The following is a 113,909-nucleotide window of genomic DNA, read 5'->3' on the forward strand; positions in this document are numbered from 1 at the left end:
CGTAGTTGTCCGTGGTGAATTTCGGCGGCGCGGAGGAGGCGAAATAGACGCGTTGGCCGCGGTCGCCCTCGAAGGCTTTCACCGAGGACAGGATAAACGTGCCGTCGGCGTTCATCTGCAAGGTGGCGCCATCATTGAGCTCGGCAACCGTCCCGGCCTTGTATTGCGTCGGCGCGGACGACTTCACGCCGAAGGCGCTGATCTCACGCTTGGGCCCGTCGCCGAAGATGTTGCCCTCGATGACGTATTTGCCGTCCTTCTGGGTTTGCGCCGACGCCGCGGGAAGCCGCCCGGCCTCGCTCTGGCTGGAACTGGCAAAGGAGTTCCACCAGCCGGCGGCGACGATCTGGTCCTTGTCGCGCAGCGACGAGACGAGAATGCCGAGCGTGGGAATGGTCCAGATCACCACGAAGACGAGCACGGCGATGTGGACGCCGAAGCGGCCGGCGAAGGATTTTCCGGTCTTGGCGGCCATCTCAGTGCCCTCCCGTCTCTTTGTTGGCCTGGCGGATGTTCCAGACCATGATCGGGATGACCGCGATCATGATGATGATGGCGATCGTCGCGCCGCGGCCGAAATCGCCGCCGCCGCGGAACATCCAGTCGAACATCAGATTGGCGAGCACCTGGCTGTTCCATTGGCCGTTGGTCATGGTCAGCACGATGTCGAACACTTTCAGCACCAGGATGGTGATGGTGGTCCACACCACTGCGATCGTGCCCCAGATTTGCGGCACCATGATCTTCCAGAAGATCTGGAACGGGTTGGCGCCGTCGATCACGGCCGCTTCCAGCGTCTCTTCGGGAATGCCGCGCAGCGCCGACGACAGGATGACCATCGCAAAGCCGGTCTGGATCCAGACCAGGATGATCATCAGGAAGAAATTGTTCCAGAACGGCAGCGATATCCACACCTGCGGCTGGCCGCCGAAATACTGGATGATGGCGTTGAGCAGGCCGATCTGCACCTGGCCCTCGCCGCGATACTCGTAGATGAACTTCCAGATCACGCTGGCGCCGACGAAGGAGATGGCGAGAGGCAGGAAGATCAGGCTCTTGGCGATCGTGCCCCACCAGATCTTGTCGGTGAGCACGGCGATGATCAGCCCAAGGAAGGTGCAGGCCGCCGGCACCACCGCCAGCCAAAGCACATTGTTCAGGATCGAATTGCGGAAATCGTGATCGCCGAGCGCCCATTCATAATTGGCGAGGCCGACGAAATTCTCGCCGCCGCGATCGAGGAAGGAGAGCCTCAGCGTCTCGATGACCGGGTAGATCAGATAGATGGTAAGGATGATCATCGCCGGGCCGACGAACAGCCAGGGCCGCACCAGTCCCTGCCGGCGCAGATTGTCGACGGCGGCGGTGCCCGAGACGCCGCGTGACGGGAAGACGAGATCGAGCAGTTTGTTGGCGCCCCAGAAATAGGCGACACAGCCGCCGACGCCGATGATGATGACGAATATGGCCGAGAAAATCTGAGTCGCCATGGGTCCCTCTCCCTGCGCATGACCGGCCAGCCAGGGCTGGCGATCGGATGCGCCGACTTTCGGTTATTCGGAACAATCGAAACGCGAAGGCTTCCGGCGTTGACCGCCGGTCGGATCCGGGCCGTGGCCCGGATCCAGATGGAGGATTAGGAGGATTTCAGGGTGCTTACTTGATGGCATCCCAGCTTTTCTGGATGTCGGCGGCGACGTCCTGCGCGGACTTGCCGCCAACCAGGTCGATCATGCCGGTCCAGAACGAGCCCGCGCCGACCTTGCCGGGCATCAGGTCGGACCCGTCGAAGCGGACAGTCGTGGCGCCGACCAGGATCTCGCCCTGCTTCTTCAGCGCGTCGCTGCCATAGGCATCCTTGTTGGCTGCCTTGAAGGGGGTGACGAAGCTCTTCTGCGCCATCCACAATTCATGCGCGAGCGGCATCTCGAGGAATTTGATGAACTCGCGCGAGGCCTTCGAATCCTTGGTGATCATCACCAGCGTGCCGGCCACTTCCAGCGGCGTGCCCAGTTCCGGCTTGGAGGCGTAAGGCGGGTAGGGGAAGAAGTCCGCGTCCTGGCCGAGCTTCACATTTTCCGGGAAGAAGGAGGGGATGAACGATGCCTGGTGGTGCATGTAGCACTTGGGCGGCACGGTGAAGAGGCCCTTCGGGCTGTCGCGGAAGTCGGTCGCCGCGACCGCCTTGGCGCCGCCGTCCACCATCTTGTCGTCGGTGGCGATCTTGCCGAAGATGTCGATGGCGTTGACCACGGCCGGGTCGGTGAACGGGATCTCGTTCTTCACCCACTTGTCGTAGACTTCCGGCGGCTGGGTTCTCAGCATGATGTCCTCGACCCAGTCGGTCGCCGGCCAGCCGGTGGCGCCGCCGGAACCGAGCCCGATGCACCAGGGCTTGCCGCCGTCGGCGATGATCTTCTTTTCGAGGTCGGCGAGTTCTTCCTGGGTTTTCGGCACCTTGTAGCCGGCCTCGTCGAAATTGTCGGGCGAGTACCAGACCAGCCCCTTCACGTCGATCTTGTAGGGGAAGGCGTAGAAGCCGGGCTTGCCGTCCTTGCCATTATAGGTGCCGAGCTTGGCCCAGGAGTCGCCGGCGGCGTAGTTTTCCTTGATCCAGGCGGCGACGTCGTCGCCCAGCGGGGTCAGCACGCCCTTGGAAGCAAGATCCTGTATGAGGCCGGGCTGCGGCAGGACGGCGATGTTGGGCGGGCTGCCGGCCTGGGTGTCGATGACGATCTGCTGCTCATAGTTCTCGGACGAGGAATATTTCACCTCCGCGCCGGTGGCCTCGGCGAAATAGTCGAGGACCGAACGCACAAGCGTCTCGTCCTCGCCGCGCCACGGCCCGAAGATCGTCAGCGTCTCGCCCTTGAGATCGACCTTTTTGAGGTCGTCGTAGTTCGCCCAGTGAAACTTCGGATCCTCGCCCGGCTTGAACTTCAGTTCGGCTTGCGCCGGCAGGCTGAGGGTGAGTGCCGCGAACGCCGCACCCAAGAGAAGCATTTTCTTCATCGCAAGTCCTCCCAGTGGTCACAAACAGGACGAAACCTCCATTTCGTCCGCCGACGCCCGCGGAACTGTGACTCAGCGAAAGGGCAACCGCAACCTTTCGAAGAGACTTCCAAAGCGCTTTGGCTATTTTGATCTCGCCATTGAATTGCTCGAGAGTCAAGTGGGAGAGTTTATAAATCGATTTAAATCTCCCGGGATAGAGTGAGAAAAGTGCACTGCAGCATAATTTTTTGGGCCGCAGCAGCAATTTTTGCTTCAAACGGCGCCTAGGGCCCTCTAAGGTCATCATGCTTGGCGATCTCGCCAACAATTCGGATCGATTCAATTTGAAAGCGCTTTGAGGCTGGAGGCCTCCGATGAACCTCAAGCAACTCTCGCATATGCTGTCACTCTCGCAGACCACGGTGAGCCGGGCGTTGAACGGCTATCCCGAGGTGAATGAGGAAACCCGGCGCCGGGTGATGGATGCGGCCAAGCGCCATGGCTACCGGCCGAACCCCAGTGCGCGCCGGCTCGCCACCGGCAAGTCGGGGATGATCGGCTATGTGCTGCCGACGGGCGCCGCCGTCGACATCGACCCGCACTTCGTCGAATTCCTCTCCGGCCTTGGCGACTATGCCCGCGCGCACGAGCTCGACCTCGTGCTTTCGCCTGCCGATGCCGACGACGAAGAAACGACCTACCGGCGCATCGTCGCCAACCGCCAGGTCGACGCCGTCTACCTGTCCTCGCCGCGGCCGGCCGACAAGCGGCTGGCGCTGGTCAACACGCTGGGCATCCCTTTCCTCGTCCATGGCCGCAGCGAAGGTTTCGACTTCGACTATCCCTATCTCGACATCGACAATGAGGGCGCCTTCCACGAAGCGTCGAGACTGCTGATCCAACTCGGCCACAAGCGCCTGGCGCTGATCAACGGCAACGACCGCGAGACCTTCGCCATCCACCGCGAGCGCGGCGTGCGCCGGGCGCTTGCCGCAAGCGGGCTGACGCTCGGCGAGCGCCACATCCGCTCGGTTACGATGACCGAGGAGAACGGCTATCGCGCCGCCCGCCGCCTGCTTGAGGAGGCTGAGCCGCCGACGGCGATCGTCTGCTCCAGCCTGATCATGGCGCTGGGCGTCGTGCGCGGTGTGCGCGATCTGGGTCTCACAATTCCGGGCGACCTGTCGCTGGTCGCCCATGACGACGTCTTCCCCTGGCTGCGGCCGGAGAATTTCCCGGTGCCGCTGTCGACCACGCGCTCCTCGATCCGGCTTGCCGGCGCGCGTGTCGCCGAGCGCCTGGCGGCGCGCATATCGGGGCTGGAGGAGGGCGCGCGGGGAGAGGTCTGGCCGGTCGATCTGGTGGTGCGGGGATCGGTGGCGGGGGCGCCGGTATAGGGCCTGATCCAACAGCTTCGCCGCTGCCTCCTTCCGGGCAACTGTCGTGGGACAACGGTCCGCCTTCGGCTGCTCCTGATGTTTGACGGCGACAACCAGTAAGCCAGACTGTCAACCAGCTCCTCAGAGTGCGCCATTGCCCACATTCCCGTTCACCGAAGCGGATCCAATCCAATACCCTGGTCCTCCGCCGAACACTTCAGAAGTGGTGATCGTCGGTGGCGGTATTATCGGCGTAACGACGGCCCTTTTCCTCGCGGCCCGGAACATTCCAGTGACGCTGCTGGAAAAAGGCCGCGTCGCGGCTGAACAGTCCTCGCGAAACTGGGGGTGGATCAGAAAGCAGGGACGAGACGCGGATGAACTGCCGATTGTCATCGAGGCTTCCCGCCTGTGGCGGCAACTGGCCGAGGAATGCGGCGAAGACATCGGGTTGAACCAGACAGGCGTGACCTATCTGGCGAATGCCGACAAGGACATGGCCGGCTTCGAAGCGTTCATGAAGATCGCCGCGATCCATGAGCTCGACACGCGCCTTCTGGACGCCGACGAAACCGCAAAACTCATCAGCGGCATGTCGCGCAGGTTCAAGGGCGCGATGACGACGCCCTCCGATATGCGCGCGGAACCTTGGTTGGCGGTGCCCGCGTTAGCGCGGCTTGCCGTTCGAAAAGGCGCCAGGATCGTCGAGAATTGCGCCGCGCGGACCCTCGAACTCTCGGCCGGCAGGGTCAAAGGCGTGTGGACCGAGGCGGGATATATCGGGGCCTCCACCGTGTTGGTCGCGGGCGGCGCCTGGTCATCCCTCTTCTTGCGAAGACACGGCGTGGCCATCCCCCAGCTCAGCGTCAGGGTGACCACAGCTGCCACAGAACCCATGCCTGAGGTCTATGCAGGCGCGGCCGCCGACGATCACATCGCCTTCAGGCGCAGGCAGGATGGCGGATACACGCTCGCCGCGGGCGGCAGCCACTTGCTTTACCTGGGGCCCGACGCATTCCGGCACGCCACCCAATATCTTCCCGCTCTCAGGGACAATCCGTTCGGAACGCGCTATTTCCCGTTCGCTCCATCGGGCTACCCCGATGGCTGGTCGACCCCCCGCGATTGGGCGCCGGATTCCGCAAGCCCTTTCGAAAGAATGCGCGTGCTCAACCCAGCCCCTGAGCCGGCAAAGCTTCGCTCGATCGAGCGCAATTTCAAACAGCTTTTCCCCCGGTTCGAGACGGTTCGCCTGAAGGCCGGCTGGGGCGGTATGATCGACGCCATGCCCGACGTCGTCCCCGTTGTCGATCGGGTCCAGGCAGTCGGCGGTCTTTTCGTCGCGACGGGAATGAGCGGCCACGGATTCGGCATCGGACCTGGCATCGGTCGCGTCGTCTCCGACATGATCCAGGGAAATGAAACCGGCCACGACCTCAGCCGTTTTCGGCTGTCGCGTTTCTACGATGGAAGCCCCGTCCGGCTGGGTCCGGCTCTTTGAACCGGTCGCGCGCAGTCGGCAACAGTCGGTCGACTGCCCGGATTCACTACTTCGCCGCCTCAGCCGCTTTCGTATCGATCAGCCCATAGCCAAAATCATTGTCCCGCCCCTTGGGGCCGAGATCCTTGGCCGTTGCCGCCAGCGCCTTCTCGATCTCGTCGGCCGAGCGGTCGGGCGCGGCGTGGATCAAATTGGCGATGGCGCCGGACACGATCGCGGCGGCGAAGGAGGTGCCGGTCACCACGTCGGAGCCGGCGCCGCTCGGCGCCACCATCTCCACGCCCGGCGCCGAGATGAACACATAGGCGCCGCGATTGGCCTGCGGCATCAGCCCGTCCTTGGCGTCGGTGGCGGTGACGGCGATGACGCCGTCGAAGGCGGCCGGATAGCCATAGGGCGCCTTCGGCCCGTTGTTGCCGGCGGCCGCGACCAGCACGATGCCGAGCGCCCGGGCGTTACGGCAGGCGGTGCCGAGCAGGTCGTTCTTCGGCCCGACGAAGCTCATATTGATGATGCGTGCGTCCTGTTCGGCGGCCCAGTCCAGCGCCGACAGGATGACATCCATGGTCGACTTGCCGCCTTCGAAGGCGCGCGCGTGATAGATCCTGGCGCCCGGCGCCATGCCTTCCAGCGGGCCGACGCCGGCGATCAGCCCGTCGACCGAGGTGCCGTGGTCGCGCTTTTCGATCGGCACGTTGGGCATCGCGTCGTATTGCTCGGCGATGACGCCGGCGAGCGCCGGATTGGTGTCGTCGATGCCGGTGTCGATGACGGCGATGCGCACATTCTCGCCGCTCGCCTGTTTTGAATCGAGCGCGATGCGGTCGAAGGCGTAATTCACGACACCGGCCGCTTGCTGAAGCGTGTAGATGTGGTTCGGTTCGCGGCGCTGCGTGCGCCCGTCCGCGGCAAGCTGCGCCAGCACCACGCCGACGGGCCGCCCGTCGGTGATGCCGAAGCGCACCAGCGTGGTGCCGAGCAGCCGCGACTGGCGCTGCGAGCGCACCTGCAGGCCGAAGGAATTGGCGATCTGCTGCACCACGCCGGCATCGCCGTCGACGGTCACCAGCACCTCGTCGGGCACGAATTCGCCGGCAATCGCGCGCGGCGGCTCGGCCAGGTTGAGACCGTGCGGCACCGTGGCGGGTCCATTCGGCGTCGGCGCTGGCGCCGCGTTACCGGAACCGTTCGACGATGATGTTCCATTGGACGGCGCGGGCGTTTGTGGGGCCGCGCCGGCGGGCGCGTTCGGGAACAGGTCGACGATCAGCGCCGGCAGGAACACCGCGCCGCCTGTGGCGCCGCCAGCTCCCGGTTTCTCGCCATTATTCGCGGTGCCGCCGTTCTTGTCGCACCCGACGCCCGCCGCTGTCGTGCGGTTCAGGCAGTCGACCTCGGTCTGCGAAAGATTCGGATCGTTGGTCTGCGCAAACGCAGGGGCGGCGGCAAAGGCCGCCGCCGCGAGGAGTGCCGCATGCAGAATGACCGCCTTAGCCGCCATCGACCGGTTTCCTTCCCTGGATCACCGTATCGGCGAAAGGCTGGGCCGCAATAAGGCCGACGAGCTTGTCGTAATCGGCCGCACTGCTCACCGGAATGGTCAGGTGAAAGACGCCGTCGGCGGTCGGCCCGCCGGCGATCTTCAACCCGTTCTGGTCGAGGAAGGCGGCGATATCGGCCATCTTGGCATCCGGCTTGAACTTGACCAGCGCGAAAGGCAGCTTGGCGAGGTCGTCCTGAGCGCCGGCCACTTCGAAGTCGTTGCCCTTGCCGCCCGGCTGTTCGAACGACTGCACGATGACCAGCGCAAGCAGCGCCGCGGCCGCGGCCCAGGCGATGCCGGCAGGCATTGCCGTCACCCGGCCGAAAACCTTGGCGAGCCACGATTGGCCGGCCGGCGCGCGCGCCGGGCCGGCCTCGGCGTCGAGCGCCTTGGCGAACCGGCTGAGCGCGTCGGCGGGCGGCCGGATCGCCTCGTTGGCGGCGGCGGCACCGGAGAACTCGGCCTCCGCTTCGCCAAGCGCATTCATTGCCGCCGGATCGGTGGCCAGCCATTCCTCGACGGCCTCCAGTTCGGCGCCTTCCAGCGAGCCGTTCAGGTAGAACGGCAGCAGCGTTTCCATCTCGTCGCGGCGCGACATCTTTTCTGCGGCGCTCATGGCCAACCCCTGTCGTAACCGGCGGCCCTGAGGGCTTCGCCGAGTTTCTTGCGGGCGTAGAACATCCTGGTCTTGACGGTCGCGACCGGGATGTCGAGCACCTCGCCGATCTCGGTCACCGACTGGCCATGGTAATAGGCAAGGTCGATCACCGTGCGGTGTTCTTCCGGCAAGGCATCGATGAAGCGGCGCAAGGCGGCGGCTTTGTCTTCCTTCATGGTCACGACTTCCGGCGTGTCGGCGCCGTCGGGAACTTGCGCCGCGTCGTCGTCGTCGATCCAGTCTTCCTTCTTCTTGCGCAGCATGGACAGCCCCTTGAAGCGGGCGATGCCGAGCAGCCATGTGGAAACTTCAGAACGCCCCTCGAAGCTGGGCGCCTGTTTCCACAGCTCCAGAAAGACCTCGTTCGCGATATCGTCGGCCATCATTTCCGATCCCGTCTGGCGCGCCACGAAGCGGTAGATCCGCGCGTGGTGACGCATGAACAGGAGCCGGACGGCGGCCCGGTCGCCCTTCGCGACCCGGTCAACAAGCGCGCGATCGGTTTCCGTCGCCGCGTTCATGGCCGGTCGAGCCGCCTGGCTCCTCGAAGCTCTGTCGCTGATCGGTCCAAAAAGGTTCATCCTCCGCCAAGGAATTTTCGGAGGCTAACCGAAGAGAGGGGAGGTTGCCAGAGGGGGCGCTTCTCCTACTCCTTCCCGGCGATAGGCCTAGACGCCTATTGCTTCGTCATCCTAGGGCGAAGCAAGGAGCGAAGCGACGCGGCGCAGACCCTAGGATCCATTCCGTGACGTCAAGGCATTGATCCCGTTGCAGAACTTTCTCAGTTGCACCCCTCGCGCGAGGTCACGGAATGGATCCTCGGGTCTGCGCGTCCGCTTCGCTCCCGCTCCGCCTGTGGATGACGAAGTTGCTTGGCCTTCGCCAATCTCCAACGTTGCAACGGGAGAAGGGGGAACTAAACCAAGAACACCTTCGCCTTCATCGTCTCGGGTATCGCCACCCCAAGCCGGCTCAGCACCGTCGGCGCGAGCTGCAGCTGATCGAGCAGCGTGTCGGCTTGCGGCCCCTTCGCCGGGCCGAAATAATAGAGCGCGAAATCCTGCATCTCGTCGTCATGGCCGCCATGATGGCCGCGGTCCGTCTGGCCATGGTCGGCCGTTACGATCACTTCATAGCCGGCTGCGCGCCATTGCGGCAGGAAGGCTGCCAGCATCGCGTCCATCGCGTAGCAGGCATGGTCCATCTCGTGACAGTCATGGCCGAAGCGATGGCCCATCGAGTCCAGCGTGCAGGTGTGGAGGATGCCGTAATCGATGCCGTGGCGCTTCGCCAGCATGGTCAGCGTCGCGAACAGGTCGACGTCGCTCGGCGTCATCTGGTTCTTGAGATTGTAGCCGGTCATGGTGTGGAAACGGCCATGCGTGATCGGCCCATCGGGCTCGTCGAACTCCATGTCCTCGACCAGGTCGAACGGGTACGAGCGGAAGAATTCCGACCAGTAGGAATGGGTCACCGCGCCCGTCCTGCCGCCGGCCTTGCTGACTTCCGAGAAGATATCCGGCTGCGTGACGCGAAAGCGGTTCTCGTTGGAAAGGATGCCGTGCACCTGCGGCGTGACACCGGTGTGGATCGAGGCGTAGCAGCAGGCCGAGGTCGACGGCAGCACCGAACGCATCTTCCAGACCTGCGCTTCGCCGGACTGCGCCCAGCCCCCGAGGTTGCCCATCAGCCGGCGCCAGTTCCGGTAGGGCACGCCGTCGAGGATGATGAGCAGCAGTTTGGATTTGAGCGCCACGGCGGTTCCCATGATCATGCATCGAAAACGGAAGCGCCGCGTGCCAGGCGACACGCGGCGCTTCTTAGGACTAGCCCGATATCAGGCGTTCAGCCAGCACTCGTTGAGCGCATAGCCGTCCATCATCTCGCCATTCGGGTTCTTCACCCAGCCGCTGACCTTCTTGGTGTTGGCGGCGTCGACGAACTGGTTGAAGAACGGCACGATCAGGCCGCCTTCGTCGCGCATCAGCATTGCCATGTGGCGATAGATCGCCTTGCGCTTGGCCTGGTCCAGCTCGGCGCGGGCCGTGTAGAGCATCTTGTCGAATTCGGGCCGCTTGAAGCGCGTGTCGTTCCAGTCGGCGGTCGACAGATAGCCGGTGGAATACATCTGGCCCTGCGTCGGCCGGCCGCCCCAGTAGGAGAGCGAGAAGGGCTGCTTGTTCCACACTTCCGACCAGTAGCCGTCGCCCGGCTCGCGCTTGATCTCTATCTTGATGCCGGCCTTGGCGCAGCTCTGCTGGTAGAGCTGGGCCGCATCGACCGCCCCGGGGAAGGCGACATCGGAAGTGCGCAGCAGGACCGGGCCGCTATGGCCCGACTTCTTGTAGGCCGCGGCCGCCTTTTCGGGATCGAACTTGCGCTGCTCGATGTCGGAGGAAAACAGCGGATAGGCCTCGTTGATCGGGAAGTCGTTGCCGACCGAGCCATAGCCGCGCAGGATCTTGTCCAGCATCTCCTCGCGGTCCATCGCCAGCTTCAACGCCATCCTGAGGTCACTGTTGTCGAAGGGCGCGGTGTCGCAGAACATGTTGAAGGGGTAGTAGCCGCGCCCGGCGACGTTCTCGATGCTGACGCCCGGCATGCGCTTCACCAGGTCGACGACCTTGGGTTCGACGCGGTTGATGAGATGCACCTGACCGCCCTGCAGCGCCGCAAGCCGGGCCGTCGGGTCGTTGATGACGACGATCTCGATCTGGTCGGCATGGCCGGCCTTGTCGCCGCGCCAGTAATTGGCAAAGCGCTCGCCGCCATGCTTCACGCCGGGCTGGTTGACGCTGACCTTGTACGGACCGGCGCTGATGCCGGCATTCGGGTTGTCCTTGCCGCCATTCGGCTGGATGACCAGATGGTAGTCGGCCATCAGATAGGGGAAGTCGGCATCGGCGTCGCCGAGCGTCACCACCACGTCCTTGCCATCGGCCTTGATGGTCTTGATGTTCTTCAGAACGCCGAGCGCGCCGGATTTCGACTTCTCGTCGGCGTGGCGCTCGAGCGTCGCGACAACGTCTTCCGCCGTTACCGTCTTGCCGTTGTGGAATTCGATGCCGTCGCGGATCTTCATCGTCCAGGTCTTGGCGTCGGCCGAGGCGCCGATCTCCTCGGCAATCAGGTTCTCTACGCCGCCCTCGGGCGTCAGCCGCACGAGGAACTCGCCCCACTGCTTGCAAAAATTGTAGGTCACCTGGCTGAGGTTCAGCGCCGGATCGAGGCTGTTGGTCGATTCGCCGCCCTGCAGGCCGGCCTTGATGATACCGCCCTTCACCGGCGTCGCGGCAAAAGCCTTGCCAGCCAGCGTCGTAGCCAGCGCCGCCGAGGCGCCGAGCGCCGCCGCGCGGCCGAGGAAATCGCGCCGCGAGATCCTGCCCTTGCCGGCGAGTGCGGCGAGATGGTCGAGTTCGGTCTGCATGTCCTGCCCCCTTTTTGAGATTGGTTTGCTGTGGGCTCTACCTGCCCGCGGCCGATCTTTCCCGCTGCGCATTGCAGCCGCATGACAGCTTCTGGTTCGGGCTGACTTTCGTGGGCTAATTTCCGGCGCTCGCCATGCGCCGGCCCTTGATCGCCTTCTCCAGCCAGCCGATCTCCATTTCCGGCACGGAGGAGAGCAGCAGGTCCGTATAGGCGTCGAAGGGCGGCGTCAGCACTTTGCTCCTGGAGCCGTAGCGAACCACCTCGCCGCGATACATGACCGCGATCGAGTCGGCGATCGACTTCACCGTCGCCAGGTCATGCGTGATGAACAAATAGGCGACCTTTTCGTGCTGCTGCAGGTTCAGAAGCAGCTTCAGGATGCCGTTGGCGACCAGCGGGTCGAGCGCCGATGTCACCTCGTCGCAGATGATCAGTTTCGGCTTGGCGGCGAGCGAGCGGGCGATGCAGACGCGCTGCTTCTGCCCGCCGGACAGCTCGGCCGGATAGCGGTCGACAAAACCCTTGCCCATCTCGATCTCGTCGAGCAGTTCGGCGACGCGCTTGTCGCGCTCGCGTCCCTTCATGCCGAAATAGAACTCCAGCGGCCTGCCGATGATGGTGCCCACCGTCTGGCGCGGGTTCATCGCTACGTCGGCCATCTGATAGATCATCTGCAATTGACGCAGATCCTCCTTCGGCCGGTCGGAAAGCCGGTTGGCCAGCGGGCGCCCATCGAAGGTCACCGTGCCTTGCTCGGGCGGCAAAAGCCCGGTGATGGCGCGCGCCAGCGTCGACTTGCCGGAGCCGCTTTCGCCGACGACGGCCAGCGTCTGTCCCGGATAGATGTCGACAGAGACGTTCTTCAGGACCTTCACATGGCCGCCGCCATAGGCGGCGGTGACATTCTTCACCGACAGGAACGGCGTTGAGCCGGGCTGCTGTTCCTGGTGCTCGATCTCATGCACCGAAACCAGCGCGTTGGTATATTCCTGGCGCGGTTCCTTGATGATCTGCCGCGTGCCGCCCCACTCCACCAGCCGGCCGTGGCGCAGCACCATGATCTCGTCCGACACCTGGGCGACGACGGCAAGGTCATGGGTGATGTACAAGGCGGCCACATGGGTGTCGCGGATGGCGTCCTTGATCGCCGCCAGCACGTCGATCTGGGTCGTCACGTCGAGCGCCGTGGTCGGCTCGTCGAAGACGATGAGGTCGGGCTCCGAGCAGAGCGCCATCGCCGTCATCACGCGCTGCAACTGGCCGCCGGAAACCTGGTGCGGGTAGCGCTCGCCGATCGTTTCAGGGTTGGGCAGGCTAAGCTTCTTGAACAGCGCAATGGCCCGCTTCTCGGCCTCGGCGCGGTTCGCGGTACCATGCAGCAGGGTCGCCTCGACCACCTGGTCGATCAGCTTGTGCGCCGGATTGAACGCCGCCGCCGCTGACTGCGCGACATAGCACACCTCGCGTCCGCGCAGCGCCCGCACGCCCCTTGGTCCGGCCTTCATGATGTCGCGGCCGTTGAGGATCACCTCGCCGCCGGTGATGCGCACGCCGCCGCGGCCATAAGCCATGGACGACAGGCCGATGGTCGATTTGCCGGCGCCGGATTCGCCGATCAGGCCGAGCACCTTGCCCTTTTCGAGCGTCAGCGAGACATCGTGGACCAGCGTGATGGTCTTCGGCGTCTCGCCCGGCGGATAGACGGTCGCCTCGATGCGCAGGTTGCGGATGTCGAGGAGCTTGCCCGAGCTTGCCTGCCCGGACTTCGCCTGCCCGGACTTCGCTTGATTGCCAGCCATCAGCCACGTCCTCCCTTCAGGCTCGTCGTGCGGTTGAGCACCCAGTCGGCGACGAGGTTGACCGAGATCGCCAGCACCGCGATCGCCGCGGCCGGGATCAGCGCCGCCGGAATGCCGAACACGATGCCGTCCTTGTTTTCCTTGACCATGCCGCCCCAGTCCGAATCCGGCGGCTGCACGCCAAGCCCGAGGAAGGACAGCGCCGACAGGAAGAGCACGGCGAAGATGAAGCGCACGCCAAGCTCCGCCACCAGCGGCGACAGCGCATTGGGCAGGATCTCACGGAAGATGATCCAGGCCTTGCCTTCGCCGCGCAGTTTGGCCGCCTCGACGAAGTCCATGACGTTGATGTCGACGGCGACGGCGCGCGACAGGCGATAGACGCGGGTGGAGTCCAGAATGCCCATGACCAGGATCAGCGTCAGCGTGGTCGTCGGCAACACCGATAGCACGACGAGGCCGAAGATCAGCGTCGGGATCGACATCAAAAGATCGACGAAGCGTGACAGCAGCGTGTCGAACCAGCCGCCGAAGACAGCCGCCGTGAAGCCGAGGATCGAGCCCAGAGAGAAGGACAGCGCAGTCGCCGCCACCGCGATCTCCATGGTTATGCGCGCGCCGTAGATCATGCGTGAGATAAGGTCGCGGCCGAGATTGTCGGTGCCCAGCCAATGAGCGGCCGACATCGGCTCCCAGACGTCGCCGACGATCTCGCCATTGCCGTGCGGCGCGACCCAAGGCGCGAAGATGGCACAGAACGCAAAGAAGCCGGTCAGGATAAGCCCGACCCAGGCGGTGAACGGGATTTGTCGTAGCGCCATTCGCCTCAGTTCCCCCTTTGGTCGTCTTGCATCCGGCCCGTCATTTCGGATGCCCCCGTCATTTCGGATGCCTAAGCCGCGGATTGGCCACGATGGCGGCGATATCGGCGACGATATTGAGCGTGATGTAGACTGCGGCGAAGATCAGGCCGACCGCCTGCACCACCGGCACGTCGCGCTTGGCGACATGGTCGACCAGATACTGTCCCATGCCCGGATAGACGAAGATCACCTCCACCACCACGACGCCGACGATAAGATAGGCGAGGTTGAGCATGACGACGTTGACGACCGGCGCTATCGCGTTCGGGAAAGCATGCTTGCGGATGATGTCGAAGGCCTTCAGCCCCTTCAATTCTGCCGTCTCGATATAGGCCGACTGCATGACGTTGAGGATCGCCGCGCGCGTCATGCGCATCATATGGGCGAGCACCACCAGCGTCAGCGCGGTCGCGGGCAGCACGACGGCCTGCAACCTTTCGAGGAAGGGAGTCGAGTCATCCACCGTCGAGATGCTGGGGAAGATCTGCCATTTCACGGCGAAGAAATAGATCAGCACATAGCCGATGAAGAATTCCGGGAAGGAGGTCGAGGCCAGCGCCAGCCCGGAGATCAACTTGTCGACGAAGCCGTTGCGGTAGCGCACCGCGATCAGACCGAGGACGATCGCCAGCGGCACGGCGACGATCGCGGCGCAAGCCGCCAGGAACAGTGTGTTCTTCAGCCGGGTGCTGATCGAGGTCGCGATGTCCAGTCCGCTCGACTGCGCCGTGCCGAAGTCGCCATGCAGGATGCCCCAGAGCCAGTGCACGTAGCGCAGCCACGCCGGATCGTTCAGCCCGAGCTGTTCGCGCAGGTTCGCCAGCGCCTCCGGCGTCGCCGACTGGCCGAGGATCGCCTGGGCGACGTCGCCCGGCAGAATCTGCGTGCCGGCGAAAATAAGCACCGAAACGGCCAAAAGAAGAACCAGACCCAGCAAGACGCGCTGAGCGACCAATCTCAGGATCGGAGACGACATCGGCTACCTGCAACGGTGAAGAAGGGACGGCGCCCGCCTTTCGGGCGGGTCATGAAAACGGGGAAGGGCCGGCCTGCGCCAGCCCTTCCCTGATCCTTCATCAGGCCTGCAGCCAGCACTCGATCAGGGCATGGCCGTTGCTGAGTTCCTGCGCCGGGTTGTCGATCCAGCCTTCGACGCCCTTGCCGGTCGCGTCGACGAACTGGTTGAAGAACGGCACGATCAGGCCACCTTCGTCGCGCATGACCTCGCCCATGTCGCGGTAGATCTTCTTGCGCTTGGCTTCGTCGAGCTCGCCGCGCGCCGCGAGCACCATCTTGTCGAAGTCCGGGCGCTTCCAGCGGGTGTCGTTCCAGTCGGCGGTCGACAGATAGGCGGTCGAATACATTTGGTCCTGGGTCGGACGGCCGCCCCAGTAGGACAGCGAGAAGGGCTGCTTGTTCCAGACTTCGGTCCAGTAACCGTCGCCCGGCTCGCGCTTGATCTCGATCTTGATTCCGGCCTTGGCCGCGCTCTGCTGGTAAAGCTGGGCCGCATCGACCGCGCCCGGGAAAGCGACGTCGGAGGTGCGCAGCAGGATCGAGCCGCTATGGCCCGACTTCTTGTAAGCCGCGGCCGCCTTTTCGGGGTCGAACTTACGCTGCTCGAAATCGCCTGCGAACAGCGGGTAGGCCTTGTTGACCGGCATGTCATTGCCAACCTCGCCGTAGCCGCGCAGGATTTTGGTCAGCATCTCCTCGCGGTCCATGGCGAGCTTCAGCGCCATCCTGAGATCGTTGTTGTCGAAGGGCGCGGTGTCGCAGAACATGTTGAAGGGATAGAAGCCGCGGCCCGAGGCGGCGCGGATGGTGACGCCCGGCAGCCGCTTGACCAGGTCGACGATCTTCGGCTCGACGCGGTTGATCATGTTGACCTGGCCGCCCTGGAGCGCGGCCATGCGCGCCGTCGGATCGTTGACGACGACGATCTCGACCTGATCGGCATGGCCGTATTTGTCGGGCTGCCAATAGTGGTCGAAACGCGCGGCGGTGTGCTTCACGCCGGGCTGGTTGCCGGTGATCTTGTACGGCCCGGTGCCGATGCCGGCGTCCGGCTTGTCCATGCCGCCATTCGGCTGGATGATCAGGTGATAGTCCGCCATCAGGTAAGGCATGTCGGCATTCGGGTCCTTCAGCGTGACCACGACATTGCCGCCATCGACCTTGATGGTGTCGATGCTCTTCAGGACGCCGAGCGCGCCGGATTTTGACTTCTCGTCGCTGTGGCGCTTCAGCGTCGCCACGACGTCGTCCGGCGTTACTTCCTTGCCGTTGTGGAACTGGACGCCCTTGCGGATCTTCATCGTCCAGGTCTTGGCGTCGTCCGAAGAGCCGATTTCTTCGGCGATGAGGTATTCGACGCCGCCGCCCGGCGCGAGCTCGACCAGCGTTTCGCCCCAGCATTTGCCGAAGGCGAACGGAACCTGGCTAAGGAAGGTCGCCGGATCGAGGCTATTGGTGGATTCACCGCCCTGCAGGCCGGCCTTCAACGTGCCGCCTTTGACCGGACCGGCCGCACGAACGGCCTTGGAGAGCAGCGAGTTTGCAACGGTGGCGGCGACGCCGAGCGCCGCGGCGCGACCGAGAAAATCGCGACGGCTAAGTTTTCCGGCCGCGACTCGCCGGCTGAGATAGTCGAGTTCGTTGGACATTACGGTTCCTCACTCTGGATATCCGACCTTAGGGTCGTTTCTTGCTATTGGAGGAGATAATGACCGTAAGGGAAAGCGGCAGGCAAGACCGAATGCGACATACCGTGGCGTAAATCGCACGTCGCATTTGGCCCAATCTGCCCTGGCTCAAACCAGGGCGCGGGGAATCGCCTGCTCGAAGCCGCGCTCGAAGACCAGTTTTTCACCCTCATAGGCTTCGATTCTGGCGCTGACGATGAAGTTGCCGGCGTCCGATCGCATCTCGGCAAAAGTTTCGGTCCGCACCGACCATTCATTGCGCGACAATGTCTGCGTCCAATGCGTGGCTCCGGTGGCCGACAGCGGGTCATCGGGATGGATCGTCCATGTCTCGCGCACGATGCTGCCATTGACCAGCCCATGGTCGAGGTCGCGCACCTCGCCGAAATCGTCTGTTATGGAAAGCGTGACAAGACCGGTCTTCTCGTCGCGGCCGACGTGGCGTTCGGAATTCGCCGGCCGGATCGTCTCGGTCGCCCAGGGTGTCGCGCCTTCCGGCTCTGGAAACGAAACCTCATTGCCTTTCGCCAGCGGGCGCAACGGCAGCTTCAGCGTCGCCTTCGCGAGATCGAGCCGCACCGACTCCGGCGAGGGCCAGATCATCGGCCAGTAGGCGGTCGAAACGGCGACGCGCAATTTGTGGCCGGCTGGCATCCGGTAGGCGCATTGGTCGAGCACGACGCGCGCCGAAACCGTCTCGCCGGGAATTAGCGCTTGCGGAAATTCATGCGAGTTTCGGTGCGTGAGATTGAGCACACCATAGGAGATCAGCTCCGAGGCCCCATCGGGATGCACGTCGCAGAGGCGAACCGCGATGTTGGCCTTGGGTCGATCGGAAGCAACCCGGACCTCGAGCTCCGGCGCCCCGACGATGTCGATCGCCTCGCCGAGTTCAGGCTGGTCGAAACAAACCGAAAGCGCGTCATCGGGACGCTGGTCGCCCGGCAATTCCGGTCCGAAGGTGAAGGGAAAATACTCGCCGCCGGCAAGCCCGCAGGTCTGCGGCGACGCGACAATCGACGGCTTTGCGCCCGCGGAAATGAGTTCGATCGCCTCGACCTTGATGTTTGAGGACGGCCATTCCTGTTCCGCGACCCAGCGGCCCGGCCGCTCGGGATGCCAGCGCGCCGGCCGCACACTATCCATGACATAGGCGCGATAGTCCGGATCGGCCTCGACGCCGGTCTCCGCGCCCTTCAGCCAGCGGTCCCACCAGCGCAACGCCTCCTGCAGGAAGCCGATGGCCGGATTGGGCCCGGCGTAATGCGGGTATTTGTGGATCCAGGGGCCGACGATGCCTTTGACCGGCGATTGGATGCTGGTGACGAGATTGGAGATGGTGTTGCGGTAGCCGTCATGCCAGCCGCCGATCGACAGCACGGCCGCTTTCACCGCCGAAAAATCCTCGCAGATCGAGCCGCGCTTCCAATAGGCGTCGCGATGCTGGTGGCTGAGCCAGAGCGGCAGGAGAAAAGACTGGTTCTCGAGCCGGCTGAGCCACAGGTCGCGCCAGCGATTGCCGCCGGCGATCGCCGGGTCCGGCGGCCGCGACGAATAGGACAGCATCGTCGAGGCCCAGCCGAAATTTTCCAAGAGCAGGCAGCCGCCCTTGTAATGGATGTCGTCGGCATAGCGGTCGACGGTCGAGCACAGGCTGATCACCGCCTTCAGCGCCGGCGGCTGTTTCGCGGCTACCTGCAGGCAGTTGAAGCCGCCCCAGGAAATGCCCATCATGCCGACATTGCCGTTGCACCAGGGCTGCGCCGCCGCCCAGGCGATGACGTCGCAGGCATCCTGCAGTTCCTGCTCGGAATATTCGTCGTCCATCAGCCCTTCGGAATCGCCATTGCCGCGCATATCGACACGGATCGAGGCGTAGCCGTGGCCGGCGAAATACGGATGGGTGAGTTGGTCGCGAAAAATGGTGCCATCGCGCTTGCGGTAGGGCAGGTGCTCGAGGATCGCCGGCACCGGATTGTCCGTCGCGTCCTCGGGCATCCAGACGCGCGCCGACAGCCGGCAGCCGTCCGGCATGACGATGCCCATATCGGGAAATTCGACGACTTTTCGGGGGAATTCGGTGACGGTTTTCATGGGGCGCATAACGCCCCGCTGCGCTGCGACTTTCAATCGCCATTCGCGACTGGAGCAGCGAAATATGCGACCTGGGTCGTTAGCGAACGCACCCTCCGATCATCCAGCTATTCTTGTATCTCTCGATTAATTTGTGTATTACGTTTATTCACGTGGCCTGACGCAGACACACTGGATGATCTCGCCTGAAAATCGTTTGGGATGAGCCAAAACGGGTGACGAACCTCGCAAACCGGGGTCTCGACTTCTCCGATCTCGATATCGAGTTTTTTGCCACGTCAATCGTCCTCCCGGCCAAGGCCGGTCGGCTGAAGGCGATTGGAGAATTTGGAGAGATCATTCTCGCCGTGATCTTCAAGCCGCTTGGTTCCGAAGCGATCTCGGTGATCTCGATGCGTCATGCCAGCCGAAAGGAAAGGTCCGTGTATGAGCAACACTAAGTCACACATTCGGCGGCTTACCGATGCCGAGGAAGCCGAAATTCAAAGACAGATTGCTGCTGATCCCGAGGACGGGGAGGCGACCGACGAACAGCTGACACAAGCCAAGCCTTTCGCGGAAGTGCTCCCGGAGCTTTTCGAGAGCATAAGGCGTTCCCGTGGCCGACCGACCCTGGAGAAACCAAAGCAAGTCGTCTCCATCCGCCTGGACCAGGATGTCGTCAGAAAATTCAAGGCGACCGGCAAGGGCTGGCAGGCAAGGATAAATGAAGTGCTGAAAAACGCGAAGGTAAGGTAGGCTATACGCGTCAGTTCAGCGGAATGTCGTTCTCGGCCTTGCTGGCCTGATAGGCGCCTGACAGCTCCTCATAACGCGTCGAAATCCTGCCGATGCGCGCTTCCAGACGGTTGCGTTCGGCCTCCGGCAACGCCCGCACCAGCCTGCGGATGGAGAAACTTTTCCAATAGGCGTTCTCGGCATTGTAGCCGCCGGGGTCGAGGGTGAAGACCTCTTTCAGGATCTTGAGGTCGTGCGGGATTGCAAAACTGTCGCGTGAATCCTCATGGCTGAACAGGTAGTAGAAATTGTCGAAGCCGGTCCAGGTGATCGCCGACAGGCAGAGCGAGCAGGGCTCGTGGGTGGCTATGAATAGCGCGTCCTTGGTGTCGACGCGCTCGGCTTTTGGCATTTCGTAGAAGCGCTTCAGGCAATGCACCTCGCCATGCCAGAGCGGGTTTTCGATCTCGTTGTTGGTCTCGGCCAGCACCAGCGAGCGGTCGTCTTTCCGCAGGATCGCGGCGCCAAACAGCTTGTTGCCATGGGCGACGCCTTCGGCGGTCTTGGGCACGATGTCGTGCTCGATCACGTCGAGCAGGCGGTCGATCAGCGAAATGTCGGTCATGGAAATCGCGAGCTTTCAGGAGAGGTGGATCTCGTATGGATGCGAGAAATAAAATTCTTCGAGATTGGAGCCGTCGCCGCCGCGGTCGACGATGAGGAAATCCTGTTCCTCGCCGATCGGCGTGAGCACGCCGTGCCACAGGTTGCGGCGGTAATTAATGCCCTGTCCCGGACCGGCGAGAAAGGCATGCGGCTCGCCCGGCCCATCCTCGCTGTCGTGGCAGACGACCACCAGGAACGGTCGCGGCGACAGCGGGATGAAGGCCTGGCTCCCAAGCGGATGGCGCTCGACCATGGTGAGCTTCAGCGGCATCTCATAGGGCGTGCCGCGCACCATCGAGATCAGCACGCGCGCATTCGGTCCGGCGGCCTCCGCCGTGGCGAGGTCGTGATAGCGCATCGCCTTGCCAGCATTGATCGGGTAGCGGTTGTCGCCGCCCATGTCGATGACGTCGCCGAAGGGCGCGAAGTTCTCGCGCGTCAGCGGTCGGGCGACGATGCGGCTCACCGCGCCTTGCCCCCAAGATAGCCGCCAAGCCTGGCATGACGATTGACGTCCTTGTACAGCAGATAACGGAAATTACCCGGGCCGCCGGCATAGCAGGCCTGCGGGCAAAAGGCGCGCAGCCACATGAAGTCGCCGGCTTCGACCTCGACCCAGTCCTGGTTGAGGCGGTAGACCGCCTTGCCTTCGAGCACATAGAGCCCGTGCTCCATGACATGCGTCTCGGCGAAAGGGATGACCGCGCCCGGCTTCAGCGTCACAATGGTGACGTGCATGTCGTGGCGCATGTCGGCTGGGTCGACGAAGCGGGTCGTTGCCCAGCGCCCCTCCGTGCCCGGCATCGGGCTCGGCGCCACATCCTGGTCACTCGAGAAGAAGGCTTCCGGCGCGTCGAGGCCGTCGACAGCCTCATAGGTCTTGCGGATCCAGTGGAAGCGGGCAGCAGTGCCGCTTTCGTTGCGCACCGTCCAGCCACTGGATGGCGGCAGGAAGGCGAAGCCGCCGGGGGCAAGCACGTGTTCTTTGCCGGCAAGCGATACGGTGAGTTCGCCCTCGACGACGAACAGCACGCCCTCGGCGGCGGCATCGAGTTCCGGCCGCCCGCTGCCGCCGCCGGGCAGAACCTCGACGATGTATTGCGAAAAGGTCTCGGCGAAGCCCGACAGTGGCCTTGCGATGATCCAGGCCCTCGTCTTGTCCCAGAACGGCAGCGGACTGGTGACGATGTCCTGCATCACGCCCCTGGGGATGACCGCATAGGCTTCGGTGAAGACGGCGCGGCCGGTCAAAAGCTCGTTCTGGCCGGGATGGCCGCCATGCGGGGCGTAATAGGTTCGCTCGGCAGTCTTGATCATATCCATGGGGTCCTGGCCCTCAAAACATTACAATGGAAGCATGTCTTTCAGCCGAAGCAGGGCGATGCGTTCGACCTGTCTGCAGGCGGTTTCGAACTCGGTGCCGCGGCTGTTGCCGATCCGCGCCTCGAACTCCGCCAGGATTTCGTCCTTGCTCTTGCCCTTGACCGCGATGATGAAGGGGAAGCCGAAGGTGGTGACGTAGGCGGCGTTGAGTTTCGAGAACAGCTCGCGCTCCTTGTCGGTCAGCGCATCGAGCCCGGCTGAGGCCTGCTCCTTGGCCGATTCCACTGTCAGGCGCTTGGCCTTGGCCAGCTTGCCGGCGAGGTCCGGGTGGGCGTTCAGCACGGAAAATCGTTCGGCTTCGCTCGCCGCGCGGAAGACGCGGCAGAGCGCGTTGTGCAGGCCGCCGGCGCTGTCATGCGCAGGGCCGAGCTCCAATTCGTAGGCGCGCTCGGCGATCCAGGGCGAATGCTCGAACACGCCGCCGAAGGCATGTACGAATTCCTCGAATTCCATCCGCGACGGACGCAGCGCCGGCGCCTCGTAGGGGTGCGTTTCGCGCCAGTGTTTGGCGATGTCGATGCGCCGCGTCAGCCATACCTTGTCGTGCGACTTCACATAGTCGACGAAGCGCTTCAATGCCGCCACCCGCCCGGGACGGCCGACCAGCCGGCAGTGCAGGCCGATATTCATCATGCGCGGCCGGCCTGCCTTGCCCTCGGCATAGAGCGTGTCGAAACTGTCCTTCAGATAGGCGAAGAACTGGTCGCCCGAGTTGAAGCCCTGCGGCGTCGCAAAACGCATGTCGTTGGCGTCGAGCGTGTAGGGGATGATGAGCTGCGGTTTCTCCAGCCCGTCGCGGTCGAACCAATAGGGCAGTTCGTCATCATAGGTGTCGGAGACATAGTCGAAGCCGCCTTCCTCGGCGACGAGCCGCACCGTGTTGACCGAGGTCCGGCCGGTGTACCAGCCGGTCGGGCGCGCGCCGGTGACCTCGTAATGCAGCTTGATCGCCTCTTCGAGATCGCGCCGCTCATCCTCGGCCGCATGGTCGCGATAGTCGATCCATTTCAGCCCGTGCGAAGCGATCTCCCAACCAGCCTCCTGCATGGCGGCCACTTGGTCGGGCGAGCGCGCCAACGCCGTGGCGACGCCGTAGCAGGTCACCGGCACCTGCGCTTCGGTGAACAGCCGGTAGAGCCGCCAGAAGCCGGCCCGCGCGCCATACTCGTAGATCGATTCCATGTTCCAGTGCCGCTGGCCGACCCAGGGAGCCGCCCCAACGATCTCCGAAAGGAAGGCCTCCGAAGCCTTGTCGCCATGCAGCACGCAGTTCTCGCCGCCTTCTTCATAGTTGACGACGAACTGCACCGCGACATGCGCGCCGGCGGGCCATTTCGGGTCCGGCGGATTGGCCCCATAACCGCGCATGTCCCGATCGTAACGCATTGCCACTCCTGCCCGATGGTTGAGATGAAGATATCGAAAGGAGTGCGCACGCATTCCCCCGAAAATTTTTGAAAGTGCTTTTTGCCGCACTCCGCTCGACCGGGGCTTATGCATCGCCTTTAATTGGCGCACAATCGACCTGAAACGTACCGGGATGGGAGGCGGCCAGTGGCAGAAACGTCGAAAGCCGATGGCGGGCGTCTGACGACCCACGTGCTCGACACCGCGACCGGCCGGCCGGCAAAAGGACTGTCGATCGAGCTTTTCCGCATCGAAGGCCAGAGCCGCACGCGTCTCAAGACCGTGACCACCAATGACGACGGCCGCTGCGATGCGCCGCTGCTGGCCGACGCCGATTTCCTTACCGGCGAATATGAGCTGGTCTTCGCCGCTGGCGACTATCTGCGCGGCCAGGGTATCGACCTGCCCCAACCCGCCTTTCTCGATATCGTGCCGATCCGCTTCGGTATGGCGGAGCAGCGGCATTATCACGTCCCGCTCTTGATTTCGCCCTATGGCTACTCGACCTATCGGGGGAGCTGAGACATGGCTGAGACCCGCAATCAAATACGCTTTATCCTGAACGGCAGCGACGTGGCTCTGAAGGATGTCGCGCCCGATGCGACGCTACTCGACTGGCTGCGGCTCAACCGCTCTCTGCGCGGCACCAAGGAAGGTTGCGCCGAGGGCGACTGCGGCGCCTGCACGGTGTTGGTCGGCAAGCTCTCCGCCGAAGGTCTGGTCTACGAAAGCGTGAATGCCTGCATCCGCTTCATGGGCTCGCTCGACGGCACGCATGTCGTGACTGTGGAGCACCTGCGCGGCGACGGTGAGAAACTGCATCCGGTGCAGCAGGCGATGATCGATTTCCACGGCTCGCAATGCGGCTTCTGCACGCCGGGCTTCATCATGTCGCTCTACGGGCTCTGGATGAAGACCCCCGATCCGTCCAACGCCGCGATCGAAAAGGCGCTGCAGGGCAATCTCTGCCGCTGCACCGGCTACGAGGCCATCATGCGCGCCGCGCACGCCATTTCGAGCTACGGCAAGGCGGCTAAGGATCCGCTGGCGGTGGAGCGCAAGGACATCACCGCGCGGCTGAAGGTGTTGCGTGATGGCGCCAGGGTCGAGATCGGGTCGGGCAAGGCGCGATTGATCGTGCCGGCCAGCGTCGACGATTTCGCCGCTTTGCTCGAAAGCGAACCGGGCGCCACCATCGTCGCCGGTTCGACCGATGTCGGCCTGTGGGTCACCAAGCACATGCGCGACATCTCGCCGGCGATCTTCATCGGTGGCCTCGACGGCTTGCGTACGACGTCGGAGAAGGATGGCGTCATCACCATCGGCGCTGGCGTCACCTACACCGAAGCCTTCGAGACGCTGTCGAAGCGCATCCCGGCACTGGGACCGCTGGTCGACCGCATCGGCGGCGAACAGGTGCGCAACATGGGCACGATCGGTGGCAACATCGCCAACGGCTCGCCGATCGGCGACACGCCGCCGCCCTTGATCGCGCTCGGCGCGCAGCTGACGCTCCGCAAGGGCAAGGCGCGTCGCACGATACCGCTCGAAACCTTCTTCATCGCCTATGGCAAGCAGGACCGTCAGCCCGGCGAGTTCGTCGAAGCAATCCAAGTGCCCGTGCCGGCAAAGGGAACGAAGTTTGCCGTCTACAAGGTCACCAAGCGCCGTGACGAGGATATCACCGCGACGCTCGGGGCTTTCTACCTGACCTTGGCCAAGGATGGCACGGTGGCCGACATCCGCATCGCTTATGGCGGTATGGCGGCGACACCGAAGCGCGCCGGCGCGGTTGAAAAGGCGCTCGCCGGCAAGCTCTGGACCGAAGCGACCGTGGGGGCCGCGATGGCCGAATACACCAAGGATTTTTCGCCGCTCACCGACATGCGGGCGACCGCCGAATACCGGGCGCTGGCAGCGAAGAACCTTTTGCTACGGTTTTATATCGAGACGACCGGAACGAAGGCGCCGTTCCAGGTCTCGCGCAACGAGGCGGCCTGATGCGTCCGCAATCCAACATATCGAGGCAAAGCGCCGGGCGGTCGCGAGTAGCGTCCTTCTCCCCGTTCACGGGGAGAAGATGCCGGCAGGCAGATGAGGGGCAGCGCCATCGTCGATCGTCTCGCGCGAATTCGTCAACGTCAGCGCTGCCCCTCATCCGACCCTTCGGGCCACCTTCTCCCCGTGAACGGGGAGAAGGAAAGGAGGCTGAATGAACAAGCACGCCACACCCAGCCTCAAGGCTGAAAAGATCGTCGGCGGCGTCGCCACCGACCAGCGGCACGATTCCGCGCACAAGCATGTCAGCGGCACCGCCGTCTATATCGACGACATGCCGGAGCCAGCCGGCACGCTGCATGTCGGCCTCGGCCTCTCCAAGGTCGCGCACGGCGCGTTGAAGAGCGTCGACCTGTCGGCTGTGCGCTCGGCGCCCGGCGTGATCGATGTGCTGACCTATGTCGATGTCCCCGGCGAGAACGATGTCTCGCCGAGCAACATGCATGACGATCCGGTGCTCGCCGAAGCCAACGTGCAGTTTTACGGACAGCCGATCTTCGCAGTGGTTGCCGAGACGCGCGAGGAAGCGAGACGCGCCGCGCGTCTCGCAAAAATCGAGTATGACGAGCTTCCGGCCGTCATCGACATCTGGAACCTCGATCCGGTCAAGGACAGGCAGGTCACCACGCCGCTGACCCTGAAGCGCGGCGATGCCGCCGCGGCGATCGCGGCGGCTCCCCGCCGCATCAAGAACCGCATGTGGCTCGGCGGCCAGGACCACTTCTATCTCGAGGGCCAGGTTTCGCTGGCAATCCCTGGCGAGGACGACGAGGTGATCGTCTATTGCTCGACGCAGGGCCCGAGCGAGACGCAGCATCTGGTCGCGCATGCGCTCGGCGTGCCGAGCCATGCTGTCACGGTCGAAGTGCGCCGCATGGGCGGCGGCTTCGGCGGCAAGGAAACCCAGGCCAACCAATGCGCGGCGATCGCCGCCATTGCCGCCAAGAAATTGAAGCGCGCGGTGAAAATCCGGCTCGACCGCGACGAGGACATGACCGCCACCGGCAAGCGGCATGATTTCGCCATCGATTATGAAGTCGGCTTCGACGATGAGGGCAACATCCTCGGCGTCGACTTCACCTACGCGCTGCGTTGCGGCTTTTCCGCCGATCTGTCCGGTCCGGTCGGCGACCGCGCGCTGTTCCACTGCGACAACGCCTATTTCTATCCGGCGGTGCACGCCAAGTCGGCGCCGCTCTACACCAATACCGTCTCCAACACCGCCTTTCGCGGCTTTGGCGGCCCGCAAGGCATGGTCGGCGCCGAGCGCGTCATCGACGAGGTGGCCTTCGCCGTCGGCAAGGACTCGCTCGAAATCCGCAAGCTGAACTTTTACGATCCCATGGAGGCGATCGGCGAGCGCAGCATCACGCCCTACCACCAGAAGGTCGAGGACTGCATCATCCAGCGCATCGTGGCCGAGCTGGAGGAAAGCGCGAACTATGCGCGGCGCCGCCGCGAGATCAGCGCCTTCAACAACAACAGCCGGTTCGTCAAGCGCGGGCTGGCGATGACGCCGGTGAAGTTCGGCATCTCATTCACCAAGACGGAGGCCAACCAGGCCGGCGCGCTGGTGCATGTCTATGCCGACGGTTCGGTCCACATGAACCATGGCGGCACCGAGATGGGCCAGGGCCTGCATCTCAAGGTGGCCCAGGTCGTGGCGGAAGAATTCCAGATCGATCTCGACCGGGTCAAGATCACCGCGACCACCACCGCCAAGGTGCCGAACACCTCGCCGACGGCCGCGTCTTCCGGCGCCGACCTCAACGGAATGGCGGCGCAGGACGCCGCCCGCCAGATCCGCAAGCGGCTGACCGACTTCGCCGCCGACAAATACCAGGTGCCGCACGACCAGGTCGTGTTCCTGCCCAACCGGGTGCGCGTCGGCAATCAGGAAGTGGCCTTCAATGATCTTGTCAAGCAGGCCTATATCAACCGCATCCAGCTCTCGGCGGCCGGTTTCTACAAGACGCCGAAGATCCATTGGGACCGTAGCAAGGGCCGCGGCCATGCCTTCTACTATTACGCCTATGGCGCGGCCTGCTCGGAGGTCTCAGTCGACACGCTCACCGGTGAATATGTCGTCGAGCGCACCGATATCCTGCACGACGCCGGCCGCTCGCTGAACCGGGCGATCGACCTCGGCCAGATCGAGGGCGGGTTCATCCAGGGCATGGGCTGGCTGACGACGGAGGAATTGTGGTGGGACGATAGCGGCCGGCTGCGGACGCATGCGCCGTCGACCTACAAGATCCCGCTCGCTTCCGACCGTCCAAAGATCTTCAACGTCAAGCTGACCGACTGGTCGTCGGCCTATGAGCCGACCATCCACCGCTCAAAGGCCGTGGGCGAGCCGCCGCTGCCGCACGGCATGTCGGTGCTGCATGCGCTGTCGGACGCGGTCGCGAGCGTGGCCGACCACAAGATCTGTCCGCGCCTGGACGCGCCGGCGACGCCGGAGCGGGTGCTGACGGCGATCGAGCGGTTGAAGCGGGAAGCCGAAAAGCCGGCCTAAAACGTGCAATTCGGCCGAAAAACACTATATTTCGGCGCTAGGGCATGATCCCGAAAAGTGGGAACCGGTTTTCGGAGAAAGATCATGCTCCAACGAAGAGTTAGATCGTGAGGGCGGTTCAACGAAACGCCATCACGATCTAGGAATGCAGACGATGAACTCGAAAGTGCAAAGCCTGAAGACGTTTTTCGGCAAAGCTGGCCGGGTCGCTCTCGTCGAGGTGGGGGCCACCAAAGGCTCGACACCGCGCGAGGCCGGCGCCTTTATGCTTGTCTCTTCGTCATCGATCTTCGGTACGATCGGGGGCGGTCAGCTCGAATATATGGCGATCGACAAGGCGCGGCAGATGCTGTGCTCCTCGCCTCGCGACAACGGGGAGGGTGAACAGGCCCGCATAGAGGTCGATGAGGTCTGCGCCACGCTCGACGTGCCGCTCGGGCCGGAAATCGGCCAATGTTGCGGCGGACGTGTCGAAGTGTCGATCCGCCTCGTCGATGGTTCGGTGGAGCAGCAACTGATCGCCAACGCCGAAGCCGAAGAGGCGCATCTTCCGCATGTCTATCTCTTTGGCGGCGGCCATGTCGGCCAGGCGCTGGCCGCGTCGCTGGCGCTGCTGCCGATCCACGTCGCCGTCGTCGAAACCCGCGCCGACGCGCTGGAAGGCATGCCGGAAACGGTGGAGACCCGGCTGACGCCGATGCCCGAAGCAGTAGTGCGCGAGGCGCCGGCTGGGTCGGCCTTCGCTATCCTAACGCATGACCATGCCTTGGATTTCCTGATCGTCGCCGAAGCATTGAAGCGCGGAGATACCGCCTATGTCGGCATGATCGGTTCGAAAACCAAGAAAGCCACCTTCCGGAACTGGTTCCTGAAGTCGGCCGAGGGCAGCGAGGCCGAATTCAATCGCCTCATCTCGCCGATCGGCGGCAATGCGGTGAAGGACAAGCGGCCGCCGGTGATCGCCGCGCTTGCCGCCGCCGAGATCATGACCGCGCTGGTGTCGCGTGCCTCGGACACGCCAAGCGCGGCCAGTGCTGAAAAGGCGATGGCCGGCTGATCCGGCCGGCCAAGCAAGAACAGTCCCCGGTTATTCCTTTTCCTGCGTGTGCGCCTCGAGGAACCACAGCAATTTATCGAGCGAGCGAGAATAGGCGGTGAAGATATCGGCGGTGTCGGCATCGCCGGCGTCGTCCGCCTCGTCGATCGCTTCGCGGGTCAGCTTGGCCGCCGCCGCATAGCGGTCGATCAGCGCCGCCAGATGATCCTTGGTCTTGTGGATGTCGGTCGGATAGGGTTTTAGCCTGGTCGTCTTCGACACGTCCTGCGAGGTGCCATGCGCGGTGCCGCCGAGCTGGACGGCGCGCTCGGCGACGATGTCGACATGGCCGTCGATCTCCTCGCGGAATTCATCGAGCATCTCATGGATGGCGATGAATTGCGGGCCTTTGACGTTCCAGTGCGCTTGCTTGGTGATCAGGGCCAGGTCGATGGCGTCGGCAAGCCTGGCGTTGAGCAGGTCGATCGATTCCTTCTTGGCATCGGATTTGAGGTCGTTCTTGGTGACGATGGCGTCCATGGTTGGCTCCTGTCGCGCTGCGTCGATGGCTGGGAACTGAAGGACGGCCCGAACGACCGCCAATCGTCAAAACGGCGATGGGTCGAATTTCGTTCCGCATTGGATTGAAGCGCTGGCTCCGATCGCAGATGTGACTGGCGCTCACCGCTGCTCGCCGCTTTCTTCATTTCCCAAGACGGCCCGAAACGTGTTTGTTGCGCCCACGCACAACGAGGCCAGGAACATGGATGTATTGAAGATCGCAGCATTTTCAGACGGCAACACCGGCGGTAATCCGGCCGGCGTGGTGATTGGCGAAGCCTTGCCCGATGCGGCCGACATGCAGCGCGTCGCGGCCGAAGTCGGCTTTTCGGAAACCGCCTTTGCCGCGCCCGAAGGCGATCAATGGCGCGTGCGCTACTTTTCGCCAGAGTCGGAAGTACCGTTCTGCGGCCACGCCACCATCGCGCTTGGCGCGGCGCTGGTCGGAAAATTCGGCGACGGCACTTTCAGGCTGACCCTCAACCAGGCCGACATCACCGTCGAGGGTTTTCGCAATGGCGCCAACTTTGCCGCCGCCCTGCGGTCGCCGCCGACGCGCAGCCGGCCGGCGCCGAAGGAACTGGCCGGCGAGGCGCTCGCCTTGTTCGGCTATGAGCCGGGCGATCTCGATCCCGCCATTCCGCCGGCGCTCATCCATGGAGGCGCCGATCATCTCGTGCTGGCGCTGAGGTCGCGCGAGGCGTTGGCCGCCATGGCCTATGATCTGAGGCAAGGCCAGTCCTTCATGCGGCGCGAAGGCCTGGTCACGATCCTCCTCGCCCACGCCGAGACGCCGCGCCTCTTCCACACGCGCAATCCATTCGCTTCCGGCGGCGTCTATGAGGATCCGGCGACAGGGGCGGCGACCGCGGCCTTTGCCGGCTATCTGCGCGACCTCGGCTGGCCGCATGGCGGCTCGATCGACATCGTCCAGGGCGAGGACATGGGCATGCGTTCGCGCCTCCATGCCGATATTCCGCCGGCCGCCGGCAGCTCGATCAGGGTGTCCGGAGCAGCCCGGCTGATGGATTGAACAAACTTAGATCGGCCGCTTGAGGCCGAGATGTTCGCGCAGCGTGCGGCCTTCATAGTCCTTGCGGAACAGCCCGCGCCGCTGCAATTCCGGCACGACCAGCGTCGCGACGGCGTCGAGCTCGCCCGGGAACCAGGACGGCATGACGTTGAAACCGTCGGCGGCGCCGCCTTCGAAGCGGGCCTGCAACTCGTCGGCGATCTGCTCCGCCGTGCCGACGATCCGCCAATGGCCGCGCGCGCCGGCAAAATAGCGCGCGAGCTGGCGGATCGACAGGCCATCGCGACGCGCCTGCTCGATGACCAGCGCCTGCCGGCTCTTCATGCCTTCGCTTTCCGGCAGTTCGGGCAGCGGCCCATCGATCGGATAGCGGCCGAGGTCGGAAATGCTGAGATAGCTGGAGAGCAGCGCCACGCCGACATCGTCGGGGATCAATTCCTGCAGCGCGTCGTATTTGGCCTGCGCCTCGGCTTTCGTGGCGGCCACGATCGGCGCGACGCCGGGCATGATCTTCACGTCGTCCGGCTGTCGCCCATAGGCGGCGAGCCGCCCCTTGAGGTCGTCGTAAAAGGCCTTGGCTTCCTCGAAAGTCTGCGCCGCCGAGAACACGACATCGGCGGTGCGCGCGGCAAGATCCTTGCCGTCGTCGGAGGCGCCCGCCTGCACCATCACCGGCGCGCCTTGCGGCGAGGGCGGGATGTCGAGTGGATCGCGCACGGAAAAGCTCTCGCCGTCATGGCCGGCGACGCGCCGGTTCCACAACCCGGTGATCACCGTGGCGAATTCCCGCGCCCGCGCATAACGGTCGGCATGCGGCCGCAAGCCCGTCGCGCCGAAATTCGCGGCCTCGATCGGACTGGCCGAGGTGACGAGGTTCCAACCGGCCCGACCGCCGCTCAGATTGTCGAGCGAGGCAAAAGTCCGCGCCAGGCCGTAGGGCTCGTTGTAGCTGGTCGATGCCGTGGACACGAGGCCGATGCGATCGGTCTGCGCGGCCAGCGCCGAAAGCAGGCTGATCGGCTCGAAGCCGATCGAGCGCGAGGTCTGGCTGGCGATGTTGATATTGGTCTCGCGCAGTCCGGCGGCGTCCTCGCAGAACACCATGTCGAACTTCGCCGCTTCGGCCGTCTGCGCCAGCTTTATGTAATGGTCGATGTCGATGCCGGCTCTCACATGCGCGTCCGGATGACGCCAGGCGGCGATGTGATGGCCGGTCGCCCACAAAAACAGGCCGAGCTTCATCTGACGCGCGCTCATGGCTTGCTATCCTCACTCAACCCAAGGCGATCGCGCAGCGTTTTGCCCTGTGCCTTGGCAAATCCGTGTCGCTTGAGTTCCGGCAGCAATCGCTCGACAAAAGCCTCCACGGCGGCAGCCCGAGGCTGCACAGTCAGAACGATGCCGTCGCAGCCGGATGAGAGGCATAGGTCCTCCAGACTACGGCCATCGTGTTCGGGCACTGCATCGGCCATCGCCAGCACCTTGATCGCCACCGGGTCGCGCCCTGCTTCGTGCGCCCTGCGTTTGATCTCATCGCGGGTCGCTCTCGCGCCCGACGGTTCAAGCTTGTCCAGCAGCACGACATCGGCGCGGCGGCTGGCGAAATCGAGCTCGGTCCCTGCCAAGCCGGACATCACCAGCACTGGCACGTCTTGCGGCGAACGGGCGACATTGAGCGGCCCGCGCACCGAGAAGAATTCACCGGCGAAGTTCGCCGGATGCATCTTGTCCGGATCGTGGAAGCGGCCTGATGCCTTGTCGAACAACAAGGCGTCATGTTCCCAGCCGATCCACAAGAGCCGCACAATGTTGATGAACTCCCAGGCGCGGCGGCGAAAATCATCCTCGGAGAAACCTTCCGGCCGGCTGAAATTCGCAGCTTCGCGCGGGTTCTGCGCCGTCGTGGCGTTCCAGCCGACGCGGCCATGGCTGATGATGTCGAGCGAGGCAAAGCGGCGCGCCAGGTTGTAGGGCTGATGCGCGAGCGTCGAGGCGCTGGCGACGAGTCCGATCTTGTCGGTCACCGTCGCCAAAGCGGCCAGCAGCGTGGTCGCTTCGAATGGGCTGCTCGATGGCTTATCGGCGGAGTCGGAAATGATGACCATGTCCACGCCCGCCGCTTCCGCCTTGCGCACGAAGCTGCTGATCTGGTCGAAGCTCAGGACGTCTTGTCCGTCGGTGGCGGCGATGCTGAGCGAAATGGCGAGATGCATGGTGCGGTCCTTCGGTCGCCTTGAAAATCGGCAGCCGTTTTGGCTACCAACCTAGGCTCGCTTTCGCGCAAGGCAACGGGAGCAAGTGGGCCACCGGACTGTCACTTGCCAGCCAGCCTCGCGTGTGTCGAGTTGGAGGTCTTGACGGCCCGAAGGCGATTAGCCTGAACGCCCGTCAAGTCGTCATTCCATGGCGGAGCAAGGAGCGAAGCGACGCGGCGCAGACCATTCCGTGACTTCGAAGCGTTGCGACGGTGCAGAATTCTGCTCCGCAGCACCCTACGATCAAAATCACGGATGGATTCTCGGGTCTGTGCTCCGCTTCGCGTCGCTCCGCCCGTGGATGACGACGTCACGGATGCTTCGGCCAATCGCGACACAACGCTACCAGCCCTTACTTTCCGGCCAAGAGGTCCTTGATCAGCCGCTGGCAGCGCTCGGCCATGAAGTCGAGCAGCAGCCGCACCTTCGGATCCTGCAGCTTCTTGTGCGGATAGACGGCGGCGAACTGCACCGGCGTCGGCGGCGCCTGGGGCAGGATCACCTTCAGCCGCCGGTCGCGGATGAATGGCTCGACCTCGAAACGCGGCTTGTTGATGATGCCGCGTCCCGACAAGGCCCAGCCGGTCAGCACGTCGCCGTCGTCGGTGTCGTAGGGACCGTGCACCTCGAATTTTTGCGGTCCGCTCGGCGTCTGCAGCGTCCAGACATATTCGCGCGCGCCGGCATAACGCAGCATCAGGCAGTCGTGCTTCTTGCCGATCAGTTCCTGCGCCTCGGCCGGCTCGCCGCGCGCTTCCAGATATTTCGGCGCCGCCACCAGCACGCGCTCGCATTCCATGATGCCGCGCATCCTGAGGCTCGAATCCTCGATGATGCCGAGCCGGAAGGCGACGTCGATGCCTTCCTTCATGATATCGACATTGTGGTCGGAGAGCCTGAGCCGCACCTCGATATCGGGGTATTTGTCGTGGAAATCCGGAATGCCGGAAGCGATCAGCCGCCGGCCGAGGCCGAGCGGCGCCGTGACCCTGATAGTGCCGCGCGGCTGGCCGGAAAGTGCCGCGACCGCGGCTTCCGCTTCGGTGATCGCGTCCAGCACCTGCTTGGCGCCGGTATAGAACACCGTGCCGTGCTCGGTCGGCATCAACTGCCTTGTGGTGCGGTTGAACAGCCTGACTCCGAGATGCTTTTCCAACTCCTTGATGCGGTTGGAGGCGACCGCCGGCGAAATGCGCATGTCGCGCCCCGCCGCCGACAGATTGCCGAGCTCGACGACACGGACGAAGACGGCAATGTTGTCGAGATAGGCCATGCGGCGGCTTCCGTGGCTCTGAAAAGGCTGGGCAAAGCAAGCTAGTATTTTTTATTTTTTTTTGAAAGTCATCGCGCACCTCGCCTCTTTTCGTTTGCGCTCCAGCCCGTAAAGTCCCTCTCATCGGCAAGGACGAGTTCCCAGGGGCCACTCGATGACGGATTTCGCGATTTTCTGGGACTGGCTGAGTTTTGCGGTCCGCTGGCTGCATGTCATCACTGGCATCGCCTGGATCGGCTCGTCCTTCTATTTCGTTGCCCTCGATCTTGGGCTCCGCCAGCGTCCCAGCCTGCCTGCCGGCGCCTTCGGCGAGGAATGGCAGGTGCATGGCGGCGGCTTCTACCACATCCAGAAATATCTGGTGGCCCCGGCCGAGATGCCGGAGCACCTCGCCTGGTTCAAATGGGAATCCTACGCCACCTGGCTGTCGGGCTTCGCTATGCTCTGCGTGGTCTACTATGCCGGTGCCGATCTCTTCCTGATCGACCCCAACGTGCTCAACATCTCGGTGCCGGTCGGCATCCTTCTGTCGCTGGCCACCATCGGCGTCGGCTGGATCGTCTACGACCTGCTCTGCCGCTCACCGTTGGGTAAAAGCGATACCGGGCTGATGCTGGTGCTCTACTGCGTGCTGGTGTTCATCGCCTGGGGGCTTACACACCTTTTCACCGGCCGCGCCGCTTTCCTGCATCTCGGCGCCATCACCGCCACGATCATGTCGGCCAATGTCTTCATGGTCATCATCCCCAACCAGAAGATCGTCGTCGCCGACCTGATCGCCGGCCGCAAGCCCGACCCGAAATACGGCAAGATCGCCAAGCAGCGCTCGCTGCACAACAACTACCTGACCTTGCCGGTCCTGTTCCTGATGCTGTCGAACCACTATCCGCTGGCCTTCGGCACCCAGTTCAACTGGGTCATCGCCTCGCTGGTCTTCATCATCGGCGTGCTGATCCGGCACTATTTCAACACGGTGCATGCGCGAAAGGGCAACCCGACCTGGACCTGGCTGGGCGCCGCCGTGCTGTTCATGATCATCATCTGGCTGTCGACCGTGCCGAAAGTGCTGACCGGCGAGCCGAAGGCTTCCGCCGCGTCGGCCGCCGCCCAGGTCTACATCGCTTCGGCCCACTTCCCGGCCGTGCGCGACACCGTGCTCGGGCGCTGCTCCATGTGTCATACGGAAGAGCCGGTCTATGAAGGCATCTACCATGCGCCGAAGGGCGTGCTGCTCGACACCGACGAGCGCATCGCCGAGCATGCGCGCGAGATCTATATCCAGGCTGGCCGGGCGCATGCCATGCCGCCCGCCAACGTCAGCCACATAACCGACCAGGAACGGGCCCTTCTGGTCGCCTGGTTCGAAGGCGCCGGAAAGTGAGCATGACATCGAAACTTCTGCGCGGCCGCACGCTCTCCTTCCTGCGCTGGCCCGAAGCGATAGACGACCATTCCGCCTGGCGCTACGAGGAGGATGGCGGGTTGCTGATCGACAACGGCAAGATCGTTGCCGCCGGCTCCTATGCGGACGTCTTGAAGAAGGCGGGCGCCGGTGTCGAGACGATCGACCATCGTCCGCATCTCATCCTGCCGGGCTTCCTCGACGCCCATGTGCATGTGCCGCAGATGCAGATCATCGCCTCTTACGGCGCCGAGCTGCTCGACTGGCTGAACAAATACACGTTTCCGGAAGAATCGAAATTCCAGAACGCGCAGCACGGGCGCCGCATCGCCAGGCTGTTCCTCGACGAGATGTTGCGGCATGGCACGACGACGGTCGCTGCCTATTGCTCGGTGCACAAATCTTCCGCCGAAGCCTTCTTCGCCGAGTCGCATGAACGCAACATGCTCAACATCGCCGGCAAGGTGATGATGGACCGCAACGCGCCGGACGGCGTGCTCGACACGCCTCAGACCGGCTATGACGATACCAAGGCGCTGATCGCCGAATGGCACGGCAAGGGCCGCCAGCTCTATGCCATCACGCCGCGCTTCGCCATCACCTCCTCGCCCGAGCAGATGGAGATGGCCGGCGCGCTGTGCCGCGAATATCCCGATCTCCACATGCAGACGCATCTGTCGGAAAACCACGCCGAGATCGCCTTCACCCAGGAGCTCTATCCCTGGTCGCGCGACTACACCGACGTCTATGAGCATTACGGCCTGCTCGGCAAAAAGAGCCTGTTCGGCCACTGCATCCATCTTTCCGAGCGTGAGGCCGATGCGCTGTCGCGATCGGGTTCGGTCGCGGTGTTCTGCCCGACCTCCAATCTTTTCCTGGGCTCCGGCCTGTTCGATTATCAGCGCTATCGCCGGCGCGAGGCACCGCTCAGGATCGCGGCCGCCACCGATGTCGGCGGCGGCACCAACTATTCGATGCTGCGCACCATGGATGAAGGCTACAAGGTCATCGCGCTGAACGGTGAGAAGCTCAACCCTTTCCAGTCCTTCTGGCAGTTGACGCGCGGCAATGCCGAGGCGCTGTCGGTGGCCGACAAGGTCGGCACGCTGGACGAAGGCACCGATGCCGATCTCGTCGTGCTCGACGCCCACGCCACGCCGGGCATGCGGCTCAGGATGGAGACGGTGGAAACGCTGGCGGAAGAACTCTTCCTGCTGCAGACGCTGGGCGACGACCGTGCCGTGCGCGAGGTCTATGTGGCGGGGCGGCCGGCGAAGAGCGCCATTGCGGCGTGAGCTTTGATGCGCTCTCGGCTTGACCCGGCGTCAGTCATCGGCCAAAGCGTGCCTCGACGCTGACAGGGGAACGCCATGGCCACCGCCGACGACATCGCTCTGATCAAGAAACAGGAAGCCACGCTGGTCTTCCCGGCCTTCGACGAGGCCGTCGCTTTCAAGATCGGCTCTGCCATCAGGGACCGGGCGCTGAAGGAAAACCTGCCTGTTATCGTCGACATCAGGACCTTCGACCGGCCGCTCTTCTACGCCGCGATGCCGGGCTCGAATGCTTCCAATCCCGACTGGGCGCGGCGCAAGATCAACGTCGTGAAGCGCTATCTGAGAAGCACCTATCGCCTGGTGCTGGAGCAGCAGCGACCGGACCGCACGTTCAAGATCGGTGAGGGTCTGGACATCGCCGACTATGTGTTGGCCGGCGGCGGCTTCCCGGTCACGGTGAAAGGCGCCGGCGTCATCGGTGTCATCGCGGTCTCGGGCCTGCCGGAACGCGAGGATCATGGCGTCGTCGTCGACGCGCTTTGCGCTCATCTTGGCATCGATGCGAGCGGGCTCGCGCTGCCGCCGGAAGAAAAATGACCGACCCGAAAAGCTTCCTGACGTCGATCTTCAACGCCGCCGTCGCCGCCGCCGACCCGGAAAGGACGATCCGCAGTCATTTGCCAGCGAAGCCGAAGGGCCGCACCATCGTCATCGGCGCGGGAAAAGGCTCGGCGCAGATGGCGGCAGCCTTCGAGAAGGTCTGGGACAGTCCCGTCGACGGCCTTGTCGTCACCCGCTACGGTTACGGTGCCAGATGCGAGCGTATCGAAATCATCGAGGCGGCGCATCCGGTGCCGGATGCCGCCGGCCTGGAAGCCTCGCGCCGGCTGCTTGAGAAGGTACAGGGCTTAACCGCTGACGATCTGGTGGTAGCGCTGATCTCCGGCGGCGGCTCGGCTCTGCTGCCGTCGCCCGCTGCCGGATTGACGCTCGCCGACGAGATCGCCGTCAACGAGGCGCTGCTTGCCTCCGGCGCGCCGATCGCGGCGATGAACACTATCCGCAAGCATGTCTCGACCATCAAGGGTGGACGCCTGGCCGCGGCCGCTCATCCGGCGCGCGTGGTGTCGCTGGTCGTCTCCGACATCCCGGGCGACAACCCGGCGCTGGTTGCTTCGGGACCGACCATTCCCGACACAGGCAGCCGCGAGGATGCGCTGGCGTCGATCGCCGCCTATGGCATGAAGCTGCCTGCTTCGGTGATGGCGCACATTCAGTCGCCCGCCGCTGACGCGCCGCGTCCCGACGATCCGCGCTTCGCCGGCAACGAGGTGCACCTGACCGCCTCCGCCGGCGTCTCTCTGGAAGCGGCCGCCGCCGAAGCGGAGCGGCAAGGCATCGAGGCAGTCATCCTCTCGGATTCGATCGAAGGCGAGGCGCGTGAGGTCGGCGGCGTGCATGCCGCGATCGCGCGCGAGGTGGCGACCCGCAATCGCCCCTTCGCCAAGCCCGTGCTCATCCTCTCCGGCGGCGAGACCACTGTGACCTTGCGCGCCAAGGGCAAGGGCGGCCGCAACTCGGAATTCCTGCTTGCCTTCGCCATCGGCATCGACGGCGTGAACGGCATACATGCGTTGGCCGCCGACACCGACGGCATCGACGGCTCCGAGAACAATGCCGGCGCTTTCGCCGACGGCTCGACCGTGGCGCGCATGCGTGCGGCAGGCGCCGACGCCAAGGCGATGCTCGCCGGCAACAATGCCTGGACGGCGTTCAATGCGGTCGGGGATTTGTTTGTCCCGGGTCCGACCGGGACGAACGTCAATGATCTACGGGCGATTCTGATCAATCAGATAGCGAAGGCCTAAGCAGCCATCAACTGCCTCACCTTCCGCATATCCTGCAAAAACCGGTCCCTCTCCGCCTCCTTGTCCTCCCGATCGCGGATGCGCAGGATGAAGGAGGGGTGGATGGTCACAAACACGCGCAAGCCATCCTCGCGCTCGATCACATCGCCGCGCATCTTGGTGATCGGCACCGCCTTGCCGAGCAGCGACTGCGCCGCCGTCGCGCCGAGCGCCACCACGAGGTTCGGCTTGACGAGGTCGAGCTCCTTGTCCAGCCACCAGCGGCAGGCCTGGATTTCGCCGGCATTGGGCTTCGAATGGATGCGCCTCTTGCCGCGCGGTTCGAATTTGAAGTGCTTCACCGCATTGGTCACATAGACCTTGCGGCGATCGATTTCGGCGTCGTCCAGGGTGCTGTCGAATATTCTGCCGGCCGGGCCGACAAATGGCTTGCCGGCCAGATCCTCCTGATCGCCTGGCTGTTCGCCGACGAAGACCACGTCCGCGCTTTCCGGTCCTTCGCCGAACACGGTCTGCGTTGCGTCATGCCAAAGCGGGCAGCGGCGGCAGCCTTTCGCCTCTTCGCGCAACTCCGGAATGTCTTCGGCTTCAGGCGCCACCACATCGGCCGGCTCGGGCGTCGGCCAATGCTTGACCTTCACCTTGGCATGGTGCGGTGCTGGGGTGGTTGGCATCCGGGCGATCATCTCTGACGCGGCTCTGTCTGCTCCTGCTATCAAATCTGGAATGAGCGAGGCCACGGGAAGGTTCCGCCAATATTTCTTCGGCATCTCCTGCCGTCGCCAAAGCGCGATCGCCGCGCCTGTCAGGCCCTGTGCTCACACCTCGTGCAGATAGAGATGATAATCCAGCTCGCTGACGGTGCGGGCGACACGCAGATATTCCGCCTGCTTGATCGCCACGAAGGTGCGATGCAGGTCGGCGCCGAGCGCTGATTTCAGGAAATCGGAGCCCCTGGCCGCCTCGATCGCGGCGCGCCAGTCGGCCGGCATGGTCGACTTCTCCGGGGCCTGCTCGTAGCCATTCCCGGTCGTCTCGGGGCCGGGGTCCAGACCCTCATCCAGGCCTTTGACGATGCCGGCCAGCACCGTTGCGGCGATCAGGTAAGGATTGGCGTCGACGCCCGACGGCCGGTGCTCGATGCGGCGGTTCTTGGCGTCGCCCGCCGGCACGCGCAGCGCCACCGAGCGGTTGTTGACGCCCCATGTCGGCGCCACCGGCGCGTAGGATTGAGCGACGAAGCGCCGCCATGAATTAGCGTGCGGCGCGAACACCAGCATCGATTCCGCCATGGTGTGGATGAGGCCGCCAAGCGCATTGAGCAGTGTTGGCGACCACTTTTCACCGGCGGCCTCGGTGAAGACGTTCCGGCCCGCATCGTCCTGCAGCGAGACATGGAAATGCATGCCCGAGCCGGCATAGGCCTCGATCGGCTTGGCCATGAAGCAGGCGGTGACGCCGTGCCGGCGCGCCTGTGCCCTGACCAGCCGCTTCAGCATGACGAGGTCGTCGGCCGCCCGCATCACGTCCTTGCGATAGTTGAGCGTCAGCTCGTACTGGCCGGGCGCGTACTCGGAGATTACCGTCTCGGCCGGAATGCCTTGCGCCTTGGCGGCCGCGTAGATGTCGGAAAACAGCGGCTCCATGCCATGCAGATGGTCGACCGAATAGACCTCGGTCTTGGCCGAACGGCGGCCGTCGAGCACCGCGCGGGCGGCTTGCACCTTGCCGTCCGCGTCGCGTTCGTTGGCAAGGAGAAAAAATTCGAGTTCGAAGGCGCCGGCCGGATGCAGGCCGCGTGCCGCCAGCAGTTCCACCTGCCTTGCCAGCACCAGCCGTGGGTCTGAGGTCATCGGCTCGCCGTCGAGGTGGTGCATCGACATCAGCACCTGGCCGCGCGGCGGTTTGGTGCCGAAGAGCGGCGCCAACGTGCCTGGGATCGGCCATGCGCGCAGGTCGCCGTCGCCGGTGTCCCAGACCAGCCCGGTTTCGTGCACGTCCTCGCCGGTGATGTCGAGGCCGAGGATCGAGATCGGAAGATGCCGGCCGCTCTCGAAAATGCCCATCAGCTCGTGCCGGCGCACGATCTTGCCGCGACCGATGCCGTTGGCGTCGGTAAGCACGATGTCGAAAGCCTCGATCTCGGGATGCGCGTCGAGAAAGGCTTTCGCCTCGGCGGGCGTCGAGCCGGAGGGCGAAGTTGTTACGGCGTTCGGATTGTCCATCGCCGCTTTTCTCACGCCGTAAGCCTTGCCGCAACCGCGGCGAAGGCGGCGATCAGCCGGCTCACTTGCGCTGAAGTCGTTGCCGGCGAGATAAGCATCATGTTGTGGAACGGCGCGATCAGCACGCCGCGATTGACCAGCGCCACATGGATGGCGGCTTCCAGCTCCGGCGCATGCGCCTTTTCCGCCTCGCCACCGTTCCCGAGCGGCCCGGGCGCGCAGATGAACTCGACGCGGGCGCCGACACGCGCCACATGCCAGGGCAGCTTGTTGCGCGCGATGACGGCGGTCAGTCCGGCGTCGAGGCGGCGCGCCAGCCGGTCCATATGGCCGTAGGCCTCCTCGGTCATCACCTCTTCCAGCGTCGCCCGCATCGCCGCGAATTGCAGCGGGTTCGCCGACAGCGTCGTGCCCATGCCGGAATAGCCGGGCTCCTTCACCCGGTTGTAGGCGCTGTAGCGCGTGGCGACCTCCTCGCTCATGCCCCAGATGCTCGCCGGCACGCCGCCCGCTACCGGCTTGCCGAGCACGAAAAGGTCCGGCTCCAGCCCGTGCTTGCGCGTATAGCCGCCGGGGCCGGTCGAAATCGTGTGCGTCTCGTCGATCAAAAGCAGCGTGCCGGCATCGCGGGTCAAACGTCGCAGCGCGTCGTGAAAGCCCGGTTCCGGCAGCACCATGCAGGAATTGGTCAGCACCGGCTCGGCGATGACGCAGGCGACGTCGCGGTCAGCCAGCGCTGCTTCCAATGCGGCAACATCGTTGAATTCGACAACCTTCGTTGCCCGTGGCAGGTCGCGGAATTCGCCGGCCAGGCCCGGCCGGTTCACAGGCTTGCCGTCGATCAGCCGCACCATCGTCTCGTCGACCGAGCCGTGATAGCAGCCGTTGAAGACCAGGATCTTCTCCCGCCCGGTCACGGCACGGGCGACGCGCAGCGCGAAGCGATTGGCGTCGGTGGCGGTCGTGGCGATCTGCCAGTAGGGCAGGCCGAAGCGCTGCTGCAGCAGCGCGCCAATCGCCAGCGCATCCTCGCTCGGCAGCATATAGGTCAGCCCGCGCCCGGACTGCCTGCGGATGGCGCGGGCGACCGCCGGCGGCGAATGGCCGAGCATCGAACCGGTGTCGCCGAGGCAGAAATCGTCGAGCTTGTTGCCGTCGATGTCGGTGATGGTGGCGCCTTTCGCGCCCTCGACCAGGATCGGGAACGGCGTCGGCCAGTCGGTCATCCAGTGCATCGGCACGCCGCCGAGAAATCCGGCGATGCCGTTGCCCAGCTTCGCCTCGGATTTCGGCCGTGCCTTACGGAAGGCGGCCGCCTCTGTCTCGCGCAATTCGGCGATGCGGGCGACGTCGATGCCGCCGATGGAAGTTTGGTCGATTGAATGCATGAAGCCCCCTCAGTAGGCAGTAGGCAGTAGGCAGTAGGCAGTAGGCAGTAGGCAGTAGGCAGTAGGCAGTAGGCAGTAGGCAGTAGGTGCCGTCGTCCCTAAGCTATTCCCTACTGCCTACGCAGCGATATCGATCACGCCGCAATCGCCGGCGGCGCTGCCGAACACGACGCGGCGTTCTTCCTTGTCCCACATCATCGACGTGATGGCGCCCTTGCCGGGGCGGCGCAGCAGCACTTCCTTGGCGTCGGCGAAGCGCGCCGCGATCACCATGCCGTCTTCGTAGCCGATCGCCACGACATCCTGGCTCGGATGGCAGGCAACGCATGTCACCATGGTGTTGCCGCGCGTGCCGAGCTCCAGCGGCGCCTTGCCCATCGGCCCGTCTTTGCTGGCGAAGGGCCAGACGATCGCCGCCGGCGCGCCCGAGCTCGCCAGCCATTTGCCCTTCACGCTCCAGGACAGGCTTTTCACCTTGCCCGGATAGCCGCTCATGCGCATGTGCTTGCCGTCGGCAAGCTTCCAGCCATGCAGCGCGTTTTCCTGCATGGTGGTGACGAGGAAGGCGCCGTCCGGCGAAAAGATGATGCCGGTATGGGCACCGGCCCATTCGAGCTCCACCGGCTTGCCCTCGGCGGCCGGGAAATGCAGCGTCGCGCCATTGTAGCGGGCGACGCCGAAACGCATGCCCTTCGGCGAGAAGGCGAGCCCCTCCACCGAGCGCGGATGGTTAAATTCCTTGATCTTGCCGTCGGCGAAACGCACGAAGGCGGTCTTGCCCGAGGCATAGGCGATAGCGCCCTGCGGCCCCGAGGCGACGCTGGTGATCCACTTTTTGCCGGCGCTGGCCAGTTCGTCCACCTCGCCACCGGCCTTCACGGCAAACACCTTGCCGTCCTCGCCGCCGGTGATCAGCCGGTCGTTGGCCGCGTCGTGGAAGGTGGCAAGCAGGCCGTCATTGGCCTGCACCGTCTTTTGTCCATTGTCCAACCGATGGATCGCGCCATCGGCCAAAGCGAAATGCGGCACGTCGTTGAGGAACACGGCCGCAACGCAATGGCCTTCGAGATCAAGCGGGGCGACTGTGGGCATGCAAGCGGTCCGTTCGAGATTAGCCAGCGCGGCTGGGTGTGGCTCCACCTTCTCCCCCTTGTGGGAGAAGGTGGATTGGCGCGTAGCGCCAAGACGGATGAGGGGGGAACGGATCGCCGTCGCTGCCAAGCTGGAGCACCCTCATCCGACCTCGCTTCGCGAGGCCACCTTCTCCCACAAGGAGAGAAGGACGAAGGGGCAGCGCTAGCGCCTGAAAGTCAGGAAATCAAGCCGCTTGGCAGGCTTCAAAACTCTTGCGCAACCGCTCGGCGTCGAGATCGCGGCCGATGAAGACCAGCCGGCTTTCGTGTTTCTCGCCGTCCTTCCATGCGCGCTGGTGGTCGCCTTCGAGGATCATGTGCACGCCTTGCAGAACGTAGCGGTCCTCGTCGCCCTTCAGCGCGATGATGCCCTTCAGCCGCAGGATGTTAGGTCCTTCCATCTGGGTCACTTTCTCGATCCAGGGGAAGAATTTCTTCGGGTCCATCTCGCCGCCGCGCAGCGACACCGACTTCACCGTCACGTCGTGGATGTCGGAGGCATGGTGGTGATGGTGATGATCGTGGCCGTCATGATGATGGTGGTCGTGGTCGCAGTCCGGCCCGCATTCATGATCGTGATCGTGGTCGTCCGCGTCGAGGAAGTGCGGATCGTTCTCCAGCGCGCGCGACAGGTCGAAGGCGCCGCGGTCGAGCACTTCGCTAAGCGCCACGCCGGAGCGCTGGGTGCGATGGATCCTGGCCGCCGGGTTGATGGCGCGGATCGTCGCTTCGACCTTTTCCAGCTCTTCGGGCGTGACGAGGTCGGTCTTGTTCAGCACCACCACGTCGGCGAAGGCGATCTGGTCCTCGGCCTCCTTGGAGTCCTTCAAGCGCAGCGGCAGGTGCTTGGCGTCGACCAGCGCCACAACCGCGTCGAGCTTGGTCTTGGTGCGCACGTCGTCGTCCATGAAGAAGGTTTGCGCCACCGGCACCGGATCGGCGAGGCCGGTGGTCTCGACGACGATGGCATCGAAGCGGCCAGGCCGTTTCATCAGGCCTTCGACGACACGGATCAGGTCGCCGCGCACCGTGCAGCACACGCAGCCATTGTTCATCTCGTAGATTTCCTCGTCGGATTCGACGATCAGGTCGTTGTCGATGCCGATCTCGCCGAACTCGTTGACGATGACGGCGTAGCGCTTGCCGTGATTCTCCGACAGGATGCGGTTGAGCAGCGTCGTCTTGCCCGCGCCGAGATAGCCGGTGAGAACGGTTACGGGGATTTGCGTCTGTGTATCGCTCATGGTTTGCCTCGAAAATCTTGGCCTCGAAAATCTTGGATTGTCGGCCTCATATAGGATGGGTGCCGCGCTTTTGCACGCGCCAAACCGATGGACCAGGCCGGCCTCTAGGCGGGATGGCGCCAAGCGCGGATCAGCGGCGGCCGAGGCGGGCCAAACTCAGGAGCCGCGCGGGCGCCCAATGGCCTTCACCAGCGTCCGCTGTGAATCTCTCCGGCGCAAAAGTCGTTTGTCATCTAACTGAAATAAACATCTGGCATCACCTGCGCGGGCACCGCAATGCTTGCCGGCAAAGCGTTCTGCAAGCCGGACTCTTTAGATCGTCATTTGCCAGCCGTCGGACAGCCTCTATGCTTGCCCGCGCCGGTTCGGCCGAAGAGGGAACGACCATGGCCAAGGCGGACAAGACAGCGACAATGAGCCGGCTGCATTCGGCGGCAAGGCTGGCGCGCACGGCGCTCGCCGCGCGGCTTCTGGCGCACGGCTTCTACGCCGGCCAGGACCAGATCATGCTGGCGCTCGACCGCGAGGACGGCCAGACCCCAGGCAATCTCGCCGGCCGGCTCGGCGTGCGCCCGCCGACCATCACCAAGACCATCAACCGGCTGCAGGCCCAGGGTTTCCTCGAAAAGCGCGCCTCCAACGCCGATGCCCGGCAGGCCCATATCTTCCTCACCGAGTCCGGCCGCGAAACCATCCGCGCCATCGAGAAGTCGGTCAAGAAGACCGAGAAGCAGGCGCTGAAGGGCCTCGACAAGAAGGACCAGAAAGCGCTGTTCAAGCTGCTCGCCCGTATCGAGGCGAACCTGTCGAACGAAGACCTGGTGCTCATGGACGACGACGCGGAGTTGGACGAAGCGTAAGCGCGACGCGCAGCGTCGTCGCTTAACCGCGAGACGGTCCCATTAACGAGCGACGCGCAAGCGTCGTCTCGAGCGACCTAAGCGCGATGCACAGCATCGTCGCTCCACGCACCACCCAAGCATCGGCGGCTTAGCGGAAAGGCGACGATGCTGCGCATCGCGCCTGAGGGCCATCACCGCACGTCTCGCCGTTGAGCGACGATGCTGCGCATCGCGCTTACGCGCTTACCAGCGCCGCCCAACGTCCTGGCGTCAATCCAAACGCCTTCTTGAAATGCCGGTTGAAATGGCTCTGGTCGCTGAAACCGGCGGCAGCGGCGATCTCCGCCAGCGACTCTCCCTCGGCGATCATGCGTCGCGCCCTTTGCAGTCTCCGCATCAGCAGGAAGCGATGCGGGCTGGTCGAATAGGTGGCGCGAAAATGGCGCGACAACGCGTAACGGTCGAGGCCTGTAACGGCTTCCAGCTCATCGGAGCGCACCGGCCGCTCGGCATTTTCCTCGAGATAGTCGCGGGCAAGCGCGGCGGCGCGCCATGCGGTCTTGCCTGTCGACTTTGCCGGCTGTCCGGCGTGGCGTTTCAGCTGTTGCGCCAGCTGCGCAACGAAATCCGCCACGAACAGGTCGCCGAGCGCTTCGTCCAGCGGCGCCAGCGCCGACAACAGCGTGTCGCGCAGCGCCGGATCGTCGACCACGGCGTCACGGACGAAAGGCAGCGGCTCGCCGCTGAGGCAGTCGAGCAGCAGGGACGGCTCCAGATACAGGATCCTGTAGCGCAGGCCGTCTTCCGTTCCGGCGCCGCCATCGTGCAATTCGTCCGGATGCAGCACGATCGCCTGGCCCGGCAGGCTGTGTTGCAGCGCGCCGCGATAGTGGAAGCGCTGCACGCCGTGCAACGTCACGCCAATGGCATAGGTGTCGTGCCGGTGCAGCTCGAAGGCATTGCCGTGGAAGCGCGCCTCGATGCGCTCGAGGCCCGAGCCGCCCGGCGCCGAAACGATGCGATCGCCGTTGGCCGCATCCGCGCACGAACGTTCAAGACCTGCTTTCGCTTCTTCGCCTAGAGCCTGCGCCATCGCCTTTCCCGCCCGTCACGGGCCGTCTCGGAGTCTCAATCTTGGTGTTCGATACGAAAATTGCAATTGTCCTGAGAGAGGACCTGCCGGTGTGGCAGAAGCTCAACGTCACCGCGTTCCTGACCAGCGGCATTGTCGCGCAGTTCCCCGAAATCATTGGCGAGGCTTACCGCGACCGCGCCGGCAACCTCTACAACCCGATGTCGATCCAGCCGGTCATCGTCCTCTCCGCCGATGCGGCGACGCTGGGCACGATCCATCGCCGGGCATTGGAGCGTGGCGTGACGACGTCCGCCTATGTCGAGGAAATGTTTTCAACCGGCCATGATGCCGCCAACCGCGCCGTCTTCGCCGGATCCGCGCCGGACGATGCCCGGATCGTCGGCATCGCCTTGCGCGGCGACAGAAAGCTAGTCGACAAGATAACCAAGGGCGCCCGCATGCATGGCTGAACGCCGGGGCGTTGTTGCAGTGGCCGCTTTTGGTCCGGCCACGTCGGACAATTGCCTTGCCGGCAGGCTTTGATTGCCGCAAAGGTGGGCTTCCGCCTTTGTTTTCCTTTCGGCCTGAATTTGTCTGTTTCCCGAACCCAAGACGACAGCGCAACGCCGCCCGCGGCGATGCTTCTGATGCTTTGCGTCTATGTCTGCTTCACCTTTCTCGACACCTCCAGCAAATATCTGGTGCTGGCCGGCGTCTCGGCGCTGATCGTCGCCTGGACCCGTTTCACCGTGCATGTGCTGCTGGTCGGCCTTTTCCTGCGCGGATGGCGCGAGCCGGCACGTTTTCGCGCCAACAACCTGCCGGCGCATATCTTGCGCGGATGCATGCTTTTCGGCTCGACCATGTTCAACATCCTGGCACTCAAGACGCTGCAGCTGGCGGAGACCACGTCGATCTATTTCTTCGGCCCGATGGTCATCACCGCGCTTGCCGGGCCGCTGCTCGGCGAATGGGCCGGCTGGCGGCGCTGGCTGGCGATCCTCACCGGCTTTGTCGGTGTTCTGATCATCACCCGGCCTGGCGTGGGCGTGTTCGGCATCGGCCATCTATTCGCGCTCTGCTCGATGCTGTCGAACAGTTTCTACGTCATCATGACGCGGCGCATGTCGGCGACGGAAACGTCGGAAAGCCTGATCCTGTTCTCGGCGCTGGCGCCGTCGGTGCTGCTGGCTCCGATGCTTGCCTTCTCGCCTGCGCTGCCGCACGGCGGCTTTCAATGGCTCATCGTCCTGATGCTGGGCGTCTTCGGGGCGGGCGGCCACTATTTGCTGGTCCGGGCCTATCGTCTGGCGACCACGACGCAACTCGCGCCCTATCCCTATTCGCAGATGGTGTGGATGATCATTTCCGGCTGGCTGATCTTCCACCAGTTCCCCGATCGCTGGACGTTGCTGGGTGCCGCCATCATCGTTGCCAGCGGCCTCTACATCATCCACCGCGAGCACCGGCTTCGCGTCCGCAACTCCGCCTCACTCGACACCGAAGCCGAGGCGCTGGCGAAAAAACTTTGATTTACGCCGAATCCGGTGGCATAAGGCCGTTTTAAAAAATTTAAAGATTTTGAATCCAAGGACCCTGGGGAGCGAAGGGCACTGGCACAGAAGATCAAGCTTTCGACGATCGCGGATGCGCTCGGCGTCTCCACGGCAACGGTATCGCTGGCGCTGCGCGACAGCCCGCTGGTCGCCGGCGCCACGCGCGAGCGCATCAAGGAGCACGCTCGCGCCATCGGCTATATCTACAACCGCCGCGCCGCCTCGCTGCGCACCTCGCGCTCCGGCATCGTCGGCGTCGTCGTGCACGACATCATGAATCCGTTCTTCGCCGAGATCCTGCGCTCGATCGAAAGCGAGCTCGACCGCAGCCGCCAGACCTTCATCCTGTCCAACCACTACGACCAGTTGGAAAAGCAGCGCACCTTCATCGACACGCTGCTGCAGCTCGGCGCCGATGGCGTCATCATGTCGCCGGCCATCGGCACGCCGGCCGAGGATATCATCATGGCCGAGGAAAACGGCCTGCCGGCGGTGCTGATCGCGCGCACCGTCGCCGGCGCCGACGTGCCGGTGTTCCGCGGCGACGATGCCTATGGCACCGCTCTTGCCACCAATCATCTGATCTCGCTCGGCCACAAGCGCATCGCCATGGTCGGCGGCACCGACCAGACCTCGACCGGCCGCGACCGTTACCAGGGCTATCTCAACGCGATGGAGGCGGCCGGCCTGGAGGTGAAGCCGTCCTGGCGCATTCCCGGGCCACGCACCAAGCAGGCGGGTTTCGAGGCCGCGGGGCAGTTTCTGGCGCTGAAGGACAGGCCCACCGCCGCCTGCTGCTGGAACGATCTGGTCGCGATCGGGCTGATGAACGGCATCGCGCGCGCCGGCCTCGTGCCGGGCGTCGATATCTCCGTGACCGGCTATGACGACCTTGAGGAGGCGGCGATCGCGACGCCGGCCCTGACCACGGTCTGGAACGGTCAGCGCGAGGTCGGCCGCCGCGCCGCGAGCGCCTTGCTCGACAAATTGAACGGGCAGGCGGTGCGGCCCTCGCAGGAGCTGATCAAGCCGGAACTGCACGTGCGGCAGTCGACCGGCAAGCCGGTGGAGCGTGCATGACCAAGGCCGAAGGAAAATTGCCGGTCGCCATCCTGGTGCCGGGCGATTTCAACGACCATGCCGTTGGCCGCATCGACGAGACGTTCAAGCTTGTGCGGATCGAACGCGCCGACCCTGGGCTGGTGACGGACGAGATGCGCGCCACGGTGCGTGGCATCGCCTCCTATGCAGGCATCGACGCGGCGATGATCGACGCGCTGCCCGATCTCGAGATCATCGCCAGCTTCGGCGTCGGCTATGATTCGGTCGACGCCAATCATGCGGCGAAGCGAGGCGTCATGGTCACCAACACGCCCGACGTCTTGACCGAGGAGGTTGCCGACACCGCCATCGGCCTTTTGATCAACATCGTGCGCGAGCTCTACGCCGCGGAGAAATGGCTGCGCGACGGCGACTGGGTGGAGAAGGGCAATTATCGCCTGAGCCGGCTTACCTTGCGCGGCCGCAGCATTGGCATTTTCGGCATGGGCCGCATCGGCCGTGCCGTCGCCCGTCGCCTTGAAGCCTTCGGCCTGCCGATCGCTTACCACAACCGCCGCAAGGTCGAAGGCCTGCCTTACGAATATCATGCCACGCTGAAAGGCCTCGCCGAAGCCGTCGACACGCTGATCTGCATTGCCCCGGGCGGGGCCGCCACGGAGAAAGCGATCAATGCCGCGATCCTGTCGGCGCTGGGTTCGAACGGCGTCTTGGTCAACATCGGCCGCGGCTCGACGGTGGACGAGGCGGCGCTGGCCGCCGCCCTCGAGAGCGGCACCATCGCGGCCGCCGGGCTCGACGTCTTTGCCGATGAGCCGAACGTGCCGCAGGCTCTGCTCGACGCTCCCAACACCTCGCTTCTGCCGCATGTCGGCTCGGCGTCGGACCACACCCGCCGCGCCATGGCCGATCTGTGCGTCGACAATCTCGTCGCCTGGTTCACCGAGCGCCGGCCGCTGACGTCGGTGCCTGAGACGCTCAACGTCAAGGCGCGCGTCTGAAGCGTTTCGCCGTTTCATGGAAACGGCGAACGGCCTATCTCTTTGTTTTGGTGCAATTCCGGACGGAAACCCGACCTGGAATTGCTCCAATCCGCACACGTCGCCACATCTATTAACGCCCAGTTAACCCTTTGGAATGATTCTGCATACTTGGTTATGTGCGGAGAGACAGGGTGAAGCTGTTCGTTGGCCTGGTGGCGTCGGTCGCGTTGTTCGGGGGCGTTCAGTTCCTGCATGGCGGCAACGGCCAAAGCGTGGCCACGGAAGTCGCCTCGACAAACACTTACCGGCTGACCGCCAATGGCGATGAGGCGGCCTGCGCCATTCACCGCGGCGCCGAAGTCTCGGACGGTCTGTCGTTGCTTTCCGTCGCCCCGAACTGCCGCAAGCTGATGCCTGGCATCGAGCACGCGAAATTCTGGCGCGAACAGACCGACGGCTCGGTCGCCTTCAGCGAGAACGGCATCGATCCGATCGTCGCCTTCGGCGTTGCCGATGGCGACGGTTATGAATCCTACGCGCCGGCCGCGCCGCTTCTGGCGCTGACAGGTGACGGCCGGTAATCTCAAGGCGTGGTCTTTTTGCAACTTCGGATAGGAAAGCATCCCCGATGTGCTTGCCTGTCTTGCAATGCAACCAAAGTGGAATAAGTTCGTCGTGGCTTTGGGGTGCTTAAATGAAGTCCTTTCTTCTCGCTTCGACCATTATCGCCTTGTTTCCGGCCAGCGCTTTCGCCGCCGACGTGCTTTCTCCTGCTGCTCCGGCAGCTTATGAGTGGAGCGGTTTCTATGCCGGTGTTCAACTCGGCTATGGCTGGGGAAAAGTCGATAGTCACGATTCCTCGATAGCCACTGGCGCTTCCGACTGGGCCGACTCCTGGAACAGCAACGGCGTCCTCGGCGGTATTCATATCGGCTACAACCAGGCTTACGATCAATTCGTTCTTGGCGCCGAAGCCGACATCGAAGCCTCGGGAATGAGCGGCTCGGTGGATTCGGCCTTTGCAGGCAATATCAAGACCAGGATCGACGTGCAGGGGTCGCTGCGAGCGCGCCTTGGCTATGCGATGGGGCCGGCCCTCCTTTACGCCACGGGCGGTCTCGCCGTCGCTCACTTCGACACCAAATATGATGATGGCGGAACGACTGACAGCTCATCCAACACCAAGGCCGGGTGGACGGTGGGCGCTGGCGTCGAATATGCATTCGCACCGAACTGGACGACGCGCGTCGAGTATCGCTACAGCGATTTCGGCAAATTCACCGACAATCCGGCAACCGATAGCAGCTTCTTGTACCCGACGCATGTGACTACAAACGCCGTGCGCGTCGGCTTCAGCTACAAGTTCTGATCTGAATGGTGGAAGGCGGCGCTTGAGGCGCCGCTATCTCTATTCTGCTGCGGCGCGGGCGCCTGCCCTTGCTGCCGCATGCAGGCGCACGGCATCGCCGAAAGCCTTGAAGATCTTGGCGGAATTGCTGTCCGACTTCACCCAGTATTCGGGGTGCCATTGCACGCCGACCGCGAAGGCGCGGGCATCCTTGACGGAAACCGCTTCGATCGTGCCGTCGCTAGCCAAAGCCTCGACCTTGAGCCTGGAGCCCAGCAGGTCGATCGCCTGGCGATGCAGGGAATTGACCTTGATTTCACCGGCGCCAAACACCCCGGCAAGGCAGCTTCCGGGCTTGATCGAAATCGTCTGGTGGATGCCGAAGCGCTCGTCCTGATTGTCGCTCACCGGCGCGCGGTGGTCGAGCGAGCCCTCGCGCTCCTGGATCTCGGTGCCCAGCGTGCCGCCGAGCGCGACGTTCAGTTCCTGGATGCCGCGGCAGATGGCTAAAAGCGGCACGCCGCGCTCGAGTGCCTTGCGGATCAGCGGCAGCGTGGTGGCATCGCGCGCCGGATCGTAAGGACCGTTGGTCTCGCTCGGGTCCCCGCCATAGAGCGAAGGATGCACATTGGACTTCGAGCCCGTCACCATGACGCCGTCGACCGACGACAGCAATTCATCGAGGTCGAGCCGATCGCCGAAGGACGGCACCAGCAAGGGAAACACGCCGGCGCCCGCGACGGCCGCTTCCAGGTACTGCTGAGGGGCTGCGTGCCAGGTGTAGTTGTCGAACTGGCGGACGTCGGTCGAGACGGCGACGAGCGGTTGCTGCATTTTGGGTTTGGTTTCCATCAGGCCAAGGAATTGTTCTGCCTATAAAATAAGCGATCCGTCGCGGCTTTTCCATGGCAAGTTTGGCCGCCTTGCATAGGCCAGGAAAGAGAACGTTAGACTATAGTTGCAGGCGGTTGCGGAATGGCGGCAACCTCTGCCCGCGGCGCTGGACTCGACTTCTTGCCTGTGTATGTTTCTCCCCCAACCGATCCGGGCACCGACGATGCCCTCGCATCGGTCAGCTGATCCGCAAGGGAGGAAACTTAATGGATCGTCGTTCGTTCATTCGCAAGGCCGGCGCGTCCGGCGTGGGCGCCGCCGCCGCGGCCGCGGCACTTGCCACGCCGGCCATTGCCCAGTCCAACCCGAAAGTGACCTGGCGGCTTGCGTCATCCTTCCCGAAGTCGCTCGACACGATCTATGGCGGCGCTGAAGTCTTCTCCAAGATGCTGTCTGAGGCGACCGACGGCAATTTCCAGATCCAGGTCTTCGCTTCGGGCGAGCTGGTGCCCGGCCTGCAGGCCGCCGACGCCGCTGCCGCCGGCACCGTCGAAGCGGCGCATACGGTCGCCTATTATTACTGGGGCAAGGATCCCACCTGGGCGCTCGGTGCCGCCGTGCCGTTCTCGCTCAACGCGCGCGGCATGAATGCCTGGCACTATCATGGCGGCGGCATCGACCTGTTCAACGAATTCCTCGGAGCGCAAGGGTTGTTCGGCCTGCCGGGCGGCAACACCGGCGTCCAGATGGGCGGCTGGTTCCGCAAGGAAATCAACAGCGTCGCCGATCTGTCGGGCCTCAAGATGCGCATCGGCGGCTTTGCCGGCAAGGTCGTCGAGAAGCTTGGCGTGGTGCCGCAGCAGATCGCCGGCGGCGACATCTACCCGGCACTGGAAAAGGGCACCATCGACGCCGCCGAATGGGTCGGCCCCTATGACGACGAGAAGCTCGGCTTCTATAAGGTCGCGCCCTATTACTACTATCCCGGCTGGTGGGAAGGCGGCCCGACCGTCCACCTGCTGTTCAACAAGGCAAAATACGAAGAACTTTCGCCGACTTACAAATCGCTGGTGCGCACCGCGGCGCAGGCCGCGGACGCCAACATGCTGCAGAAATACGACTATGTGAATCCGCCGGCGGTGCGGCGGCTGGTGGCTGGCGGCGCCAAGCTCAGGCCGTTCAGCCAGGAGATCATGGCCGCCTGTTTCGAGAAGGCCAACGAGGTCTATGCCGAGATGGAATCCAACAATGCGCCGTTCAAGAAGATCTGGGAATCGATCAAGGCCTTCCGCAAGGAGCACTATCTCTGGGCCCAGGTCGCCGAATACAATTACGACACCTTCATGATGGTGCAGCAGCGCAACGGCAAGCTGTAGGCCAGTCCCTTCTTCCCGTCACTATATGGGGAGAAGGTCCCGGCAGGGGGATGAGGGGCGGCGCTGGCTTCGGCAGTTTAGAAATTCCCCCTGGAGAGAGGCGCTGGGGGCACAAACGATGGAAGGTCTTAACCCCGGCCCGGCACCACCAGCACCTTGACTTCGCCCGGCGCCGGCGGGCTGGCGATGACCTGGGGCGCTTCCTCCAGGCTGACCTGCTTCGAGATCAGCTGGTCGATCTCGATCGCGCCGGAGGCGATCAGCTGAGCCGCCCGGCCATGCGTGAACGGGTTGAGGAACGAACCCAGCACTTTCAATTCCCTGAACAGCAGATCGAACGGCTCGATCTCCACCTTCATGCCCTGCGGCACGACGCCGACGATGACGACCGTGCCGCCGGCACGAGCCATCCGCAGCGACTGCTCCACCGTGTCGCGCACGCCGGCGCATTCCAGCACCACATCGACGCCGCCGGGCGCCAGGCCGTTCGGCCCGGCGACGGCCGCGATTGGATCGCTGGCGCTTGGATCGATCGTCGCGGTCGCGCCAAGTTGTTCGGCCAGCGCTCGGCGCGAGGCCTGCCTGGTCGACAGGATGATGGTCGTCGCCCCCGCGAGCTTGGCCAACTGAACGACAAGCAGGCCGATGACGCCGCCGCCGAGCACCGCCACCGACGAACCCGGCCGGATCGCGGCAAGGTCGATGCCGTGCAGGCAGCAGGCCAGCGGTTCGCAGAAGGCGCCATGCGTTGGCTTGAGATTTGCCGGCAGCCGGAAGGCCTGCTTCTGCGGCATCAGCACATAGTCGGCAAAGCCGCCGTCGCGGTGGATGCCGATGGCGCTCAGATTGCTGCACAGATTGACGCGGCCGGCATGGCAGTGGGCGCAGCGCCCGCAGGCGATGTTGGGATCGCCGGTGACGCGGTCGCCGACGACAATGCCTGACACCGCCTCGCCGACGGCTTCGACGATGCCGGAGAATTCATGGCCGAGCGTCACCGGCGGCGTGCAGGGAAATTCGCCATGGAAAAGGTGCCGGTCGGTGCCGCAGACGCCGCAGGCCTCGATACGCACGAGAACGTCTTCCGGCCCGGGAACGGGTTTGGGGACCTCTCGCAACCCTATGCTGCCCACTGCCTCCAACTGTGTGGCTCTCATGGCGATAACCTCAATTGAATTTGGGCGGCTGCGAGAGATCGGGCGCGGGGGCCGGCTTGGCCGGCGCGTCGCCGAAGCTCGGCGGCTGTGACAGGTCGGGCGTGCCGGGTGCCGCCGGCGCGCCGCCCTTGGCCGGAGCCGCGCCATTGTCCGCCGGCGGCGTGCCGAGCGGCGACAGCGAAGGCATGTCGGGCAGCTTGAGATCGATGGTGCTGGGCTCCACCGCGGGACCTTTATAGCGCATGACCATCTGCGGGAAGGCGATGGTGAGCCCGATCATGATCACCTGGATCAGAACGAACGGCACGGCGCCCCAATAGATCTGGCCGGTGGTAACCGGCGCGACCTGCTTGCCGGTGATCCTGTCGAGGTAAGGCACGCGGGCCGCGACTGAGCGCAGGTAGAACAGCGCGAAGCCGAAGGGCGGATGCATGAAGCTCGTCTGCATGTTGACACCGAGCAGCACGCCGAACCAGATCAGGTCGATGCCGAGCTTGTCCGCCGCCGGCGCCAAGAGCGGGACGATGATGAAGGCGAGCTCGAAGAAATCGAGGAAGAAGGCGAGCACGAAGACCAGGATGTTGACGCCGATCAGGAAGCCGGTCTCGCCGCCCGGCAGCGAGGTCAGCAGATGCTCGACCCAGATATGGCCGTTGACGCCGTAGAAGGTGAGCGAGAAGACGCGCGCGCCGATCAGGATGAACAGCACGAAGGCGGAAAGCCGGGTCGTCGAGGCCAGAGCCTGATTGACGACGTCCCTCGTCAGGCGGCCCTTCATCGCCGCCATGATGAGCGCGCCGACGGCGCCCATGGCGCCGCCTTCGGTCGGCGTGGCGATGCCGAGGAAGATCGTGCCCAACACCAGGAAGATCAGCGCCAGCGGCGGGATCAGCACGATCACCACCTGCTGCGCCAACTTGGACATGAGGTTGAGTCCCAGCCGCTGGTCCGCGATGGCGACGACATAGATGACGATGACGCCGACGGCGAAGCCCAGGATATCGGCATTGTCGCCGTGGTTCGGCGCAAGGTAGCGATAGGCCGCGTAGGAAATCGCGCCCGTCACCAAAAGTGCGACCAGCAGAGATATCACGCCGTGACCGAGGGTACGGGCTTCGAGCGGCAGCGCCGGCATCGAGTTCGGCCGGACGATCGACATGATAAGGATGTAGAGCATGTAGATGCCGGTCAGCACGAGGCCAGGGATCAACGCGCCGGCATACATGTCGCCGACGGAGCGTCCCAGCTGGTCGGCGAGCACGATCAGCACCAGCGATGGCGGGATGATCTGGGCGAGCGTGCCGGAGGCCGCGATGACGCCGGAAGCCACGCGGCGGTCATAGCCGTAGCGCAGCATGATCGGCAGCGAGATCAGCCCCATGGCGATGACGGAAGCGGCGACCACGCCGGTCGTGGCGGCAAGCAGCGCGCCGACAAAGACCACCGCATAGGCAAGCCCGCCGCGGATCGGCCCGAACAGCTGGCCGATCGTGTCGAGCAGGTCCTCGGCCATGCCGGACCGTTCGAGCACGATGCCCATGAAGGTGAAGAAGGGTATCGCCAGCAGCGTGTCGTTGGACATCACCCTGGTGCCGTAGAAATTGTCCGGCAGCGCATGCAGCAGCGGCCAGGCAAGGTTGATCGACCCGCCTGAATAGGGCGAGACCAGCACGCCGATGAAGAAGAACAGCAAGCCGTTGGCGGCGAGCGAGAAGGCGACGGGGTAGCCGATCAAAAGAAAGATGACCAGCGAGGCGAACATGATCGGCGCCATGTTCTGCGCGATGAATTCGATCACGGACGGACCTCGCCCGCGATCGCCTTGGCTTCTTCGGCCAGCGCTTCGGCCTCGAGCTTGGCCTGGTCATGCGCCGACACGAAGGGGTTGGGATCGTCCATATCGCCGCGCATGATGGCGATCTTCTTGATGATCTCGGAAACTCCTTGCAGCGCGAGCAAGAAGAAACCGACCAGAAGGATGGCCTTGGCCGGCCACACGATCAGCCCGCCGGCATTGGTCGACATCTCGCCACTGCGGAAGGACAGCGACACATAGGGTACGAAATAGATCACCATCAGCACCACGAATGGCGTCAGGAAGAACAGGTGGCCGAGGAGGTCGATCCAGTGCTGCACGCGCCGCGAGAGCATGCCGTAGACAATGTCGATGCGGATATGGTCGTTCTGTTTCAGCGTGTAGGCGGCGGCCAGCATGAAGGCGGCGCCGAACAGGTACCACTGCAACTCCAGCCACGCGTTGGAGGACGTGTCGAACATCTTGCGGATGACGGCATTGCCGGCGCTCACCAGGATCGCGAGCAGGATCAGCCAGGAGACCCAGCGGCCGATGAACTCGTTGATGCGGTCGATCGTCCTGGATAGAGCGAGCAGCCCTGCCATGCATATCCTCCCTGGCCATGCGGCGCGCCCGATTCCCCCTCCGGTGTCGCGTCGCTTGGCCCAACGGTATGCAGTGCGTGGTCCGGCAGGTCAACATGACAGGCAGGACGAAACGGGCACGGCGGCGGAAACCCCGCAGGCTCACCGAACGTCATGCAACCAAAGTCTGATGGTTCAGGCGATCTTGGCCTGGTCGCGTCCGGCGCCGATCAGCACGAGCATGGCGACGAGGAAGAGATAGATCCAGGCGTCGCGCCATTCGAGCGGGAAATAGCCGGCCCAAAGCGATTCCGCCATGCCGAAAGCCGCGGCGCCAAGCGCCGCCTTGAGCGGTGACAGATAGCCCCCGACCGCCGTCACGAACAGGATCTTGAGGCCGTAGATCAGCCCGGTGCCGAAGGAGACATTGCCGTAATAGAGGCCGGCAAGCACGCCGGCCAGGGCTGCGCATAAGCCGCCGAACAGCACGGCAAGGCGGAACACAGCGCGCACATCGACACCGCACATCGCCGCCGCTTTCGGATCGTCGGAGACGGCGCGCCAGGCGCGGCCGAAGCGCGAATGCGAAAACAGCCAGGCCGCCAGCGCCACCACCGCGATCACGCCCGCGCAATCGAGCAGCTGGATGACGGTGAGCGTGACCTTGAAGCTGTCGCTCTCAGCGAAGATCACGGGGTTGGCGAGCATCGGCGGCAGCCAGAGATCGTGCGTGTCGGCGGCGATGCGGCTCGCCTCCGACAGGAAGAGCAGGATGCCGAGTGTCGTCACCACGATGGCGTTGGGCGAGCGGTCGGCGAGCCTCTCGAAAACGCTGCGCGACAACACGTGGCTGATCAGCGCCGCATAGAGTACAGCCGCGATCACGCCGAGCGCCACCGCGGCGGCCAGCGTCAGCCACAGCGCCTGGTAGCCGAAAGCGGCCGTCAGGATCATCGTCTGGCCGCAGAAGGCGAACAACGCGCCATAGGCGAGGTTGGTCCGATGCAGGATGCCGTTGGTCAGCACATAGCCGAAGGCGAGCAGCGCATAGAGCGCGCCCGAATGCAGCCCGTTCAGCACCTGCTGGAAGAAATAGAGCATGCGGCATCCCACGGGTCGCATGACGCGACCCTGCATGGACCGTTGCATTCGGAATCTAACTTGTCAAATGCGTTTTATCGGTTAGATTCCCGCGCATGACAGTCTCCTGGACCCCGCACCGTTTCACCGGTGGCATCCTTGCGCTCGATACGGCGAACACCGTCGTATTGCGCAACGATCCGGAAAAAACCTTCGACCGTTTCGACGACCCGGCCGAGATCGCCCGTTTCGCCGAGGCGGCGAGCGGCTTTCGCGCCGCCGAGCTCGGCGGGCGGCGGCTGCGGGCGCCGGAGCCGGGCGAGATAAAGCAAGCCGTCATCTCGATTCGCGAAACGACTGATCGCCTGTTTCGCCACGCCGTGTCGAACGGCGCGCTCGCGACCAGCCACCTGCCTGATTTCCTCACGGCCTGTGCAAGCGGCCTGTCCGGCAGCGAGACCGAGATCGGAACGCCTGGCCAGCCTTTCGGCGATCCGCAAACGCCGATCGCCTTCGAGGCGGCTTTGGCCGTTTCGGCCCTGTCGCTGCTGCGCGACGAAACGGTGGCGAGGCTGAGGATCTGTCCCAATTGCAGCTGGCTGTTCGTCGACCGCAGCAGCAACGCCAGCCGCCTCTGGTGCGACATGGCCGTTTGCGGCAACCGCCAGAAGGCAAACCGCTATTACCGCCGCCGTACAGCGGCGAGGGAGGTCAGCAATGCTTAGGAAATTGTCGCGTTCGGCTCTGGTCGGCGCCGCCTTGATCGCGGCATTCGCGCTCGGCGCCTGCCGCGACACCGGCAACGACCAGCTCTTTGCCATCTCCGGCAAGCTGTTCGAGTTCAATTACCGGCTGGCCATCGCCACCTATGTCATCACGCTGAAGCCGCTGCGCCCGATGGTCGACGGCCAGGTCGCGGTGGTGAGCTTCCAGAACCCGGCCGGCGGCGACCCGCTCGTCGTCAATCAGAAGATCTGGCCGAAGCTGCCCCACATCACGCTCACCAGTCCACCGCTCTCCTGCGTGGTCAAGGACAAGCCCTACAGCGTCTCGATCCGCATCGAGGATGCGAGCGGCACGTTGCTGCAGAGCATCGACACCACCATGACCTCGTCGGAGGACCAGACCATGCTGCCGGACCGACCGCTGGTGATCGGGCCGAACTACGAGCTGAATTCCGATCTGGCCGGCCATCCCGACGGCAGGCTGCTGGGCGAGCCGAAGCCGGATTGCTCGAAAGCGACCTGAAACGCCGGCGCCCGCGCGAAATTTTTATTCCTCAGGAATCGGTTAGCATGATCTTGTATACGCCGCCGGCCACTCGCCAGACCGTTTGTTGCGTGTTATCTGGCTCCTGCGATTTTGTTTGACCTCTCCCGCAAGGGAAGAAAGACTGCGGCGTCCCACTCCGACGTTGGCTGCCTGATTTGAGGCGCCTCCGCAGAGGAAATGCCTGATGACGCTGCACGACGTCGCGCTCGACGACAAGTTCGACCTTGGCAAGGAGAGCGTCTTCCTGTCCGGCGCGCAGGCGGTCGTGCGCATGCTTCTGATGCAGCGCGAGCGTGACCGCCGCGCCGGCCTCAACACGGCAGGCTTCGTCTCCGGCTACCGCGGCTCGCCGCTTGGCGGCCTCGACATGCAGCTGTGGCGGGCCAAGAAGCAGCTCGCGCAAGCCGACATCGTCTTCCAGCCCGGCCTCAACGAGGAGCTCGCCGCCACCGCCTGCTGGGGCTCGCAGCAGACAGAATTGCTGGGCGAGGGCACGCATGACGGCGTCTTTTCGGTCTGGTACGGCAAGGGGCCGGGCGTCGACCGTTCCGGCGACGTCTTCCGCCACGCCAATCTAGCCGGCTCGTCGAAGCATGGCGGCGTGCTCGCCCTGATGGGCGACGACCATATGGCCGAATCCTCGACCAACGCGCATGCCACCGAATTCCTGTTCGTCGACACCATGGTGCCGATCCTCAATCCGGCCGGCGTCCAGGAGATCATCGACTACGGCCTCTACGGCTTTGCCATGTCGCGCTTTGCCGGCACCTGGGCGGCGATCAAATGCGTCAAGGACAATATCGAATCGACGGCCTCGGTCGACGCCTCGATCGAGCGTTTGGGCATCGTCATTCCCGAATTCGACATGCCGCCGGGCGGGCTGAACATCCGCCACGAGATCGACATGCTCGGCCAGGAAGAGCGGCTGCATGAATACAAGCGCGCCGCCGCTTCCGCCTTCATCCAGGCCAACAGTCTCAACCGCATCGTCTATTCCGGCGGCCGCAATCCCAAGCTCGGCATCATCACCATCGGCAAGAGCTATCTCGATGTCCGCCAGGCGCTGGAGGATATCGGCATCGACGAAAAGGCCGCCAACCGCATCGGCATCCGCCTGTTCAAGGTCGGCTGCCCGTGGCCGCTCGATTTCCAGCATATCGCCGAGTTCGCCCGCGGCCTCGACACCATCGTCGTCGTCGAGGAAAAGCGCTCGCTGATCGAGGTGCAGCTGCGCGAGAACCTCTACGGCACCGCCACGCAGCCGATGATCGTCGGCAAGAAGGACGAGCGCGGCGATTGGCTGTTTCCGGCCAAGGGCGCGCTCGACCCGAACGAGATCGCCATCGCGCTCGGCGAGCGGATCCTGCGCACCATCGGCCCGTCGGAAGAAATCGCCGCGCGGGTGGCGAAGCTGCGCCAGTTCCAGGCGATGCTCGCCGACACCGTCGATATCGGTTCGCGCACGCCCTTCTTCTGCTCGGGCTGCCCGCACAATTCCTCGACCAAGGTGCCGGACGGCTCGATCGCCGCCGCCGGCATCGGCTGCCATTTCATGGCGCTGTGGATGGACAGGAACACCGTCGGCTTCACCGCCATGGGCGGCGAAGGCGCGCAATGGGTCGGCCAGGCGCCGTTCTCGAAGCGCGGCCACATCTTCCAGAACCTCGGCGACGGCACCTACAACCATTCCGGCGTGCTGGCGATCCGCTTCGCGCTGTCCTCCGGCGCCAACATCACCTACAAGATCCTCTACAACGATGCGGTGGCGATGACCGGCGGCCAGCCGCATGAGGGTGGCCTGACCGTCGACATGATCGCGAGACAAGTGCGAGCCGAGGGCGTCGACCGCATCGCCGTCGTCACCGACGAGCCGGACAAATATGCCGGCAAGGCCGATTTCCCGGCCGGCATCAGCATCCATCATCGTGACGACCTCGATCTCGTCCAGCGCGAATTGCGCGACGTGCAGGGCGTTTCGGTGCTCATCTACGACCAGACCTGTGCCGCCGAAAAGCGCCGGCGCCGCAAGCGCGGCACCTTTCCCGATCCGGACAAGCGCGTCTTCATCAACGAACTGGTCTGCGAAGGCTGCGGCGATTGCGGCGTGCAGTCGAACTGCGTCTCCATCCAGCCGGTCGAGACCGAATTCGGCCGCAAGCGCCGGATCGACCAGTCGAGCTGCAACAAGGATTTTTCCTGCCTCAACGGTTTCTGCCCGTCCTTCGTCACCGTGCATGGCGGCAAGATCAGGAAGGCCGAAGGTATTGCCGGCAGGGCCGATCCTCTCGACGGCGTGCCGGCGCCGGCCGAGTTCCGCATGGGCAACCAGGGCTGGGCGGCGATCATCGACGGGGTGGGCGGCACCGGCGTCGTCACCGTCGGCGCGGTGCTTGGCATGGCCGCGCATCTGGAAGGCAAGGGCTGCGGCATGATCGACATGGCGGGCCTCGCCCAGAAGGGCGGCTCGGTCTTCACCCATGTCCGCATCGCCCCGACGCCCGAGGACATCCACGCCATTCGCGTCTCAGCCGGCAAGGCCGACCTCGTGCTCGGCTGCGACCTCGTCGTCTCCGGCGCCAAGAAGGTGCTGGGCGCGGTGCGCGAGGGCCACACCATCTTCCTCGCCAATACTGCCGAGATCATGCCTGGCGAATTCACCCGTTCCGCCGACTTCTCGCTGCCGGTCGAGCGGCTGAAGAAGGCGATCCGGGCGGCTGCCGGCGACGACAAAGCCCACTTCTTCGACGCCACCCGCACGGCGACGGCCTTGTTCGGCAATTCGCTCGGCGCCAACATGTTCATGCTCGGCTTCGCCTTCCAGCATGGCGGCCTGCCGCTTTCGGCGGAAGCAGTTGAAAAGGCGATAGAATTGAACGGCGAAGCGGTGGCGATGAATATCGCCGCCTTCCGCTGGGGCCGCCGCGCCGCGCACCAGCCCGATTTCGTGCGTGGCTTGGTCAGCCAGACGGGCAAGCCGGCGTCCCGACCGGCCGAGACGCTGGACGATGTGATCGCCCGCCGCGTCGCCTTCCTTACCGCCTATCAGAACGCCGCCTATGCCAGGCGCTACGCTGACCGCGTGGCGACGTTGCGCGCCGCCGAAGCCAAGGCCGTGCCCGGCTCGTCCGTGGTGACCGAGGCCGTCGCCAGGAACCTCTTCAAGCTGATGGCGATCAAGGACGAGTACGAGGTGGCGCGGCTCTACACCGACGGCACTTTCGCCGCCGACCTCGCCAAGCAGTTCCAGAGCTACGACAAGCTCGAGTTCCATCTCGCGCCGCCGATCCTCGGGCGGCGCGGCAATGACGGCAAGCCCCGGAAATCGAGCTTCGGCCCATGGATGATGAAGGGTTTCCGGCTGCTGGCGGCGATGAAGGGCCTGCGTGGAACCGCCTTCGACCTTTTCGGCTACACGGCCGAGCGGCGCATCGAGCGGCAGTCGCTGAGGCAGTACGAGGCCGATCTTGACCTGATCGCCGGCGCGCTGGCGCCGGGCAGGATGGAAGCCGCGACGGCTCTGGCCTCCGTGCCGGCGCTCATCCGCGGCTACGGCCACGTCCGGCAGGCCAGCGCCGAGAAGGCGGCGGGCGAGCGCTCGCGACTGATCGTGCGTCTGGCCCAGGCTCCGGCGGAGCCGGCGCTTCGGGCAGCGGAATGATCGCGCCGGCGCGTTGACGCCGCGCCAAACCCCCTGAATTTTCCAATCTGTCCCGTGTGTCGCAACCCTGTGCAACCGGGGTGAAGCGCCGTTCTAAGCCTTTCTTAAGGCAGGTGTGGCATGACAAGGCGTAGTGTTGGGCCAACGGCATGGGTAGAACAAAGACCGAGAACATCCCGGCGGATGTTTATATCCAGTTTGTGCGGTCGTTGTTCGACAACGCGCACATGCTGGTGATCGGTGGCGTTTGCTACTGGATCCTCGGATTCATGATCTATTGGCGGACGCACAATCCGCTGTTTCTGGCCTTTTCTTTCGGCCTGCTCTCCATCAGCCTTTTCCGTTACTTCGGCATTCGCACCTTCCTGAAGGCAGGCGGCACCATAGCCAATGTCGAAGAGGCCAGGCGGTGGGAGCGCATCTATATCCTCAAGGGCAGCCTGCAGGGCCTGGGCCTGGGTTCGCTGTGCTTCATATCGATCTACGTTTACCCCGATCCCTTCGCCGAGCTGGCCGCGACGTCGCTGACGATCGCGACCCTGGTCACGGTTGTCGGCCGCAACTACGGCTCTCCGCAGATGGTACGGATTTTCTCCGTGACCTTCATCGGTCCGGCCGCGCTCGGACTTCTGCTACGCATGGATTTCCCGTCGGTCCTGCTCGGCCTGATGATCATCCCGCTGACTTTCATAACCATCAACAGCGCCGACCATGTCCGCAACGTGCTCTTCTCCGCCGTCATCGGCCACAAGCAGGCCAGGAACCTGACGCGCCGGTTCGATCGCGCGCTCAACACCATGTCGCACGGCCTGGTCATGCTGGGGCCGGACGGGCGCGTCGCGGTGGCCAATGCCGAAGCCGCCCGCCTGATGTCGCTGAAATCGGGCGATGCCTTGCTCGGGCGCTCGATCCACGGTCTTTTGATGCGCGGCGTCGCCGGTGGCATGCTGGCGCCGAAAGACTGCCGCTACATCGAGGCGCAGCTGACACGCGCCTTGCGCGAAGGCCGCGACCGCAAGGTGCTCGTTTCGCTGGCCAACGGCCAGCACTACGAATTCTCCGCCCGCGAAGGCAGCCAGGAACTGGGCGTCATCACCTTCGAGGATGTGACGGCCCGCGTCGAGGCGGAGGAAAAGATCCGCTTCATGGCGCGCTACGACAATTTGACCGGGCTGCCGAACCGCGCCTATTTCCACGAACTGGTCGGCGAGGCGATGGCCTCTGGCGACCAGGACCGGCTGTGCGGCCTCGCGGTGCTCGATCTCGACGACTTCAAGAGCGTCAACGACACGCTCGGCCATCCGGTCGGCGACGGGCTGATCTATGCCGTGGCCGAGCGCCTCGCGGCGATTGCCGGACCGGGCATCACCGTCAGCCGCTTCGGCGGCGACGAGTTCATGATCTTCTTCGACCGTGTCGAGGACGAGAGCCATCTCAGCACCCTGCTTGACCAGATTTTCGCGGACCTGCAGGGCGAGGTGGACGTTGCCGGCCACGGCTTGCGCATCCAGACCAGCGGCGGCGCGGTGCTTTCCAGGGTCAAGGACACCGACGCGGACGCCATGATCGTCAAGGCGGACCTTGCCCTCTACAAGGCCAAGGAACTCGGCAAGAACAGCTGGCGGCTGTTCGAGGCGGCCATGGATGCCGCCTTCCGCAATCGCCAGTTGATGAAGGCCGACCTGCGCAATGCCGTGCAGGCCAGGGAATTGCGCGTCGTCTACCAGCCGATCGTGGCTGTCAGCACCATGCGCATCGCCAGTTGCGAGGCGCTCTGCCGCTGGGACCATCCCGACCTCGGCCCGATCTCGCCCAGCGTCTTCATCCCGCTCGCCGAGGAGATGGGCATCGTTTCCGACATCAGCACTTTCGTGCTGGAGGCCGCGTGCGCCGAATGCGCCAAATGGCCGGCCCAGACCAGCGTGTCGGTCAACCTGTCGGCCAAGGATTTCCGCAGTCGCGACATCGTCCAGAAGGTCAGGGACGCCTTGGCCAAGTCGGGACTGGCGGCGCACCGGCTCGAAATCGAGGTCACCGAGACCGCGTTGCTCGACGACAAGTCGCTGACGCGCGAGTCGATCGAGGAACTGAAGGCGCTCGGCGTGCGCATCGCGCTTGACGACTTCGGCACCGGCTACTCCAGCCTGAGCTATCTCCACAAGCTGCCGCTCGACAAGATCAAGATCGACCGCTCGTTCCTGGTCGATGTGAACCAGAACCGGCAGTCGCTCGATCTGCTGAAGGGCATCGTCAGCCTCTCCCGGACGTTGGGTCTTTCGGTCACTATCGAAGGGGTTGAGACCTTCGAACAGCTGAAGACGCTGGTTCATTTGGTCAAGCCGGACTTCGTGCAGGGCTTTCTCTTCGGCGCCGCGCTCAGCGCGTCGGGCATCGAGACGATGTCGAGCGTCACATGGCCGTTTGCCGCGGATCTTCACATCGCCGGCAAAAGAACAGCCAGCTAAGAAGCAAATCCAGGAAAAGTGCGAAGCGGTTTTCCGTCCGGAATTGGTCAAACAAGAGCAAATCCAGGAAAAGTGCGAACCGGTTTTCCGTCCGGAATTGCGTCAAACAAGAGAAAATCCAGGAAAAGTGCGAAGTGGTTTCCCGTCCGGAACTGCGCTGAAATAGAGAGCAATCGCAGAAAAAATGGAATCCGGATTTCCGTCTGGAGCGGATATGCGCCCCGTGAAACGATAGCCGTTTCGGCGCAGTATAATTCTGTGATGCACTGACGCTTTCAAGCTCTGGATACGGATTGATCTTGATGACCCGCCGTCAGGCCGGATCAGACAATCGCTGGCTGCGGTATTTGTTTTTTCGCGTGTAAGATCGATGAAAACGATCGCAGCTATTAAGGTTAACAGACGGTAAATCAGCAATCTCGAATTTTCAGCTTGTGTCTCATTTCAACTCGAATAGCTTGTCCACAGGCGGAATTCGAGGACGGACAATAATGGAAGCTGCGGCTAAGGGTGCGTCGGCTGGCGCCAGCTCAAAAGCTGATTCCCTGCTCAACCGAACGATGATGCAGCTCCTGGAGCATGTCGAATATCGCCTCATCACCGGGGGCGAGGATCTGGAAGCGATCTACCGGCTTCGATATCAGTCCTACCTCAAATCAGGCATGTGCGGTCCGATCGCCAGCGGGATGTTCGAGGATCGTTGGGATAATCTTCCCAACTCCTACCGCTTCGGCGTCTATTGTTACGGCGAATTGGTCAGCACATTGCGCTTTCACTATATTTCCAGTGAACAGCCATACTCACCTTCGGTGGACGCCTATCCGGAAGTGTTGCTCCCGCGGCTCGCCCGGGGGGAAACCTTCATCGACGGCACCCGCTTCGCAACCGATCCCGATGCCGCGCCGGCGCCCGGCGTTCTGCCTTTCCTGACGCTCAGGATCGCCATGGTGGCCTCCAATTATTTTGGCCAGGACTCGGTGCTGACCCCGGTCAAGGTCGAGCATTCTCATTTCTATGCCCGGTTCTTCAATGCCGTGCAGAAGAGCGAAGCCAAGCAGTTCCCGGGCGTTCTTGCTCCGATCGCGCTGTTCGAGATCCCTGCCGGCGAGAATATGCGCCGCACGCTCGAGCGGTTCCCGTTCTACAATTCGACGCCGATGGAGCAGCGGCTGATGTTCGGCAATCCGGCCATCAACCGGCTGACGCCCCTCTCCATTCTGCCGACGGCGAAATACTATCGCGCCGCTGCCTGAACGCAGGCCATGAACCTTTCGCCGGCTGCGCCGTTATCAAGGTCGCACCACGGTCTGCCAGGCGATCGCGCCTGTCACAGGAAAGGATCCCCGCATGACCATCCACTCGCTCGCGCTGACGCCGCTGATCTCGCTGATCGCCGGCGTGCTGATCCTGGTGATGCCTCGGCTCCTCAACTACATCGTCGCGCTTTACCTGATCGTTGTCGGTCTGCTCGGCCTTTTTCCCCACCTCGCCAGCTGAAATCCCGCGCCGGCCGCGTGGACACAGCCGCGGCATTCAATTTCAACTTTCGTTTGAGGCTGTTGTCGCCGGCTGTGCGGCAATAGCGCCATTGCTCTTGGTTCGGCTTTTCGCTATGTGCCTCAAAGGCATTTTCGAAGGGGTACTTCCATGGCTGATCACACGCCGACCGGTCCTGTCGAGCTGGGCGCGCAAATGGACTATGCCGAGCACGACCGTACCTATAAGGGCTTCCTCGGTCTTGCCAAATACGGCTCGCTGTTCTGTGCCGCCATCCTTATCGCAATGGCCTTCGGCTTCTTCGTCGGCGGCTTCTTCTCGGCGACCGTCCTGTTCATCCTGATCATGGCCGCCGGCACTCTCATTCTGCGGTAGACTTCCCAAGCCCATTGCCCTCGACGTCGCCGGACGTCCGGCCGACGCCTTGCGCAATCAAGGTTCCAGCCGAAAGGATCATCCGGTGGGACAAATAGTATTCATCCCTCGTGAGGTTGACCCGAACGAGCCGCGCGTCGCGGCCTCGCCGGAGACGGTCAAGCGCCTGGCGGGTCTCGGCTTCGACGTGATCGTCGAGAAGGGCGCCGGCCTTGGCTCCCGCATCCCCGACCAGGATTTCACTGCTGCCGGCGGTGCGATCGGAACGGCGGCCGACGCCAAGAAGGCCGATGTCGTGCTGAAAGTGCGCCGGCCGACGGATGCGGAGCTCAAGGGCTACAAGTCGGGCGCCGCCGTGATCGCCATCATGGATCCCTACGGCAACGATGCCGCGGTGGCCGCGATGGCCAAGGCCGGCATCACCGCCTTTTCCATGGAGTTCATGCCGCGCATCACCCGTGCGCAATCGATGGACGTGCTGTCCTCGCAGGCCAACCTCGCCGGCTACCAGGCGGTGATCGATGCCGCCGCCGAATATGACCGCGCGCTGCCGATGATGATGACGGCGGCCGGCACCGTGCCGGCGGCAAAGACCTTCATCATGGGGGTCGGCGTCGCCGGCCTGCAGGCCATCGCCACCGCGCGCCGCCTCGGCGCCGTCGTCACCGCCACCGACGTGCGCCCGGCGGTGAAGGAGCAGGTGCAGTCGCTCGGCGCAAAATTTCTGGCGGTCGAGGACGAGGAGTTCAAGGCGGCCGAGACGGCCGGCGGCTACGCCAAGGAAATGTCGAAGGAATACCAGGCCAAGCAGGCGGCGCTCACCGCCGAGCACATCGCCAAGCAGGACATCGTCATCACCACCGCGCTGATACCGGGCCGTCCGGCGCCGAAGCTGGTCTCGGCCGCCATGGTTGCCTCGATGAAGCCGGGCTCGGTGATCGTCGACCTCGCCGTCGAGCGCGGCGGCAATGTCGAGGGCGCGGTGCCGGGCAAGGTCGTGATGACCGAGAATGGCGTCAAGATCGTCGGCCACCTCAACGTGCCGGGCCGTGTCGCCGCATCCGCCTCGCTGCTCTACGCCAAGAACCTCTACGCCTTCCTCGAGACGATGGTCGACAAGACGACCAAGCAGCTTGCCATCAAGCGCGACGATGAGCTGGTCAAGGCGACCATGCTGACCGACGGCGGCAAGGTGGTGCATCCTGCCTTCGCCAAGGCGGCGGAAGAGCCGCGCACCGAGCCGGCGGCCATTCCGGCGACGAGCATGGTCGCCGACGTCAGACCGGCGCCGAAGAAGAAGTCCGCAGCCAAGCCTAAGGGGACCGCGTGATGGACGCCTTGCAGAAAGCCCTCGACCAACTCGATCAGGCGACTGCCGCCGTTCGCCTTGCGGTGCAGGATCTTGCCAACGCGCCCGCAGGCGAGGCTGCCGGTAACGCCGCGCACGCGCTGTCCGGTGGCGCCGTCGATCCCTTCGTCTTCCAACTCGCCATCTTCGTGCTGGCGATCTTCGTCGGCTATTATGTCGTCTGGTCGGTGACGCCGGCGCTGCACACACCGCTGATGGCCGTCACCAACGCCATTTCATCGGTCATTGTCGTCGGCGCGCTGCTCGCCGTCGGCATCTCGGCCTCCGGGCTCGCCGCCGGCTTCGGTTTCGTCGCCCTGGTGCTGGTCTCGGTCAACATCTTCGGCGGCTTCCTGGTCACCCAGCGCATGCTCGCCATGTACAAGAAGAAGGAAAAGTGACGTGACCGTCAATCTGGCTTCCTTCCTCTATCTCGTCTCCGGCATCCTGTTCATCCTGGCGCTGCGCGGGCTGTCGCATCCCACCACCAGCCGGCGAGGCAATCTCTTCGGCATGACCGGTATGGCGATCGCTATCGCCACCACGCTGGCATTGGCTTTGCCTTTGGCTCCCTCGGTCGGCCGTTTCGGCTGGATCGTGCTCGGGCTGGCCATCGGTGGCGGCATCGGCGCGGTCACCGCGCGCCGCATCGCCATGACCTCGATGCCGCAGCTGGTCGCCGCCTTCCACTCGCTCGTCGGCTTCGCCGCCGTGATGGTGGCGGCTGCCGCCATGTACGCGCCGGAGAGCTTCGGCATCGGCACGGCGGGCGACATCCATGCGCAGGCGCTGGTCGAAATGAGCCTGGGCGTAGCCATCGGCGCCATCACCTTCACCGGCTCGGTCATCGCCTTCCTCAAGCTCGACGGCCGCATGTCCGGCAAGCCGATCATGATCGGCGGCCGACATCTCATCAACATCGCGCTCGGCATTGCGTTGGTGGTGCTGATCGTGCTGTTGGTCACCACGGAATCGAAGCTCGTCTTCTGGCTGATCGTCGCCGCCTCGCTGGTGCTCGGCGTGCTCTTGATCATCCCGATCGGCGGCGCCGACATGCCGGTCGTGGTGTCGATGCTGAATTCCTACTCGGGCTGGGCGGCTGCCGCGCTTGGTTTCACCCTCGGCAATCTGGCGCTGATCATCACCGGCGCGCTGGTCGGCTCGTCCGGCGCGATCCTGTCCTACATCATGTGCAAGGGCATGAACCGCTCCTTCATCTCGGTCATCCTCGGCGGCTTCGGCGGCGAGACGGCCGCGGTTGCCGACGACGGCATCGAGCGCACCGTCAAGCAGGGCTCGGCCGATGACGCCGCCTATCTGATGATGAACGCGCAGAAGGTCATCATCGTGCCCGGCTACGGCATGGCGGTCGCCCAGGCGCAGCACGCGCTGCGCGAAATGGCCGACAAGCTCAAGGCCGCCGGCGTCGAGGTGAAATACGCCATCCATCCGGTCGCCGGCCGCATGCCCGGCCACATGAACGTGCTCTTGGCCGAGGCCAACGTGCCTTACGACGAGGTGTTCGAGCTGGAGGACATCAACTCCGAGTTCGCGCAGGCCGACGTCGCCTATGTCATCGGCGCCAACGACGTCACCAACCCGTCCGCGCGCGACGACAAGTCCTCGCCGATCTACGGCATGCCGATCCTCGACGTCGACAAGGCCCGCACCTGCCTGTTCGTCAAGCGCTCGCTCGGCTCCGGCTACGCCGGCATCGACAACACGCTGTTCTACAAGGACGGCACCATGATGCTATTGGGCGACGCCAAGAAGATGACCGAGGAAATCGTCAAGGCGTTTGATCACTGAGGCGACTGTGGCCGACTGACCGAAACAGAAAAGCCCGGCAGCGACAGGCCGTGGTTTTTCGTTGATCGGATGGCCTCGGTGCCGATGCGTCACGAGCAGCCCACGGCGCAGACACTCAGGTCTACTCCGTGGCGAATGCTCAAGGCGCAGCCGAAACCTGGCCGCTCTCCAATCAGTGTTCGCGGCGAAGGCGGCGGTCTGTCGCCACCTGCGCCAGCATTTCTGTCGGGTCGCGGTCGACCGGCAAGGCAAAGGCGTTCTCGAGATCGCAGCTGGTAAGGCCGATATCGCGACGCTCGCATTCGCTCATGGCGGCCAGACATGCGAGCTGGCTGCGCGCCTTCCAGAACCGTGGCAGCCACAACAGCGTCCATTTCACCGCCTCGTACATCCGGAAAAGCGAGACGAGAGCGTGCCGCCGGTAGCCGGTTTCGGCACCAATCGAATGATCGGTCGTTGTCATGGCGTTTGTCTCCGTGCTCGACATGGTTGCCTCCTGTTGCGATCGCCGGCATTCGGCGCGGCCTTGGCCTGCGCACCGGTTGCAGCGATCTTGCCCACGCGTTGCGGCTTGGGTTTCTTGCCACCTTCATCGTTGAGTGCGAGATTGCGCCGTTTCGAGATACTTGTCCGGAAAGCGGCCTGAAAGAGTACTGACGAAGCTCTGAAAATTCTGAGGATCAGACAGTCGCGATGAACGTCGAGCCACAGCCGATCTACAGCTTCGCCGGCTTCAGCCTCGACACGCGCGCCGGAGTGTTGCGCGACGGTTCAGGCGAGATCGCGCTGCGACCGAAATCGCTCGATCTGCTGATTTTTCTTATCCGCAACGCCGGCCGGCTGGTGCCGAAGGACGAGCTTCTGCATGCGGTGTGGAGCGACGTGATCGTCACCGAAGATTCGCTCACCCAATGCATCAGCGACATCCGCCGCGCGCTAGGCGACAAAGCGCAGACGCTGATCCGCACCATGCCGCGCCGCGGCTACATGTTCCCCGGCGAAGTGCTGGAGGGACCGCCAGCCGTCGATGCGCGTCCGTCGCCTCAGCTCCCCGACAAGCCGTCGCTCGTCGTGCTTCCATTCGAGAACCTGTCATCGGACCCCGAGCAATCCTACTTCGCCGACGGCACGGTAGAGGAGATCACGGCGGCGCTAGCGCGCATTCGCGGCCTGTTCGTCATCTCGCGCAACTCGGCCTTTGCTTACCGAGGCCAGGCGCTTGATCTGCCGCGCATCGGCCGCGAGCTCGGCGTCCGCTACGTGCTGGAAGGAAGCGTGCGCCGGCATCTCGACCAGATCCGCATCTCGGCGCGGCTGGTCGAGGCAGAGACCGGCAGTCTAATCTGGGCGGAAGGTTTCAAAGGTGACATCGCGGATGCGTTCGCGCTGCAGGACAATGTGACGGCGGGTGTCGCAGGCGCGATTCTGCCGTCAATCCAGATGGCGGAAATCGAGCGTGCGCGCCGCAAGCGGCCGGGCGACCTGCAAACCTACGATCTGGTGATGCGCAGTCTGCCGCATGTCTGGGCGCTCGGCCGCCAGGACAATGCGATCGCCATCGAGACGCTTGAGAAGGCTTTGCTGGGCGATCCCGATTATCCGCTGGCTCTGTCCCTGCTGTCCTGGTGTCATGCGCAGCGCAAGATCTACAGTTGGTCGACCTCGCCAGAGGCCGACCGGCGCCGTGCGCTGTGGCTGGCGGAGCGATCTGCCGAACTCAACGGTGACGATCCATTTTCCCTGGCCGTGCTCGGCGCTGCCCACACCGTGTCGGGCAATTTCGTCACCGCAGGCGCGCTGCTTGAAAAGGCGTGTTCGATCGATCCCAATTCGGCCTTCGCCTGGAACAGGAGCGGGTGGGTTGCAGCCTACAGAGACGAGGTCGAGCGGGCGGCGGAATGCTTCGAGCGGTCGCTGCGACTGGGGCCGTTCGATCCCATGGTTTATACCTGTCACTTGGGCCTGGCTGTCGTGCATTTCAGCGCCAGGCGGCCCGGTCAGGCGGCGGACCTGTATCTGCGTATCCTGGCGGAGCATCCGAATGCCTTGTGGATACTGCGTACGCTGATGCCGGCCCTTGTCGAAGCGGGACGCCTCGACGAAGCCCGGCAGCAAATGGTGCGTTGTCAGCGCGAATATCCGGAGCTCACCTTGCGGGCGGTTCGCGACTCGATGCCCTTTAGAGCTGAAATTCTCGACCGACACGAAAACGCGCTGAGAAGCCTTGGAATGCCGGAATAGAGGACCACTTGCCGGATCGGTGGCCGGAACAGACAGCCGGAAGGAGGCCATGAGGCTATTTCATCGCCTGGAGCCCCTGGCTAGAATCGCCGCATCGGCAACGGTGCGACCAATTTCACGAGCTATATCGTCGGAGTGGATCGTGGTCAGGCGGCGCTGCTGAACGCCGCTTTGGCAAGCTTCTTTAGAGCATCGCTACGGTCTCAAATATCCAGATTGGCCACCGACAGCGCATTATCCTGGATGAATTCGCGCCGCGGCTCCACCTCGTCGCCCATCAGCCGCGAGAACAGCGAGTCGGCGTCGGTCGCGTCATTGACCTTGACCTGCAGCAGCGAGCGCACGTTCGGATCGAGCGTCGTTTCCCAGAGCTGCTCGGCGTTCATCTCGCCAAGGCCCTTGTAGCGCTGCATGGTCAGGCCCCTGCGGCCGGTGGCGAACACTGCGTTGAGCAGCGCCAGCGGTCCCGAAAGCAGTTCGGAGCTTTCCTTGCGGCGCAAGGTCGGCTGCTCGCCATAGACTTCCGCGAGGCGCGAGGCATAGCGGTCGAGCTGGCGCGCATCGGCCGAAGCGATCAGCCCGGCATCGAGCTGTGCCACGTCCTTCACGCCGCGCACGGTGCGCTCGAACACATAGCCGCCGGAGCCGTCATTGGAGGCCGACAGGCGCCCGGTCCAGCCGCGCTCGGTCTCTTCGGCGATCATATCGAGCCGCCCGGCGACGCGCTCGGCCATCGCATTGGCGCGGCCGAGATCGGCAAGCACATCGGCGTTGAGCGCGCCGGCGATCGCCGCCTGCTCGACGACGCTGCGGTTGTAGCGCGTGTGCAGCCCGTTGATCAGCTGGCGCACGGCAATTGCGTCGTCGATGGCGCTGCGCAGATCCTGGCCTGTCCGCACCTCGCCGGAGGCGAGCGTCAGCGAAGCCTCGTCCAGCCCGGACTCGATCAGGTATTCCTCATAGGCGTTTTCGTCCTTGAGGTATTGCGAGCTCTTGCCCCGGGTCACTTTGTAGAGCGGCGGCTGGGCGATGTAGAGATGGCCGCGCTCGATCAGCTCCGGCATCTGCCGGAAGAAGAAGGTGAGCAGCAGCGTGCGGATGTGGGCGCCGTCGACGTCGGCGTCGGTCATCAGGATGATCTTGTGGTAGCGCAGCTTGTCGGCGTTGAACTCGTCCTTGCCGATCGAGGTGCCGAGCGCGGTGATCAGCGTGCCGATCATGTCGGAGGAGAGCATGCGGTCGAAGCGCGCGCGCTCGACATTCAGGATCTTGCCGCGCAGCGGCAGGATCGCCTGGTTCTGGCGCGAGCGCCCGCCCTTGGCCGAGCCGCCGGCCGAGTCACCCTCGACGATGAAGATTTCGGACTTGGCCGGGTCGCGCTCCTGGCAGTCGGCGAGCTTGCCGGGCAGCGAGGTGACGCCGAGCGAGCTCTTGCGCGTGATGTCGCGCGCCTTGCGCGCGGCCTCGCGCGCCGCGGCCGCCTGGATCACTTTCTCGACCACGACCTTGCCTTCGGCGGGATGTTCTTCCAGCCAGGTGCCGAGCGCCTCGTTGACCAGGCTTTCCACCACCGGGCGAACCTCGGACGAGACCAGCTTGTCCTTGGTCTGCGAGGAGAATTTCGGGTCCGGCACCTTGACCGAGAGGACCGCGGTCAGACCTTCGCGGCAATCGTCGCCGGTCAGCGATACCTTTTCCTTCTTGGTCTGGCCGGACGATTCGCCGTAGCCGGTGACCTGCCTGGTCAGCGCCGCGCGAAAGCCCGCCAGATGCGTGCCGCCGTCGCGCTGCGGGATGTTGTTGGTGAAGGCCAGCACATTCTCGTGGTAGCTGTCGTTCCACCACATCGCGACTTCGACAGTAATGCCGTCGCGCTCGGCGCGGATGGCGATCGGCGTCTCGATCAGCGGCTTCTTCACCCGGTCGAGATATTTGACGAACTCCTCCAGGCCGCCGTCGTAATGCAGCTCATGGCGCACGATGTCGGCATGGCGGGCGTCGGTCAGCACGATGCGCACGCCGGAATTGAGGAAGGCAAGCTCGCGCAGTCGATGCTCCAGCGTGCTGTAGTCGAACTCGACCATGGTGAAGGTCTCGGCCGACGGGAAGAACGTGATTTCGCTGCCGCTGCGGCCCTCATAGGTGCCCGGGCGCTTGTCCTGCTCGTAGCTTCCGGTCACCTTCAGCGGCGCGTCGGCATTGCCGTGCGTGAAGCTCATCTCGAAGATCTCGCCGTTGCGGCGGACCTTGATCTTCAGCCATGCCGAAAGCGCATTGACCACCGAGACGCCGACGCCGTGCAGACCGCCCGAGACCTTGTAGGAGTTCTGGTCGAATTTGCCGCCGGCATGCAGCTGCGTCATGATCACTTCGGCTGCCGAAACGCCCTCTGAGGGGTGGATATCGGTGGGAATGCCGCGGCCATTGTCGATCACGGTGACGGAACCGTCGGGGTTGAGCGTCACTGAGACGAGGTCGGCGTGGCCGGCCAGCGCCTCGTCGATGGCGTTGTCCACCACCTCATAGACCATGTGATGCAGGCCCGAGCCGTCATCGGTGTCGCCGATATACATGCCCGGCCGCTTGCGCACGGCATCCAACCCCTTCAAAACCTTGATGGAATCGGCGCCGTACTCGGCTTCCGCGCCATTGGCGCTTTCGGTCTGGTCGCTCATGAAAACCTGTCTGATTGATGCCGCTGGTACAGCGCGGAAAAATGGCCCCGAATCGCGCCGTTTTGATGTCCTAGATATAGGCGCAAACGGTTGCTTTTCCAAGGTTTGCGGCCATTTTGCCGGCTTGGCGAGCGACCCCGTCACGTCCGCGCGAGATGCTGGCGAGCGCATTGGGACGTCCGACAGTGAAAGCCGTGCCGAAGCGCGGCCTCGCAAGTGTCTTCGCGGGGAGCCTCGCGCCTATCCGGCGGCACGCAACGTCTTCAGCGCCTCGCCCCATCGGGACAGTTCGTCCAGCATCGTCCTGGCGCCTCCCTGCACCTGTTCGCTCGGTTGAAATGCACGGTTCTGGTCGAGCAGCGTCGCATAAGCGGGCAGTGCCACGCCCTCCGGGATCGGCATGACGCCGACGGAGGTGAGCAACGGCTTCAAGGCCTGCGCCGCGCGCAGGCCGCCTGACACGCCGCCATAGCTGAAGATCGCCGCCGGCTTGTAGCGCCATTCATAGACCAGGTAGTCGATGGCGTTCACGATCGCGGGCGCTACGAAGTAGTTATACTCCGGCGCGACGAACACGAAGGCATCGGCGGCATCGATCGCCTTCGACCAGGCCTTGGTGTGGTCGTTCTCGTATTTGCGCAGGCGCGGATGGTGCGGCTCGTCCAGCATCGGCAAGTTGAACGCCGCGATGTCGGTCAGCACCGGCTCGAACTTGCCGTGCTCGCGGGCGAAGCCCTCCAGCCATTCGCCGAAGATTGGGCCGGCGCGTCCCGGCCGCGTGCTGCCGATGATGATGTCCAGGCGTTGCTTCACTTGGGGCTCCTTGCTTGACGGTATCCGTTGGTGACTAAAGCAAGCCTCCACCCACAACAAGCAGGCATCGGCGGACGTCGTTCACATTCCGGCGAGGCGCCGGGCCGCTCGGTCACATGGACGTCCGCTTCATCGGACACTACATTCGGCGCTGTCAGCGGAGCACGCTTCATGGACACCAAGCCCGCCCCCTTCGTGCCGCCGGCGCCGACGCCGCGCACAAAGCCGCCTTCGACGCTGGAGATGATGCGTATCATCTACCGCAACCCGCTCGAATTATGGGGCGAGCACACCTACAACGAGCCGTGGATTTCGGTCACCGGCGTCGGTGGACCGCTGGTGGTCGCCAACGATCCGGGCCTCATCCGCCACGTGCTGGTCGACAACGCCAGGAACTACAAGATGGCGACCGTGCGCCAGCTGGTGCTGCGGCCGATCTTGCGCGACGGACTGCTGACCGCCGAGGGCGAGGTCTGGAAGCGCTCGCGCAAGGCGATGGCGCCGGTGTTCACGCCGCGCCACATCTTCGGCTTCGCCGAGCCGATGCTGAGACGCACGCTGGAGTTCGCCACCCGCTACGAGGCCGGCGGCACGACCGATGTCGCCCATGACATGACGCTGCTCACCTATGACATTCTGGCCGAGACGCTGTTTTCCGGCGAGATCGCCGGCGAGCCCGGCAGCTTCGCCAAGGAGATCGATCGCCTGTTCGAGACGATGGGCCGCGTCGATCCGCTCGACCTGTTGCGCGCGCCGGAATGGCTGCCGCGTCTCACCCGCATCCGCGGCCGCAAGACCATGGCCTATTTCCGCAACATCGTCGCCGGCACGGTGAGGATGCGCGAAGAGCGGATGAAGCGCGATCCCGACGGCGTGCCGCAGGATTTCCTCACGCTTCTGCTGCGCGCCGAGGGGCCGGACGGACTGACGCGCGCCGAAGTCGAGGACAACATCATCACCTTCATCGGCGCCGGCCACGAGACGACCGCGCGGGCGCTGGGCTGGACGATCTATTGCCTCGCCGGGGCGCCCTGGGAACGCGACAAGGTCGAGCGGGAGATCGACGCCGTGCTGGCGCGCGAGCCCGATCCGACGAAATGGCTGGATGCCATGCCGCTTACCCGCGCCGCTTTCGAGGAGGCGCTGAGGCTCTACCCGCCGGCGCCCTCGATCAACCGCGAGCCGATCGAGCCGGAGACCTGGAACGGGTTGTACATTCCGCAATACGCCGCTGTGCTGGTGATGCCGTGGGTCGTGCATCGCCACCGCAAGCTCTGGGACAGGCCGAACGCCTTCCTGCCGGAGCGCTTCCATCCGGAAAACCGCGACAGGATCGACCGGTTCCAGTACCTGCCGTTCGGCGCCGGGCCGCGCGTCTGCATCGGCGCCAGCTTCGCCATGCAGGAGGCGATCATCGCCCTGGCGATCCTGCTGTCGCGCTTCCGGTTCGACGTGACTCCTGAGACCCGGCCATGGCCGGTGCAGAAGCTCACCACGCAACCGCAGGGCGGCCTGCCGATGCAGGTTTCCCGCCGCATCTAGGGTTTCGACTATCGGTCGGCGATCGGCCGGCGCTGCTGAAACTGGCCGGCCGCGCGGAAGCGCCAGAGATAGCTGGGCAGGATGGTGGCGATCGCCTGCGGCTGGATGCCGAGGCCGGTCAGCGTCCTGGCGGCCTTGGCGGCTTCGTCCGAAACGACGTTGTGCTCGCGCAACTGCATGACCTGGTCCTTGGTCAAGAGCGGATTGGGCAGCAGCTGCAGGATCGAGGCCTGGATGTTCGCCACCCAGAACGGCACCGGCACCAGGAGGCGGCGGCGTTCGACGACCATCAGCAGCTCTTCCATGCATTGCTTGAAGGTCAGCACCTGCGGCCCGCCGAGCTCGTAGATCCGGCCGCCCTCGATCTTGCCGTCGACCGAACGCGCCACCGCTTCGGCGACGTCGCCGACATAGACCGGCTGGAACTTGGTTTGCCCGCCGCCGATCAGCGGCAGCACGGGCGAATAACGCGCCATGTTGGCGAAGCGGTTGAAGAAACCGTCCTCCGGCCCGAAATTGATCGACGGCCGCAAGATGACGGCATCGCCGATCGTGTCGAACACGGCTTTCTCGCCGAGCGCCTTGGTGCGGGCATAGTCGGACGGCGACTTGAGATCGGCGCCGAGTGCCGAGATGTGAGTGAGGCCGGCGCCGACCGAGCGCGCGGCCTCGGCGACGGCGCGCGCCCCGAAATCGTGCACGGCGCCGAATTTCTGGCGGCCGGTCTCATGCAGGATGGCGACGAGGTTGACGACATGGTCGGCGCCCTGCACGGCGCGGTCTACCGACCAGCGCACGCGCACATTGGCCTGCACCGGCTGGATCTGGCCGACATTGCCGAGCGGCTGCACATGGCCGGCAAGGTCGGGCCGCCGGCAGGCGACCCGGATGCGGTAGCCGCGCTTGGCCAGCGCCCGCACGACATGGCGACCGACGAAGCCCGAGCCGCCGAAGACGACGACGAGCTTGGGGGTCTGCAGGATTTCGGTCATGACTGGCTCCGCGCGAGTGCTTGGCTGAAGCCGTTTCTTAATCCGTTTCTCGCCAAAGGCAAAGAGCGACCGGAGGTCGCCATTGCGTTGTTTTCGGACTTGCCCAGAATGCCCCTCCTGCTGCGTTCGAAGAAAACAGAAAACCCCGCCGTATGAACTGACCCCCGAAAGTTGGACACAACCTTCGGGGGTCAGTTCAGTAGCGGGGTTTTCCGGGCAGCGTCCGCGCCGAAACAGGGTCCAGCGAGGCGGCCTGACCTGAGACGGTATCAAGGCGGCGTGAAGCAAGCACGCCCACCCCGCCCTGAACGCCCGGCGCGGCGCCGCCAACCGCGAGCCAGACGAAGCCAACCGGGCGGCTCGCGGCGTGGGGTGCCGGAGATTGGTCGTTGCAGGGCGAGAAAAGGTTCACTCGCGGAGAGGAAAATCAGGCCGAGTAACGCTCGGCGAATTCGGAAATGCGCTGCACGACCGCCCTGGACGTGGTGATGCCGCGCGCCTTTGCCTTCTCGGCGGCCTCGGCGCGGGAGCGGCCGGGGATATGCACGCCATAGCGCCGCCGCAGCCGGTCGAACTGGTCCTTCATGCGCTGCTCGAATTCCGGGTCGAGCAGCTTGGGTTCGATGGCGAGAACGAAAAGGCCGGTGCCGGGGCTGTCCGGCCCGCCGGTGAACCAGGGCGCGTCGAGCGACCAGTTGGCGCCCGAAATGCCGGCCGCCAGCACCTCGACCATCAAGGCGATGTTGGCGCCGCGCTGGCCGCCGAAGGCAAGCATGGCGCCCTTCATCGCCGCCGCCGGATCGGTGGTCGGGTTGCCGCTGGCATCCAGCGCCCAGCCTTCGGGGATCGTCTTGCCGTCCTCGGCCGCCTTGCGGATGTTGACGAAGGCGGTCGCGCTCGACGACTGGTCGATCACCAGCGGCGGCCCGTCGGCGGCGGGCGATGCAAAGGACATCGGATTGGTGCAATAGACCGGCTTGACCGAACCTGAACCGGCAAGCACCGCCGGCCCGTTGGTGGCGGCGAAGGACACCAGCCCCTGCTCGGCGAGCCGCCCGGTGAAATAGCCGAGCGCGCCGCATGTATAGGCATTCTTTTGCGAGAAGATCGAGACGCCGAACAGTTTTGCTGCCTTGACCAGATCGTCGATCGTGCGGTCGAAGCCGGTGTGGGCAAGTCCGCCGCGCGCATCCGAAAGATAGACGGCGAGCGCCGGTCGGGTGATCGCCGGATCGGCGTTGCCGTCGATGCGGCCGGCTTCGAGCGCTTCCAGATAATCGATGAAATGCGACAGCCCCACCGCCGACAGGCCTTCGGCCTCCGCGGCGATGATCGAGGCGGTGAGCGACTGCGCCGCTTCTTCGTTGGCGCCGGCGCCGAGCGCCGCCATCCGGCATAGGCCCGTTGCCTGGTCGAGAGTGAGTTGCATCAGGGCTGCTCCTGAGTGAGTAGGAAAGTAGGGAGTAGTCAGTAGGGGAAAACCAGCAAGCAGCCCACTGCTCACCACTCACTATTCACGACTCACTTACCCGATCTTGACCGGAATCCGACCCTCGATCCGACTGAAGACGAAGACCAGGATGCCGGTGATCGTCATATAGATCAGCGCCAAGAGCAGCAAAGGCTCATAGGTCAGGTAGGTGTCCTGGCGCACCTTGGAGGAGACGGCGAAGATATCGATGACGCTGATCGTCGCCACCAGCGGGGTCGACTTCAGCTGCAGCACGGTCTCGCCGGTCAGCGTCGGCAGCGCCCGGTAGAAGGCCTGCGGCAACCAGATGCGCCGGAAGATTTTCCAACGGCTCATGCCGAACGCGCGGGCGGCCTCCAACTGTCCGCGCGGCACGCCGGCGAAGGCGCCGCGCATCACTTCACCCTCATAGCCGGCGAAAGACAAGGTCAGCGCCACCACGCCATACGGCCAGGCCTGCCGGAGATACGGCCAAAGCCAGGATTCACGGATCCACGGATATTGCGGAAAGATCGAGCCGAGGCCGTAATAGAGCAGCCAGAGCTGCAGGAGCAGCGGCGTGCCCCGGATGATGGTGCAGAAGACCTTCGCCGGTGCCGAAAACCAGATCGGTCCGCCTGCCTGGGCGAGCCCGAGCGGCACGGCCAGCGCAAAGCCCAGCGCGCAGGTGACGGCGAGGATCCAAAGCGCCCGCCATATGCCCATCAGGCCCATTTCCCAATATTGCGGCAGCCAGTCCCAGCGCATGAAGAAGGCGGCGCAGAGCACCAGCGCCAGCGCGATCAGGATCAGCACGATGCGGTGCGGTTTGAGCCAGATCGAGGCGCGCGCCGCCATGTTGATCGCGGAGGCTTCGGCCGACATCAGCGCGCCTCCCTGACGGAGGGCATGCCGCGCCGCGACCAGGCCTCGACGCGGCCGATGATCAGGTTGGAGAACAGCGAGAGCGCGAGATAGAGCGCGCCGGCCGCAAGGTAGAAAAGAAGGTAGGCCTTGGTCACGCCGGCCGCCTGGCGCGTTGCAAGGGTGAGTTCGAAGAAACCGACGACGGCAAGCAGCGCGGTGTCCTTGGTGGCGATGAGCCACAGATTCGCCAGGCCGGGGATGGCGAAGGGCAGCATCGCCGGCAGCGTGATGCGTCGCAGCATCAGGCCCGGCGACATGCCGTAGGCGCGGGCGGCCTCGATCTGGCCTTGCGGGATGGCGAGGATGGCGCCGCGGATGACTTCGGTCGAATAGGCGCCCTGGACGAACCCCAGCACGAAAATGCCGGCCGCGAGCCCGCTGATGTCGACACGGCTGTAGCCTATCGCCGTCAGCACCTGGTTGATGAGGTCGGTGCCGGCGTAATAGAGCAGCAGGATCAACACCAGTTCCGGCACGGCGCGCACGACGGTCGTGTAGACCGCGAGCAGGTCGCGCGTCACCGGGCCGCCATAGAGCTTGCCGAAGGCGCCGGCGGTGCCGATCATGAGGCCGAGGCAGGTGGCGCCGATGGCGATCTCGACCGAATGCAGCAGGCCGACCAGCAGCGTGCCGCCCCAGCCGGGCGCCACGGGCGACAGGAGTTCCATGAAGCCGGCCGCGGAGGCCGGAAGAAAGACGTCGATCAGCTTCGCCCCCGGATTGCTGGCAAGCCACCGAGGGCAAGGTCGGCGGCGCGCATGCGTGGCAAGGTCGGGCATGGCGCGGACGCCATGCCCTCACTCATTGCAAGAGGACTCAGTTCGACTGCGTGGCGCCGCCATAGATGTCGAAGTCGAAATACTTCTTCGAGATCTCGTCATATTTGCCGTTGGCGCGGATCGCCTTGATGCCGGCGTTGAATTTTTCCTTGAGCGCGGTGTCTTCCTTGCGGATACCGGCGCCGACGCCCGGTCCAAGCACCTCATCGTCCGGGGCCACCATGCCCTTCAGGTCGCAGCAGGCCTTGCCCTGGTCCGACTTCAGGAACTCGCCGAGCGCGATCGAGTCGGCCTGCACCGCGTCGATACGGCCGGCGGCCAGATCCTGGTTGGCTTCGTCCTGGGTCTGGTATTCCTTGATCTCCTGTGCGCCGGCGAAATGCTTCTTGGCGTACACGGCATGCACGGTCGAGACCTGGACGCCGATCACCTTGCCCTTGAGATCGTCCGGCGTGGAGCCGAACTTCTGGTCCTTCGGTCCGATGATCGCGGTCGGGGTGTTGTAGTACTTGTCCGAGAAGTCGATCGTCTTCTTGCGCTCGTCGGTGATCGACATGGAAGAGACGATGGCGTCGATCTTCTTGGTGGTCAGCGCCGGGATGATGCCATCCCAGGCAACCGGCGTGATGACGCAGTCGAGTTTCTCTTCGGCGCAGACGGCGTCGACGAAGTCGATCTCCCAGCCCACCCATTTGCCCGAGGCGTCGGGCGAGGTGAAGGGCGGATAGGGTTCGGCGGCGACGCCGATCTTGACCTGCTCGGCCTTGGCCGCGCCACCCATCGCCGCGACGCCGAGAAGCAGCGCGGCGGCGAATGTCTTGACAACAGTCTTCATTTCAGGACTCCCAGTTTGTTGTTGTTCCCGGTTTTTCGCTCCGCTTGATGCCGGCACCTAGCCGACATTGCGGAGGAATTGCTTGAGCCTTTCGGATTTTGGCGCGCCGAACAGCTGTTCCGGCGGACCTTCTTCCTCGACCAGCCCGTTGTAGAGATAGACGACATGCGTCGCGACCTCGCGGGCGAACTTCATTTCATGTGTCACCAGCACCATGGTGCGCCCCTCGCGCGCCAGAACGCCGATGACTTTCAGCACCTCGCCGACCAGTTCGGGATCGAGTGCGGACGTCGGTTCGTCGAACAGCATGACGCGCGGATTGATCGCCAGCGCGCGGGCGATCGCGGCCCGCTGCTGCTGGCCGCCGGACAGGAAGGCCGGATAGACGTCGCGCTTTTCCGCCAGCCCGACGCGGGCGAGCAGCTTCTCGGCCTGGGCGATCGCTTCGTCGCGCTTGACGCCCAGCACATGCACCGGAACCTCGATGACGTTCTCGATCAGCGTCATGTGGCTCCACAGGTTGAAATTCTGGAAGACCATGCCGAGCCTCGATCGGATACGCTCGATCTGCCTGCGGTCGGCCGGAACGGTATGGCCGTGGCTGTCGGCCTTGAGCCTGATCTCCTCGCCATTGACCCGGATGATGCCGCTGGTCGGGTTCTCCAGGCAGTTGATGCAGCGCAGCAGGGTCGACTTGCCGGAGCCGGAGCCGCCGATGATGGCAACCACCTCACCGTCGCGCGCCGACAGCGAAACGCCCTTCAGCACGTGCAGCTGGCCGAATTTCTTATGCAGGTTTTCGACATGGATGGCTTCGGCGGCGCCGTTCTGCGCCTTGCCTGACTGGACTGCGGCAGCGTCCGCCACGCTCACCGGGCGACCTTTCCATGGTCGAATGCAGGTCGTCGAACGTCCATCCGGCTAATCAACATACGCTGTCCTGCCCGCTCCAGACTTCAGCATGGACCCGACAGCGCGAGCCCGTCAATCCCGCTCATTACGGCACTTGCGGCCTTGTTGCGCAAGTGTATAAATAGCCTTTCATGAAATTTTCACGATTTTTTTCATCTTAAAAGGGCATCGATGAGCGCTTTCGGATCACAGTCCATGGCGGCGCCGCTGCGGCGCGTGCTGATGCGGTCGGCGGCCAACGCCATGCGCGACGCCGACAGGGCTGTCTGGCACTATGGCCCGGGATTCAACCCGGCGAAGGCCGCTTCGCAGCATGCGCTCCTTGCCGAACTGGTGGCGGCTTCCGGCGCCGAAATCGAATGGATCGAGGACACGGCCGACGGCCTTTCGGATTCGGTGTTCACGCATGACCCGTCGCTGATGACCGACCGCGGCGCGCTGATCCTGTCCATGGGCAAGCCATTGCGCGCCCGCGAGCCCTCGTTGCATGAGGAAACCTACAAGCGACTGGGCATTCCGGTCCTCGGCCGGGTCGAGGCGCCTGGTCAGGTCGAAGGCGGTGACTGCGTATGGGTGGATGCCCGCACGCTGGCGATCGGGCGCGGTGTGCGCTCCAACCAAGAAGGCATCCAGCAGGTTTCCAACCTGCTGACGCCGCTGGGCGTTTCCGTCTACGGCTTCGATCTGCCGCTGTGGCAGGGCGAAGAGGCGTGCCTGCATCTGATGTCGGTGATCAGCCCGCTGGCCGACGACCTCGCCCTGGTCTATTCGCCGCTTCTGCCGGCCCCGTTCTATCAGATGCTGAAGGCGCGCGGCATCCGGCTGGTCGAAGGCGATGCCGAAGAGTTCGCCGCTTCCAACGGCCTCAGCCTGAACGTGCTGCCGACCAGCCCGCACAAGGTCATCGCCGTTGCAGGTTTTCCCAGGACCAAGGCCGCGATGGAAGCCGCCGGCTGCACGGTTGAGATATTCGAGGCGGACGCGCTCTGCATCGCCTGCGAAGGCGGGCCGACATGCTTGACGCGGCCGATCCTGCGCCAATGAATGCGCGCCGCAAGTTCCGTCGCGAGGGCGAGGAGCGGCGGCGGCAGGATCTGATCGATGCGACGCTCGACAGCGTGGCGGAACATGGCCTTCAGGGCGCCACCTTGCGTACCATCGCCTTGCGCGCCGGCGTCACCGCCGGACTGATCCGGCACTATTTCCCCGGCAAGGAAGAATTGCTGCAGGAAGCCTATACGGCGCTGGTCGGCCGCATGACCGAACAGGCGAAAGCGGCATTGGTCATGGAAGACGCCTCGCCGCGCCAACGCCTCGCGGCTTTCGTCACCGCCAACCTCAATGCGCCGATCATCGACCAGCGGGTGTTTTCGCTCTGGGCAACCTTCCTTGGCCGCGCCAATGCGGATCCGACGCTCGCCCGTGCCCACCGCGAAGGCTACCTTGGCTTTCGCAACGAGGTGGAAGCGGTCGTGGCCGAAGTGCTCGCCGCCGACCGGCGCAAGCCGGATGCAGGCAAGCTGCGCCACCATGCCATTGCGATCAATGCGATCATCGACGGGCTCTGGATCGAAGGCTGCCTGGCCGGCGAGATGTTCTCGCCCGGTGAGTTGGCGGCGATCGGCATCAAGGCCGTCGAGGCCGAACTCGGCCTCGCGGCGCTGGAGCAATTCCAGGAAAAATGAGAAGCGGTTGGGTTCGGCCACTTCGCCGTAACTTTCCGTCCGTAATTGCGTAAGAAACAAAAGGAAGGAAATGCGATGACTACCATCGGCGAAGCGCTCATCACCCTGCTCGAAGCGCATGGCGTCGACACCGTCTTCGGCATTCCAGGCGTGCATACGGTCGAGCTCTATCGCGGCCTGGCGCGCTCGAGGATCCGCCACGTCACGCCGCGCCACGAGCAGGGGGCTGGCTTCATGGCCGATGGTTATGCGCGCGCCGGCGGCCGGCCGGGCGTCGCCTTCGTCATCACCGGACCAGGGCTGACCAACACCATCACCGCCATGGGCCAGGCACGCGCCGATTCGGTGCCGATGCTGGTGATCTCCGGCGTCAACGCAACCGATACGCTGGGCAAGGGGTTGGGCTTCCTGCATGAGCTGCCGGATCAGCGCGGCATGATGGAAAAGGTCGCGCTGTTTTCCGAGCGTGTCACCGAGGCCGGGCAACTGCCGGGCGCTCTCGCCCGCGCCTTCACCGTTTTCTCCTCCTCACGTCCGGGTCCGGTCCATATCGAGATCCCCACCGACGTCATGGTGAAGCCCGCCGACGATATCGCGGCAGCGCTGAGCAACGCGGCGCCGCCCGCCCCGGACGCGGCGGCGGTCGCCGAAGCGGCAAAGCTCATCAAGGCGGCGCGCCGGCCGCTGATCCTCGCCGGTGGCGGGGCAAGGAAGGCCGACGCTGGGCTGCGGCGCCTGGCCGAGACGCTTGGCGCGCCGGTCGTCGAGACCGCCAATGCGCGTGGCCTGCTGCATGGTCATCCGCTCTGCGTGCCGGCCAGCCCAAGTCTGAAGGCAGTGCGCGCGTTGATGGCGGACGCCGATCTGGTGATTGCCGCCGGCACCGAGTTCGGACCGACCGACTATGACGGCTATGGCGACGGCGGCTTCGTGCTGCCGAAGAACCTGATCCGTATCGATATCGGCGCCGACCAGATCGCGCGCCGGCCGGTGACGGTCGGCATCCAGGCGGATTGCGCCGAAGGGATCGAGGCTCTGCTTGCGGCGATCGGGCCGGGTCATCCTCAGGCGAAGGATGGCGAAGCTCGCGCGGCCGCCGCGCGGAAGGCAGCGCTAGCCGAACTGAAGCCCGAGTATCTGGCGCAGGTTCACGCCGTGGAAACGATCCGCGACGCGCTGCCGGGCGCCATCATCGTCGGCGACTCGACCCAGCCGATCTATGCCGCAAACCTCTATTACGACCACGATCGTCCGGGCGGCTGGTTCAATGCAGCGACGGGCTTCGGCGCGCTGGGCTACGGTCCGCCGGCGGCGATCGGCGCGGCACTTGCGGTGCCCGAGGCGCCGGTGGTGTGCCTCACCGGCGACGGCGGCTTCCAGTTCACCTTACCGGAGATCGGCGCCGCGCTCGACGCCGAAGCGCCCGTGATCTTCGTCGTATGGAACAACCGCGGCTATCGCGAGATCGAGACCTCGATGCTCGATGTCGGCGTGGAGCCGGTCGGCGTGTCGCCGGCGCCGCCGGATTTCTGCAAGCTCGCCGAGGCCTATGGCATCGAGGCCGAGCGGCTGGCCGGGACCGGTGGTCTTGCCGAGGCGCTGAGGCGCGCCCGGGCGGCAGGCGAGCCGCGCGTCATCGAAATCACCGTCGACTGAAGACTGGCGCGTCTGCGGGTTGGCCCGTTCCGGCGCCGGCAAATCGATGCCGCCTGCCAAGTTCCGACGCATGCAAAGACGCTGCGCCTGCCATGTCGATATTTCAATTGAGTGACGACGCGAAAGGCGCGACGTTCGAGCCCGGGGCGGCATAACCCAAGATATAATCAAAAAAATGACAGGAGCGGTCGAAGGATGACGGAAACGCTTAATGGCAGGCATGTCGTGGTGACGGGCGGTACTGGGGCGCTCGGCGGCGTGGTTGTCGGCAGATTGCTGGAGCAAGGCGCGATCTGCCACGTGCCCAATGCCCACGCGGCGGCCCCGCCGCATTTTCCTTACGCAGCCCATGCCAGCGTGCATCTGGCGCATAATGTCGACCTGTCGGATTCGGCCAAGGTCGAGGCTTTCTATCACCAGGTGCCCGCGCTCTGGGCCTCGATCCACCTTGCCGGCGGCTTCACCATGGCGCCGGTGGAAAAGATCGAGTCGGCCTCCTTTGCCGAGATGATGGAGACCAACGCCCGCACGGCCTTCCTGTGCAGCCGCGCCGCGGTGCGCTCGATGCTGGAGTCCAATACGGCCGGCCGCATCGTCAATGTCACCGCGCGCGCCGGTCTCGACCCGAGGCGCGGCTCCGGCATGGTCGCCTATGCCGCGAGCAAGGCGGCGGTCGCGGCGATGACGGTGGCCATGGCCGAAGAGCTGAAGCACAAGGGCATCCTGGTCAACGCCGTGGCGCCCTCGACGCTCGACACGCCCGCCAATCGCGCCGACATGCCCGATGCCGATTTCGCCAAATGGGTCAGTCTCGAAGCCGCGGCGGAAGCGATCGCCTATCTCGCCTCGCCCGCCAACCAGGCCATGAGCGGCACGCTGGTTCCGCTGTACGGCCGCGCCTGAACTCGATATCCCGACAAAAGAAAAACCCGCCGGATCGCTCCGGCGGGTTTTTGCAGTTCGTCAGTTGAAGAGGCCTGGCTTAGTTGCCCTGCTTCTTCAGCGCCGCGCCCAGGATATCGCCCAGCGAGGCGCCGGAGTCGGTCGAGCCGTACTGGGCGACCGCTTCCTTTTCCTCGGCGATTTCCAGCGCCTTGATCGAGACCTGCAGCTTGCGGGTCTTCTTGTCGAAGGCGATGACGCGGGCGTCGACCTTCTGGCCGACGGTGAAGCGCTCGGGGCGCTGCTCGTCGCGGTCGCGCGAAAGGTCCGAACGCTTGATGAAGGTCTCGATGCCGCTGTCGACCAGCCGCACATCCAGACCGCCATCCTTCACGCCGATGACCTCGCAGGTGACGACGGCGTTCTTGCGCAGTTCGCCGCTGTTGGCCGCTTCGCCGACAGTGTCACGGGCCAGCTGCTTGATGCCGAGCGAGATGCGCTCCTTCTCGATGTCGACGTCGAGCACCTGCGCCTTGACCACGTCGCCGCGATTGTACTCTTCGATGACCTGCTCGCCCGGACGGGTCCAGTCGAGGTCGGAAAGGTGCACCATGCCGTCCACGTCGCCTTCCAGGCCGATGAACAGGCCGAACTCGGTCTTGTTCTTGACCTCGCCCTCGACCTGGCTGCCGACCGGATGGCTCGAGGCGAAAGCCTGCCACGGGTTTTCCAGCGTCTGCTTGAGGCCGAGCGAGATGCGGCGCTTGGCCGGATCGACCTCGAGCACCACCACGTCGACTTCCTGCGTCGTCGACAGGATCTTGCCGGGGTGCACGTTCTTTTTCGTCCACGACATTTCCGAAACGTGGATGAGGCCCTCGATGCCCGGCTCCAGCTCGACGAACGCGCCGTAGTCGGTGATGTTGGTGACGGTGCCCTTGATCTTCTTGCCGATCGGGAACTTGGTGCCGATATCCGACCACGGATCCGACTCGAGCTGCTTCATGCCGAGCGAGATGCGGTGGGTTTCCTGGTTGATGCGGATGATCTGCACCTTGACCGTCTGGCCGATGTTGAGGATCTCGGTCGGATGGTTGACGCGGCGCCATGCCATGTCGGTGACATGCAGCAGGCCGTCGATGCCGCCGAGGTCGACGAACGCACCGTAGTCGGTGATGTTCTTGACCACGCCTTCGACCACCTGGCCTTCCTCGAGGTTCTGCACGATTTCCGAACGCTGTTCGGCGCGGCTTTCCTCGAGCACGGTGCGGCGCGACACCACGATGTTGCCGCGGCGGCGATCCATCTTGAGGATCTCGAAGGGTTGCGGATTGTGCATCAGCGGGGTGACGTCGCGGATCGGGCGGATATCGACCTGGCTGCGCGGCAGGAACGCCACGGCGCCGTCGAGGTCGACGGTGAAGCCGCCCTTGACCTGGTTGAAGATGACGCCTTCGACGCGCTCACCCTTGGTGAACTTCTCTTCGAGACGCACCCAGCTCTCCTCGCGGCGAGCCTTCTCGCGCGACAGCATGGCCTCGCCAAGCGCGTTCTCGATGCGCTCGACATAGACTTCGACGGTGTCGCCGACTTTGAGGGAGGACTCCTTGCCCTTGGCGCCGAATTCCTTCAGCGGCACGCGGCCTTCGACCTTGAGGCCGACATCGATGATGGCCATGTCCTTTTCGATCGCGGTGATCGTGCCCCGGACAACCTGGCCCTCGCCGGAATGGCCGGCGGTGAATGATTCTTCGAGCATGCTCGCGAAATCGTCGCGAGACGGATTAGCAGCTGACATTGTTTCTCCTGGAATGCTCCGCTTCTGTCGCGGAGCGGGCGCCGTGGGTTAGCGTTGCGTGAGCCTGCCGGCGTTCCGGGCTGAAGAGCCCTTGGCCGCTGTTCAGGCGGCAAGTCCGGCGCATGAAGAATGCTGGCAGGCTGGTTCGTGCCCGATATGGGTATTTTCGCCGCCAACGGCAATCGAAAAACCTGATCAAGCCTTGTTTCTCTTGGCAAGGACGTCGTCAACGATCGCCATCGCCGCCAGAAACGCGGCTTCTATAGCCATTTCGCTGGTATCAAGCAAGTGCGCGTCTCCCGCCGGCTTCAGCGGCGAGTCGGCGCGGCCCATGTCGCGCTCGTCGCGGCGCTCGATATCGGCAAGGATGGTGGCGAAATCGGCGCTGCCGCCCATGCTTTCGATCTCGGCCAGCCGGCGCTTCGCCCGCACCTCGGCGCTCGCCGTGACATAGAGCTTGATATCGGCGTCCGGGCACACGACGGTGCCGATGTCTCGGCCGTCGAGCACCGCGCCCGGCGGCGCCTTGGCGAAGGCCCGCTGCTTCTCGACCAGGATGCGCCGCACCGTGGGAATGACAGCGACCTTGGAGGCGGCTTCGCCCACCGCATGCGCGGACAGCACGGCGCGGTCGAGGTTCGACAGGTTGACCTGCCGGGCTGCGGTTTCGGCCGCCGAGACATTGTCGAGCGGCAGGCCGAGTTCCAGCAGCTTGTGGGCCACCGCGCGATAGGTGAGGCCGGTGTCGAGCAGGTTCAGCCGATAGTGGTCGGCAAGGCGGCGAGCGAGCGTGCCCTTGCCGGCGCCCGCAGGGCCGTCGATGGCGATGGTGAAGGTGTGGGTCATTGGCTGCTCGCCATGAATAGAGGGCGCAAGGAACAAGGCGATCGCCGTCCCGCCAGCATCTCTGTTTGGCCCCGACCCATCGACAATCACTCGATCTCCGCGCCCAGCCCCTTCATCAATCCCATGAACTCCGGAAAGCTCGTCGCGATCATGTTCGCGTCGTCGATCGTCACCGGCTTCTCGGTCGCCAGTCCCATCACAAGAAAGCTCATGGCGATGCGGTGGTCGAGATCGGTCTTCACCGCCGTATCCTGGCCGTTCGGATGCGCGCCGAGCCCCTTGCCGCCCGGCTTGCCGCGCACGGCGAGCGAAGCCTCGTCCTCGGTGCAGTCGACGCCGTTGAGCTTCAGCCCATTGGCCACCGCCGACAGCCGGTCGGATTCCTTGACGCGCAATTCCTCCAGCCCCTGCATCAGCGTCTCGCCCTCGGCGAAGCTCGCGGCCACGGCCAGCACCGGATATTCGTCGATCATCGACGGCGCCCGCTCCGGCGGCACGGTGACGCCTTTCAGTTCGGAATAGCGCACGCGCAGGTCCGCCACGTCCTCGCCGCCGGCATTGCGCGGGTTGAGGATGTCGATCTTGCCGCCCATCTCCTGCAGGGTCAGAAGCAGACCGGTGCGGGTCGGGTTCATCAGCACGTTCTCGATCGTGATGTCGGAGCCCGGCACGATGAGCGCGGCGACCAGCGGGAAGCCGGCCGAGGACGGGTCGCCCGGCACCGCGATGGTCTGCCCGGTGAGCTTGCCCTGGCCTTCGATGAAGATATGGCGCACGCCGCGCTCGTCGGTCTCGACGCTCAAATTGGCGCCGAAGCCCTTCAGCATCTTTTCGGTGTGGTCGCGCGTCATCACCGGTTCGATCACCGTGGTGATGCCGGGCGTGTTCAAGCCGGCAAGCAGCACCGCCGACTTCACCTGCGCGGACGCCATCGGCACGCGATAGGTGATGGGCGCGGCGTGTTTCGGGCCGCGCAGCGCGATCGGCATGCGGTCGCCAGGCGCTGCCTTCAGCACCTGCACGCCCATCTGGCGCAGCGGGTCGAGCACGCGGCCCATCGGCCGGCCGGAAAGCGAGGCGTCGCCGATGAAGGTGGTCTCCATGTCATAGGTGCCGACCAGCCCCATGGTGAGGCGCGAGCCGGTGCCGGCATTGCCGAAATCGAGCGGGCCTTCCGGCTGCAGCAGCGCGCCGTTGCCGGTGCCGCGGATCACCCATTCGGCGCCCTTCTTTTCGACATGCGCGCCCATTGCCTTCATGGCGGCGCCCGTGCGCATCACGTCCTCGCCTTCGAGCAGGCCGGTGATGCGGGTCTCGCCGGAGGCGAGGCCGCCGAACATGAAGGAGCGGTGCGAAATAGATTTGTCGCCCGGCACGCGCGCTGTGCCGGCAAGGGCAGGGGATTTGCGGGCCGTGGCTGGCTTAGCGGCGGCGGAGTGAGACATCCTTGTCTTCCAAATGAAATGCCGGCTGGCCGGCTCGGTTCGTCATGGTGCGGCGGTCTCGTATCACGGTGCGTTGCAATGGTCATCCCCTTGTGCGAGGCCTTCGAATACGAGCATTTTACAATGCCGGCTTTTGGCTTTGACAGCGCTCAAAACTGCGGTTATGGGGACCACTCTTTTATTGACGAGGCCTACTGTGGCAAAAGCTGAACTTGGCACCAAGCGTGTCGACCCCGAAACGGGTCGGAAATTCTACGATCTCAACAAGGACCCGATCGTCTCGCCCTATACCGGCAAGAGCTATCCACGCTCCTATTTCGACGAAGGCAAGATTTCCGCCGTCGAGGAAGATGAGGAAGTCGCCGAGAAGGAAGTGGACGCCGACGAAGAGGAAGGCGCCGAAGTCGTCTCGCTCGAGGAGGCCGATGACGAGACCAAGGGCGGCGGCGACGATCTTCCCGATCTTGGCGATGATGAAGAAGATGTCGATCTCGGCGACGATGAGGACGACACCTTCCTTGCCGACGAAGAGGAAGAGGACGATGACGTCGCCGATATGATCGGCGTCGGCGACGACGATGACGAAGTCTGATTTCGTTTGCCGGCCATTTTGGCCTGTGACGAAAAAGCGGCTTTTCAAGGCTTGATCTTGACCGAAGGCGGCGCTAGAAGCCGCCAGCACTAAACGACGGCGCGGTTCCCGACCGCGCCGGATCTCTTCGCCGGAAACGGCGCCGGCTGACTGCCGGGAGTGGGGCCATAGCTCAGTTGGGAGAGCGCTTGAATGGCATTCAAGAGGTCGTCGGTTCGATTCCGATTGGCTCCACCAAACAGTCTGTTGCTCACGCTTGGCGTCGCGCTATTCGCGCTTGCTGCTTGCCAATCGACTCCAGAGACACAACCTGTTGCCGACCCGCAACCCGCTCCGGCCGCTGTTCCCGCTCCGGCCTCGCTGAATTCGGCCGTGCTGGATCAGACAGTCGCGGTCGTTCCGCCTGGTAAGGGCGTTCCGGCCAGATACGCCGCATTCTCCGGCATATGGGCCGGGCAGCTCAACGGCATGTATGACGGCAAGCTGGCGGTGCTGACCGTATCCTCGGGCGGGCAGGTGACGGCCAGCTACGCATGGGGCGACTTGGCCGACAACAAGCCGGGCGTCGCCGACGGCTCCGGCAGGATTTCCGGCAACACGTTGAAGCTCGGGCGGCTGCCGAACGGCGCCGACATCACGGCCACGATGCCGTCGCCAGGAACACTCAACGTTACCTACGCGCTTGCCGGCCAGACCTATACCGGCTCGTTCGCCCGGGTCGGCCAGTGAGCCAAGTCAGCCGCTAAAGCGCGTCGCGCTGAAACGGATTTAGACGACGCGCTTTAGGTCTTTTTTTGATGCATGTCGTTGTCCCAGAACCGCTGCGCACTTCTGGGCGACATGCATTAGGATCAAAGCGGATCCCGCGTGATCCGCACGCACATCGGCGTTCCGATTTCGATGGCGTGGCCGGTGTCGGTCAGCCGGCCGCTCGTCTCGTCGCGGGCGAAGATCGAGATGCGGTCGGCGTTTTGGTTGGCCGAAAACAGATGCCTGCCCGATGGCGTCAGCGCGAGGTTGCGCGGTGTTGCGCCGCCGCAAGGCGCGAAGTCGACCAGCTCCAATTTCCCAGACAGCTGGTCGACGGCGAAGATGGCGACGCTGTCATGGCCTCTGTTGGAGCCGTAGAGAAAGCGGCCGTCGGGCGAGAGCTGGATGTCGGCGCAGTGATTATGCGCGCGCGCCTCTCCGGGAACCGCCGGCTTGGTGTCGATGAGTTCAAGCCTGCCTGAAGACGGCTCAAGCGCCAGCGACACCACCGTCGAGTCCAGCTCGTTCATGACGAAGACGAAGCGGCCGTTCGGATGCAGCGCGACGTGACGCGGCCCAGCGCCGGGCGCCAGCGCCGAGGACGCGAGCTTCATCAGCGTGCCGTCGGGCTCTATCCGGTAGGAGACCAGCTGGTCGATGCCGAGATCGGCGACGATGGCGACGCCGCCCTCAACGGTTTCGGTGACGCTGTGGGCGTGCGATCGCTCTTGCCGCTCGGCGTTGGGGCCGATGCCGGAATGCGCCACGCTCGCCAGCGGCGCGGTCAGGCCGCCGTCGGCCGCGAAGCCGAACACGACGACCGCCTTGTCGGGGCCGCCGCTTCCCATGCCGTAATTCGCGACCAGCAGCTTGCCGCCGTCGCGGGTGATCGTGTTGTGCGCGGTGATGCTGCCAAGCGACGGCTGCTTGTTGATATAGGCGAGTGAATTGGTCGCGCGCTCGAAGCGATAGGCCGTGACCGTTCCCTCGCGCCAGGCGAAGACTTCCGAATTGGCATAGATGCGCGCCCCGTCCGGCGTCACCGACAGGAAGGTCGGGTTGTCGATCTCGTCGGTCTCGGCAAGCTTTTGCACGGCAAGCGTCGCCTCGTCGAAGGCGTAGACGCCGAGGCCGACGCCGCGCGCCCCCTGGAAATAGGGAGCCTCGCGGTTGAGGCTGCCGACAAAGACAAGACACGCGCTTTGCATCGATCTTCCTCCCATCGCCGACGCTGCTGCGCTCGTGCCGGCTTTCCAAAAATTTCGCCGATCGTCGCTTGCAAGGCAATCCCATATGTGAAAATATTATTCACAAAAGAAAACTGACGGGAGGAAAAGCGACATGCGTCTCGCCATCCGGCTTCGTGCCCGGAACCGCCTTGCAGACCGCGCCGGAAGCTTCCGGAGAGGATCATGAGCGCATTCGCGCCGACCATCGGCGTCGCCTCGACGCATCCTGCCGACATGCCTGAGGCGCATGCCGAAATCCCCGTCTGGAATTCGGAAAACTGGTTCTACGAGGACTGGCAGGTCGGCCACAAAATCCGCTCGCTCCGCCGCACCCTCGCCGAGGGCGAAAGCCATATGTTCAATGCGCTGGTGTTGGACATCCATCCTTACGTGCAGGACCAGATGTTCGCCGAGAAGGAAGGCATTTTCGGCCGGCGGCTGGTGGCGGGCGCCTTCGTCTTTTCGGCCGGGCTCGGCCTGGTCGCCACCAATTGCATCAACGCCTTTTCCTATGGCTATGACAAGCTCAGATTCATCAAGCCGGTCTTCATCGGCGACACCATCTATTCGATCCGAACCAACCTCGACAAAAAGCCGCGCTACCAGGACATGGGCCTGATCCGCGCCAGCTATGAAGTCTTCAAGGGTGAAGGAGAGCTGGTGCTCTACTGCGAGCATCTGCAGACGGTGAAATACAAGAACCCGGCCGATTTCGTCGGCAAGACAGAGAAGTGAACCGTGGCCGCTGAAAACGAACTTCCGCTGACCGGCCTCGTCGTCGTCGACATGAGCCAGTTCCTGTCGGGACCCTATTGCTCGCTGCGCCTGCTCGACCTCGGCGCGCGCGTCATCAAGATCGAGCGGCCCGATGGCGGCGACCTGTCGCGCCGGCTCTATCTCAGCGACACCGAGATCGGTGGCGATTCCACCATTTTCCACGCCATCAACCGCGGCAAGGAGAGCCTGGCCGTCGACCTCAAGAACGAGGCCGATCTTGCGATGTTGCGCGCGCTGATCGCCGGGGCCGACGTGCTCATCCAGAATTTCCGGCCGGGTGTCATCGAGCGGCTCGGCCTCGACTATGAGCATGTGAGAACGATCAACCCCCGGCTCGTCTACGCCTCGATCAGCGGCTATGGCGAGGACGGTCCCTGGGTCAAGCGCCCAGGGCAGGATCTGCTCGCTCAGGCTCGTTCCGGCGTGATGTGGCTGAACGGCGACGAGGAGCAGGGGCCCGTGCCGTTCGGCCTGGCGATCGCCGACATGCTGGCGGGCGCTGCCTGCGCGCAAGGCATCCTCGCCAAGCTGGTGCGGCGCGGCATCACCGGTGAGGGCGGCCATGTCGAGACCAGCCTCCTCGAGGCGCTGATCGATTTCCAGTTCGAGGTGCTGACCACGCATCTCAACGACGGCCGCCGTCTGCCGAAGCGCTCGTCCTTCCGCAGCGCCCACGCCTATCTGTCGGCGCCCTACGGCGTCTATCCGGCCAAGGACGGCTATCTGGCGATTGCCATGACGCCGATCCCGAAGATTGCCGACCTGCTCGAACTGCCCGAGCTCGACCCGTTCCGCGACAAGCCGGCGACCTGGTTCACCGCCCGCGACGAGATCAAGGCGATCGTCGCCAGGCGCATCGGGCAAAAGACCATCGACGAATGGCTGGCCATCCTCGAGCCCGCCGATGTCTGGTGCGCCAAGGTGCTGACCTGGCCGGAACTGATGGAAAGCGACGGCTTCAAGACGCTCGACATGCTGCAGACCGTGACGCGCGAGGACAATGTCTCGATCCTAACCACCCGCACGCCGCTGCGCGTCGATGGCGCCCGCGCCAGGGTGGATCGCGCCGCCCCGCGCATCGGCGAACACAGCGACAGGATTCGCGCGGAGTTCGGCCTGTGATCCGGCTGAAAGGCATGACCTGGAGCCATCCGCGCGGTTACGATCCGATGGTGGCGTGCTCGGCGCTGTGGAACGAAAAGACCGGCGTTTCGATCGAATGGGAAAAGCGCTCGCTGCAGGATTTCGAATCCTTCCCGGTGGAAGAACTCGCCCGCGCCTATGATCTGATCGTCATCGACCATCCGCATGTCGGCCAGATCACCGCCGAGAAGTGTCTGGCGCCGCTCGATGTGCCGGGACGCGAGGCGGAACGCAAGGCACTCGCCGCCGGAAGCGTCGGCCGATCCTATCCGAGTTACACCTGGCAGGGCCGGCAATGGGCGTTTCCGATCGATGCCGCGACCCAGGTTCAGGCCTGGCGGCCGGATCTGATCGAAGCCGCGCCGGCGATCTGGACCGAAGTGCTGGCGCTTGCCGAGCAGGGCCGCGTTCTCTTGCCGCTCCGGCCGCCGCATTCGCTGATGTGCTTCTACACGTTGGCCGCCGATCTTGGCCGGCCGTGCATCGTCGACGGTTCGGTCGACCTTATCGATGGCGAGACCGGCGAAACCGCCTTCGAGATGTTGCGCGAGATCGCGGCGCTCGTCGATCCCGCATGCCTGACCATGGACCCGATCGCGGTATTTGAAAGGATGGCGGAAGCCAATTCCCGCATCGCCTGCGGGCCACTGATCTACGGTTATGTTCCCTATGCGGTGGCGGGTTTCCGACCGCACAGTCTTGCCTTCGCCGACATGCCGGTCGCCGGCGGCAACGGCCCGATCGGCTCGGCGCTTGGCGGAACCGGTATTGCCGTCTCGGCCTTTTCCGCCGCGCGCGAGGCGGCGATCGACTTCGCCTACTGGATCGCCAGCGGCGACGTGCAGCGCGGGCCTTACGCAGCCGCCGGCGGCCAGCCCGGCCATGCCGCGGCCTGGGAGGACGACGCCGTCAACGCCGCGACCGGCGACTTCTATCGCGACACGAGGGCGACGCTCGAAGGCGCCTGGGTCCGCCCGCGCCACGACGGCTACATGGCGTTCCAACAGCAGGCTTCGGACCGCATCAATGAAGGCCTTGCCGGCAGGCAGGACGCCGGCCAAGTCGTCGCCGACATCAATCGCCTGTTCAGGGAAAGTTTCGCGCCGGCCGCCGCCGGCTAGTTTCTGGTGCACCAAGGGAGGAAAAAATGACCAGCCTGATACGCGGCCTGCTCGCCGCAACCGCCATAGTCTCGATCCCGTTCGCCGCCCATGCCGCCGACGTGAAGTCGGTGATCGACGGCCTGCCTGCCGATCTCAAGGCGCAGTATGACGGTGCGCCGCAGAAAGTGCTGCCCTCGGCCTGGGATAATTTCACGCCGCCGGCCAAGCCGTGGAAATGGTGCCACTCGGAGAGCTACCAGGGCAATCCGTGGCGCGTGTCGGTCACCAAGGAGCTGAAGCGGCTGGTCGAGGGCCTGATCGCCGACGGCACGGTATCGAGCTTCGAAGTGTCGGATTCGAACAACGACCCGAGCCAGCAGATCAACCAGATCCGTGCCTTCATCGACAAGAAATGTTCGATCATCACCTCGATCCCGGGCTCGGCGACGGCGCTCGACGATGCCGTGGATGCCGCCGCCAAGGCTGGCATCCCCTTCATCACCGCGGCGGGCTCGATCACCAGCCCCAACGCCATCAATGTCGATTCCAACTATGCCCGCTGGGGCTATGACATGATGACGGCGATCGGCAAGGCAAAGCCCGACGCCAGCGTGCTGGTGGTGGAAGGCATCGCCGGCCATCCGATCGTGGTCCAGGAAAAGCAGGGCGCCGACAAGGCGCTGGCCGAGAACAAGGGCCTCAAGGTCGCGCGCACCGTCAACGGCAATTGGACGGCCAACGTCACCAAGACGGTGGTGCTGCAGGCGATCGCCACCAATCCCGCGCCGATCGACGCGGTGTGGACGACCGGCTCCGAAAGCCGCGTCGTGGCCGAAGCCTTCGCCGAAGCCGGTCGGCCGGCGCCGCTGATCACCGGCTCGATCACCGGCGACGCGCTCGGCTACTGGAAAGCCAATCCCGACAAATACCGCTTCGAGGGCCATGCCGTGCTGCCGGGCTGGACCGCGCAGACGCTGTTTCGCGTCGGAGAGCGCATGCTCGATGGCCAGAAGCCGAAGCTCAACACGCTGCTGATCCCGATCCCGCCGGTGCATGCCGCCGAGCTCGACAAATGGTACAAGGACTGCATGACGCCGGATGCCGTTTCGGTCTTCCCGGTGCCGCCGACCGACCCGATGCCCGAGGACGTGCTCGACGCCTATTTCACCAATCCCGCGCCGACCAAGGGCTGGGATTATTCCAAGGTGCCGGACGCCTGCGCCAAGTGATGTTTTGCGAAGCCGGCTCTCGCTAAAGCAATTCCAGGAAAAGTGTGAAACGGTTTTCCGTCCGAAATTGCGTCAAAACGAAAAGATAGAGCGGTTTGCCGTTTCCGTGAAACGGTGAAACGCTCTAAGGGCTGGCTTCTCTATCTTGGAAAGACACATGCTCGAAGTCCAAGGCGTCTCCAAACGCTATGGCGAAACCGTCGCGCTGGCCGAGGCGTCGATCGCCTTCCGTCCCGGCACGATCCATACGATCCTCGGCGAGAATGGCTCGGGCAAGAGCACGCTGGTGAAACTGTTGTCCGGCATCGTGCAGCCGGATAGGGGTGCGATCCTGCTGGGCGGCAAGGCGTTTTCCGGCACGCAGCCCGCCGCCTTCCAGGCCGCTGGCTTTGCTACCGTCTTCCAGGAGGTGCTGGTCGCGCCCGATCGTTCGGTGACCGACAACATCCTGCTCGGCCTCGACGGCCTGTGGCGACGAGGCGTGCCGCTTGGCGACCGCCGCGCCCGGGCTCAGGCCGCGCTCGGCCGCTTCGCGGTGACGCCGATCGATCTCGACCGGCCATGCGGCGAGCTGCCGCTTGCCGCGCGACAGCTTGTCGTGCTTGCCCGCGCCGTCATCCGCAACCCGCGTGTCCTGATCCTCGACGAGGTGACGGCGGCGCTCGACTTCGCCGACCGCGAGTCGGTCTTCGCGCTGATGCGCGCGATGGCCGGGGCGGGCACGCTGATCCTGTTCATCACGCACCGCATGGACGAGGTGATGGCTTTGTCCGACCGCATATCCATCCTGCGCGCCGGCCGGGTGGTGAAGACTGAGGAGCGCGGTGTTTCGACGCCGGTCGAGCTCCTGGCGGCGATGGCGCCGCAGACGGCCGCGGAGCTGGCGCATGGCTGATGCAAAGGCCCTCCGTGTGCGGGAGCTCGTCATCGCTCCCGGTGTCGATCCGATCGGTCTGACGATCGCGGCGGGCGAGATTGTCGGTCTTGCCGGCCTCGACGGCCATGGCCAGGAACGCTTCCTGCGCGCACTGGCCGGGCTCGAGCGGCCAGTCGCCGGCGAGATCGCAGTCGACGGCAAGGCGGGGTCGATCACCAGCTTCCGCAAGGCCGTCGCCGGCGGCATCGCCTATCTGCCGCGCGACCGCCGCTCGACCGGCATTTTCCCGACGCAGTCGGTGCTCGACAATTTCGCCATCTCCACCGTGTCGAACGACCGCCGCTTCGGCTTCTTGAGCTTCGCGGCACGCCGTCGTCGCTATGAGACCTACAGGCAGAAACTCAGCATCGTCGCGCCGCGTCCGGATGCGGCCATAACGACGCTGTCCGGCGGCAACCAGCAGAAGGTGCTGCTCGCCCGGGCACTTGCGCTGGAGCCGAACTTCCTTCTGCTCAACGATCCGACGCGTGGCGTCGACGTGGCGACCCGTCATGTGCTTTATGACGTCTTCCGTGGCCTCGCCGCCGAGGGCATGGCCCTGGTGATCCTGTCCAGCGAGATCGAGGAGATATTGCTTCTCTGCCACCGCGTGCTGGTGTTCCGCGAGCAGCGCGTGTCGGCCGAGTTCGCGGGCGCGGAGATGACCACCGACACCGTGATCGCCGCCATGTTCGGGCGCGCCGCATGAGCCCGGTCCTTCGCAAGCTCCGTGGCGTCGGCTTTGCCGTGGTGATGCTCGTCGTCCTGCTCGTGCTCAATCTCACGCTCAATCCGGCGCGCTTTCAGCCTTCGTCCTGGGGCACGCTGCTGGGGCTGGCCGCACCGCTGATCGGCGCGGCCGTCGCCTCCGCCCCGGTCATCCTGGCGGGACGCGGCGGCATCGATATCTCGGTCGGTCCGCTCATGGGCTTCGTCAATGCTTTGGTTATCCAGGTGCTGTTCCTCAACCTCGGCATCTCGTCACCGTGGATCATTGTTCCCGCAGCTCTGCTGGTTGGCGCGGCGGTCGGCGCCGCGAACGGTGTGCTCGCCACGATCCTGCGCATTCAACCGATCGTGGCGACGCTTGGCACCTATCTCATCCTCACCGGCGTCACGCTCACCATCCTGCCGGCGCCGATCGGCCCCGCGCCGGACTGGCTGAAGGCCATGGCCGGGACGCTCTCGATCCTACCGCTGGCGCTGATCGGCCTGTGCTGGCTCCTGGTGCGCCGAACGCCCTATTACGACCTGCTGATGGCCGTCGGTAGCGACGACCGCGCCGCCTATACTGCCGGAGTGCCGGTGACCAAGGTGCGGCTCATCGCCTATGTCTTGACCGGGATCTTCGCCGCCGCGGCTGGGCTGATGCTCACCTCGCTGATCGGCTCGGCCGACCCCAATATCGGCCCGACCTACACACTGATTGCGATTGCCGCCGTGGCGCTCGGCGGCGTCAGCCTCGCCGGCGGGCGCGGCGGGCTTGGCGGCGCCGCGACCGGCGCCATCGACATCTTCCTGCTGCAGAGCCTGCTCACAACCTTCAACGTTTCAACCTATGTGCTGCAGATCGCCTATGGCCTGATCCTCGTTATCGCCGTGGTGCTGACGGCGGTGCAGGAACGGCTGTCGAGGCGGAAAGGTTGACCGGATGACAAGCAACTGGTTCCAGTCCACCAACGCCCGTATCGCCGGCGCCTTCCTGATGGCGCTGCTGTTGCAGATCGTCGGCACGCTGCTCATCCCCGGCTATTCGGCGCCCTTCGCCATCCGCGCGCTGCTGGTCATCGCCTCGCTGCTGGCGGTGGCTTCGATCGGCCAGACGCTGGTCGTCGTCCTCGGCGGCATCGATCTGTCCATCCCCTTCGTCATCGGCTTCGCCAACGTCGTGGCGGCGCAGCTTTACGGCCAGGGCTGGAACTTCGCCCTGGTCTGCGTTGTCGTCGGTGTCCTTGCCGTCGCCATCGGCGCGCTGAACGGGCTGATCTCGCGCGGGCTCAACATCCATCCGCTGATCGTCACGCTCGGCATCGGCATGATCGTCCAGGGCGCTGTGCTGTTGTGGACCGGCGGTTTTCCATCCGGCTCGGCGCCGCAGGCCGTGTCCAGCTTCGTCTCGATCGGCGGCTCGGTCGGTCCCTTGCCCGTGCCCTTGCTGGTGCCCTGCCTCGTGGTACTGACGGCGCTGATCGTGCTGGTGCTTGCCCGCACGCCCTATGGCCGCCGGCTCTACGCGGTCGGCAGCAACCCGGAGGCAGCGCCCCTGGCGCTGATCGATCCGTTGCGCATGTGGGTCGTCACCTATGCGGCCAGCGCCTTCTTCGCGGCTGTCGCCGGCGTGTTGCTGCTCGGCTTCACCGGCTCGGCCTATGGCGATGTCGGCCAGCCCTATCTCTTCCAGACGATCGCCGCCGTCGTGGTCGGCGGCGCGGCGCTTGTCGGCGGCCGCGGCAGCTATCTCGGCACCATCGCCGGCGTCCTGGTGTTGACCGAAATCAACACGCTGCTGATCGGTCTCGGCTTCCGGCCGTCGACGGTGCAGGCCGCGCTCGGCCTGGTCATCCTGCTTCTGGTCTCGCTCTACGGCCGCGAGCGCCACGTTCGCACGACGGTTTAGATCGAGCGGCAAGCTGTTTGATTCCTGGTCGCCCTCGTAAAATGTCGCACTTGGGCGACTTAGCGTACGACACTTTGGGGTTACAGAGGCTGGTCCAGCCGTCAGTTTGATCGCAGAGAAGCATCGTTCTGGAATTGTCCAGCCCGATGCGCTATATGACTACCTACATGGTCAGGAGTGTGACATGAATGCAATCAATCTCGCCGATGCCAAGGCCCATCTCAGCGAACTGATCGACCGGGTCGAGGCGGGCGATTCGATCGACATCACTCGTCGCGGCAAGCCGGTCGCACGACTCACTGCCGTAGTCGGGCCGCGCAAACCGATCGATATCGCGCTGCTTCGCTCGCTGACGGCAGCGATGTCGGCCCAGTCCCAGGGCGCTGCCGATCTCGTCCGGTCGATGCGGGATGGTGATCGCTACTGATGCTCTATCTCGACACGTCGCTTATCGTGGCGGCTCTCTCGAACGAAACGATGACGCCGCGTGTGCAGGCTTGGCTGACGGAACAGGAGCCGGCGCAGCTTCTCATTAGCGACTGGACCGTCACCGAGATGTCGTCCGCCATGGCGATCAAGCTACGCACAGGACAAATCAGCCTGGAACAGCGCGCCGCCGCGCTTGCCGTGTTTAATAGGCTTGTCGCGGGGAGCTTTACCATCCTGGGCGTGACGGGCGGGCAGTTCCGGGCGGCAGCGAGGTTTGCCGATCGGCACGATCTTGGACTTCGAGCAGGGGACGCGCTGCATCTCGCCATCGCATCGGAGCATGGCGCCACGATATATACGCTTGATCAGCGGCTCGCCGACGCCGGGCCAGAACTCGGTGTGCCGGCGCAAATGCTCGCTGACAGCGATTAGTTTGCAGGCGAGCTCTTTTTTGCCTATCCAAGCCGCCACAACTGGCGCGCATTGCCCGAAAGCAGGCGGGCTCGCTCCGCCTCGCTCGTGCCGGCAAGCAGTGCATGGGTGGCGGCAACCCAGGTCGTCAGCCCGCCGCCCAGCGTGCAGACCGGCCAGTCGCTGCCCCAGATCACCCGATCCCAGCCGAAGCAATGGATCGTGTGCTCGACATAGGGCCGGAGCGTCTCGACCGTCCACGTCGCCGGGTCGGCATAGGCGACGACGCCGGAGATCTTGGCCGTGACGTTCGGCCGCTTGGCGATTGCTTCCATATGCTCGCGCCACGGATGCTCGGCATTGCCCTTGATGTCGGGCACGCCGCAATGGTCGAGGACGAACTGGACGTCGGGCGCGAGGTCGGCAAGCGCTAATGCCTTCGGGATCTGATGCGGCAGCACCACAAGGTCGAAGGTCAGGCCGGTGCCGGCCAGCCGCTTGATGTTCTGGCGAAACAGCGCTCCTTCCGACAGGTCGTCGGGCACGACATGCAGCACGCGGCGGAAACCCTTGACGAACGGATCGGCCCTGACCGTTTCCAGATAGGCCTCGAAACCGGCCTCCTCCGGCCGGCAGGCGGCGATCGCTCCACGAAGCAGGCTCCCGGCCCGGCTGGCGACCGATTTCACATAAGCGGTCTCGGCGGCGATGTCGGCAGGATTGACATCGACCTCCATATGCAGGACGCCTTCGATGCCTGAGCGCCACGCGTCGGCGGCATATTCCTCATAGGAAAAATCGCGGTTGAGCGCCGGCGCGCCGACCAGCCACGGATAGCGGAGCGCGCTCTGGTCGATGAGATGCAGATGCGTGTCGATGATCATGGCGATATATCCTCCGTGGCCCGGAGAATGATCCCGAAAAGTTGCAGACTTTTCGGATAAGATCATGCTCCAAAAAAACAAGGCGTTAGAGCGGGATGACCGGCTGCTTTTGAGTTCATCCCACTCTAAGACACTATCCCGCCGAAAAATCCATTATTCAAATAAGAAATTACTGCGACTGCGGCACATCGGATCCGGCGAGCTGCGAGAGCCTGGCGGCGGCGCCCTGCAGATGCCGAATCGTCAGCGTGATATCCGGCGCCGTCGGCGCGTTGACCAGGGTGATGTAGGGGATGGTCAGTGCCGCGATGGCTCTGCCGTCGGGGCCCAGCACCGGCGTCGAAAGATTATAGACGCCGGCGGTCTGCAGCGAGGCCATCATTTCGTAGCCGCGGTCGCGCACCTGATCGAGGCGGGCGAAGAACTCCGGCGTCAGGTTGAACTGTTCGGTGCTCTGCAGATGCTCGGCGATCATCATCTTGCGCTCTTCGGGTGAGCGGAAGGCGAGCAGCACATGGCCGGAACCGGTGTCGAACAGGCTGATATGCGAGCCGACGCGGATCGAAATGCCCCAATAGCGCGGCGCTTCCTGCTGCGCGATGACCACGGCCGCGCCGCGGTCGAACACCACCAACTGGTTGGCCTGCCATGAGGTTTCGGCCAGTTCCCGCATGATCGGCGTCGCATAGGACACCAGCCTGCGCACAGGGGCGTGCAACTGCGCCAGCCCGAACAGCTTGAGCGTCAGCGAATATCGGTCGCCGTCGATCTTGGTGACATAGCCGCGCCGCACCAGCCGGTCGAGCATCCGGTAGAACTCGTTCGGGCTGCGGTCGAGCCGCTTGGCGATCTCCGCCTGGGTCAGCCCGCCATCCACGCTCGACAAGAGCTCGAGGATGTCCAGGCCCTTGTCGAGCGCCGGCGCGCGGTAGCGGTCCCCATCTTCTTCCTCTGCCACCTGCCCCTCCAGTGAATTTCGATCTGCATATATGCATGGACTTCATTCCGCTGGAAGCATAATCATCTTGACCCGGGAATGAAAATGCTATTTGCATATGAATGAAGCTTAAGCGATCGGTCACGCACTCGGCGGGCCGTCGCTGCGAGCCCATGGGAGGAGAACATGACGAGACTGGTTCTAGGCATTTCTGCCGGCCTGGCTGGCCTGCTGCTGAGCGGCACGGCGTTTTCGGCCGATCTGCCCGGCAAATTTCCGGGCGTGACGATCGACGTGAAGCTGATCGGCGGCCAACAATATGAAAAGCTCTACGAGCGCATCCCCGAATGGGAGAAGGCGACCGGCGCCAAGGTCAACATCCTGACCAAGAAGAACGGCTTCGACATCGACAAGGAATTGAAGTCCGACATCGCCTCGGGCAGCACCAACTGGTGCGTCGGCTGGAACCATTCGTCCTTCGCGCCGCAGTATACGGGCCTTTACACCGACCTCAGCAAGCTCTTGCCGAAGGAAGAGATCGACGCTTTCGTGCCGTCGACGATCAAGGCCGCGACCATCGACGGCAAGCTGGAAATGCTGCCGCGCGCGCAGTTCGACGTCTCGGCGCTCTACTACCAGAAGAGCCTCTACGAGAATGCCGACAACAAGACCAAGTTCAAGGCCAAATACGGCTATGACCTTGCGCCGCCCGACACCTGGAAGGAAGTCACCGACCAGGCCGAGTTCTTCGCCAACCCGCCCAATTTCTACGGCACGCAGTTCGCCGGCAAGGAAGAGGCGATCAACGGCCGCTTCTACGAGATGGTGGTCGCCGAGGGCGGCGAATATCTCGACAAGGACGGCAAGCCCGTCTTCAACTCCGAGGCCGGCATCCGCGCGCTCGACTGGTTCGTCAACCTTTACAAGGCCAAGGCCGTGCCGGCCGGCACGACCAACTATCTCTGGGACGATCTCGGCCAGGGCTTTGCCTCGGGCACCGTGGCGATCAACCTCGACTGGCCGGGCTGGGCCGGTTTCTTCAACGATCCGAAGTCCTCGAAGGTCGCGGGCAATGTCGGCGTGAAAGTCGCGCCCAAGGGGTCTTCCGGCAAGCGCACCGGCTGGTCCGGGTTCCACGGCTTCTCGGTGACCGAGAACTGCGCCAACAAGGAAGCCGCCGCCTCCCTGGTCTGGTGGCTGACCAACGAGGACAGCCAGAAGCTGGAAGCCGCCGCCGGCCCGCTGCCGACCCGCACCGCGGTTTGGGACTGGGACTTGAAGCAGGCTGAAAACGATCCTTACAAGAAGGAGGTTCTCTCCGCCTTCCAGGAGGAAGCCAAGCACGCCTTCGCCGTGCCGCAGACGCCGGAATGGATCGAGATATCGAACGCCGTCTACCCCGAGTTGCAGGCGGCGATCCTCGGCGACAAGACGTCCAAGCAGGCCCTGGACGAGGCGGCCGCCAAGGCGACGCAGATCCTCCAGGACGCCGGCAAGCTCTAGGCATCGCGCTCGTAAATCGCCTCCCCGGCAAACCGGGGAGGCTGCAGTCTTTGCGGCTGCTCAAATCTCCCCCAGGCTTCGGCCGGGGCCGGCTCAGTCGTTTCTTTCACAGGGTCCCGATGAAGGGCTTCAAGCCATCCGCGCCGTTCCTGTTGCTGCTCCCGGCCATCGTCGTGCTGGCGGCGGTCGTGGTGCTGCCGTTGATCCTGTCGCTCTATTCCAGCTTCACGCCGTTCCGCCTGACGCGGCCCGAGACGTTCTTCGTCTTCGTCGGCCTTCGCAACTATCTGTCGATCCTGTCCAATGCGGATTTCTGGTGGGCTTTCGGCCGCACCGTGCTCCTGCTCACCATCGCGCTGAACCTCGAAATGCTGCTCGGCCTCGGCTTGGCCATGCTGGTGGAGAAGGCGACGCGCGGCCAGCGCATCCTGCGCACGCTGATGATGTTCCCCATGATGTTCTCGCCGATCCTGGTCGGCTTCCAGTTCAAATTCATGTTCAACGACAATATCGGCCTGGTGAACAACGCGCTGCAGTCGCTAGGCATCACGCAGGACGCCATCCCGTGGCTGATCGAAGGCCATCTCGCCTTCATCGCCATCTCGATCGCCGAGATCTGGTCGTCGACCTCGATCTTCGCCATCCTGATCCTGGCCGGCCTGCTCGCCATGCCCAAGGAACCGATCGAGGCGGCGCGCGTCGACGGTTGCACGCCCTGGCAGACCTTCCGCTATGTCACCTGGCCGTTCGTCATGCCCTTCGCCTATATCGCCATGACCATCCGCTCGCTCGACGTCGCGCGCGCCTATGACATCGTCAAGATCATGACCGACGGCGGCCCGGCCGGCCGCACCGAGCTGTTGTGGACGCTGGTCGGGCGCACCGCCTACAGCGACGCCCGCATGGGTCTCGCCAACGCCATGGCCTATTTCTCGATCCTGCTGTCGATCGCCTTCACCGTCTATTTCTACAACAAGCTCGCCGCGGCGCGCGCGCAGATCGGCGCGGAGTGGTGACGATGGACGAGAACGCCTCTGCCCGCCTCACGCGCCGCGCGCTGACCGTCGCGCACCGTGTCGGCCTGTTCCTCGCCATGCTGCTCATCTGCCTGCCGGGCATCTGGATCGTGCTGTCGTCGCTCAGGCCCACGGTCGAGATCATGGCCAAGCCGCCGGTCTGGATCCCGCAAGAACTCTCCTTCGATGCCTACGTCGCGATGTTCAGCGGCATCGGCAAGGGCGGCATCCCGGTGCTGGACTATTTCCGCAACTCGCTGATCATCTCGGTCACCTCGACGGTGATCGCGGTGGCCATCGGCATGGCCGGCGGCTACGCCTTCGCGCGCTACCGGTTCCGCGGCAAGTCGGGCATGTTCCTCGGCCTGATGCTGACGCGCACCGTGCCCGGCATCGCGCTCTCGCTTCCCCTGTTCTTCCTCTATGTGCGGCTGGGCATCATCGACACCCATATCGGCATGATCCTGGCTTATGTCGCGCTCAACGTGCCCTTCACGATCTGGCTGATCGACGGCTTCTTCCGCCAGGTGCCGAAAGACCTCGCCGAAGCCGCGCAGATCGACGGCTGCACGCGCTGGCAGGCGTTCTGGCAGGTAGAGTTCCCGCTGGCGCGTCCAGGCATCGCCTCGGCCGCGATCTTCGCCTTCCTCACCTGCTGGAACGAGTTCGCTTTGGCTTCGCAGCTTACCCGTTCCGTCAATTCCAAGACGCTGCCCGTCGGGCTCCTCGACTACACGGCCGAGTTCACCATCGACTGGCGCGGCATGTGCGCGCTGGCCGTGGTGATGATCATCCCGGCGCTGACCCTCACTTACATCGTCCAGAAACACCTCGTCGGCGGCCTCACCTCCGGCGCGGTAAAAGGTTGACTTCATGGCAACGGTTTCGCTGAAAAAGCTCACCAAGCGCTACGGCAACATGGAGATCGTGCACGGCATCGATCTCGACATCGCCGACCGCGAATTCATCGCGCTGGTCGGCCCATCCGGCTGTGGCAAATCGACGACGCTGCGCATGATCGCCGGCCTCGAGGACATCAGTGGCGGCGCGATCGACATCGGCGGCCGCGTGGTCAACGACCTGCCGCCGCGCTCGCGCAACATCTCCATGGTGTTCCAGTCCTACGCGCTCTACCCGCATATGACGGTGCGCGAGAACCTCGGCTTCTCCTTGAAGATCGCGGGTGCGGCCAAGGACGACATGGACCGGCGCGTCGCCGAAGCCTCCGCCATCCTCGGCCTCGACGAACTGCTCGAGCGCCGCCCCTCGCAGCTCTCCGGCGGCCAGCGCCAGCGCGTCGCCATGGGCCGTGCCATCGTGCGCGATCCCGATGTCTTCCTGTTCGACGAGCCGCTCTCCAATCTCGACGCCAAGCTGCGCACGCAGATGCGCACCGAGATCAAGAAGCTGCACGCCAAGGTCAAGTCGACGGTCATCTACGTCACCCACGACCAGGTCGAGGCTATGACGCTCGCCGACCGCATCGTCATCATGCGCTCCGGCCATATCGAGCAGGTCGGCACGCCGGACGAGGTGTTCAGCCGACCCGCGACCCACTTCGTCGCTGGCTTCATCGGCTCGCCGCCGATGAACCTGCACGAGGCGACGGTGAGCGATGGCAAGCTTGTTTTCAGCGGCGGCGACAGCCTGCCGCTGCCGGGCCAGTTCAAGTCGAAGACGGCGGCCGGCGACAGGGTCGTGTTCGGTATTCGTCCAGACGACTTCTATCCGACCGGTCACGGTCTGAGCTCCGGCGGCGAAACAGAAGTCCACCGCGTCGAGCTGCCGGTCAGCATCACCGAACCGCTCGGCAACGAAACGCTGGTCTTCGCCGAGTTCAACGGCGCCGACTGGGTGTCGCGCATGCTCAATCCGAAACCGTTGAAAGCGGGCGACCGGATCGGCATGAGCTTCGATCTGAGCCGCGCGCATCTGTTCTCCGCTGAAACCGGCAAGTCGCTGAGGAACTGACATGGCGAAAATCGAGAAAATCGAACTGCGCATGGTCGACCTCGTGCCGAAGGTGAAGCGCACGGACGCGATCCAGAGCTTCGTCAGCCAGGAGACGCCGATCGTCACCATTACGGATGCCGACGGCGCGTCGGGCACCGGCTACAGTTATACGATCGGCACCGGCGGCTCCTCGGTGATGCGGCTTCTGGCCGACCATCTGGCGCCGCGCCTGATCGGCCGCGACGCCGACCAGATCGAGGCGATCTGGCACGATCTCGAATTCGCCACCCACGCCACCACCATCGGCGCCATCACCGCGATAGCGCTGGCTGCGATCGACACGGCGCTTTGGGATCTGCGGGCGAGAAAACAGAACCTGCCGCTCTGGAAGCTCGCCGGCGGCGCCAAGGACCGCTGCCCGCTCTACACCACCGAGGGAGGCTGGTTGCATATCGAGACGGCCGCACTTGTCGACGACGCGCTTGCCGCGAAGGCAAGAGGCTTCACCGGCTCGAAGGTCAAGATCGGCAAGCCGCACGGCTCCGAGGACGTCGCGCGGCTCTCGGCCGTGCGCAAGGCGGTCGGCGACGGCTACGAGATCATGACCGACTGCAACCAGGGCTTTTCCGTCGACGAAGCGATCCGCCGCGCCGAGCGGCTGCGCGAGCTCGACCTCGCCTGGATCGAGGAGCCGCTGCCGGCCGACGACATAGACGGCCATGTGCGGCTGTCGAATTCGACGCCGACGCCGATCGCCGTCGGCGAATCGCTCTATTCCATCAGGCACTTTCGCGAGTACATGCAGAAGGGCGGCTGCAACATCGTCCAGGTCGATGTCGGCCGCATCGGCGGCATCACCCCTTGGCTGAAAGTGGCCCATGCGGCCGAGGCTTTCGATATGCCGGTCTGCCCACATTTCCTGATGGAGTTGCATGTCAGTCTGGTCTGCGCCATCCAGAATGGCAAATATGTCGAGTATATTCCGCAGCTCGACGAGTTGACGGGCGCCAAGATGCGCATCGAGGATGGCCATGCGCTGGCGCCCAGCCAACCCGGCATCGGCATCGACTGGGACTGGGACGCGGTCAAGGCAAGAAGCATCGCCGAATTCACCACGGCGATCGTGAAATAGGGAGGCGGGTATGCAGCGCATGGGAATGGTGCTGGGCTTGAAGCCCGAAAAGGTCGAGGAATATGTCCGCCTTCACGCTGCTGTCTGGCCTGACGTTCTCGCCATGATCTCGGCCTGCAACATCAAGAACTATTCGATCTATCTGAAGCGGCCGGAGAACTTGCTTTTCTCCTATTTCGAATATCACGGCACCGACTACGCCGCCGACATGGCCAAGATGGCGGCCGACCCGAAGACGCAGGAATGGTGGGCGGTCTGCATGCCTTGCCAGGAGCCGTTGCCGACCCGCAAGGAAGGCGAGTGGTGGGCGTCGATGGACGAGGTCTTCCATCATGACTGATGCCTTCGATCCGGCATCGCTGGCCCAGTCCTGGCCGAAACCGTCGAAGCCGCGTCCGATCGTCACCTTCGGCGCCGGCTCGATCGTCGGCGACGCGCATTTTCCCGCCTACCGCAAGGGCGGCTTCCCGATTTCCGGCCTCTACGATCCGGACCAGGCCAAGGCGCGGAAGCTCGCCGAGACATGGGGCGTGACGGCGTTCCGCTCGGTCGAGGAAGCAGCGGCGGTGAAGGACGCGATCTTCGACCTCGCCACGCCGCCGGGCCGGCACGCCGAGGTGCTGAAGGCCCTGCCGGATGGCGCGGTGGCGCTGATCCAGAAGCCGATGGGCAATTATCTCGGCGAGGCGACCGAGATCCTCGAAATCTGCCGTGCCAAGCACCTGAAGGCCGCGGTCAATTTCCAGCTTCGCTTCGCGCCGATGATGCTGGCGCTGAAGGACGCCATCGCCAAGGGCTGGCTGGGTGAGGTCGTCGATTTCGACGCGCTTCTGGCGCTCGACACGCCCTGGCAGTTGTGGGAATTCCTGCTCAAGGCGCCGCGCGTCGAGATCGCCATGCATTCGATCCATTATCTCGATCTGATTCGCCAGCTTCTCGGCAATCCGCTGGGCGTGCACGCCAAGACGCTCGGCCATCCCAACCACAAGGTCGCGCAGACCCGCACCAGCGCCATCCTCGACTATGGCGACACGGTGCGCTGCGGGCTGTCGATCAACCACGACCACAAATTCGGCCGCCGCTACCAGGCCTGCGAGTTCCGCATCTGCGGCACCGAAGGCGCGGCTTACGTCAAGCTCGGCCTCAATCTCGACTATCCGCGCGGCGAGCCCGATATTCTGGAAATCCATCCCAAGGGCGGGTCGGATTGGGTCAGCGTGCCGCTCGCCGGCGAATGGTTCCCCGACGCCTTTGTCGGCCGCATGGCCAATGTCCAGCGTTTTGCTTCCGGCGAGGACGCCGAGCTTGTCAGCTCCGTCGAGGATGCCTGGCACACCATGGCATTGGTTGAGGCCGCCTACAAATCCAGTGCCGCGCCGGCAACGCCGCTGGCCGCAAAGCCGTAAGGCCGTACATGGAACAGACCACTTATTTCGAGGACTATGAGATCGGCTCGTCGCGCTTCACCAGCGGCCGCACGATCACCGAGACCGATTTCGTCGTCCATGCCGGCCACACCGGCGATTTCTTCCCGCACCACATGGATGCCGAGTTCATGAAGACGACGCCCTTCGGCCAACGCATTGCCCATGGCACGCTGGTCTTCTCGGTCGGCGTCGGCCTGACGGCGAGCGTCATCAATCCCGCCGCCTTCTCCTACGGCTACGACCGGCTGCGCTTCATCAAGCCGGTTTTCATCGGCGACACGATCCGCACGCGCACCACCATCGCCGCCAAGGAGGACGACCCGAAACGGCCAAACGCCGGACGTGTCATCGAGCGTGTCGAGGTTTTGAACCAGCGCGACGAGGTCGTGCTGGCGGCGGATCACATCTACATCGTCGAGCGACGGCCCGGCTGAAGACGGAGACAAAAGAACATGGCTGATATCACAGGCAAGGTCGTGGTCGTCACGGCGGCCGCGCAGGGCATTGGACGGGCAAGCGTTCTGGCTTTCGCAAAGGCCGGCGCCATCGTCCACGCCACCGACATCAACGAGGCGGCCCTGGCCGAACTTAGCAAGACGCCTGGCATTGCGGCGCGAAAACTCGATGTGCTGAACGACGATGCGGTGAAAACCGCCTTTGCCGAAATCGGCCGCGTCGACGTGCTGTTCAACTGCGCCGGCTTCGTCCATGCCGGCTCGATCCTCGAGATGAAGGACGAGGATCTCGACTTCGCCTTCAATCTCAACGTGCGCGCCATGATCCGCACCATCCGCGCCGTGCTGCCCGGCATGCTGGGACGCGGCGATGGCTCGATCATCAACATGGCGTCGGTGGCGGGCGCCCCGAAGGGCGTGCCGAACCGTTTTGCTTATGGTGTGACCAAGGCCGCGGTCATCGGTCTGACAAAATCGATTGCCGCCGATTATGTCGCCAAGGGCATACGCTGCAACGCCATTTGCCCGGGTACCGTCGAGAGCCCCTCGCTTCAGGGCCGCATGCAGGCGCAGGGCGACTATGAGGCGGCCCGCGCCGCCTTCATCGCCCGCCAGCCGATGGGCAGGATTGGCACGCCCGACGAGATCGCCGACCTTGCGGTCTACCTGGCCGGTGCGACCTACACGAGCGGGCAGGCTTATAACATCGACGGCGGCTGGTCGATCTGAGGCCGTTCCGGCAGCCAGCGGCGGCGGCAATCCAGCTACGAGGCAGCCCAGTTAAGAGGCAGGCATGACCAAGATCACGGACCTCAGAACCTTCGACCTTCGCTTTCCGACATCGCAAAGCCTCGACGGCTCCGATGCGATGAATCCGGATCCGGATTACTCGGCAGCCTATGTCATCCTCGACACCGATGTCCCATCGCTGAAGGGCCATGGACTCACCTTCACCATCGGCCGCGGCAATGAGATCTGCTGCGCAGCGATCGAAGCGCTGCGCCATCGCGTCGTTGGGCTCGATCTTGACTGGGTGAAAGAGGACCCCGGCCGTTTTTGGCACCATGTGACCGGCGACAGCCAGCTGCGCTGGATCGGCCCAGACAAGGGCGCCATGCATCTCGCCGTCGGCGCTGTGGTGAACGCGGTGTGGGATCTCTGGGCCAAGGAAGCCGGCAAGCCGGTCTGGCGCCTTGTCGCCGAGATGAGCCCGGAAGAGATCGTGCGCATCGTCGATTTCCGCTATCTCACCGACGCGATCACACCGGCAGAGGCGCTGGAGATCCTGAAGAAGGCCGAGGCCGGCAAGGCCGGGCGCATCGCCGCGCTCGAGCGCGAGGGATATGCCTGCTACACCACCTCGGCCGGCTGGCTCGGCTATTCCGACGGCAAGCTCAGGCGTCTTT

At 64.3% G+C, this 113,909-nt stretch carries 105 protein-coding genes, 1 tRNA gene and 1 pseudogene (2 of these 107 cut by a window edge); 60 read left to right on the plus strand and 47 right to left on the minus strand.

Features of this window, described 5'->3' with window-relative positions:
• From FJW07_RS00250 to FJW07_RS00260, 3 genes are all read right to left on the minus strand, one after another.
• Positions 1–475, minus strand: partial view of a carbohydrate ABC transporter permease gene (locus FJW07_RS00250; protein WP_140650738.1) — the beginning only. It extends 680 nt beyond the left edge of the window; only the first 475 of its 1,155 coding nucleotides appear in the window; it begins with the start codon at positions 473–475; the stop codon falls past the left edge of the window.
• 1 nt (position 476) lies between these two features.
• On the minus strand, positions 477–1,490 hold the full coding sequence (locus FJW07_RS00255; RefSeq protein WP_140647153.1) for a sugar ABC transporter permease: 1,014 nt from the start codon (positions 1,488–1,490) through the stop codon (positions 477–479).
• 166 nt (positions 1,491–1,656) lie between these two features.
• On the minus strand, positions 1,657–3,012 hold the full coding sequence (locus tag FJW07_RS00260; RefSeq protein WP_140853690.1) for an ABC transporter substrate-binding protein: 1,356 nt from the start codon (positions 3,010–3,012) through the stop codon (positions 1,657–1,659).
• Between the two features lie 356 nt (positions 3,013–3,368).
• Between FJW07_RS00260 and FJW07_RS00265 the strand changes: the two genes are divergently transcribed.
• Complete coding sequence (locus tag FJW07_RS00265) at positions 3,369–4,391, plus strand: substrate-binding domain-containing protein (RefSeq protein WP_140853692.1); 1,023 nt, start codon at positions 3,369–3,371, stop codon at positions 4,389–4,391.
• 136 nt (positions 4,392–4,527) lie between these two features.
• Entirely contained in the window at positions 4,528–5,874 is a 1,347-nt protein-coding gene (locus tag FJW07_RS00270) for an FAD-binding oxidoreductase (RefSeq protein ID WP_140853694.1), read from the plus strand.
• A gap of 46 nt (positions 5,875–5,920) precedes the next feature.
• Here FJW07_RS00270 and FJW07_RS00275 read toward each other — a convergent pair whose 3' ends face one another.
• The 10 genes from FJW07_RS00275 to FJW07_RS00320 all read right to left on the minus strand — a co-directional run bounded on the left by FJW07_RS00275 (position 5,921) and on the right by FJW07_RS00320 (position 18,965).
• Positions 5,921–7,375, minus strand: coding sequence for a S8 family serine peptidase (locus FJW07_RS00275; RefSeq protein WP_140853696.1), 1,455 nt, complete (start codon positions 7,373–7,375; stop codon positions 5,921–5,923).
• The gene (locus FJW07_RS00280) at positions 7,365–8,033 is read right to left on the minus strand and encodes an anti-sigma factor (RefSeq protein WP_140853698.1); all 669 of its coding nucleotides are present in this window, start codon (positions 8,031–8,033) and stop codon (positions 7,365–7,367) included. The genes FJW07_RS00275 and FJW07_RS00280 overlap by 11 nt, the downstream gene beginning before the upstream one ends.
• Positions 8,030–8,596, minus strand: a complete 567-nt coding sequence (locus FJW07_RS00285) for a sigma-70 family RNA polymerase sigma factor (protein ID WP_140853700.1) — start codon at positions 8,594–8,596, stop codon at positions 8,030–8,032. The genes FJW07_RS00280 and FJW07_RS00285 overlap by 4 nt, the downstream gene beginning before the upstream one ends.
• A 395-nt stretch (positions 8,597–8,991) precedes the next feature.
• The gene (locus FJW07_RS00290; RefSeq protein WP_140853702.1) at positions 8,992–9,831 is read right to left on the minus strand and encodes an alkaline phosphatase family protein; all 840 of its coding nucleotides are present in this window, start codon (positions 9,829–9,831) and stop codon (positions 8,992–8,994) included.
• A gap of 81 nt (positions 9,832–9,912) precedes the next feature.
• Complete coding sequence (locus FJW07_RS00295; RefSeq protein ID WP_140853704.1) at positions 9,913–11,502, minus strand: ABC transporter substrate-binding protein; 1,590 nt, start codon at positions 11,500–11,502, stop codon at positions 9,913–9,915.
• 115 nt (positions 11,503–11,617) lie between these two features.
• A complete protein-coding gene (locus tag FJW07_RS00300; RefSeq protein WP_140853705.1) occupies positions 11,618–13,303 on the minus strand; it encodes an ABC transporter ATP-binding protein in 1,686 nt (561 codons plus the stop codon).
• Positions 13,303–14,124 (minus strand): ABC transporter permease, encoded by an 822-nt coding sequence (locus tag FJW07_RS00305; protein ID WP_140647142.1) that lies wholly within the window; start codon positions 14,122–14,124, stop codon positions 13,303–13,305. Before FJW07_RS00305 ends, FJW07_RS00300 begins: the two co-directional genes overlap by 1 nt.
• Before the next feature lie 58 nt (positions 14,125–14,182).
• Positions 14,183–15,142, minus strand: coding sequence for an ABC transporter permease (locus tag FJW07_RS00310; protein WP_140647141.1), 960 nt, complete (start codon positions 15,140–15,142; stop codon positions 14,183–14,185).
• Positions 15,143–15,242: 100 nt separating this feature from the next.
• Positions 15,243–16,832: an ABC transporter substrate-binding protein gene (locus FJW07_RS00315; RefSeq protein ID WP_140784935.1), complete on the minus strand. Its 1,590-nt coding sequence runs from the start codon at positions 16,830–16,832 to the stop codon at positions 15,243–15,245.
• Positions 16,833–16,979: 147 nt separating this feature from the next.
• On the minus strand, positions 16,980–18,965 hold the full coding sequence (locus tag FJW07_RS00320; RefSeq protein ID WP_140853707.1) for a CocE/NonD family hydrolase: 1,986 nt from the start codon (positions 18,963–18,965) through the stop codon (positions 16,980–16,982).
• A 185-nt stretch (positions 18,966–19,150) separates the two neighbouring features.
• Here FJW07_RS00320 and FJW07_RS00325 point away from each other — a divergent pair, with 185 nt between their 5' ends.
• Together FJW07_RS00325 and FJW07_RS00330 are read left to right on the plus strand one after the other, a co-directional pair.
• On the plus strand, positions 19,151–19,405 hold the full coding sequence (locus FJW07_RS00325; protein WP_140784933.1) for a BrnT family toxin: 255 nt from the start codon (positions 19,151–19,153) through the stop codon (positions 19,403–19,405).
• Positions 19,392–19,703: a BrnA antitoxin family protein gene (locus FJW07_RS00330; protein WP_140647137.1), complete on the plus strand. Its 312-nt coding sequence runs from the start codon at positions 19,392–19,394 to the stop codon at positions 19,701–19,703. The genes FJW07_RS00325 and FJW07_RS00330 overlap by 14 nt, the downstream gene beginning before the upstream one ends.
• A gap of 10 nt (positions 19,704–19,713) precedes the next feature.
• On the opposite strand, the gene FJW07_RS00335 is transcribed toward FJW07_RS00330, so the two are convergent.
• Genes FJW07_RS00335 through puuE form a run of 4 tightly spaced genes read right to left on the minus strand, consistent with a single transcriptional unit; the run spans position 19,714 to position 23,117 of the window.
• Positions 19,714–20,307 carry a nucleoside deaminase gene (locus tag FJW07_RS00335; RefSeq protein ID WP_140853709.1) on the minus strand — a complete coding sequence of 198 codons (594 nt, stop codon included), beginning with the start codon at positions 20,305–20,307 and terminating at the stop codon, positions 19,714–19,716.
• Positions 20,308–20,322: 15 nt separating this feature from the next.
• Positions 20,323–20,814 (minus strand): ureidoglycolate lyase, encoded by a 492-nt coding sequence (locus FJW07_RS00340; RefSeq protein ID WP_140647135.1) that lies wholly within the window; start codon positions 20,812–20,814, stop codon positions 20,323–20,325.
• Positions 20,811–21,671, minus strand: coding sequence for a bifunctional allantoicase/(S)-ureidoglycine aminohydrolase (locus tag FJW07_RS00345; RefSeq protein WP_140853711.1), 861 nt, complete (start codon positions 21,669–21,671; stop codon positions 20,811–20,813). Before FJW07_RS00345 ends, FJW07_RS00340 begins: the two co-directional genes overlap by 4 nt.
• 21 nt (positions 21,672–21,692) lie before the next feature.
• Positions 21,693–23,117 carry an allantoinase PuuE gene (gene puuE / locus FJW07_RS00350; RefSeq protein ID WP_140853712.1) on the minus strand — a complete coding sequence of 475 codons (1,425 nt, stop codon included), beginning with the start codon at positions 23,115–23,117 and terminating at the stop codon, positions 21,693–21,695.
• 168 nt (positions 23,118–23,285) lie between these two features.
• Between puuE and uraH the strand changes: the two genes are divergently transcribed.
• The 4 genes from uraH to xdhC all read left to right on the plus strand — a co-directional run bounded on the left by uraH (position 23,286) and on the right by xdhC (position 28,771).
• Positions 23,286–23,660 carry a hydroxyisourate hydrolase gene (uraH, locus tag FJW07_RS00355; protein ID WP_140647132.1) on the plus strand — a complete coding sequence of 125 codons (375 nt, stop codon included), beginning with the start codon at positions 23,286–23,288 and terminating at the stop codon, positions 23,658–23,660.
• A gap of 3 nt (positions 23,661–23,663) precedes the next feature.
• Positions 23,664–25,139 carry a xanthine dehydrogenase small subunit gene (gene xdhA, locus FJW07_RS00360; protein WP_140853714.1) on the plus strand — a complete coding sequence of 492 codons (1,476 nt, stop codon included), beginning with the start codon at positions 23,664–23,666 and terminating at the stop codon, positions 25,137–25,139.
• 211 nt (positions 25,140–25,350) lie between these two features.
• On the plus strand, positions 25,351–27,714 hold the full coding sequence (gene xdhB, locus FJW07_RS00365) for a xanthine dehydrogenase molybdopterin binding subunit (protein WP_140853716.1): 2,364 nt from the start codon (positions 25,351–25,353) through the stop codon (positions 27,712–27,714).
• 154 nt (positions 27,715–27,868) lie between these two features.
• Positions 27,869–28,771 carry a xanthine dehydrogenase accessory protein XdhC gene (gene xdhC / locus FJW07_RS00370; protein ID WP_140853718.1) on the plus strand — a complete coding sequence of 301 codons (903 nt, stop codon included), beginning with the start codon at positions 27,869–27,871 and terminating at the stop codon, positions 28,769–28,771.
• A 30-nt stretch (positions 28,772–28,801) separates the two neighbouring features.
• On the opposite strand, the gene dps is transcribed toward xdhC, so the two are convergent.
• Positions 28,802–29,290: a DNA starvation/stationary phase protection protein Dps gene (dps, locus tag FJW07_RS00375; RefSeq protein ID WP_140650693.1), complete on the minus strand. Its 489-nt coding sequence runs from the start codon at positions 29,288–29,290 to the stop codon at positions 28,802–28,804.
• Positions 29,291–29,513: 223 nt separating this feature from the next.
• On the opposite strand from dps, the gene FJW07_RS00380 reads away from it, so the two are divergent.
• The gene (locus tag FJW07_RS00380; protein ID WP_140853720.1) at positions 29,514–30,344 is read left to right on the plus strand and encodes a PhzF family phenazine biosynthesis protein; all 831 of its coding nucleotides are present in this window, start codon (positions 29,514–29,516) and stop codon (positions 30,342–30,344) included.
• A 6-nt stretch (positions 30,345–30,350) separates the two neighbouring features.
• On the opposite strand, the gene FJW07_RS00385 is transcribed toward FJW07_RS00380, so the two are convergent.
• The 3 genes from FJW07_RS00385 to FJW07_RS00395 all read right to left on the minus strand — a co-directional run bounded on the left by FJW07_RS00385 (position 30,351) and on the right by FJW07_RS00395 (position 33,872).
• Positions 30,351–31,601, minus strand: a complete 1,251-nt coding sequence (locus tag FJW07_RS00385) for an LLM class flavin-dependent oxidoreductase (RefSeq protein WP_140853722.1) — start codon at positions 31,599–31,601, stop codon at positions 30,351–30,353.
• Entirely contained in the window at positions 31,598–32,557 is a 960-nt protein-coding gene (locus FJW07_RS00390; protein WP_140853724.1) for an LLM class flavin-dependent oxidoreductase, read from the minus strand. The genes FJW07_RS00385 and FJW07_RS00390 overlap by 4 nt, the downstream gene beginning before the upstream one ends.
• A 394-nt stretch (positions 32,558–32,951) precedes the next feature.
• The gene (locus FJW07_RS00395; protein ID WP_140784922.1) at positions 32,952–33,872 is read right to left on the minus strand and encodes a LysR family transcriptional regulator; all 921 of its coding nucleotides are present in this window, start codon (positions 33,870–33,872) and stop codon (positions 32,952–32,954) included.
• Between the two features lie 154 nt (positions 33,873–34,026).
• Here FJW07_RS00395 and FJW07_RS00400 point away from each other — a divergent pair, with 154 nt between their 5' ends.
• The 4 genes from FJW07_RS00400 (at position 34,027) to FJW07_RS00415 (ending at position 38,419) form a co-directional block, all read left to right on the plus strand.
• Entirely contained in the window at positions 34,027–35,253 is a 1,227-nt protein-coding gene (locus FJW07_RS00400; protein WP_140853726.1) for a urate hydroxylase PuuD, read from the plus strand.
• A gap of 2 nt (positions 35,254–35,255) precedes the next feature.
• On the plus strand, positions 35,256–36,569 hold the full coding sequence (guaD, locus tag FJW07_RS00405) for a guanine deaminase (RefSeq protein WP_140853727.1): 1,314 nt from the start codon (positions 35,256–35,258) through the stop codon (positions 36,567–36,569).
• A 75-nt stretch (positions 36,570–36,644) separates the two neighbouring features.
• Positions 36,645–37,148 (plus strand): heme-degrading domain-containing protein, encoded by a 504-nt coding sequence (locus FJW07_RS00410; protein ID WP_140650681.1) that lies wholly within the window; start codon positions 36,645–36,647, stop codon positions 37,146–37,148.
• Positions 37,145–38,419, plus strand: coding sequence for a glycerate kinase (locus FJW07_RS00415; protein ID WP_140853729.1), 1,275 nt, complete (start codon positions 37,145–37,147; stop codon positions 38,417–38,419). Before FJW07_RS00410 ends, FJW07_RS00415 begins: the two co-directional genes overlap by 4 nt.
• On the opposite strand, the gene FJW07_RS00420 is transcribed toward FJW07_RS00415, so the two are convergent.
• From FJW07_RS00420 to FJW07_RS00440, 5 genes are all read right to left on the minus strand, one after another.
• A complete protein-coding gene (locus tag FJW07_RS00420; RefSeq protein ID WP_181182526.1) occupies positions 38,416–39,189 on the minus strand; it encodes a UdgX family uracil-DNA binding protein in 774 nt (257 codons plus the stop codon). The two genes, FJW07_RS00415 and FJW07_RS00420, sit on opposite strands and share 4 nt — an antisense overlap.
• A 48-nt stretch (positions 39,190–39,237) precedes the next feature.
• A complete protein-coding gene (locus tag FJW07_RS00425) occupies positions 39,238–40,644 on the minus strand; it encodes a glutamine synthetase family protein (RefSeq protein WP_140647119.1) in 1,407 nt (468 codons plus the stop codon).
• Between the two features lie 11 nt (positions 40,645–40,655).
• Positions 40,656–42,032, minus strand: a complete 1,377-nt coding sequence (locus tag FJW07_RS00430; protein ID WP_140853733.1) for an aspartate aminotransferase family protein — start codon at positions 42,030–42,032, stop codon at positions 40,656–40,658.
• Between the two features lie 117 nt (positions 42,033–42,149).
• Positions 42,150–43,124, minus strand: a complete 975-nt coding sequence (locus FJW07_RS00435) for a WD40 repeat domain-containing protein (protein WP_140786067.1) — start codon at positions 43,122–43,124, stop codon at positions 42,150–42,152.
• A 226-nt stretch (positions 43,125–43,350) separates the two neighbouring features.
• A complete protein-coding gene (locus FJW07_RS00440; RefSeq protein ID WP_140644702.1) occupies positions 43,351–44,409 on the minus strand; it encodes a GTP-binding protein in 1,059 nt (352 codons plus the stop codon).
• Positions 44,410–44,795: 386 nt separating this feature from the next.
• Between FJW07_RS00440 and FJW07_RS00445 the strand changes: the two genes are divergently transcribed.
• Positions 44,796–45,269 (plus strand): MarR family transcriptional regulator, encoded by a 474-nt coding sequence (locus FJW07_RS00445; RefSeq protein WP_040988911.1) that lies wholly within the window; start codon positions 44,796–44,798, stop codon positions 45,267–45,269.
• 217 nt (positions 45,270–45,486) lie between these two features.
• Here the strand turns inward: FJW07_RS00445 and FJW07_RS00450 are convergent, their stop codons facing one another.
• Positions 45,487–46,344 (minus strand): AraC family transcriptional regulator, encoded by an 858-nt coding sequence (locus tag FJW07_RS00450; protein WP_140853735.1) that lies wholly within the window; start codon positions 46,342–46,344, stop codon positions 45,487–45,489.
• A gap of 44 nt (positions 46,345–46,388) precedes the next feature.
• On the opposite strand from FJW07_RS00450, the gene FJW07_RS00455 reads away from it, so the two are divergent.
• From FJW07_RS00455 to FJW07_RS00480, 6 genes are all read left to right on the plus strand, one after another.
• On the plus strand, positions 46,389–46,796 hold the full coding sequence (locus tag FJW07_RS00455) for a DUF2000 family protein (RefSeq protein ID WP_140853737.1): 408 nt from the start codon (positions 46,389–46,391) through the stop codon (positions 46,794–46,796).
• A 177-nt stretch (positions 46,797–46,973) separates the two neighbouring features.
• Positions 46,974–47,858, plus strand: coding sequence for a DMT family transporter (locus tag FJW07_RS00460; protein WP_140702846.1), 885 nt, complete (start codon positions 46,974–46,976; stop codon positions 47,856–47,858).
• Positions 47,859–47,939: 81 nt separating this feature from the next.
• Positions 47,940–48,962 (plus strand): LacI family DNA-binding transcriptional regulator, encoded by a 1,023-nt coding sequence (locus FJW07_RS00465; protein ID WP_140644706.1) that lies wholly within the window; start codon positions 47,940–47,942, stop codon positions 48,960–48,962.
• The gene (locus tag FJW07_RS00470; RefSeq protein WP_140853739.1) at positions 48,959–49,942 is read left to right on the plus strand and encodes a 2-hydroxyacid dehydrogenase; all 984 of its coding nucleotides are present in this window, start codon (positions 48,959–48,961) and stop codon (positions 49,940–49,942) included. The genes FJW07_RS00465 and FJW07_RS00470 overlap by 4 nt, the downstream gene beginning before the upstream one ends.
• 173 nt (positions 49,943–50,115) lie before the next feature.
• A complete protein-coding gene (locus FJW07_RS00475; protein ID WP_140853741.1) occupies positions 50,116–50,505 on the plus strand; it encodes a hypothetical protein in 390 nt (129 codons plus the stop codon).
• Positions 50,506–50,654: 149 nt separating this feature from the next.
• Positions 50,655–51,293, plus strand: a complete 639-nt coding sequence (locus FJW07_RS00480) for an outer membrane protein (RefSeq protein ID WP_181175211.1) — start codon at positions 50,655–50,657, stop codon at positions 51,291–51,293.
• Between the two features lie 39 nt (positions 51,294–51,332).
• Here the strand turns inward: FJW07_RS00480 and FJW07_RS00485 are convergent, their stop codons facing one another.
• Entirely contained in the window at positions 51,333–52,106 is a 774-nt protein-coding gene (locus FJW07_RS00485; protein WP_140853743.1) for a gamma-glutamyl-gamma-aminobutyrate hydrolase family protein, read from the minus strand.
• Positions 52,107–52,372: 266 nt separating this feature from the next.
• Between FJW07_RS00485 and FJW07_RS00490 the strand changes: the two genes are divergently transcribed.
• Complete coding sequence (locus tag FJW07_RS00490; protein WP_140644711.1) at positions 52,373–53,482, plus strand: TRAP transporter substrate-binding protein; 1,110 nt, start codon at positions 52,373–52,375, stop codon at positions 53,480–53,482.
• 128 nt (positions 53,483–53,610) lie between these two features.
• Here FJW07_RS00490 and FJW07_RS00495 read toward each other — a convergent pair whose 3' ends face one another.
• The 4 genes from FJW07_RS00495 to FJW07_RS00510 all read right to left on the minus strand — a co-directional run bounded on the left by FJW07_RS00495 (position 53,611) and on the right by FJW07_RS00510 (position 58,119).
• On the minus strand, positions 53,611–54,639 hold the full coding sequence (locus FJW07_RS00495) for a zinc-dependent alcohol dehydrogenase family protein (RefSeq protein ID WP_140853745.1): 1,029 nt from the start codon (positions 54,637–54,639) through the stop codon (positions 53,611–53,613).
• 10 nt (positions 54,640–54,649) lie between these two features.
• Positions 54,650–56,434, minus strand: coding sequence for a TRAP transporter large permease subunit (locus FJW07_RS00500; protein WP_140854407.1), 1,785 nt, complete (start codon positions 56,432–56,434; stop codon positions 54,650–54,652).
• Complete coding sequence (locus FJW07_RS00505) at positions 56,434–57,039, minus strand: TRAP transporter small permease subunit (protein ID WP_140853747.1); 606 nt, start codon at positions 57,037–57,039, stop codon at positions 56,434–56,436. The genes FJW07_RS00500 and FJW07_RS00505 overlap by 1 nt, the downstream gene beginning before the upstream one ends.
• Positions 57,040–57,213: 174 nt before the next feature.
• Positions 57,214–58,119, minus strand: a complete 906-nt coding sequence (locus FJW07_RS00510) for a branched-chain amino acid ABC transporter permease (protein WP_140853749.1) — start codon at positions 58,117–58,119, stop codon at positions 57,214–57,216.
• A gap of 95 nt (positions 58,120–58,214) precedes the next feature.
• On the opposite strand from FJW07_RS00510, the gene FJW07_RS00515 reads away from it, so the two are divergent.
• The 10 genes and pseudogenes from FJW07_RS00515 to FJW07_RS00565 all read left to right on the plus strand — a co-directional run bounded on the left by FJW07_RS00515 (position 58,215) and on the right by FJW07_RS00565 (position 70,522).
• Positions 58,215–58,823 carry a CGNR zinc finger domain-containing protein gene (locus FJW07_RS00515; RefSeq protein ID WP_140853751.1) on the plus strand — a complete coding sequence of 203 codons (609 nt, stop codon included), beginning with the start codon at positions 58,215–58,217 and terminating at the stop codon, positions 58,821–58,823.
• A complete protein-coding gene (locus tag FJW07_RS00520; RefSeq protein ID WP_140853753.1) occupies positions 58,816–59,346 on the plus strand; it encodes a hypothetical protein in 531 nt (176 codons plus the stop codon). The genes FJW07_RS00515 and FJW07_RS00520 overlap by 8 nt, the downstream gene beginning before the upstream one ends.
• Before the next feature lie 196 nt (positions 59,347–59,542).
• Positions 59,543–63,028 (plus strand): annotated as a pseudogene (locus tag FJW07_RS00525) (indolepyruvate ferredoxin oxidoreductase family protein); the annotation flags it as partial.
• Between the two features lie 149 nt (positions 63,029–63,177).
• The gene (locus tag FJW07_RS00530; protein WP_140650634.1) at positions 63,178–65,493 is read left to right on the plus strand and encodes an EAL domain-containing protein; all 2,316 of its coding nucleotides are present in this window, start codon (positions 63,178–63,180) and stop codon (positions 65,491–65,493) included.
• Positions 65,494–66,053: 560 nt separating this feature from the next.
• Complete coding sequence (locus FJW07_RS00540) at positions 66,054–66,746, plus strand: hypothetical protein (RefSeq protein WP_226892035.1); 693 nt, start codon at positions 66,054–66,056, stop codon at positions 66,744–66,746.
• A 94-nt stretch (positions 66,747–66,840) separates the two neighbouring features.
• The gene (locus FJW07_RS00545; protein ID WP_127866594.1) at positions 66,841–66,990 is read left to right on the plus strand and encodes a DUF3096 domain-containing protein; all 150 of its coding nucleotides are present in this window, start codon (positions 66,841–66,843) and stop codon (positions 66,988–66,990) included.
• Between the two features lie 150 nt (positions 66,991–67,140).
• Positions 67,141–67,365 (plus strand): aa3-type cytochrome c oxidase subunit IV, encoded by a 225-nt coding sequence (locus FJW07_RS00550; RefSeq protein WP_140853759.1) that lies wholly within the window; start codon positions 67,141–67,143, stop codon positions 67,363–67,365.
• A gap of 85 nt (positions 67,366–67,450) precedes the next feature.
• A complete protein-coding gene (locus FJW07_RS00555; RefSeq protein ID WP_140853761.1) occupies positions 67,451–68,695 on the plus strand; it encodes a Re/Si-specific NAD(P)(+) transhydrogenase subunit alpha in 1,245 nt (414 codons plus the stop codon).
• Entirely contained in the window at positions 68,695–69,114 is a 420-nt protein-coding gene (locus tag FJW07_RS00560) for an NAD(P) transhydrogenase subunit alpha (RefSeq protein ID WP_140644722.1), read from the plus strand. The genes FJW07_RS00555 and FJW07_RS00560 overlap by 1 nt, the downstream gene beginning before the upstream one ends.
• A gap of 1 nt (position 69,115) precedes the next feature.
• Positions 69,116–70,522: an NAD(P)(+) transhydrogenase (Re/Si-specific) subunit beta gene (locus FJW07_RS00565; RefSeq protein ID WP_140853763.1), complete on the plus strand. Its 1,407-nt coding sequence runs from the start codon at positions 69,116–69,118 to the stop codon at positions 70,520–70,522.
• Positions 70,523–70,694: 172 nt separating this feature from the next.
• On the opposite strand, the gene FJW07_RS00570 is transcribed toward FJW07_RS00565, so the two are convergent.
• Positions 70,695–70,985: a hypothetical protein gene (locus FJW07_RS00570; protein WP_140853765.1), complete on the minus strand. Its 291-nt coding sequence runs from the start codon at positions 70,983–70,985 to the stop codon at positions 70,695–70,697.
• Between the two features lie 230 nt (positions 70,986–71,215).
• On the opposite strand from FJW07_RS00570, the gene FJW07_RS00575 reads away from it, so the two are divergent.
• Positions 71,216–72,763 carry a winged helix-turn-helix domain-containing tetratricopeptide repeat protein gene (locus FJW07_RS00575; protein ID WP_140853767.1) on the plus strand — a complete coding sequence of 516 codons (1,548 nt, stop codon included), beginning with the start codon at positions 71,216–71,218 and terminating at the stop codon, positions 72,761–72,763.
• Between the two features lie 203 nt (positions 72,764–72,966).
• On the opposite strand, the gene gyrB is transcribed toward FJW07_RS00575, so the two are convergent.
• Complete coding sequence (gene gyrB, locus FJW07_RS00580) at positions 72,967–75,438, minus strand: DNA topoisomerase (ATP-hydrolyzing) subunit B (protein ID WP_140853769.1); 2,472 nt, start codon at positions 75,436–75,438, stop codon at positions 72,967–72,969.
• 240 nt (positions 75,439–75,678) lie between these two features.
• Positions 75,679–76,251: an NADPH-dependent FMN reductase gene (locus tag FJW07_RS00585; RefSeq protein ID WP_140853771.1), complete on the minus strand. Its 573-nt coding sequence runs from the start codon at positions 76,249–76,251 to the stop codon at positions 75,679–75,681.
• 171 nt (positions 76,252–76,422) lie between these two features.
• Between FJW07_RS00585 and FJW07_RS00590 the strand changes: the two genes are divergently transcribed.
• Complete coding sequence (locus FJW07_RS00590) at positions 76,423–77,793, plus strand: cytochrome P450 (RefSeq protein WP_140853773.1); 1,371 nt, start codon at positions 76,423–76,425, stop codon at positions 77,791–77,793.
• 8 nt (positions 77,794–77,801) lie between these two features.
• Here FJW07_RS00590 and FJW07_RS00595 read toward each other — a convergent pair whose 3' ends face one another.
• The 6 genes from FJW07_RS00595 to FJW07_RS00620 all read right to left on the minus strand — a co-directional run bounded on the left by FJW07_RS00595 (position 77,802) and on the right by FJW07_RS00620 (position 83,649).
• Complete coding sequence (locus FJW07_RS00595) at positions 77,802–78,785, minus strand: complex I NDUFA9 subunit family protein (RefSeq protein ID WP_140853775.1); 984 nt, start codon at positions 78,783–78,785, stop codon at positions 77,802–77,804.
• A gap of 427 nt (positions 78,786–79,212) precedes the next feature.
• The gene (locus FJW07_RS00600) at positions 79,213–80,214 is read right to left on the minus strand and encodes an Ldh family oxidoreductase (RefSeq protein WP_181182527.1); all 1,002 of its coding nucleotides are present in this window, start codon (positions 80,212–80,214) and stop codon (positions 79,213–79,215) included.
• Between the two features lie 96 nt (positions 80,215–80,310).
• On the minus strand, positions 80,311–81,120 hold the full coding sequence (locus FJW07_RS00605; RefSeq protein WP_140853777.1) for an ABC transporter permease: 810 nt from the start codon (positions 81,118–81,120) through the stop codon (positions 80,311–80,313).
• Positions 81,120–81,830 carry an ABC transporter permease subunit gene (locus tag FJW07_RS00610; RefSeq protein WP_181182547.1) on the minus strand — a complete coding sequence of 237 codons (711 nt, stop codon included), beginning with the start codon at positions 81,828–81,830 and terminating at the stop codon, positions 81,120–81,122. The genes FJW07_RS00605 and FJW07_RS00610 overlap by 1 nt, the downstream gene beginning before the upstream one ends.
• Positions 81,831–81,978: 148 nt before the next feature.
• Positions 81,979–82,776: a transporter substrate-binding domain-containing protein gene (locus FJW07_RS00615; RefSeq protein ID WP_140853781.1), complete on the minus strand. Its 798-nt coding sequence runs from the start codon at positions 82,774–82,776 to the stop codon at positions 81,979–81,981.
• Positions 82,777–82,833: 57 nt separating this feature from the next.
• Positions 82,834–83,649: an ABC transporter ATP-binding protein gene (locus FJW07_RS00620; protein ID WP_140853783.1), complete on the minus strand. Its 816-nt coding sequence runs from the start codon at positions 83,647–83,649 to the stop codon at positions 82,834–82,836.
• A gap of 210 nt (positions 83,650–83,859) precedes the next feature.
• On the opposite strand from FJW07_RS00620, the gene FJW07_RS00625 reads away from it, so the two are divergent.
• From FJW07_RS00625 to FJW07_RS00640, 4 genes are all read left to right on the plus strand, one after another.
• Positions 83,860–84,732: a dimethylarginine dimethylaminohydrolase family protein gene (locus FJW07_RS00625; RefSeq protein ID WP_140853785.1), complete on the plus strand. Its 873-nt coding sequence runs from the start codon at positions 83,860–83,862 to the stop codon at positions 84,730–84,732.
• Positions 84,702–85,373: a TetR family transcriptional regulator C-terminal domain-containing protein gene (locus FJW07_RS00630; RefSeq protein ID WP_140650600.1), complete on the plus strand. Its 672-nt coding sequence runs from the start codon at positions 84,702–84,704 to the stop codon at positions 85,371–85,373. The genes FJW07_RS00625 and FJW07_RS00630 overlap by 31 nt, the downstream gene beginning before the upstream one ends.
• 75 nt (positions 85,374–85,448) lie before the next feature.
• Positions 85,449–87,029, plus strand: coding sequence for a 5-guanidino-2-oxopentanoate decarboxylase (locus FJW07_RS00635; RefSeq protein ID WP_140853786.1), 1,581 nt, complete (start codon positions 85,449–85,451; stop codon positions 87,027–87,029).
• Positions 87,030–87,224: 195 nt separating this feature from the next.
• Positions 87,225–87,932: an SDR family NAD(P)-dependent oxidoreductase gene (locus tag FJW07_RS00640; protein ID WP_140853788.1), complete on the plus strand. Its 708-nt coding sequence runs from the start codon at positions 87,225–87,227 to the stop codon at positions 87,930–87,932.
• Between the two features lie 79 nt (positions 87,933–88,011).
• Here the strand turns inward: FJW07_RS00640 and rpsA are convergent, their stop codons facing one another.
• From rpsA to aroA, 3 genes are all read right to left on the minus strand, one after another.
• Positions 88,012–89,709, minus strand: coding sequence for a 30S ribosomal protein S1 (rpsA, locus tag FJW07_RS00645; protein WP_140644738.1), 1,698 nt, complete (start codon positions 89,707–89,709; stop codon positions 88,012–88,014).
• A gap of 195 nt (positions 89,710–89,904) precedes the next feature.
• Positions 89,905–90,555, minus strand: a complete 651-nt coding sequence (cmk, locus tag FJW07_RS00650) for a (d)CMP kinase (RefSeq protein ID WP_140782443.1) — start codon at positions 90,553–90,555, stop codon at positions 89,905–89,907.
• A gap of 86 nt (positions 90,556–90,641) precedes the next feature.
• Entirely contained in the window at positions 90,642–92,000 is a 1,359-nt protein-coding gene (gene aroA / locus FJW07_RS00655; RefSeq protein ID WP_140782444.1) for a 3-phosphoshikimate 1-carboxyvinyltransferase, read from the minus strand.
• 196 nt (positions 92,001–92,196) lie between these two features.
• On the opposite strand from aroA, the gene FJW07_RS00660 reads away from it, so the two are divergent.
• The 3 genes from FJW07_RS00660 to FJW07_RS00670 all read left to right on the plus strand — a co-directional run bounded on the left by FJW07_RS00660 (position 92,197) and on the right by FJW07_RS00670 (position 93,321).
• Positions 92,197–92,592 carry a TIGR02300 family protein gene (locus tag FJW07_RS00660; RefSeq protein ID WP_140853790.1) on the plus strand — a complete coding sequence of 132 codons (396 nt, stop codon included), beginning with the start codon at positions 92,197–92,199 and terminating at the stop codon, positions 92,590–92,592.
• 161 nt (positions 92,593–92,753) lie between these two features.
• Positions 92,754–92,829: transfer RNA gene (locus FJW07_RS00665), tRNA-Ala, on the plus strand.
• A 135-nt stretch (positions 92,830–92,964) separates the two neighbouring features.
• A complete protein-coding gene (locus FJW07_RS00670; protein WP_226892034.1) occupies positions 92,965–93,321 on the plus strand; it encodes a hypothetical protein in 357 nt (118 codons plus the stop codon).
• Between the two features lie 122 nt (positions 93,322–93,443).
• On the opposite strand, the gene FJW07_RS00675 is transcribed toward FJW07_RS00670, so the two are convergent.
• On the minus strand, positions 93,444–94,550 hold the full coding sequence (locus FJW07_RS00675; protein WP_140853792.1) for a lactonase family protein: 1,107 nt from the start codon (positions 94,548–94,550) through the stop codon (positions 93,444–93,446).
• A gap of 204 nt (positions 94,551–94,754) precedes the next feature.
• Here FJW07_RS00675 and FJW07_RS00680 point away from each other — a divergent pair, with 204 nt between their 5' ends.
• The 10 genes from FJW07_RS00680 (at position 94,755) to FJW07_RS00725 (ending at position 103,217) form a co-directional block, all read left to right on the plus strand.
• Positions 94,755–95,306, plus strand: a complete 552-nt coding sequence (locus FJW07_RS00680) for a MaoC family dehydratase (RefSeq protein WP_140650583.1) — start codon at positions 94,755–94,757, stop codon at positions 95,304–95,306.
• A gap of 3 nt (positions 95,307–95,309) precedes the next feature.
• Positions 95,310–96,470: a CaiB/BaiF CoA-transferase family protein gene (locus FJW07_RS00685; RefSeq protein ID WP_140853794.1), complete on the plus strand. Its 1,161-nt coding sequence runs from the start codon at positions 95,310–95,312 to the stop codon at positions 96,468–96,470.
• 14 nt (positions 96,471–96,484) lie between these two features.
• Positions 96,485–97,612 (plus strand): extracellular solute-binding protein, encoded by a 1,128-nt coding sequence (locus tag FJW07_RS00690; protein WP_140854410.1) that lies wholly within the window; start codon positions 96,485–96,487, stop codon positions 97,610–97,612.
• A 26-nt stretch (positions 97,613–97,638) separates the two neighbouring features.
• Positions 97,639–98,823: a substrate-binding domain-containing protein gene (locus tag FJW07_RS00695; RefSeq protein ID WP_140853796.1), complete on the plus strand. Its 1,185-nt coding sequence runs from the start codon at positions 97,639–97,641 to the stop codon at positions 98,821–98,823.
• A gap of 157 nt (positions 98,824–98,980) precedes the next feature.
• Positions 98,981–99,718, plus strand: coding sequence for an ATP-binding cassette domain-containing protein (locus FJW07_RS00700; protein ID WP_140853798.1), 738 nt, complete (start codon positions 98,981–98,983; stop codon positions 99,716–99,718).
• A complete protein-coding gene (locus tag FJW07_RS00705) occupies positions 99,711–100,448 on the plus strand; it encodes an ATP-binding cassette domain-containing protein (RefSeq protein ID WP_140644758.1) in 738 nt (245 codons plus the stop codon). Before FJW07_RS00700 ends, FJW07_RS00705 begins: the two co-directional genes overlap by 8 nt.
• Complete coding sequence (locus tag FJW07_RS00710) at positions 100,445–101,386, plus strand: ABC transporter permease (protein WP_140853800.1); 942 nt, start codon at positions 100,445–100,447, stop codon at positions 101,384–101,386. The genes FJW07_RS00705 and FJW07_RS00710 overlap by 4 nt, the downstream gene beginning before the upstream one ends.
• A gap of 4 nt (positions 101,387–101,390) precedes the next feature.
• Positions 101,391–102,356 carry an ABC transporter permease gene (locus FJW07_RS00715; protein ID WP_140853802.1) on the plus strand — a complete coding sequence of 322 codons (966 nt, stop codon included), beginning with the start codon at positions 101,391–101,393 and terminating at the stop codon, positions 102,354–102,356.
• Between the two features lie 184 nt (positions 102,357–102,540).
• On the plus strand, positions 102,541–102,783 hold the full coding sequence (locus tag FJW07_RS00720; protein WP_140644761.1) for a type II toxin-antitoxin system Phd/YefM family antitoxin: 243 nt from the start codon (positions 102,541–102,543) through the stop codon (positions 102,781–102,783).
• Entirely contained in the window at positions 102,783–103,217 is a 435-nt protein-coding gene (locus FJW07_RS00725; RefSeq protein ID WP_140853804.1) for a type II toxin-antitoxin system VapC family toxin, read from the plus strand. The genes FJW07_RS00720 and FJW07_RS00725 overlap by 1 nt, the downstream gene beginning before the upstream one ends.
• 23 nt (positions 103,218–103,240) lie before the next feature.
• Here the strand turns inward: FJW07_RS00725 and FJW07_RS00730 are convergent, their stop codons facing one another.
• Complete coding sequence (locus tag FJW07_RS00730) at positions 103,241–104,080, minus strand: amidohydrolase (RefSeq protein WP_140853806.1); 840 nt, start codon at positions 104,078–104,080, stop codon at positions 103,241–103,243.
• Positions 104,081–104,249: 169 nt separating this feature from the next.
• Positions 104,250–105,038 carry an IclR family transcriptional regulator gene (locus tag FJW07_RS00735; protein WP_140782469.1) on the minus strand — a complete coding sequence of 263 codons (789 nt, stop codon included), beginning with the start codon at positions 105,036–105,038 and terminating at the stop codon, positions 104,250–104,252.
• Between the two features lie 165 nt (positions 105,039–105,203).
• Between FJW07_RS00735 and FJW07_RS00740 the strand changes: the two genes are divergently transcribed.
• From FJW07_RS00740 to FJW07_RS00785, 10 genes are all read left to right on the plus strand, one after another.
• Positions 105,204–106,520: a sugar ABC transporter substrate-binding protein gene (locus FJW07_RS00740; protein WP_140853808.1), complete on the plus strand. Its 1,317-nt coding sequence runs from the start codon at positions 105,204–105,206 to the stop codon at positions 106,518–106,520.
• A 119-nt stretch (positions 106,521–106,639) separates the two neighbouring features.
• Entirely contained in the window at positions 106,640–107,536 is an 897-nt protein-coding gene (locus FJW07_RS00745) for a sugar ABC transporter permease (protein WP_140782471.1), read from the plus strand.
• A gap of 2 nt (positions 107,537–107,538) precedes the next feature.
• Complete coding sequence (locus FJW07_RS00750; RefSeq protein ID WP_140644767.1) at positions 107,539–108,405, plus strand: carbohydrate ABC transporter permease; 867 nt, start codon at positions 107,539–107,541, stop codon at positions 108,403–108,405.
• 4 nt (positions 108,406–108,409) lie between these two features.
• On the plus strand, positions 108,410–109,507 hold the full coding sequence (gene ugpC, locus FJW07_RS00755) for a sn-glycerol-3-phosphate ABC transporter ATP-binding protein UgpC (protein WP_140853810.1): 1,098 nt from the start codon (positions 108,410–108,412) through the stop codon (positions 109,505–109,507).
• A gap of 1 nt (position 109,508) precedes the next feature.
• The gene (locus tag FJW07_RS00760; RefSeq protein ID WP_140853812.1) at positions 109,509–110,621 is read left to right on the plus strand and encodes a mandelate racemase/muconate lactonizing enzyme family protein; all 1,113 of its coding nucleotides are present in this window, start codon (positions 109,509–109,511) and stop codon (positions 110,619–110,621) included.
• Between the two features lie 10 nt (positions 110,622–110,631).
• Complete coding sequence (locus FJW07_RS00765; protein ID WP_140644770.1) at positions 110,632–110,961, plus strand: L-rhamnose mutarotase; 330 nt, start codon at positions 110,632–110,634, stop codon at positions 110,959–110,961.
• Positions 110,954–112,027, plus strand: coding sequence for a Gfo/Idh/MocA family oxidoreductase (locus tag FJW07_RS00770; RefSeq protein ID WP_140853814.1), 1,074 nt, complete (start codon positions 110,954–110,956; stop codon positions 112,025–112,027). Before FJW07_RS00765 ends, FJW07_RS00770 begins: the two co-directional genes overlap by 8 nt.
• 8 nt (positions 112,028–112,035) lie before the next feature.
• The gene (locus FJW07_RS00775) at positions 112,036–112,482 is read left to right on the plus strand and encodes a MaoC/PaaZ C-terminal domain-containing protein (RefSeq protein ID WP_140853816.1); all 447 of its coding nucleotides are present in this window, start codon (positions 112,036–112,038) and stop codon (positions 112,480–112,482) included.
• Between the two features lie 18 nt (positions 112,483–112,500).
• On the plus strand, positions 112,501–113,232 hold the full coding sequence (locus tag FJW07_RS00780) for an SDR family oxidoreductase (RefSeq protein WP_140702351.1): 732 nt from the start codon (positions 112,501–112,503) through the stop codon (positions 113,230–113,232).
• Positions 113,233–113,296: 64 nt separating this feature from the next.
• Positions 113,297–113,909 carry the beginning of an L-fuconate dehydratase gene (locus FJW07_RS00785; protein WP_140853818.1) on the plus strand. 665 nt of this gene lie beyond the right edge of the window, so only the first 613 of its 1,278 coding nucleotides appear in the window; its start codon is at positions 113,297–113,299; its stop codon lies off the right edge, out of view.

Source organism: Mesorhizobium sp. B3-1-9, assembly GCF_006439595.1.
In the GTDB taxonomy this organism is placed as follows: domain Bacteria; phylum Pseudomonadota; class Alphaproteobacteria; order Rhizobiales; family Rhizobiaceae; genus Mesorhizobium.

Excerpts from the sequence above, each read along its gene's own strand:
- FJW07_RS00255 (WP_140647153.1), bottom strand. The coding sequence starts at position 1,490 with ATGGCGACTCAGATTTTCTCGGCCATATTCGTCATCATCATCGGCGTC.
- FJW07_RS00260 (WP_140853690.1), bottom strand. The coding sequence starts at position 3,012 with ATGAAGAAAATGCTTCTCTTGGGTGCGGCGTTCGCGGCACTCACCCTC.
- FJW07_RS00265 (WP_140853692.1), top strand. The coding sequence starts at position 3,369 with ATGAACCTCAAGCAACTCTCGCATATGCTGTCACTCTCGCAGACCACG.
- FJW07_RS00275 (WP_140853696.1), bottom strand. The coding sequence starts at position 7,375 with ATGGCGGCTAAGGCGGTCATTCTGCATGCGGCACTCCTCGCGGCGGCG.
- FJW07_RS00280 (WP_140853698.1), bottom strand. The coding sequence starts at position 8,033 with ATGAGCGCCGCAGAAAAGATGTCGCGCCGCGACGAGATGGAAACGCTG.
- FJW07_RS00285 (WP_140853700.1), bottom strand. The coding sequence starts at position 8,596 with ATGAACGCGGCGACGGAAACCGATCGCGCGCTTGTTGACCGGGTCGCG.
- FJW07_RS00295 (WP_140853704.1), bottom strand. The coding sequence starts at position 11,502 with ATGCAGACCGAACTCGACCATCTCGCCGCACTCGCCGGCAAGGGCAGG.
- FJW07_RS00300 (WP_140853705.1), bottom strand. The coding sequence starts at position 13,303 with ATGGCTGGCAATCAAGCGAAGTCCGGGCAGGCGAAGTCCGGGCAGGCA.
- FJW07_RS00305 (WP_140647142.1), bottom strand. The coding sequence starts at position 14,124 with ATGGCGCTACGACAAATCCCGTTCACCGCCTGGGTCGGGCTTATCCTG.
- FJW07_RS00310 (WP_140647141.1), bottom strand. The coding sequence starts at position 15,142 with ATGTCGTCTCCGATCCTGAGATTGGTCGCTCAGCGCGTCTTGCTGGGT.
- FJW07_RS00315 (WP_140784935.1), bottom strand. The coding sequence starts at position 16,832 with ATGTCCAACGAACTCGACTATCTCAGCCGGCGAGTCGCGGCCGGAAAA.
- FJW07_RS00320 (WP_140853707.1), bottom strand. The coding sequence starts at position 18,965 with ATGAAAACCGTCACCGAATTCCCCCGAAAAGTCGTCGAATTTCCCGAT.
- FJW07_RS00330 (WP_140647137.1), top strand. The coding sequence starts at position 19,392 with ATGAGCAACACTAAGTCACACATTCGGCGGCTTACCGATGCCGAGGAA.
- FJW07_RS00335 (WP_140853709.1), bottom strand. The coding sequence starts at position 20,307 with ATGACCGACATTTCGCTGATCGACCGCCTGCTCGACGTGATCGAGCAC.
- FJW07_RS00345 (WP_140853711.1), bottom strand. The coding sequence starts at position 21,671 with ATGGATATGATCAAGACTGCCGAGCGAACCTATTACGCCCCGCATGGC.
- puuE (WP_140853712.1), bottom strand. The coding sequence starts at position 23,117 with ATGCGTTACGATCGGGACATGCGCGGTTATGGGGCCAATCCGCCGGAC.
- xdhA (WP_140853714.1), top strand. The coding sequence starts at position 23,664 with ATGGCTGAGACCCGCAATCAAATACGCTTTATCCTGAACGGCAGCGAC.
- xdhB (WP_140853716.1), top strand. The coding sequence starts at position 25,351 with ATGAACAAGCACGCCACACCCAGCCTCAAGGCTGAAAAGATCGTCGGC.
- xdhC (WP_140853718.1), top strand. The coding sequence starts at position 27,869 with ATGAACTCGAAAGTGCAAAGCCTGAAGACGTTTTTCGGCAAAGCTGGC.
- dps (WP_140650693.1), bottom strand. The coding sequence starts at position 29,290 with ATGGACGCCATCGTCACCAAGAACGACCTCAAATCCGATGCCAAGAAG.
- FJW07_RS00380 (WP_140853720.1), top strand. The coding sequence starts at position 29,514 with ATGGATGTATTGAAGATCGCAGCATTTTCAGACGGCAACACCGGCGGT.
- FJW07_RS00385 (WP_140853722.1), bottom strand. The coding sequence starts at position 31,601 with ATGAGCGCGCGTCAGATGAAGCTCGGCCTGTTTTTGTGGGCGACCGGC.
- FJW07_RS00390 (WP_140853724.1), bottom strand. The coding sequence starts at position 32,557 with ATGCATCTCGCCATTTCGCTCAGCATCGCCGCCACCGACGGACAAGAC.
- FJW07_RS00395 (WP_140784922.1), bottom strand. The coding sequence starts at position 33,872 with ATGGCCTATCTCGACAACATTGCCGTCTTCGTCCGTGTCGTCGAGCTC.
- FJW07_RS00400 (WP_140853726.1), top strand. The coding sequence starts at position 34,027 with ATGACGGATTTCGCGATTTTCTGGGACTGGCTGAGTTTTGCGGTCCGC.
- guaD (WP_140853727.1), top strand. The coding sequence starts at position 35,256 with ATGACATCGAAACTTCTGCGCGGCCGCACGCTCTCCTTCCTGCGCTGG.
- FJW07_RS00410 (WP_140650681.1), top strand. The coding sequence starts at position 36,645 with ATGGCCACCGCCGACGACATCGCTCTGATCAAGAAACAGGAAGCCACG.
- FJW07_RS00415 (WP_140853729.1), top strand. The coding sequence starts at position 37,145 with ATGACCGACCCGAAAAGCTTCCTGACGTCGATCTTCAACGCCGCCGTC.
- FJW07_RS00420 (WP_181182526.1), bottom strand. The coding sequence starts at position 39,189 with ATGCCGAAGAAATATTGGCGGAACCTTCCCGTGGCCTCGCTCATTCCA.
- FJW07_RS00425 (WP_140647119.1), bottom strand. The coding sequence starts at position 40,644 with ATGGACAATCCGAACGCCGTAACAACTTCGCCCTCCGGCTCGACGCCC.
- FJW07_RS00430 (WP_140853733.1), bottom strand. The coding sequence starts at position 42,032 with ATGCATTCAATCGACCAAACTTCCATCGGCGGCATCGACGTCGCCCGC.
- FJW07_RS00435 (WP_140786067.1), bottom strand. The coding sequence starts at position 43,124 with ATGCCCACAGTCGCCCCGCTTGATCTCGAAGGCCATTGCGTTGCGGCC.
- FJW07_RS00440 (WP_140644702.1), bottom strand. The coding sequence starts at position 44,409 with ATGAGCGATACACAGACGCAAATCCCCGTAACCGTTCTCACCGGCTAT.
- FJW07_RS00445 (WP_040988911.1), top strand. The coding sequence starts at position 44,796 with ATGGCCAAGGCGGACAAGACAGCGACAATGAGCCGGCTGCATTCGGCG.
- FJW07_RS00450 (WP_140853735.1), bottom strand. The coding sequence starts at position 46,344 with ATGGCGCAGGCTCTAGGCGAAGAAGCGAAAGCAGGTCTTGAACGTTCG.
- FJW07_RS00460 (WP_140702846.1), top strand. The coding sequence starts at position 46,974 with ATGCTTTGCGTCTATGTCTGCTTCACCTTTCTCGACACCTCCAGCAAA.
- FJW07_RS00470 (WP_140853739.1), top strand. The coding sequence starts at position 48,959 with ATGACCAAGGCCGAAGGAAAATTGCCGGTCGCCATCCTGGTGCCGGGC.
- FJW07_RS00485 (WP_140853743.1), bottom strand. The coding sequence starts at position 52,106 with ATGCAGCAACCGCTCGTCGCCGTCTCGACCGACGTCCGCCAGTTCGAC.
- FJW07_RS00490 (WP_140644711.1), top strand. The coding sequence starts at position 52,373 with ATGGATCGTCGTTCGTTCATTCGCAAGGCCGGCGCGTCCGGCGTGGGC.
- FJW07_RS00495 (WP_140853745.1), bottom strand. The coding sequence starts at position 54,639 with ATGAGAGCCACACAGTTGGAGGCAGTGGGCAGCATAGGGTTGCGAGAG.
- FJW07_RS00505 (WP_140853747.1), bottom strand. The coding sequence starts at position 57,039 with ATGGCAGGGCTGCTCGCTCTATCCAGGACGATCGACCGCATCAACGAG.
- FJW07_RS00510 (WP_140853749.1), bottom strand. The coding sequence starts at position 58,119 with ATGCTCTATTTCTTCCAGCAGGTGCTGAACGGGCTGCATTCGGGCGCG.
- FJW07_RS00515 (WP_140853751.1), top strand. The coding sequence starts at position 58,215 with ATGACAGTCTCCTGGACCCCGCACCGTTTCACCGGTGGCATCCTTGCG.
- FJW07_RS00520 (WP_140853753.1), top strand. The coding sequence starts at position 58,816 with ATGCTTAGGAAATTGTCGCGTTCGGCTCTGGTCGGCGCCGCCTTGATC.
- FJW07_RS00530 (WP_140650634.1), top strand. The coding sequence starts at position 63,178 with ATGGGTAGAACAAAGACCGAGAACATCCCGGCGGATGTTTATATCCAG.
- FJW07_RS00540 (WP_226892035.1), top strand. The coding sequence starts at position 66,054 with ATGATGCAGCTCCTGGAGCATGTCGAATATCGCCTCATCACCGGGGGC.
- FJW07_RS00545 (WP_127866594.1), top strand. The coding sequence starts at position 66,841 with ATGACCATCCACTCGCTCGCGCTGACGCCGCTGATCTCGCTGATCGCC.
- FJW07_RS00550 (WP_140853759.1), top strand. The coding sequence starts at position 67,141 with ATGGCTGATCACACGCCGACCGGTCCTGTCGAGCTGGGCGCGCAAATG.
- FJW07_RS00560 (WP_140644722.1), top strand. The coding sequence starts at position 68,695 with ATGGACGCCTTGCAGAAAGCCCTCGACCAACTCGATCAGGCGACTGCC.
- FJW07_RS00570 (WP_140853765.1), bottom strand. The coding sequence starts at position 70,985 with ATGACAACGACCGATCATTCGATTGGTGCCGAAACCGGCTACCGGCGG.
- FJW07_RS00575 (WP_140853767.1), top strand. The coding sequence starts at position 71,216 with ATGAACGTCGAGCCACAGCCGATCTACAGCTTCGCCGGCTTCAGCCTC.
- gyrB (WP_140853769.1), bottom strand. The coding sequence starts at position 75,438 with ATGAGCGACCAGACCGAAAGCGCCAATGGCGCGGAAGCCGAGTACGGC.
- FJW07_RS00590 (WP_140853773.1), top strand. The coding sequence starts at position 76,423 with ATGGACACCAAGCCCGCCCCCTTCGTGCCGCCGGCGCCGACGCCGCGC.
- FJW07_RS00595 (WP_140853775.1), bottom strand. The coding sequence starts at position 78,785 with ATGACCGAAATCCTGCAGACCCCCAAGCTCGTCGTCGTCTTCGGCGGC.
- FJW07_RS00600 (WP_181182527.1), bottom strand. The coding sequence starts at position 80,214 with ATGCAACTCACTCTCGACCAGGCAACGGGCCTATGCCGGATGGCGGCG.
- FJW07_RS00605 (WP_140853777.1), bottom strand. The coding sequence starts at position 81,120 with ATGTCGGCCGAAGCCTCCGCGATCAACATGGCGGCGCGCGCCTCGATC.
- FJW07_RS00610 (WP_181182547.1), bottom strand. The coding sequence starts at position 81,830 with ATGGAACTCCTGTCGCCCGTGGCGCCCGGCTGGGGCGGCACGCTGCTG.
- FJW07_RS00615 (WP_140853781.1), bottom strand. The coding sequence starts at position 82,776 with ATGAAGACTGTTGTCAAGACATTCGCCGCCGCGCTGCTTCTCGGCGTC.
- FJW07_RS00625 (WP_140853785.1), top strand. The coding sequence starts at position 83,860 with ATGAGCGCTTTCGGATCACAGTCCATGGCGGCGCCGCTGCGGCGCGTG.
- FJW07_RS00630 (WP_140650600.1), top strand. The coding sequence starts at position 84,702 with ATGCTTGACGCGGCCGATCCTGCGCCAATGAATGCGCGCCGCAAGTTC.
- FJW07_RS00635 (WP_140853786.1), top strand. The coding sequence starts at position 85,449 with ATGACTACCATCGGCGAAGCGCTCATCACCCTGCTCGAAGCGCATGGC.
- FJW07_RS00640 (WP_140853788.1), top strand. The coding sequence starts at position 87,225 with ATGACGGAAACGCTTAATGGCAGGCATGTCGTGGTGACGGGCGGTACT.
- rpsA (WP_140644738.1), bottom strand. The coding sequence starts at position 89,709 with ATGTCAGCTGCTAATCCGTCTCGCGACGATTTCGCGAGCATGCTCGAA.
- cmk (WP_140782443.1), bottom strand. The coding sequence starts at position 90,555 with ATGACCCACACCTTCACCATCGCCATCGACGGCCCTGCGGGCGCCGGC.
- aroA (WP_140782444.1), bottom strand. The coding sequence starts at position 92,000 with ATGTCTCACTCCGCCGCCGCTAAGCCAGCCACGGCCCGCAAATCCCCT.
- FJW07_RS00675 (WP_140853792.1), bottom strand. The coding sequence starts at position 94,550 with ATGCAAAGCGCGTGTCTTGTCTTTGTCGGCAGCCTCAACCGCGAGGCT.
- FJW07_RS00680 (WP_140650583.1), top strand. The coding sequence starts at position 94,755 with ATGAGCGCATTCGCGCCGACCATCGGCGTCGCCTCGACGCATCCTGCC.
- FJW07_RS00690 (WP_140854410.1), top strand. The coding sequence starts at position 96,485 with ATGACCTGGAGCCATCCGCGCGGTTACGATCCGATGGTGGCGTGCTCG.
- FJW07_RS00695 (WP_140853796.1), top strand. The coding sequence starts at position 97,639 with ATGACCAGCCTGATACGCGGCCTGCTCGCCGCAACCGCCATAGTCTCG.
- FJW07_RS00700 (WP_140853798.1), top strand. The coding sequence starts at position 98,981 with ATGCTCGAAGTCCAAGGCGTCTCCAAACGCTATGGCGAAACCGTCGCG.
- FJW07_RS00705 (WP_140644758.1), top strand. The coding sequence starts at position 99,711 with ATGGCTGATGCAAAGGCCCTCCGTGTGCGGGAGCTCGTCATCGCTCCC.
- FJW07_RS00710 (WP_140853800.1), top strand. The coding sequence starts at position 100,445 with ATGAGCCCGGTCCTTCGCAAGCTCCGTGGCGTCGGCTTTGCCGTGGTG.
- FJW07_RS00715 (WP_140853802.1), top strand. The coding sequence starts at position 101,391 with ATGACAAGCAACTGGTTCCAGTCCACCAACGCCCGTATCGCCGGCGCC.
- FJW07_RS00720 (WP_140644761.1), top strand. The coding sequence starts at position 102,541 with ATGAATGCAATCAATCTCGCCGATGCCAAGGCCCATCTCAGCGAACTG.
- FJW07_RS00725 (WP_140853804.1), top strand. The coding sequence starts at position 102,783 with ATGCTCTATCTCGACACGTCGCTTATCGTGGCGGCTCTCTCGAACGAA.
- FJW07_RS00730 (WP_140853806.1), bottom strand. The coding sequence starts at position 104,080 with ATGATCATCGACACGCATCTGCATCTCATCGACCAGAGCGCGCTCCGC.
- FJW07_RS00740 (WP_140853808.1), top strand. The coding sequence starts at position 105,204 with ATGACGAGACTGGTTCTAGGCATTTCTGCCGGCCTGGCTGGCCTGCTG.
- FJW07_RS00745 (WP_140782471.1), top strand. The coding sequence starts at position 106,640 with ATGAAGGGCTTCAAGCCATCCGCGCCGTTCCTGTTGCTGCTCCCGGCC.
- FJW07_RS00750 (WP_140644767.1), top strand. The coding sequence starts at position 107,539 with ATGGACGAGAACGCCTCTGCCCGCCTCACGCGCCGCGCGCTGACCGTC.
- ugpC (WP_140853810.1), top strand. The coding sequence starts at position 108,410 with ATGGCAACGGTTTCGCTGAAAAAGCTCACCAAGCGCTACGGCAACATG.
- FJW07_RS00760 (WP_140853812.1), top strand. The coding sequence starts at position 109,509 with ATGGCGAAAATCGAGAAAATCGAACTGCGCATGGTCGACCTCGTGCCG.
- FJW07_RS00765 (WP_140644770.1), top strand. The coding sequence starts at position 110,632 with ATGCAGCGCATGGGAATGGTGCTGGGCTTGAAGCCCGAAAAGGTCGAG.
- FJW07_RS00770 (WP_140853814.1), top strand. The coding sequence starts at position 110,954 with ATGACTGATGCCTTCGATCCGGCATCGCTGGCCCAGTCCTGGCCGAAA.
- FJW07_RS00775 (WP_140853816.1), top strand. The coding sequence starts at position 112,036 with ATGGAACAGACCACTTATTTCGAGGACTATGAGATCGGCTCGTCGCGC.
- FJW07_RS00780 (WP_140702351.1), top strand. The coding sequence starts at position 112,501 with ATGGCTGATATCACAGGCAAGGTCGTGGTCGTCACGGCGGCCGCGCAG.